The following is a 106,085-nucleotide window of genomic DNA, read 5'->3' as shown; positions in this document are numbered from 1 at the left end:
CCACCAACACCTCGGCCCCGTCCACCGGCACCATCTACTTCACCGGCGGTGCGGGCGGTGTGGGCGGTGCCGGCGGCGCCTCGGGCCCGGCGGCGCACGCGGGCGGCCGCGGCGTGTCCCCCACGTCGCGGACCGATGCCGCGCGGCGGCGGACCCCGGTGACCGCGGCCGCCGCCGCGCCGGCGTTGATCGGGCTGGCCATCGCGCTGGTGGTGAACACCTCGGGCGCGTCGCCGAAGTCCGGCGGCCCCGGGACCGGCCCGGGCGCCGCCCAGCCGGTCGACCTGCCGACCAGCGTCGGGACCAGCGACTACGGGTCGCCCGACGACTCGACGTCCAGCTCCAGCGCCTTCTACCCGCACTCGGCCTCCTCGCCGCACGGCCGCGGCTCGGGCTCCGGCTCCGCCACCGCCTCCGGCACCGCGCCGCTGGGCGGCAACGGCACGCGCAGCTCCGCCCTCAGCCCGCCGTACAGCTCCCTGGACGGGTCGTCGAGCGCGTCCACGACGACCCCGGGGGCCAGCCCGTCGTCGACCACGAGCGGGCCGACTCCGCCGTCCTCGACGAGCAGCAGCGCGTCGACCGTGCCGGTCCCGGACGTCACCGGGAAGACCGAGGGCACAGCCCGGACCATGTTGACCAGTCAGGGTTTCCAGGTACAGGTCGGGACCAAGGACAGCGGCACCGGGGGCACGTGCACCGTCGGCTCGCAGAACCCGAGCGGGGGCAACGCGCTCTACGGCTCGACCGTGACCATCAACCTGACCTGCGCCTGAGTCGGTCTCCGGAGGTCCGGGGGCGGCTCGTTCGGCCCCGGGCACGACAAAGCGGCCCTCGCTCCGCCGCGAGGGCCGCCCCGGTCGTCGTTCCGGCCGCACTGCCGCACTGCCGTACGGTCGTGCTCCCCTCAGCCCGTGTACGGCTTCGCGTCGAGCACCTTGACCATCATCGGCTTGCCGTTCGGCAGCTCGTAGACGGCCTGCTCGCCGACCTTCTTGCCGTTGAGGGCGCCGCCCAGGGGGGACTGGGTCGAGTAGACCTCCATGCCGTCCGCGGCGTCCTCGCGGGAGCCGAGCAGGAAGGTCATGGTGTCGTCCTCGTCGCCGTCGAAGGCGATGGTGACGATCGCGCCGGGGACCGCCACGCCGGACTCCACGGAGTCGCCGACCTTGGCGTGCTCCAGGAGCTGGGTGAGCTGCCGGATGCGGAGCTCGATCTTGCCCTGCTCCTCCTTGGCCGCGTGGTAGCCGCCGTTCTCACGCAAGTCCCCCTCTTCGCGAGCGGCTTCGATCTTCTGCGCGATCTCGACGCGGCCCGGTCCCGACAGGTGCTGCAACTCGGCGGTGAGCCGGTCGTAGGCGTCCTGGGTCAGCCAGGTGACGCTGCCGTTGGTCTGGGTCACGGGTACTCCTAGGGTTCTACTGGTTAGAGGGGCCGTGCTTCAGTCACGCACAGAATGGCGATCGTAACAAGGAGCACGGACAGATAACGCCGGGTTATCGACGGTTGTCGCCCGGGTGAGCCGGCTAGGTGAGCCGACACTCCACGACTTCGCCGGTGATGGCCCGGCTGCTGGTCTTCACCGTCGCCGTCAGCTCCCGGCTGGGTCTGCCGGCCGCCACGGGTACCTCCAGGCGGCCGACCTCGTCGCCGTTCGAGGAGCGGGCCCGCACGGTACAGGTCGCGCCCCGGTCGCTATGGCGGTTGTCCACCTGGAACCGGACGTCGACGCTGTGGTCGGAGGAGACCTGGTAGCCCAGCACCGTCGCGGTCAGGGTGGGGGTGGCCTGCCTCAGGCCGATGTACGACACCACGCCGGTCAGCGCCAGCACGCCCGCCACGCCGAGCGCCACCCGGCCGCGTCCGGACAGGCCGGAGGAACGCGCGTACCGCGCGACCACCTCGTCCTGCTCCTCGGACGCCACCCCGGTTCACCTGGCTTTCCCGTTACCGTGCGCGCACCGGATGTGCGCAGTGTCGGACCAATGCGTCAGTATATTCGGGCGGCTACTGATGGAGGAACACCGTGACGCACGAACTGCGCCTGATGACCGTCCACGCGCACCCGGACGACGAGTCCAGCAAGGGCGCGGCCACCAGCGCGAGGTACGTCCGCGAAGGCCTGGACGTGCTGGTCGTCACCTGCACCGACGGCTCGCGGGGCGACATTCTGAACCCGCAGCTGAAGCGGGACCCGGCGGTGCAGGCCGAGATCGAGGCCAACCTGCCCGAGGTCCGCGCCAAGGAGATGGACGCCGCCCGCGCCATCCTCGGCGTGCGCCAGGAGTGGCTGGGCTTCGTCGACTCCGGCCTGCCCGAGGGCGACCCCCTGCCGCCGCTGCCGGAGGGCTGCTTCGCCGTCCAGGACGTCGAGGCGGCGGCCGAGCCGCTGGTGCGGCTGATCCGCGAGCAGCGCCCGCAGGTGATCGTGACGTACAACGAGAACGGCGGCTACCCGCACCCCGACCACATCATGACGCACAAGATCACCATCGCGGCCTTCGACGCGGCGGGCGATCCGGACAAGTACCCGGCGGCCGGCGCGCCGTGGCAGCCGCTGAAGCTGTACTACGACGTCGCGTGGTCGATCGCGCGGATCGAGGCCGAGCACCAGGAGATGCTGGACCGGGGCCTGGAGTCGCCGTACTGGGAGCTGCTGAAGGAGCGCGAGGGCTGGCCGCAGCGGGAGATCACGACCCGCGTCCCGGTGGGCGAGTTCTTCGAGATCCGCGACGCGGCCCTGAAGGCGCACGCCACGCAGATCGACCCGGACGGGCCCTTCTTCCGGACGCCGAACGACATCCGCCGGGCCGTGTGGCCGACCGAGGACTTCGAGCTGGCGCGGTCGCTGATCGACACCACGCTGCCCGAGGGCGACCTGTTCGACGGCGTGCGGGAGTACGAGGCACGCGGGTCGCTCGGGGCGGCCGGGTCGGGCGGGGCGGCCGGGTCGGGCGGCGTCTCCGGGACCGCCGAGGTGGACGGCGTGGTCGCGGTGGACGAGGTCGGCGAGGTGCTGGAGGACGGCACCGGGCAGGGCGCGCACGAGCCGGCCGGAGTGTGCTCGTAGACTGCCTGGCATGAACGCTGTGTCCGGATTGCTCACTCCCTCGTCGACGCTGCTCGCCGACAGCAACAGCCTCGACAAGACCAAGCCGGGGCTGGTCGCGTTCCTGATCATCCTGGTGATGGGGTTGGCGCTGTGGGCCCTGTTGAAGAACATGGGCAAGCAGCTGGGACGGGCCAAGGACCACTTCGAGGCCGAGGACGCGGCGCTGGCCGCCGCCGAGGCCGCGTCGGTCGGCAAGGCCGAGGCCGTGGCCGAGGTGCCGAAGCAGGACGGCCCCAAGGAACCGAAGAAGGACGCCGCGACGGAGTAGCGGGGCGGGTGCGGTCAGCACCCGCCGGCAACCTCGGCAGCCCGAGCAAACTCAGCAGTCCTGAGCAACCCTGGTAGCCCGAGCAGCCCTGGCGGCCCTGAGCAGCCCCGGCGCAGGCGCCCAGCAGCCTCAGCAGCCTCAGTAGTCGTCAGCCTCAGTAGTCGTCGACCCGGCGCCGCATCTGCTTGACCTGTCCCCGCCGCGCCTTGTTCTCCAGCCTCCGGCGCGTCACCCCCGCCGGCGTCTTCTTCTCGCGCCGGGGCGGCGGCGGAGGCGCCAAGGCCTCGGCGAGTGTGAACGCCAGCCGGTCGCGTGCGGCCTCGCGGTTCTGAAGCTGGGAACGCTGCTCGCTGCTGGTCACCGTCAGCACTCCGTTGACCAGTCGGCCCGCCAGTCGCTCCAGGGCCCGCGTCTTCAGCCACGGTGCGATGGCGTCGCTTTCGGCGACGTCGAACGACAGCTCGGCCCGGCTGTCAGTGGTGTTCACACCCTGACCCCCCGGCCCGGCGGACCGGGAAAAGCGCCAGAACAGCTCCGCGGCGGGGATCGTCAGCTCGGTGAAGACTCGCGGAGTGCGCGCGGACGGGGGCACGGCTAGGTACCGGACCGTCAAGGGTCCGTTCACTCCGGTCGTGGTCTCGTCGGCCATACCTCGATGGTCTCACCGGAGGGGTGCCCTTGACACCGGTTATCCGGCGCACGGACGCTGACCTCCATGACCTTCCTGGCCGGGCGCGGGATCGCCGACATCACCGGTGAGATAGCCGAGATCGGGCTGCTCGGGTACGGGCTGCCCGACCAGCAGGCGGAAGGGCTGCATACGCGGTTGCGGGCGCGTGCGTTCGCGTTCGCGCACGGCGGGCGCCGTCTGCTGCTGGTGGTGTGCGACCTGCCGTTGGTCTTCAGCAGCGTGACGCAGGCGGTGGTGGCTCGTCTCCCCGCCGCCTACACCGAGGCCAACGTCGTGATCACCGCCACCCACACGCATTGCGGCCCCGGCGGCTACTCGCACCACGCCGTCTACAACGGCAACACCGGCGGCTTCCGTCCGCAGACCTTCCGGGCCATCGTCGACGGCATCCTGGAGGCCGCCCGGCGGGCCATCGCGGACCTGGAGCCCGCGACGCTGAGGCTCAACCACGGCGAGTTGCAGGACGCGAGCGCCAATCGGGCGCTGCGGGCGTTCGAGCGGAACCCGGACGCCGACAAGGTCCACTTCCCGAAGGCCGTGGATCCCGCCACCACCCTGCTGACCATCGAGCGGGACGCGGAACCGGTCGGCGTCGTGAACTTCTTCGCCGTGCACGGCACGAGCATGACGAATCGCAATCGTCTGATCTCCTCGGACAACAAGGGCTACGCCGCGTACCACTGGGAGCGCCGGGTCGCGGGGATCGACTATCTGGGCGAGAGCGACGATCCCGGCCTGATCGCGGCGTTCGCCCAGACCAACGCCGGCGATCTGTCCCCCAATCTGAACCTGCGCCCCGGCAGCGGGCCGACCGAGGACGAGTTCGAGAACACCCGCGTCATCGGCATGCGCCAGTACGAGGCGGCGGCCCGGCTCCTGGCGGCGCGGGACGAGGCGGAGGTGCTGGAGGACGGGCTGGACTGCCGCCTGATCCACCTGGACCTGGCTTCCGTCCGAGTCGGCGCCGCCTTCACTGGCGACGGCCTGACCCACCACACCTCGCACGCGGTCCCCGGCGCGACCGCCTTCGCGGGCGCGCTGCCCGACGGGCCCACCGGCTGGCGGTTCGTCGGCGCCGAGCGCAACCTGGTGCTGGATGTGGTGTCCCAGCAAGCGATCTACCGAGTGTCCCGGCGTCTGCGCGACGCCCAGGCGCCGAAGACCCTGGCCGGTCCGGTCAGCCTCCTGAATCGGGTGGTGCCGTTCGGGCAGGAGGTGCTGCCGATCCAACTGGTGCGCATCGGCAGCCTGTACTTGCTGTGCCTGCCGTTCGAGGTGACGATCGTCGCCGGCCTGCGCCTGCGCCGGACCGTCGCGGGCGTCATGGGCACCGATCTGGACCACGTGCTGGTCGTCGGCTACGCGAACGCGTACGGCCACTACCTCACGACGCCGGAGGAGTACGACGCCCAGATGTACGAGGGCGCCAGCACCCTGTTCGGCCGATGGCAGCTCCCCGCGATCCAGCAGACGGCCTCGATGCTGGCAACGGCCATGCGCGACGGCCGCCGGGTGGATCCCGGCACGCCGGCGCCCGACCTGTCGGCCCGGCGGCGGCACCATCCGGCGCGTCCCGGTCCGGACGAGCCGCACTCGCACCGGGAGATCGGCCAGCAGCTGAGCTTCGTCTGGGACGGCCGGATCGCGACGGCGGAGTTCGTCGGCGTGCATCCCGGCAACGACCCGCGGCGCGGCGGCACCTACTTCGAGGTCCAGAAGCGCGAGGGGCTGTATTGGCGGCGCGTGGCCGACGACGCCGACTGGTCGACGCGGCTGTACTGGAACCGGCTGCCGTCGGAGCGGGGCACGACGCGGTCGACCGTCCGGATCCAGTGGCACGTTCCGCTGGAGACGCCGCCAGGCCGGTATCGCTTCGTGTACCGAGGCAATACCGGCCTGGCGAGGTTCCAGGGCAAGAGCCAGGAGTTCGACGTCACCGACGAGTCCTGATTCGCCGACTCACGATTCGATGAGTCCTGATTCGCCAAGTCCCGAATCACCGAACCCTGAATCACGGAACCCTGATTCGCCGTCCCGCCCCAGACCGCCCGGGTGTTCCCGTGTTCCCCCTCCGGCTACACCCGGGCGCGCTTCATGAGCAGGACCCAGCCGGTGCCGAACAGCGCCACCAGGGCCAGCGGATACAAGGCGAAGTCCGCCAGCATCGGCTGGGAGCCGAAGAAGTGGACCACGCTGCCGCCGGCGTGCGTCAGCGTCAGGACGATGATGGTCAGGGCGGCCAGGACCGCCGTGGCGACGGCGAAGACCCACAGGCCGATCTGGCCGAAGGCGCGGAAGACGGCCGCGACGCAGGCCATCGTGGTCGACAGCACCGCCATCGGGACGCCGTAGACGAGGAACTGGCTGAACACGTTGTCCTGATGGACGTGCGGCAGGTTCAGCAGCCGGGTGTGGACGAACCAGCCGTGGGTGGCGGTCTCCAGGCGGCTCAGCACGGTCAGGCCGGCGCCGGCCACGACGGCCTCGACGAAGATGATCGCCGCGGTGGCGCGGATGAAGGCGCCGCGGGTCACCGACAGGGCCATCGCGAACGGGAAGACCTGGTTGATCAGCCACGGCTGCATGCCGATGCCCGACAGGTAGAACGCCGTCAGCGCCCCGGTGACCCGCTTGTCGTAGGGGACCTGGTGGGCGACGCCGAAGATCGCGGCGACCATCAGGATGGCGATCATCAGGCTGAACCAGGGGAGCGCGAACGTCTGCCTCAGCTTCAGTGTCTGGATGCGGAGCGCCTTCTCGGTCGGGCTCATGTCCGGTCCCCCCGGTTGGTGGTCATCACGATCAGTTCTTGCAGCGACAGCGGTTCGACGGTGACGCCGGCGGCCGGGCGTTCGGGCCGCTGGGTGAGCACCACCCGCAGGTGGCCCCCGAGCTGGGAGCGGTGCAGCGGCGCGGCGCCGTCGGCGTAGGCGGCGACCGCGTCGGCCGGGCCGGAGACGGACACCGCGCGGCCGCGCAGGTCGTCGGCGTCGGCGTCGATCAGCACCTTGCCGCCGTCCATCAGCACGACGTGCTCGATGAGGTCCGCGACCTCGTCGATGAGGTGGGTGGAGAGCACTATGGTGCGGGGGTGCTCGGCGAAGTCCGCGAGCAGCCGGTCGTAGAAGATCTGCCGGGCCACGGCGTCCAGGCCGAGGTAGGGCTCGTCGAACAGGGTCAGCGGGGCCCGGGAGGCCAGACCGATGACGATGCCGACGGCCGAGAGCTGGCCCCGGGAGAGCTTCTTCAGCTGGCGGTTGGCAGGCAGGTCGAAGTCGCGGACCAGGCGCGCGGCGAAGTCGGCGTCCCAGCTGTCGCAGGCGATCCGGGCCGCGGCCAGCGCCTCGCGGAGCTTGAAGTAGGACGGGTACTTCAGCGACTCGCGGATGAAGCACACGCGGCGCAGCACCGCGTCGTTCTCCCGCGGGGCGTCGCCGAACACCTCGACCTGTCCGGAGCTCTCGAACTCCTGCCCGGTCAGGATCCGCATCAGGGTGGTCTTCCCGGCCCCGTTGCGGCCCAGCAGGCCGTGGATGGTGTTCTCCCGCAGTTCCAGGCCGACGCCGTGCAGCGCGGTGTGCCCGCGGTAGCGCATCGTCAGATCCTTGACGAGCACGGCGCTCATCGTCCCTCTCCCCACTTCTCGATCAGATTCTTGACGTCCTCGGCGTCCAGCCCCAGCCGCCGCGCCTCCGCGAGCAGCGGCTCCACGAAGTCCCGCCCGAAAGCCTCCCGCCGGCGATCGAGCACCCGCCGCCGGGCGTCCTGAGCCACGAACATGCCGATTCCCCGCTTCTTGTAGAGGATCCCGTCGGTGACCAGCTGATTGACGCCCTTGGCCGCGGTCGCCGGGTTGATCCGGTGGAACGCGGCCAGCTCGTTGGTGGAGGGCACCTGCGTGTCCGCGGCCAGCGAGCCGTCCAGGATCGCGCCCTCGATCTGCTCCGCGATCTGCTGGAAAAGCGGACGGCCCTCGTCCATCAGCGGTTCCCTGGTTCATTACTCATGTAACTAACCATGCAAGCGGGTGGGTGTTGATGTCAAGCGAGTGGGGGTGGGGGTGCGGGGCGCGGGGCCGGCAGACGGGAGCGCCGTTGCAACCTTTCGAGCCCCCGCGACGGTTAGCTCCTCATGAAACGCAGACCACCACCGTCGGTGGAGCCGGGTTTCGCGGAGTTCGTCGCGGCGCGCTCGGCCGCCTTGTTCCGCACCGCGGTGCTCATCGCCGGCGACCGCCATGTCGCCGAGGACCTGGTGCAGAGCGCGTTGGAGCGGGCGTACCGGCATTGGGGCCGGGTCTCCGGGATGGACGCTCCCGAGGCGTATGTCCGGCGGATCCTGGCGAATCTGGCCGCCGACCACTTCCGGACCGCGGGGCGCCGGCCGGTGGAGCTTCTGGACCAGGACGGCGCCGCGCCCGACGTCTACCCGCACGTCGACGAGCACGTCGCCGTCATCAGTGCCCTGCGGGAACTGCCGCCGCGCATGCGCACCGTGCTGGTGCTCCGCTACTTCGACGACCTGACCGAGACCCAGGTCGCCGAGATGCTGGGTATCGCGGTCGGGACGGTGAAATCGCAGGCGGCGCGCGGCCTGGCGAAACTGCGGGAATCCATGGACCGGTCGGAGCAGGAGGAGCGAACAGCGTGATGGACAGCGTGGACATCGAGGAGAGGCTGCCCGAGATCCTCACCGCCGAGGCCGACCGCTACGAGCTGCCGGTGTTCAGCGCCCAGCACATCGCCGAGAGTGCGGTGCGCAAGGGGTTCTGGCGGCAGCGGAAGGTGCTGCTGCTCGCCGCGGTCGGGCTGCTCGGGACGACCGGCGCCGGCGGTGCGGTGATCGCGGCGGCCGGTCATGAGGCGCACGACCGGGTGACGGTCACCTTTCGCCTCAACGAGACGTTCCCTTATCCGCCCACGGCTCCGCCGGCCGGCGGCGTGCAGGAGTGGCTCCGGAACCGGGTCCACGCCGAAGGGCTGAAGGACGTCGACATCACCGTGCGCCAAGACCGGTTCGCGGTGGCGGTCAAGGGCCGTGCCGCCGATCTCGAACGGCTCCGGATGCTGGGGCTGCCCGGCCACCTCTCGCTGCTGCGGGTGTGGTCGTCGGGCACGGTTCCGACGTCGGCGCAGCACTGCACAGAGCTGCAGAAGTTCGGTCCGGCGCTCCAGCTCTGCGATTCCTCCGGAACCGCCGTCAATGTCTCGGGCGAGCGCGACAACGCCGATCTGCACGTCGTCGAGGCGCACGCCGAGCAGCGGTCGGCCGGGCCCGACGGCTGGACCGTCGTGACCCGGCTCGACGCCGCCGGCGCCCAGAGCCTCTCCAACCTCTCCGGCCAAGTCATCGGCGCTCACGAGCGCATGTGGCTGAGCGTGGACGCCACCGTCTACGGCCAGCCGGCCCTCACCGATGCGGCGCGGGACGGCGTGGTCGAGTTCGGCAGCGGGTTCACCAAGCAAGAAGCGACGGATCTGGCGACCATCCTGATGACCCCGGGCTACGACGCCCTGGCGAACGCGGACACCACCGTGACCGTCACCGGCGGCTGAGCCGGTCTCAGCACTCGATGACGTTCACCGCGAGCCCGCCCCGCGCGGTCTCCTTGTACTTCACCGACATGTCCCGCCCGGTGTCCTTCATCGTCTTGATCACCTTGTCCAGCGACACGTGGTGCTTGCCGTCGCCGCGCAGCGCCATCCGCGCCGCGGTGACGGCCTTCACCGCGGCCATGCCGTTGCGCTCGATGCACGGGATCTGCACCAGCCCGCCGATCGGGTCGCAGGTCAGGCCCAGGTTGTGCTCCATGCCGATCTCGGCTGCGTTCTCCACCTGCTCCGGCGTCCCGCCGAGCACCTCGGCCAGGCCGGCGGCGGCCATCGAGCAGGCCGAGCCGACCTCGCCCTGGCAGCCGACCTCGGCGCCGGAGATCGAGGCGTTCTCCTTGAACAGCATGCCGACGGCGCCGGCCGCCAGCAGGAAGCGGACCACGCCGTCCTCGTCGGCGTCCGGCACGAAGTTCACGTAGTAGTGGAGAACCGCCGGGATGATGCCGGCGGCGCCGTTGGTCGGGGCGGTCACGACCCGGCCGCCGGCGGCGTTCTCCTCGTTCACCGCCATCGCCCACAGCGTGGCCCACTCGTTGGCGTGCATCTCGCGGTTGCCCTCGGCGCGCAGCGTGCGCGCGATGCCGGGCGCGCGGCGCCGCACCTTCAGCCCGCCGGGCAGGATGCCCTCGCTGGCGATGCCGTCGGCCACGCACTCGCGCATCACCTGCCAGATCTCCAGCAGCCCGGCGCGCACCTCGTCGCCGGTCCGCCAGGCGAGTTCGTTCTCCAGCATCAGGCTGCTGACGCTGTAGCCGGTCTGGCCGGTCAGCTCCAGCAGCTCGGCGCCGGTGCGGAACGGGTACTTGAGCACGGTGTCGTCCAGGACCACCCGGTCGGCGCCGACCGCGTCCTCGTCCACCACGAACCCGCCGCCGACCGAGTAGTAGGTCTTCTCCAGCAGCGGTCCGCCGTGCCCGTCATAGGCGAACAGCCGCATGCCGTTGGAGTGGTACGGCAGCGACTTGCGGCGGTGCAGCAGCAGGTCCACGTCCTCGCTGAAGGAGATCTCGGCCTCGGCGCCCCGCTCGGCCCCGAGCAGCCGCAGCCGGCCGCTGGTCCGGATCCGCTCCAGGTCCGGCTCCACGCCGCGCACGTCCACAGTGGCCGGCAGCTGACCCTCCAGCCCCAGCAGCACCGCCTTCGGCGTGCCGTGGCCGTGGCCGGTGGCGCCCAGGGAGCCGAACAGCTCGGCCCGGACCCGCGCCACCTTGGGCAGCAGGTCCTCGTTGTCCAGGCGCTTGGCGAACATCCGCGCCGCCCGCATCGGGCCGACGGTATGCGAACTCGAGGGCCCGATGCCGATCGAGAACAGGTCGAAAACACTGACCGCCATGGGGATGCCTCTCACGCCTTTGTGTTGAGGAGAACGCCGGAATGCCGACCATCCGAGGGTATCAACCGGAGATGGTCGGCATTCTGAACGGGAAAGGCAACAAAGAGTGACTATTCGGTGCGAAGCGCCGTCGCTGTCCGCGATCGTGCTGCCCAGCCCGCCGGGAGCAGCGCCCCGACCAGCGCGATCACGATCCCGCCGGCCAGCAGCGGCACCACCAGCCCCGGCGTGTAGGCGCGCACCACGCTCGGGGGCAAGTGCATCCCCACCGCGCTCTGCATCGGATTCAGCGTCATCCGCTCCAGCACGGCGCCGATCGGCACCCCGATCACCCCCGCGATCAAGCCGCTCAACGCCACCGACGTCATCACCATCGTGACGGTCTGCTTCGGTGTCATCCCCAGCGCCTTGAAGATGCCCAGGTCGTGGATCCGCTCCCGGGTGTCCTGCACCACGGTGTTCAGCACTCCGAGCGCCGCCACCAGCACCAGCATCGCCGTCAGCGTGGCCACCAGCGCGCTCATCACGGCCACCACGTCCGAGCCGCGCCCGCCGCTGTTGCTGTCGGGCTCCGCGTTCAGCGGCGCCAGCGCGGTCCGGGCCGAGGCGGCCCAGGTCGGCCCGTCGACGTTCGCGCCGAGCCGGACGTTGAACTGGTCGATGCGCGGCGTCAGGCCGCCGGCCGTGAACGAGGCGGCGTCGGTGGCCACGATCCGGCCGCCGTCATGGGTGTCGAAGTCGATGCCGACGACCTTCAGCGGCAGCTGCTTGTTCTGCTGCACCACCGTGATCGTGTCGCCGACGTGGAGCCCGGTGGCCGAGGACAGCCGGTCGCTGACCACGGCCTCGCCGGGCGCGGAGTACCACCGGCCGGAGAGCAGCTCCAGGTTGGTCCACGACAGGTCGCCGACCACTGTGTCCACCTCGGTCTGCGGCGGCGTGCCGATCACCGTCGCGCCGCTGTCGCCCCAGCCGAACGCGGCCTTCGTCCCCGGCACCGCCGCGATCGCGGCGGCCACCTTCGCTCCGTCCAAGTGCGGGGTGTTCGCCCCCGAGGGCCCGTGGAGGGGCTGTCCGTCCGGACCGTTCTGCACCGCTGGGACCACGAGCAGCGACGCCGTGTTGAACCCGCCGGTCCGCTGGTCCTGGAAGTGCGCGAAGGAGACCTCCAGGCCCATCGCGAAGGTGGTGCTCACCGCGCCGAACAGCACCGCGCCGCCGACCAGCGCGGCCCGCGCCGGCCGCGCGAACGGCAGCGCCAGCCCGAGCGAGATCGGCCGCGGCAGCGGCAGCCGGGACGCCAGGCGCTGGGCCGCCCGGCCCCGGTCGGCCTTCGGCGCCCGGCCGACGACCAGCGTCTGCGCGGCCGGCAGCCGGCCGGCCCGCAGCGCCGGGATCGCCGCCGTGACGCCGACGAGCACCAGCGTCCCCAACGGCACCAGCAGGTTGACCCACAACGGCAGGCTGGTGCCCGCCGCGCCCACGTCGTGGCTGGTGCCGCTGAGCACCGGCACCGACAGCAGATTGCCGAACACGGTGCCCAGGACCACCCCGACCGTCGCCGGGACCAGCGCCTGCGCCGCGTAGGCGCGCGCCACCTGCCCGGGCGTGAAGCCCAGAGCCTTCAGGATCCCGATGCGCCTGATCGCCGACACCACTGCGCCGCTCACCACAATCGCGATGATCAGCACCGACAGGAACAGGCCCAGCACGCCGAACACGATCAGGAACGGCACGAACGCCTTCGCGTTGCCGGTGGCCTGCTCCCGCTCGGTCAGCCAGGACTGCGTGCCCTCGACCGAGCCGGCCGGCGCGACCGCGGCGATGGCCTGCTTGTCGGCGGCCACCTCGGTGTCGGTGCCGGCGTGCGCGAAGCGGTAGAGCATCATCGAGTCGCCCGGCGCCCCGGCGGCGGTCAGCCGCGCGAAGCCGTCGGCGGTCACGAACCCGGTGGCGGTCGAGGTCAGCGAGTTCGCGCTGCCGACGACGGTGAACGTCGGCCGGCCCGGCAGCGACGTGAACACCACGCTCTTGCCGGCGCAGTCGGCCGGCCACTGGGTCAGCACGATCTCGTTCGCGGACGTCGGCCACCGGCCGTGGTCCAGGACCAGCTGGTCCATCGGCGAGTGCGCGAGGTCCGGGCGGGTGCTGACGGCCGCCGACGGCGCCTGGGTCCCGGCGAACGGCATCCCCGGGCCCAGGGTCGCGTCGCAGTCCGGGCCGATGGTGGTGTCCAGGTTGCTGGTCACCGGGTAGGGGCCGGCGGCCTCGGTGACGCCCGCGGCGTGCGCGGTCGACGCGATCTGCGCCGCGGTCGCCTTGCTGCCGTCGAACTGCACCGCGAAGTGGGCGGCGTGGCGGCTCGCGAAGGCGTGGTCGAACGGCGCCTGCACGACCGTGAGCAGGCCGAGCGACAGCACCGAGGAGGTCACGGCGGCCAGCGTCGTCAGAGCCATGACGAAGGACTGGACCCGGCGCCGGCCGATGCCGGAGCGCACGATCTTGCCGAGCGGGCTCATCGGGTCACCGCCAGCAGGAAACGCGCCATGGCGCGGAAAGCGGACTCGAAGAGTCGGCGCGGGATCGGACGGCGGAGGTTCATCGGACAGCCTCGGTCGAGCCCGGGAGCCCGCTCAGGCCGGGAAGCCCCGGAGCGTTCGCCGCGCCGCCGTCGCGCGAGAACGACGGTGCGGATGACGGGGCGGACGACGGTGCGGACCCCCGCGCCGCGCCGTCGCCCGCTCCGCCGGAATGCTCGACGTCCCGCACCACCGCGCCGTCCACCAGCTCGATCGTCCGGTGCGCGGTGCTCGCCGCCAGCTCCACGTCGTGCGTCACCAGCAAGATGGTCTGGCCCTCGGCGTTCAGATCCAGCAGGAGCTGCCGCACATCGGCCGCCGACCGCGAGTCCAGGGCCCCGGTCGGTTCGTCGGCCAGCAGCAGCGCGGGCCGGTTCATCAGGGCCCGGGCCACCGCGACCCGCTGGCGCTCGCCGCCGGACAGCCGCTGCGGATAGGCCTTGGCGTGCCGGTCGATGCCCAGCGAGCCCAGCAGGTCCGCGGCGCGGCGGCGGGCCTCGCCCTTGCCCATCCCGGCCAGCTGCGCCGGCACCAGGACGTTGTCGAGCACGGTCAGGTCGTCGAGCAGGTTGAAGAACTGGAAGATCATGCCGATCGAGGCCCGCCGGAACCGGGCCGAACCGGCCTCCCCGAGCTGGTCCACGCGGGTCCCGTCGACCGTCACGGTGCCGCTGCTGGGCCGGTCCAGCCCGGCGATCAGGTTCAGCAGCGTGGACTTGCCGCTGCCGGAGTGGCCCAGGACGGCCAGGCATTCGCCGGCGGCGACGGTGAGCGTCACCCCGGCCAGGGCGGGCGGGCCGTCGTCGTATCTCTTCGTGGCCTCGGCCAATTCGATCATCGGCGCATTCGTCATGGTAGGGAACCTATGAGCGGACCGTGATCGGCCGCGTCGGCCTCGGTCATGAATTCCCGTACATCCCTATGCCTACGAGGCGGCCGTGTCATCCCGTGGATGTATCCCGCAGGCGTACGCCGCCGAGCGCGGGGGCGGATGCCGGCGGCCCCGGCGGCTTGCGACACTGAAGCCGTGAACCGGGGTGATGAGGGGCGGATTCGAGTCGTGTGGGCCGCGCTGCGCCGCCGTACGGGGACGCCGCCACACCTGTCGCGGTGGACCTGGGCCGCCGATGTCGCGCTGGCGCTGGCCATGGTGGTGGGCACGATCAACAGCGGCTACCACCACGCGGACGCCCCGCTCGACCACGGGCCCTTCTACAGCATCGACCACGTGTTGGTGGTGGGCCCGCGGGACACCTTCTGGACGGTGATGACGGCGGCGCCCCTGGTCCTGCGGCGGCGGTTCCCGCTGGCGACCTTCTGGACCGTGTTCGGTGCGACGCTGACGCTGCAAGCGGACATCATGGACGAGAACCAGACGGCGCTGTTCACGATCGTGTCGTGTGTCATCGCGGCCTACAGCGCGGCGATCTACACGCCCTACCGGTCCGCCATGGTCTACAGCCTCGGCGGCGGCGCGGTACTGCTCGCGCTGCTGCGCGGCGGCGACATCCCCAACGTCACCCGCAACTTCCTGCCCTTCCTGTTCCTGGTGCCGGTGGTCCTCGGCGCCAACGCCATCGGGAACTGGAAGCAGCGCGTCCACGACCTGGAGTCCGAGCGCGAATCGGAGACGCTGCGCGCGGTGGAGCAGGAACGCGCCCGGATCGCGGCCGAGCTGCACGACGTCGTGTCGCACAACGTCAGCGTGATGGTGGTGCAGGCCGGCGCGGCCCGCAAGGTGCTGGACAAGTCGCCGGACCTGGCCCGCGAGGCGCTGCTCGCGGTGGAGGACAGCGGCCGGGCCGCCATGGCCGAACTGCGCCACGTGATGGGGCTGCTCACGATGACCTCCCAGGGCGGCGACCCGGCGGGCAGCGCCGACCTGGCCCCGCAGCCCGGGCTGGACCAGATCCCGGCCCTCGTCGAGCGCATACGCAACGGCGGCGTCCGGGTGGACCTCACCATCGAGGGCGAAGCGGTCGCGCTCCCGTCCGGACTGGACCTGGCGGCCTACCGCGTGGTGCAGGAAGCCCTGACGAACGCGGTGAAGCACGCGGTGGGCGCCCTCATCCGGGTCACCCTCGACTACAGCCCGCAGCGGCTGCGGGTGGACGTCGTGGACACCGGCGGCTCGACGTCGTCGAGCGCCGCGACCGGCAACGGACGCGGCTTGGCCGGCCTGCGCCAGCGGCTGGCGGTCTATGGTGGGACGCTGAGCGCAGGGCCCCGCCTGACCGGCGGCTACATGGTGAGCGCTGTGATTCCACTGGGGGAGGCCGCGTGATGCCTGGAGTCGGCGTGCGGAACGGGGAGGGGTTCGGGGGCGGGAGCGGCGACGGCGGCGGAGGTGCGGGCGCAGGCGAGGACGGGACGCGCGCGCTGCGCGTCGTGATCGCCGACGACCAGGTCCTGGTCCGCACCGGGTTCCGCATGATCCTGATGTCCGAGGGGATCGACGTCGTCGGCGAGGCCGCCAACGGCGAGGAGGCGCTGCGCGTCGTCGGCCAGGCGCGGCCGGACGTGGTGCTGATGGACATCCGCATGCCCGGGATGGACGGGCTGGAGGCCACCCGGCGGATCCTGGCCGCCGGCATCACCGGCGCCGACGACGCCGAACCGCCGCGGATCATCATCCTGACGACCTTCGACCTGGACCAGTACGTCTACTCGGCGATCACCGCCGGCGCCAGCGGGTTCCTGCTGAAGGACGTCAGCCCCGAGCACCTGGTGGCGGCCGTCCGGATGGTGCGCGCCGGCGACGCGATGCTCGCCCCGGCCATCACCCGGCGGCTGGTCGAGCGGTTCGCGGTCCCGACCGTGAACCCCCGGACCGAGGCCCTGCACAAGGACCTGGCGACCCTGACGCCGCGTGAACGCGAAGTGCTCGGCCTGCTCGGGCGCGGACTGTCCAACTCGGAGCTGGCGGCCCGGTTCCACCTGTCGGAGGCGACGGTGAAGACCCACGTCGCCCGGATCCTGGCGAAGCTGAACCTGCGGGATCGGGCGCAGGCCGTGGTGGTGGCCTACGAGACCGGGCTGATCAAGCCGGGATCGCTGTGACCGGCAGGATCGCTGTGAACACCGGGATCGCTCTGAACGACACCGGATCGCCGTGAACACCGGCGTGCCGCCGACCCGTCAGCGGGATCGGCGGCACGCGCGGCGGCGGTCGGCGAAGCGCGGCTACTTGCCGGCCGCTCCCGCCTTCACCTTCTCCTTCACCTTTTCCTTCGCCTTCCCGTTCGCCGTGCCGTGCTTCACGCTGCACACCAGGTGGTCGTCGGTCTCGTCGGCCACGATCACGTCCCCGGGACTGGTGTCCCCGGCCAGCAGCAGCGTCGCGACCTTGTTGTCCAGCTCCGACTGGATGGTGCGGCGCAGCGGCCGCGCCCCGAACTCGGGCTTGTAGCCGCGCTCGACCAGCCAGTCCTTGGCCTTCTCGGTGACCTCCAGGCCCAGCTCCTGCGCCTTCAGCCGGCGGCGCGAGCCGTCCAGCATCAGGTCCACGATGTCGCCGAGGTCCGCCTTGCCCAGCGACTCGAAGATCACGACCTCGTCGAGCCGGTTGATGAACTCCGGCGGGAAGAACTCGCGGACCTGCTCCATCAGCTGCTCGCGGATGTCGTCGGTGTCGCCCTTGTGGGCGAGGATCAGCTGCGAGCCGATGTTCGACGTCATGATCACGACCGTGTGCCGGAAGTCGACGGTGCGCCCCTGGGCGTCGGTGAGCCGGCCGTCGTCGAGCACCTGGAGCAGGGTGTTGAAGACGTCGGGATGCGCCTTCTCCACCTCGTCGAACAGGATCACCGAGTAGGGCTTGCGGCGCACCTTCTCGGTGAGCTGGCCGGCCTCCTCGTAGCCGACGTATCCGGGCGGGGAGCCCAGCAGCCGGGACACGGTGTGCTTCTCCTGGAACTCGCTCATGTCGAACCGGACGAGCCGGTCCTCGTCGCCGAACAGCAGCTCGGCCAGGGCCTTGGCGAGCTCGGTCTTGCCGACGCCGGTGGGCCCCAGGAACAGGAACGAACCGGTCGGCCGGTCCGGATCGCCCATCCCGGCCCGCGACCGCCGCACCGCCTGCGCGATCGCCGTCACCGCCTCGTCCTGGCCGACCACGCGGTCGTGGAGCGCGTCCTCCAGCTTCAGCAGCCGCGTCTTCTCGTCCTCGTTCAGCTGCGCCACCGGGATGCCGGTCCGCCGGGAGACGATCTCGGCGATGTCGTTCTCCGTCACCTTCAGCGCGCCCTCGCGGCGCTCCTCGATGGTCGCCACCTCGGCGCCGAGCTGCTCGATCTGCGCCTTCAGGTCCTTGGCGCGGTCGTAGTTCTCGCCGGCGACCGCCTCGTCCCGCTCCCGGTTCAGCTTGGCCAGCCGGTCCTCGCGCTCCACCGCCTCGGTCGACTTGCCCAGGTTCCGGATCCGGATCCGGGCGCCGGCCTGGTCGATCAGGTCGATGGCCTTGTCCGGCAGGAACCGGTCGGAGACGTAGCGGTCCGACAGCTCGGCCGCGGCGGCCAGCGCCTCGTCGGTGAACTTCACGCCGTGGTGCGCCTCGTACCGGTCGCGCAGGCCCTCAAGGATCTGCACGGTCTCCTCGACCGTCGGCTCGGACACCAGGACCGGCTGGAAGCGGCGCTCCAGCGCGGCGTCCTTCTCGATGTTCTTGCGGTACTCGTCGATCGTCGTGGCGCCGATGACGTTCAGCTCGCCGCGCGACAGCGCCGGCTTCATGATGTTGCCGGCGTCCATCGACCCGTCGCCGCCGGAACCGGCGCCGACCACGGTGTGCAGCTCGTCGATGAACAGGATCGTGGAGTCGGCGGCCTTGCCGACCTCGTCGATGACGTTCTTCAGCCGCTCCTCGAACTCGCCGCGGTACTTCGACCCCGCGACCAGCGCCGCCAGGTCCAGCGACACCACCCGCTTGCCCTCCAGCGTCTTCGGCACGTCGCCGGAGATGATCCGCTGGGCCAGGCCCTCGACGATGGCCGTCTTGCCCACCCCGGGGTCGCCGATCAGCACCGGGTTGTTCTTGGTGCGGCGGGACAGCACCTCGACGGTCTGCTCGATCTCGTCGGCGCGCCCCACCACCGGGTCGAGCTTGCCGGCCCGGGCGTCCTCGGTCATGTCCCGGCCGTACTCGTCCAGCGTCGGGGTGTCCGACGGCTGCTCCGGCCCGGTCGGCAGGCCCTCGGCGCGCGAGGCTTTGGTGACCCGCTTGCCCAGGTCCTTGGCGTCGACCTGGGTCCCGCCCAGGATGTGCCCGGCCCCGGAGTCCGGGTCCTCGGTCAGCGCCGCGAGGATGTGCTGCGGGCCGATGAACGAGGTCTCGGACGCCTGGGACAGCGCGTGCGCCCGGATCAGCACCCGCTTGGCGGCCGGCGTCAGCCCCGGCTCCGCCGACGGCGTGCCGGCCGAGGCCGGGAGCGACTTCTCGATGGTCGCGGCCAGCCGGTCCGGGTCGACGTTCGCCGCGGCCAGGACGCCGCGCGTCGGCTCCGTCTGCGTGGCCGCCCACAGCAGGTGCTCGGTGTCCAGGTCGGAGCTGCCGTCCTGGGCGGCGCGCCGGGAGGCCCGCGAGATCAGGTCGCGGGCCGACTCGGTCAGGAGCCGGCCGATCGGGACGCGCTGCACCCGCGGCGGTGCGTACTCCGGGGACATCCCGAAGAACCGGTTGAGCAGGTCGTTGAAGGGATCGTCGGAGCGGTCGAAGAAGCCGCCGAAGGAGCTCGTGGACATGCCTCCAGAGAACACCTGATAGGTACGGCCCGCATGGCGAGACTGCGCCGAGCGGGTAGCCGCCGCGCTCGGCGCTGCTCGTCCGCGAGCACGTCTTCAGCGGAGTGCCTCAGGAGCGTCTCAGTCGGCAGGCCCTTCGGCCGAGCCGTTCTCAGCCGGCGCATCTTCACTCAGCGCGCCTTCGGCGAGCGCCAGCGCGAGGGCCCGGCCCGGGCAGACCCGCGGACCGTGCCCGAAGGCCAGCCCGAGCGGTCCGACCTCCAGCAGTACCGGCTCCCCGGCCGGGATCTCGGTGTCCCCGACGCGGGTGGCCGTGCGCGCGATGCGGCGCATGACCTGCACCGGCGGCTTGGCGTGGACAGCGGCGGCGACGTCGCCGGTGTCGCGGGCGGCGGCGATCAGCGCCGCGGTGGCGTCGCAGGCCTGGACGAGGATGCCGACGCGGTTGGCGGCCTGTTCGGGGTCGGGGGTCCGCATCAGCGGAAGCAGGAGGCGGACCGCGCCGTCGGCGGCCGGGTCGTCGCCGCCGAAGTAGTTCGCGGCGACGGTGCGCAGTGCCTCGATCGCGGAGTCGTCCAGGTCCGGCAGGCCCATGGCGCGGGCGAGCGTGCGCAGGATCAGGGCGCGGTCGTCGTCGGCAGTGGTACTGGCCGCGAGCCGGCGCAGCTCGCCGACATCGATGCGGGCCAACTCCGTCTCCACATACGCCCGCCGCCGAGCGTGGACCGCGCCGTGTGCGAAGCGTGCGACGGTGGCCCGCAGCCAGGCCATCGTGCCCTCGGGGCCGGTCTCGACGGGCAGCGGCACCAGGCCGGGGTCGGCGAGGGCCTGCTCGATGTCCGCGCGTGCGGTGAACGTGACCATGGATCGACGGTACGGCCGGATCGCTTCGGCCGGCCCCGAAGTCTCCCGGGCGCCGGTCTCGGTGAAGATCGAGAAGCGCTGCCACCGCGCGCCCGGTAGCGTCGTCCGCATGTCCATCCCTGGAGTCGAGCCCACCGTCCCGCCCAGCGGCACCGGCTGCGTCGAGTGCGACGCGACCGGCGGCTGGTGGGTCCATCTGCGCCGCTGCACACAGTGCGGCCACATCGGCTGCTGCGACAACTCGCCCGAGCAGCACGGCCGCAAGCACGCGGCGGACACCGGCCACACCGTCATCACCAGCTTCGAACCCGGCGAGGACTGGTTCTACGACTTCAGCAACGACAACTTCTACGAGTCCGGACCCGCGCTGGCGCCGCCGGACAGCCGCCCCGCGGACCAGCCGGTTCCCGGCCCGCAGGGCCGCGTGCCCGAGGACTGGCGCAGCAAGCTGAACGGCTGATCGCGGCCCCGGGCCCAGCCCCGGCCCGGCCCCGGACCTGGAGCCTTGTCCGCCGTCCCCGCTACTGTCCCTGCCATGGAGGGGATCGAGCGGGGCCATTTGCAGATCATGCCCATCCACGCCGTGACCGAGGTCTACGGCGAGGATGGGCTCCGAGAGCTGTTCCGGATCGAGATCGAGGCGTTCCCGGAATCCGACCGCGAGACACTGCTGCGGGCCGAGCGGGTCGCCTCGCGCCTGCACGCCAAGGACCGCCGGGTCCGCGAACCCTATGTCAATCACCTGCTACGCGTCGCGGTCCGCATCATCCGGCACTACCAAGTCCGGGACTGCGAGGTCGTGGCCGCCGCGCTGCTCCACGACGCCGTGGAGGACCACCCCGAGGACCTCGCCGACCTGGCCGGCGCCGCCGAACGGGCGCTCGGGGCGCGGCGCGCCTCGCTCGCGGTGCTGTCCCGCGCCTTCTCGCCGCGCGTCGCAGAACTCATCGACGCCGTCACCAACCCGGCTTACGATCCGGCGCGGGACAAGGGGGAGCAGTACCGGGAGCACGTCGTCGCCAGCCTGGAGGCCAATCCCTGGGCGCGCGTGGTGAAGCTCAGCGACTTCACCGACAACGGGGTCGGCATCATCCACACCACCGGGCCGAAGGTCCGCAAGGCCTCGGCCAAGTACGCGCCGCTGGTCCCGCAGCTGCGCGACTTCGCGACCCGGCCGGACACTCCGCTCAGCGACGCGGTGAAGGCGCACATCGTCAAACAGCTCGACGAGGCGGAGCATCGATTCCGGGTGATCCTCGGGTAGGCTGCCTGCGGGGTGGGTCCGCGAACCAGCATCGAGGACCCTCATGCTTGACGGGCAAGAACTGGCGGACGCCCTGGTCGGGGCGGTCCGCGGCGACGAGGACGGCTTCGCCGTGCTCTGGCGCGCCCTGAACCCGCCGCTGCTGCGGTATCTCCGAGTCCTGATTCCGGACGCGGGCGAGGACGTGGCCTCCGAGACCTGGCTGCAGGCCGCCCGCGACCTCGGCGGGTTCACCGGCGACGTCCGGCACTTCCAGGTCTGGCTGTTCCGGATCGCCCGCAACCGCGCGATCGACGAGGGCCGCCGCGCCCGGCGCAAGCTCGACGAGCCGGTCGCCGTGCTGCCCGACCGGGGCTCCGCCGACGACACCGCCGAGGCGGCGCTGACGGCCCTGGCCACCCGGCGGGCCCTGGCGGTGATCGCCGAGCTGCCCCGCGACCAGGCCGAGGCCGTGCTGCTGCGCGCGGTCGCCGGGCTGAGCGCGGACCAGGCCGGGGCGGTGGTCGGCAAGCGGGCCGGTGCCGTCCGGGTCGCGGCCATGCGAGGGCTGCGGACGTTGAAGAAGAAGCTCGACAAGGCCGCGACGTCGGAGCCGGCGGAGAAGCCCCAGGCGGCCGAGCGGGCTGCTCATTCCGAGCGGGCCGAGCGGGCCGAGCGGACTGAGCGCGAGAAACCACCGGAGCCGCAGGCCACCGCCAGGACCCGGACCGGTTCGAGGGCGGGTGTAACACGATGAGGCGCCGGATCGCTCCTTGGAGCACGATGCGTACGACAGGGAGCTCACAGCGGGCCCTCGGGCGCCGGCGGCTCGGCCGCCACGCCGCCGAGGCGCTGCTCGACGATCCGCGGGACTCAGGGTTCGAAGACCTGGGACGGCTGCTCTCCGCGGCCGCCGGTCCGGCCCTGCCCGCCGAGCTGTCCGGCGAGGACGCGGCCCGGGCCGGGTACGCCGCGCATCACTCCGTCTCCGCGACATCCTCCAAGGAGCGACGAGTGTTCAGCAAAGTCCTGTTCACCAAGGCCGTGACGGTCAAGATCGCCGCCGCCGTCTGCGGTTTCTCGGTGGTCGGCGCGGCCACCGCGGCGGCCACCAACTCGCTGCCGCACAGCTGGCAGCAGACCGCGCACAGCGCGCTCGGCCCGATCGGCGTGCCGGCGCCCAAGAGCACCTCCCAGGCCGGCCAGGACCGCGACCGGGACAAGGACAAGAAGGGCTCCGATGCCGACCACGCGACGCCGCATCCCGGGCCCACCGGACCGCCGTCCGCCAAACCGTCCGCGGACCAGGACGGCCCGGGCGACCAGGCCGGCCCGGGCCGGGATGCGCTCGACGCGGCAGGCGCGGCGCTTCTCGGCGACGACGGGTTCCGGCTGTGCAAGGCCGCCGAGAACAACGACCGCGACGACCGCGGCGCCGATCTGACGTCGGCGGAGTTGCAGAAGCTGGCCAAGGCCGCGGGCATCCCGGACTCCGAGCTGGCGCAGATCAAGTCCCGGCTCGACGCGCAACGCACGGCCGCGCAGAAGCGGATGCAGGACTTCTGCACCCGGCTGGCACAGGCGGAGAAGGACCTCCGCCAGGGCCGCAAGCCGCACTTCCCGATCCCGGCGCCGCACCCCGGCGATGGCTGGCCGACCACCTGGCCGACGCTGCCGAGCGGGCCCGGGCTGCCCACCAAGCTGCCGAGCCACCTGCCGACCGGGCTGCCGAGCAACGCCCCGACCGGGTTGCCCAGCCACTTGCCCACCGGTCTGCCCACCGGCTGGCCGTCGGGCTGGCCGGTCGATCCGCAGAGCCCGGACGACCCGCAGAACCCGATCGACCCGGTGCACGCGCCGGCGGCCTCCGGGAGCGCGCGGGCCGGACAGCACTGATGCCGGGCCGCTGAGCTCGCGGCGCTCAGCTCGCGGCGCTGAGCTCGGGCAGCTGAGCCTGGGCCGCTGAGACTCCGGTACCGAGACCCCGGGCACCGGGCGCGTTCCTCACCCACCCCACCACCGCGCCCGGTGTTCCGGACTCCGTTCGCTCAGCCCTGCGCTACTCACCTACTCCCGCAGGGCCCGCCAACCAGCCGCGGCCGCGGCGGCCAGCAGCACTCCGGAGACCGCGAAGCCCTCGCGCGGCCCGACGTACTGCACGATCGCCGCGACTCCGAAGCCCGCGATCGGCGCCACGCCGGTCATCGCCATGCCCCACAGGCTCATCACCCGCCCGCGCATGTCCGGCCGGCAGCGCAGCTGCGCCAAGGTGTTCGCGGAGGCGATGAACCAGATCGAGGTGACGCCGAGCAGCACCATCCCGGCCAGTGCCAGCGCCAGGTTCGGCGCGATCGCGATCGCCAGGACCGATCCGGCGGTGGCCAGCGCCAGCACCCGCACCCGGCGCCCGGTCGGCACCGGCCGCGAGGCGGCCAGCAGCGCGCCGGGCAGGCCGCCGATGCCGAACGCCGCCATCATCGCGCCGTAGGCGCCGCCGCCCTGGTGCAGGGCCCGCTCGACGAGCGGCGGCAGGGCGATGGTCATGCCGAAGATCAGGCCCGAGGCCGCGGACATCGGCAGCAGCGCGCGCATGATCGGGGAGCTGAAGGCGTAGCGCATGCCGTCCCGGGCCGTGCCGCCCTTGTTCTTGCCCTTCTGGGCCCGGGGTGCGCTGCTGCGGGCCTGCATCTTGGTCAGCACCACCAGCGGCGCCACGTACGACAGCGCGTTGACCCCGAAACACGCGGTGGCGCCGGAGACGGCCAGCAGCGCGCCGCCGATGCCCGGGCCGATCACCCGCGAGGCGTTGAGCGCCACCTCCCACAGCCCGACCGCGCTGGCCACGCCGTCCTCGCCGACGAGGTCGACGACGTAGACCTGCCGGGCCGGGGCGTCGACGGCGAGCACGGTCCCGGACAGCACCGAGGCGACGACCACGTTCCAGATCGCCAGCTGCCCGGTCGCGGCCAGCACGGCCAGCGTCACCGCGATGCCCATCAGCACGGCCTGCGTCACCAGCAGCAGCCGGCGGCGGTCGGAACGGTCCACCAGGGCTCCGGCCCAGGCCCCGCCGATCAGCGTCGGGCCCCAGGTGGCGAGCGTCATCACGCTGAGCCACACCGCGTCGCCGGTCTGCTGGAGCACCCACCACGACAGCGCCACGCCCTGCGCCATCACGCCGGAGGCGGACGTCACCTGGCTGGCGAACCACCACCGGAAGTCACGTTCGCGCAGCGCGCCGCTGATGCGGCCGAGCACGGTGTCCTTGGTGACGACGGCGGTGGTGTCCGCGGCGTCCGCTTTCGCGCCGTTGGCACCGTTCACGCCGTTCGCAGCGTTCGCAACGTCCGCGTCCTGCACGAACGTCTCGGCGCCGGCCGCCAGCGCGTCGGCGGCCGGGCTGTCGGGCTCCAGCGTGCCGGCGGCCGCCTTGAGATTCCTGGACAACTTCCCCTCCCGGAGTGGTGTGGACCATAGCCGGGAACCGGCGCCGGTCAGGTTCTATTTCGCCAACAGGCGTTTATCTCGAAGTTTGTTGATCGTCGGGCGGCGCTCTGTGTCGAGTTGTCAGCGATCGGACCCAGATGTGAATCAAGATCTCCCAGTTCGGCGCGGGGCTTTACCATGACGACGTGCGGGGCGGTTTTGGGACAACAGGGAACGAGGCCGAGCCACGACTGGCGCGCGGTCTGGTGTTCGCCGTCGCCGCCGCGCTGGTGTCGGTGCACTTCTTCAAGGCATTGGGCCGCCTGCCGTCCGATCCGGCGGCCGGCGCGACGATTCTCGTGGCGTGCCTGGCCGTCCTCGGCCTGGAGCTCCGGCCCGCATCCCTGGTCCGCATAGCGACGCAGCTGGGCTGCGCGTTCGTCGCCGTCGGACTCGCCGGGGCCTCGGTGGGCCTGCTCGCGGTGCCGGTCGGCGCGGTGCTCCTTCAGGGCTGGTGGCCGCTGGTGCCCCCGGTCCTGGGCGCCGCCGCCTGGATCCAGGCGGTGCGGACGGACAGCGTCCGGGACACCGCCGACACCGTCACCATGATCTTGCTCGGCGGAATGATGGTCTACGCCGTGACCACCCTCGGGGCGCTCGCGGCGCGGGTGCACGGGACCCGGCTGACGCTGGCCGCCGCCGCGGTGACCGCCGAGCGCCTGCGGATCGCCGAAGGGCTCGACGCCGACCTGGCCACCGGCCTCGGCCGGATCCGCGAGCAGGCCGCCGAGGGCGAACCCGCGGTTCTGGACGACCTGTTGGCCGGTGCCCGCGCGACCCTCGCCGCGACCCGCGCCACCGCCGCCGATCTGCGCAGCCTGTCGCTGGCCCCGGAGGCCGCGAGCGCCCGGGCCCTGCTCCGGTCGGCGGGCATCGAGGCCACGGTGGTCACCGGCCACACCGAGCCGCTCGGCCCGGCCGGCACCGTGCTGGCGACGGTGCTGCGCGAGGTCGTGACCGCGGTGGTGCGGGTCGGCGACGCCCGTCGCTGCCGGATCGTCACCGGCGAGGACGGCGGCCAGGTGACGCTGCGGGTCCTCAGCGACGGCGTGCCGGCCGCGGCGCTGGGCGCGGACGTGCTCGACGGGCTCGCGGCGCGGGTCCGGGGCAGCGGCGGACGGCTCGGCACCGGACTGGAGGCGGACGGCTGGTTCGCGGTGGAGGCCTCGGTGCCCGCGACCCCGGTCGCCCTGGACCCGGTGGAGGCGCCGGAGCTGCGGCGGGCCACCTTCTGGTACTACCTGCTGCTGGTGGCGTTCTGTCTTCGTACCCTGCTTTACGTTCCGGCGGTCCTGATCGCTCCGGCGCTGGCTGTGCTGGCCGTGCTGTGCGGCCTGCAGGTGGTGTATTCGGTGCGGGACACCAGTCGCGGCAGCCGGCCGGCCATGGTGCTGTTCGCGGTCCTCACCTACCTGCCGACGCACTGGTTCGGGCAGAACTGGATCGCCTCCCTCGGGCTGCTCGCGGGATCGCTGGCGATCGCGCTGCCCTGGCGGCTCGCGATCCCGGCCGTCGCGGCGGCGTTGGGGGTCGGCGGGGTCCTGGCGGCGTGGGACGGGGCGAGCGCGGTGTCGGCGGTGCTGAACGCGTTGGTGACGTGCTTGATCGTCTACGGCTTTCTGCGGCTGGCCCGGCTGGTGCGGGAGCTGCAATTGGCGAGCGAGGGACTGGCGCGCGCGGCCGTGGTGTCCGAGCGGCTGCGCGCGGCCCGCGACCTGCACGATCTGCTGGGCCACGGCCTGACCGCGATTCTGCTGAAGGCGGAGCTGGCGCGGCGGCTGGCCGTCGCGGACCCCGAGCGCTGTCTGGCGGAGATCCGCGACGTGGAGCGGCTGGCGGCGCAGGGCGAGAGCGAGCTGCGGGCGCTGACCGGCGGGGTCCGCGGGCTGTCGTTCGCGGACGAGCTCTCGTCGGCCGCGGCGGTGCTGGCGGCGGCGGAGGTGACGGTGGAGGTGGAGGGGGACGAGGTCGCGGTTCCGGCGGAGGTCGGCGCGGTGTTCGGGGCGGTGCTGCGGGAGGCCGTGACGAATGTGCTGCGCCATAGCACGGCGCGGTATGTGCGGATCGCGGTGTTGGAGGTCGGGGTGGTGGAGGTCGGGGGCGGGATCGGCGATGGCGCGGTGGTGCGGTTGGAGGTGGAGAGCGATGGGGTCGCTGACAGCACGGGTGGCCAGTCGGGCGCACTGGACGCGTCAGGTGTGTCAGGTCTGTCAGGTGCGTCGGGTTCCGGCATCGGCGGCCTCATGATGCGTCTGGCCGAACACGGCGGAACCCTCACCGCCGGACCGGATGACGGCTGGTGGCTGGTCCGCGCCGAACTGCCGCTGTCCGCTGTGTGAAAACCTGCTGATGCCGTCGTCGAGCACCACTACGCTCCGTGCCCATGAGCGACATCGCGATCATCCCCGTCGAACTCGCTGACGCCGGCGAGATCCTGACTTTGCAGAGGGCCGCCTACGCCACCGAGGCCCAGCTCTACAACGACTGCCATCTTCCAGCCCTGACACAGACCCTCGGGGAACTGGAATCAGAACTGGAACACAGCCACGCCCTGAAAGCCGTCCGCGACGGTCGCATTATCGGCGCCGTCCGCGTCCACCCGGAGGGGCCGGTCTGGCACATCGGCCGCCTGACCATCGCCCCCGATGTCCAGGGGCAGGGCATCGGCACCAGCCTCATGGCCGAGGTGGAGCGCCAGGCGCCGTCCGAGGTCGAGCGCTTCGCCCTGTTCACCGGGCATCTCAGCGTCGCCAACATCCGCCTCTACGAGCGGCTCGGCTATCGCGAGACGCGCCGTGAGCAGCTCAAGCCCGGTGTCGAACTGGTCCATCTCGACAAGTCTGCTTCGAACCCGGCGTAGCCGCGGCGCGCGTCGCCGGCCGGCGTCGTCAGACCCAGCCTGCGTCGCGGGCGATCCGCACCGCGTCCGTCCGGTTGCGGGCGTTCAGCTTTCCCACGACCGCCGTCAGCACGTTGCGCACCGTTCCGGTCGACAGGTGCAGGCGCGCGGCGATCTCCGGGGGTTCGGCGCCTCCGGCGAGTTCGCGCAGGACGTCGTTCTCGCGCGGGGTCAGCGGATTGTCGGCCAGGTCCCAGGCCGTCACCGCGAGCTTCGGGTCCAGCACCCGGCCGCCGGCCGCCACTTCGCGGATCGCCGCCGTCAGCTCCTCCGGCGGCGCCGTCTTCAGCACGAAGCCGTCGACCTTCGCTTCCAGGGCGCGCCGCAGCAGGGCCGGGCGGCCGTTGGAGGTGAGCATCAGGGTGCGGCAGGCCGGGAGCCTCTGCTTCAGCCGCGCCGCCGCCTCCAGGCCGTCGATGCGGCCCGGCATGTCGATGTCCAGCAGGGCCACGTCCGGGGCGAAGACCAGCGCCTGGGAGACCACGTCGTCGCCGGTCGCGGTCTGCGCCACGACCTCCAGGTCCGGCTCCAGGGCCAGCAGCGCGGCCAGCGCCCCGCGCACCACGAGCTGGTCCTCGGCCAGCAGCAGTCGGATCACGTCACGACGATACCCGTGACGAGGTCACGGGTGGGCGATGACGGCCTCCCTGGGGAACGAACGCGCTGGTCGGCAGGCTGGAAGCATGAACGAGGCGATCAGTTTGGAAGCCGTGAGCAAGGTCTACGGCAAGGGGCGCGGGGCGGTCGCGGCGCTGCGCGAGGTGTCGGTGGGGCTGCCGGCCGGCGGCTTCACCGCGATCATGGGGCCGTCCGGCTCCGGCAAGAGCACGCTGCTGCACTGCGCCGCCGGGCTGGACCGGCCCACGTCCGGACGGGTGCGGCTGGGCGGCACCGAGCTGGCCGGGCTCAGCGAGACGAAGCTCACCGAGCTGCGGCGGGAGCGGGCCGGGTTCGTGTTCCAGGCCTTCAACCTCATCTCGTCGCTGACCGTGGCGCAGAACATCACCCTGCCGCTGCGGCTGGCCGGGCGGCGGGCGGACAGCCGCCGGCTGGCGGAGGTCGTCGCGCGGGTCGGGCTCAGCGAGCGGATCGGCCATCGTCCCGGGCAGCTGTCCGGGGGCCAGCAGCAGCGCGTCGCCATCGCCCGGGCGCTGATCGCGGATCCCGAGGTGATCTTCGCCGACGAGCCCACGGGCGCGTTGGACACCATGACGGCGCGCGAGGTGCTGGGGCTGTTGCGCGAGGCGGTCGACACCATGGGCCAGACCATCGTCATGGTGACGCACGATCCGGTGGCCGCTTCGTACGCGGACACGGTCCTGTTCCTCGCCGACGGCCGGGTGGCCGACACCATGGCCGCTCCGACGGCCGCCGGGGTCGCCGACCGGATGATCCGGCTGGGGGCGTGGGCGCGATGATGCTTTCGGTTGCCTGGTCCACGCTGCGCCATCGCAAGGGCGGGTTCGTGGGCGCGTTCGTCGCTCTGTTCTGCGCGGCCGCGTTGGTCTGCGGATGCGGGACGCTGCTCGCCACGGGGCTTCTCGGCACGGTCGAGCCGGAGCGGTTCGCGGCCGCGCCGATCGTCGTCACCGGGGACCAGAACGTCCATTCCGTGGAGGTGAAGGGGAGCGGGAAGGTCAAGAACAAGGCGAAGCCGGTCTCGGACCACGTGTGGGTGGCGGGGGAACTGGCTGAGCGGATCAAGGCTCTGCCATCGGTGAAGGCGGTCGCGACCGAGGTGCTGTTCGCCGCCTACCTCCCGGGCGGGCCGACCACGGATTCCTTCGGCCACGGCTGGGAATCAGCGGCGTTGTCGGGGCTGACGCTGGCGAAGGGGCGCGCTCCGGCGGCCGCCGACGAGGTCGTGCTGGACGCCGGTACGGCCGCCAGGACGCACCTCGGGGTGGGTGCTTCGACGACGCTGCGTACGGCCCAGGGCGCCAGGGCGGTGCGGGTGGTCGGGGTCACGGGCCAGGGATTCGCCAGTCAGGCCGCGATCTATTTCGGTTCGGCGCAGGCCCGGGAGCTCGCGGGGCATGCGGGGTTGGTCGACGCGATCGGGGTCTTTCCGGCCGGGGACGTGGCGGCTGCGGCCAAGGACATCAAGACACTGATTTCGGCGTCGGGGTCGGCGTCGGGGGCTGGGGCGGCTTCGGGGTCCGGTTCGGCGTCCAGCTCGGCGTCCGGTTCGGCGTCTGGATCGGCCACCGCGCCTCTTCCCGTTCCGGTTCTGCACGTCGGCGACAGCCGCGGCCCGGCCGAGTTCCCGGACGCCGCCGACGCCACGGTCCGCCTGATCAGCATGGGCGCGGTGCTGGCCGGGACCTCGCTGATCGTCGCGGTGCTGGTCGTCGTCGGCACGTTCGCGCTGTCGATCCAGCAGCGGCAGCGGGAACTCGCCGTGCTGCGGGCCGTCGCCGCGACCGGCAAACAGGTGCGCAAGATGATCGGCGGCGAGGCGTTGACGGTGGGGCTGGCCGCCGGGATCACCGGTGCCGCCGCCGGACTGCCGCTCGGGTCGTGGCTGCACGACGAGTTCGTGTCCTTGGAGGTGATCCCGGCGAACGTCCCTGTCGTGCTCTCCGTGTTCCCGGCGATCGCGGCGCTGGTCGCGACGGTGCTGGCCGGGTGGGCGGCGGCGCGCATCTCGGCCCGCCGCGCGACTCGGATCCGTCCGGTGGAGGCGTTGGGCGAGGCCGAGCTGAAGCCGCCGCGGCTGTCGGCGGTCAGGGTGTTGTTCGGCGTGCTGGCGCTGGCCGGCGCGGTTGTGCTCACGGCGGTGTTGACCGTGCTGCACTCCGACGCGGCCGCCACGCCGGTCGGCTTCAACGCGGTGTTGCTGTGGTGCACGGCGCTGGCGCTGCTCGGGCCGCTGGTGGCGCGGCTCGGCACGGCGGTGCTCGGGGTGCCGTTGCGGCTGTCGCGGGTCGGCGGCTACCTGGCGGCGAACAATCTGCGGACTGGGGCGCACCGGCTGGCGTCGATCATCACGCCGCTGACGTTGCTGATGGCGATGGCCAGCATGATCCTGTTCTCGCAGACCACTGTTTCGCACGCCGGGGCGGCGCAGCGCGCGGCGGGCAACGTCGCCGACTACGTCGTCGGTCCGCGGGTGTCCACCGACGCCGCCGACGCGGTGCGGGCCGTGCCGGGGGTGAAGACGGTGACGCGGGTGCTGCACACCACCGTCCGCACCGGGCTGAACAAGCGGAGTGTGCTCGGCGTGACGCCGCAAGGGCTGGCCGACACGCTGGACCTCGGTGTCACCTCCGGCAACCTCGCGGCGCTGACCGGCCCCGGCACCGCGGCCGCCCCCTCCGGCCAGGGCTTCCACGTCGGATCGCAGGTCTCGATGACGCTGGCCGACGGGACGCGGGCCCAGGTCGCGATCGTCGCCGTCTACACGCGCCAACTCGGCTTCGGCGACCTGGTGGTGGCCCATGACCTGATCGCGCCGCACGTGGACGTTCCGCTTGACGGCGAGCTGCTGATCCGGGCTCCCGGCGTGGCGCGCGGCAGCCTGGCCGCCGCGCTGCGGAACGATCCGGGCGTCGGCGTCCGCGACCGGGTGAGTGCGGTGTCCGCGAACGACAACGCCGGCGCGAAGATCGGCTACGTCTCCCTCGGGCTGATCATCGCCTTCACCGCCATCGCCGTGGTCAACACGCTGGCGATGAGCATCAGCGACCGGAGCCGCGAGTTCGCGGCACTGCGGCTCACGGGAGCGACGCGGCGGCAGGTGCAGCGGATGCTGGGGTGGGAGACGGCGACGGCGGTCGCGGTCGCGACAGTGCTGGGGCTCGGCGTCGCGGCGGCGGTGCTGACCACGTACGCCAGCGGGATGACGCGCTCCACCGCCGGGGTCTCGGCACCGGCGGGGATGGTGGCGGTCGTGGTGGGAGCGGCGGCGGTGCTGGCGGCGGTGGCGACGTGGGTGCCGGCGCGAGCGGCGCTGAGCGGGTTGAAGAAAGAGCACTGATGCCGGTGCTGATGGTGACGAGGCTGTCCCCGGTCCACGCCGGGGACAGCCTCGTCACATCGCCTAGTGTTTTGCGCTACCGCAGAGCACCGCGCAGCTTTTGCAGCGTCGCCAGGCCGTCAGCGTGCCCGGCCTTCTCCGCCTCGGCGATGGCCTTGTCCAGACGGGCCTTGGCAGCGTCGGGGCGGCTCATCGCCCGGTGCTCGATGATCGCGGCGAACCTGATCGCCTCGTACCGCGGCGGTATCTCCGAGAAGCCGGGGCGGTCGTAGAGCGTGACCGAGCGTTCCAGCTCGGCGATCGCCTCCTCCGGACGCCCGGCGGTGTTCAGCACCCAACCGCGGGTGTAGCAGACCTGGGCCTCGTCGACATCGAGGCTGACGAACTGCACCTGGGCCACCTCCGGGAACTCGGTGCGCAACCGGTCGGCCTGCGCCAGGTAGCCGAGCGCCTCCTCCAGCCCCTCGGCGCCGTGCGTGTTCATCGCCTCCCCGGCCATGTCCCGCAGCGCCTCGTTCAGATCGGGAATCCGGGGCGCCACCGCATTGGCCGCGATCGCCCGCGCCAGCGCGGCCCGCGCTCCATCCCAGTTGCGCGCCAAGGCCAGCGCCGCCGCCGCCTCCGCCGCGGCAGCCGTGAGCCGACTCGGATCGGGCCAGCCGTCAACAGCATCCGCGACATGCAAGAACTCCACCGCCGCCGCCCGCGGCTCCTCCAACGCCAACAGCCCACGCGCCAGGTCCGCACGGATCTGCACCATCAGCATGTCGGAGCGAGTGGGGTGCTTGCGATGCGCCGACCGCGAGCCATCCGCGCTGTTGTTGCTGCTGTTGCTGTCCGTGTTGTTGTCGCTGTCGCTGTCGCTGTCGCTGTCGCTGTCGCTGTCGGCCTCGGTTCCGGCTTCAGCTTCGGTCCGGGCCCCGGCTTCACCCTCGGCCCCGGCCCCGCCATCAGCCTCGGTTCCAGCCTCAGCCTCAGCTTCGGTCCGGGCCCCGGCATCAGCTTCGGTTTCGGTTTCCCCGAACGGCTCGTCGACCAGCGTCTCCAAAACCGCCACCGCGTCGGCGACCTGTCCCTGCATCGTCAGCGCGTTGCTCATCCGCCACCGCGTCTCCGCTGCCCCGAAGGTGTCGCCTTCGCGGTCCAGTCGCACTGCGGCCTCGGCGAATGTCCGTACCGCGGTCGCGAGTTCGCCGCCTTGCAGGGCCGACTCGCCGAGCAGGCGGTACAGGTGCGTCAGTTCCTCGGGTTCGACTGCCGGGTGGGCCTCGGAGATGCCGGTCTGCAGTGCCTGCACCGCGTCGCCGTAGCGTTCCTGGCCGGCCAGCGCCAGGCCGAGCAGCATCCGGGCCCGGTGCATCCGCCATGGCCAGTCGAGTTCGCGGAAGATCTCGATCGCGCGCCGGGCCGCGGCTTCGGCGGCGACCGGGTCGTCGTGGGTGGCGTCGTACTCCGCCAGCGATTCCAGCACCAGGGCGATGCGCTGGGGGATGCCGTATCTCTCCGCGTCGGCGATGAGTGCCGCCGCCTCCTGGCGGAAGGTGGCCACCCAGCGCTCGCGCTCGGTTCCGTCGGCGGCGCGCAGGGCGGGGTTGCGGGCGGTGAACACCCGGCTTTGCCGGACCACCAGCTTCTGGACGCGCGCGTCCTGGAGCGCCTCGGTGTCGGCGAAGCCGCCCGCGTCGAGGACGGCGTCGACGCGCTCCAGCAGCGCGTCCAGCGCCGGCCAGGCCGCGGACGCGGACACCGCGGCGTCGGTGTCCTGGTCCCGGATGGCGCGGCTCCACAGGATCCGGGCCTCGGAGGCGATCACGCGGTCCGGCCGTCCGGCCCGCTCGTAGCATTCGGCGGCCTCGGCGAAGTACCGCTCGACGTCGTCCCACTGCCGCTCGCCGTGCGCCCGGCTGGCCCGCTCGGTCGCGATCTCGCCGCGCAGCGAGTCGGTCAGCTGATCGGCGTCCGCGTCGGCGGCCCGCTCCAGCAGCGCGTCCCACAGGATGCGCGACGAGGGATGGGTGTGTCGGTCCAGCCGCAGCACCTCGGCCACCAGCTCGGCGAAGTCGTCCGGCACGACTGTCTCAGCGGCCTGCGACCCGGCGGCTCCGCCGGAACGCGGCACGGGCACCGAGCCGCCTGAGCTGCTCGAGCCCGGCACCGAGCCGCCCGACCCGACCGACCCGCCACCCGTCTCAGTGCTCTCCAATCCCGCCGACCGCACCCCGAGGTTCAACTCGGCCACCAGCGGCCGCTGCGCCAACTGCTCCGTCCGCCGGCGGGACACGGACTCCGTCCCGTTGCGCGCGTCGAACCGCGCCGCCAGCGCGTCGCTCTCCGCGCCGACCGACGCCAGCAGCTCCGCGACCGTCCACTCCCGGCCCAGCGGCCCGCCGCACGGCGTGGCGCCGTGCCCGACCTCGGCCAGGCGCCGCAGCAGCACCTCCACCCCGGTGAGGAAGTCCAGCCGGTTCAGCGGCGACGCCGCGAACCCGAACAGCGCCCGGTTCTGCGCCAGCAGCTCCAGGCCCCGCGCCTCGTTCCCGGTCAGCGCGCAGAACTCCAGGTGCCGCCCGACCGAGGTCAGGTTCGCCTCCTTGCCGCGCACCGTCCGGTACGACGCCAGGTGCGCCCCGCGCGCCTCGTCCAGCCGGCCCAGCCGCACCAGCGGCAGCAGCGCCCGGGCCTGGCTGGACTGCGGCTCCTCGTCGCAGGTGCTGCGGCCGTCCAGCGTCGGCTCCAGCTCCTTGAGCCCCCGCTCGTCCTGCCCGCGCTCGAAGTGGTACTCGGCCCGCGCCCGGGCTTCGCAGGCTTCGCAGTCGCTCATCCGTCCCCGGCCGCGCGTCGCCCACAGCTCGTAGGCCAGCTCCTCGCCCTGGCCCACGTGGTCGGCGAGCGAGTAGAGCTGTCCGTACACCGGCTGCAGCCCGTGTCCGGCGGCCAGGTAGCGCTTGCGCATCTCGGTGATCCAGCCGCGGATCGAGGCCAGCGGCACCTCCGGGGTGCTCAGCAGCCCGGAGCCGACCCACTTGAAGTACCAGAAGACCCGGTGCGACTCCCAGTCGTCGAAGGCCTTCGGGTTCTGGTCCCACAGCCGGAGCAGGCGCGCGAACGCCACGGGGTACTTCACGCTCTCGCCGCTGCCGTGGTAGGCGCCCATCAGCTCCACCAGCGCGGTGACGGTCACCTCGTCGTCGCCGAAGGACTCGGCGGCCTCGACGATCTCCTCGGCGATCGCCGCCTTGGCCCGGCCCGGGGCCCGGTCGCGGTTCTCGCGCAGCGCGCCGAAGAACTCCTCCCGCGAGGCGAAGCCGCTCACACGTCCCCCCAGGTGTCAGTGCCCGTATTCCCGGCCCCGCCGCCGGCGCCGGGGTTGTCGCCGCTCCCGCCGCTGCCGCCGTTCGGCCGGCCCGCGCCCGGTCCCGGGGTCGCCGCGTGCGCGGCGAACTCCAGCAGCCCGATGAAGGACTTGTTCAGCAGCGCGTGGTCGGCCGGCCGCAGCGGACGCCGGGACAGCAGCAGCGCCTGCCCGTACAGCGCCTCGATCGCGGTCTCGGACAGCGCCGCGTCGCCGATGTCGGCGATCTTCCGGATCAGGGGATTGAGATGGTTGACGATCAGCTGGGCCCGCGGCGCGGTGGAGCCCAGCGAGCCCAGGATCCCGGCCCACAGCTCGTCGGCGTCCGCCGACAGCTCGGCCCGCCGCCGCTCGTGCCGGGCCTCGCGGTTGTCCACCAGCATGGCCGGCACCCCGACCGGCTGGAAGGCGCGCAGCGCCACGTCGGTGTCGAACTTGTCGCAGACCGCCCGGGCCCGGGCCAGGAACGCCGCGGCGGCCAGCTCGGCGGCCGGGTCCACGGTGTCCAGGTGCGCGCTGACCGTCTCCGGGTCCAGGTCGGCGACCGTGGTGCCGGGCCGGATCTCCGGCAGCCGCAGCACCAGCTCCCGGTCGTAGACGTAGCCGCCGTTGACCACGCCGAGGCCGGCCGCCGCGGCGATCGGCGCCACCTGGCGGAACTCCTCGACCGACTGCGTGACCAGCACCACCGGGTGCGCGCGGGCGAACTCGTCCAGGCTGACGTTGCCGTCGGTGGTCTCGAACGGCAGCCACGGCAGCAGCAGCGCCAGCAGCCGGTCGTCGTACCGGGCCAGCGCCTTGACCGCCAGGTGGTGCACGTCCAGGAAGCGCCGCAGCAGCGCCAGGTCCGAGGCGGCCAGGCCGACCAGCCACTCCCGGATCCGCTCGCCGATCGCGTCGCGCACCGCGGCCAGCGTCTCGTCCTCGTACAGCGCCTCGCGCGAGGCGGTGGGCCGCAGCCCGGTGGTGTCCACGACGCAGGACACGAAGAAGGCCCAGTCCGGCACCAGCTCCTGCGCCTGGTCCGAGAGCAGCATGCCCTTCAGGTGCACCCGGTGCCCGGAGTGCTTGGTCGGGTGCACCGGCGTGGGCAGCACGAACGCCACGCCCTTGAGCCCGACCAGCGGGATGTCCAGGTCGATGGTGTCCAGCGGGGTGAAGTCGAACACCGCCTTGGCGTAGCCGGCCAGCGCCTGCCGCCGGGCCAGCGGGGAGCCGTACGGCCGGTCCCAGACCGCCGGGGTGTCGTTGACCTTGGCGACGTCGCCGAACTTGTCGACCACCTCGACGTCGTAGCGCAGCAGCGAGCCGAAGTGCCGGGCCAGCCGCAGCACCCGCCCCGGCTCCAGCCACTCGCTGCCGTCGGCGCGCGGGACCAGGGTGACCGTGGTGCCGGGCTGAGGCACCGACCCGGCCGGCAGGGTCTTGATCCGGTACGTGCCGTCGCTGCGCCCGCGCCACTCCACGGCCGGCGCGCCGGCGTCCCGGGCGCTGCGCGAGACCACGGTGATCTCGTCGGCGACCACGAAACAGGCCAGCAGGCCGATGCCGAACTGGCCGATGAAGTCCTGCCGCGCCGCCGAGACGTCCAGCCCGCCGTCGGCGGCGCGCTTGGAGGAGCGGCCGATGGTGGCCAGGAAGGTGTGCACGTCGGCCTCGGTCAGGCCGACGCCGGAGTCCTCGACCCGGATGCCGCCGTCGACGCCGGTGCGAATGGTGATGCGGGCCGGGGCGGCCGGGTCCAGCAGCCGCCGCGCGGTGATGGCGTCGACCGCGTTCTGCATCAGCTCCCGCAGATACACCTTGGGGGAGGAGTAGAGGTGGTGGGAGAGCAGGTCGACCAGTCCGCGCAGGTCGACTTGGAAGGTGTGGCCGGAATCGGTGCTCACTGTCTGGTTCCCCTACTTCTTCCGCTTTTTGACGCAGTCCTGCCGGGCCACCGCGAAGACCTTCTCCGGATCGCCCCGGTATTGCCACGGGGTCTGGGTCACGTGGTCCCCGATCCGCTCGAACAGCCGGGCCGCCGTCTCCTTGTCGCCGGACAGCCAGAACGCCATCGCGAAGGAGTTCAGCGCCGGATACGGCGAGGACGTCGGCGCGAACGCCGGGTGCAGGACCGTGGCCTGCGCGACCTCCCGCAGGTCCTGCCGGACCGCCGCGCCGGTGATGTAGGCCTCGTCCGCGCCCTGCTCCAGATCGAGCCAGTGCTCCAGATGCGCCAGCGCGGCGAGCTCGCCCAGGCCGCTGCCGGCCGGGGCCCCGGCCAGGGACTCCTTGACGAAGGCGTGCATCGCCTCGTGCGACCCGCCCCACTTCGCGCACAGCTGTTGCAGCATCTGCCGGTGCAGGCCGACGTGGTCCGGGGCGCGCCGGATCCCGGCCTCGAACCGGCGGCGGGTGACCTCGGCGCCGTGCTCTAGCCCCCGGCCGCTGATGCATAGCGTGTACCAGGGCGCGGCGTTCTCCGGATCGAGCTCGGCGGCCGTGTAGAGGTACTCCTCGGCGACCTTGAGCCGCTCGTGGAAGACGCGGAACTGCTCCTGGCTGACCTGGGTGGCGCGGTAGCCGGTGCGGGCCTCCCAGGCCCAGGCGGTGTGCCGGGCGCCGGCCACGGTCAGCGCCAGCGGGTCCTGCGGGAACTGCTCGGGCAGTTTGAGCAGGAAGTCCCCGCCGAGGTCGTCGACGCCGCCGACGAGGAACGTCAGCCGGGCGAAGTCGCCGCGTCCGCGCACCGGGCGCAGCACCGCCTCCATGCCCGGCCAGTCGGCGACCCGCGCCGCCTGCCGCAGCGCGGCCAGCTCCGGATCGCCGAAGGACCGGTCCACCGGCACCGGTTTCAAGACGTCGTTCTGCGGGACGCCCCCGGCTCGTCTACCGCGCCCGGTCCCGTAGTTCTTCGAGAACGCGCGGGTCGCGGACGCTACGGCGATGACGGCTATCGCCACCGTCGGGAAACTCGACGACAAAGTGTGATCCCCTCCGTTGGACCGGTCCGGCGCGATTCACGGCCCGGCACGGGCTACGGTAGCCCAAGGGGGTGGCACCACGGTAACCGGTTCGAGGCTGCGCCGCAGGTCAGCAATCCGGTTGGCGGACTTGGCCGGTTCCGCCCGCGGACCGGCCCGGATGCCCTGTTCCGCGCGGCGCGCGTCCGGTGCGCGTCCTGCGCGTCCTGCGCGTGTCCGGCGGCCCGGGGCCGGGCCGTTCACCCGGCGGTGGCCGGATCGCCTCGCGAGCGGCTCTTTCGATCGCCCTGTGAATTCGTAGACTGACATTCGTGGCCGAATACTCTTTGCGCCGTCGCACCCTGCTCGCCACCTCCGCCGCTGCCGCCGGCGCCGTCTCGTTCTCCGGACCGGGGACCGGGACCGCGCGGGCCGACTCGACAACCACGATCGACCCCGGCACCTCCTGGGGCACCTGGGAAGGCTGGGGCACGTCCCTGGCCTGGTGGGCCAAGGCCTTCGGGAACCGGGACGACCTCGCCGACATCTTCTTCACCCTGAACCAGGCCCCTTACAACGGGGGCACGCTGCCGGGCCTCGGGCTGAACATCGTCCGCTACAACGCCGGGGCCTCCACCTGGAACTCGATCGGCGGCGCCACGATGGTGCCGGGGAAGGCCGTGCAGGCCACGCGCCAGGTCGAGGGCTACTGGCTGGACTGGTACTCGGCCGATCCCTCCTCGGCGAGCTGGAACTGGTACGCCGACGCGCCGCAGCGCAACATGCTCTGGAAGGCCCGGGACCGCGGCGCGAACCTGTTCGAGCTGTTCTCGAACTCGCCGATCTGGTGGATGTGCTACAACCACAACCCCTCGGGCTCGGCCGACGGGACCTCCGACAACCTCCAGTCCTGGAACTACCAGCAGCACGCCGTGTACCTCGCGACGATCGCGAAGTACGCGCACGACCGCTGGGGTTTCCAGTTCCACTCCGTGGAGGCCTTCAACGAGCCGTCGTCCGGGTGGTGGGTGGCCGACACCAGCTCGCAGGAGGGCTGCCACTTCGACGTCTCGACCCAGCAGACGGTCATCAACTACCTGCGGGCCGAGCTGAACTCGCGCGGTCTGGGCGCCATCGTGACGGCCTCCGACGAGACCTCCTACGATCTGGCCCGCTCGACCTGGAACGCCCTGAGCGCCACGGCCAAGGGCAACGTCGGCAAGATCAACACCCACGGCTACCAGTACGGCGGCGGCCGCCGCGACCTGCTCTACACGGCGGCGAAAGCCTCCGGCAAGACGTTGTGGAACTCCGAATACGGCGAGGGCGACGCCTCCGGGATGTCCTTGGCCAGCAACCTGAATCTGGACTTCACCTGGCTGCATCCGACCGCCTGGGTCTACTGGCAGGTGGTGGACGGCGGCGGCTGGGGCACGATCCAGTGCGACGAGGCCGCCGGCACCACCGGCGCGGTGAACCCGAAGTACTACGTGCTGGCGCAGTACACCCGCCACATCCGGCCCGGGATGCGGATCATCTCCGGCGGCGACGGAAACACGGTCGCCGCCTACGACGCCGCCAACCACAAGCTGGTCGTCGTCTGCACCAACTACGGCACCGGCCAGTGGATCAACTTCGATCTGTCGAAGTTCGGCACCGTCACCGGCTCCGGCGGCAACGGCCTGGTCGGCCGGTGGGCGACGCAGACCGGAGGCGGGGACGCGTACACGTACCACGCGGACACGTTCCTGCACGGGAAGGTGTTCTGGTCGTGGTTCTCGCCGAACACGGTGCAGACGTTCGAGGTGAACGGGGTCTATCTGTAGCGGCGGTTCTCAGTAGTCCTCCGGCAGGTCTCCGTACGGGTACTCGTCGGGGAACGGGATGTCGTCGTCGGGAGGGACCGGGAGGTAGTCCGATTCCACGGTGTCCTCCGGGAACTCGATGAACTCCTTCCGGGCCTTCATCCGGGGCGTTCGCGGAGCCGGGCTCTCCTTCTCGATGGGGAGCTCGTCCGCGATCGTCGTCTGTACCGGGGTCTGCGCGGGGATCTGTGTCGAGGACTGCGCCGAGGACTGCGCCGAGGACTGCGCCGAGGACTGCCCCGACGACTGCGCCGGGCGCGGCGCGTCCGCCAGCGTGTCGAGGATTCCTTGCCCGTACTTGGCCAATTTGTTCTCGCCGACGCCGCTGATCGTCCCGAGCTGCGCGAGCGTGGACGGGACGTGGGTGGCGATGGCGCGCAGCGTCGCGTCGTGGAACACCACGTAGGCCGGGACGCCCTGCTCCTTGGCGGTCGCGCCGCGCCAGGCCCGGAGCTTCTCGAACAGCGGCTTGGCCTCGTCCGCCAGATCGTCGACCGCGGCCGCCTGCTGCCGGGCGGCCTTCGCGGCCTTGGCCGGCCGCTCCGGCTCGCGCCGCAGCGGGACCTTGCGCTCGCCGCGCAGGACGGCGCCGCTGTCGGCGGTCAGGGCCAGCGTGCTGTAGTCGCCCTCGACCATCAGCAGCCCCTGGGCCAGCAGCTGGCGGACCACGCCGCGCCACTCGCCGTCGCTCAGCTCCTTGCCGACCCCGAAGACACTGAGTTGGTTGTGCCGGAACTGGGTGACCTTCGGGGTCTCCTTGCCCAGCAGGATGTCGATGCACTGGCCGGCGCCGAAGCGCTGGTTGCGCTCGGACTTCAGGCGGAAGATCGTGGACAGCAGCTTCTGCGCGGGGACCGTGCCGTCCCAGGTGTGCGGCGGGTTGAGGCAGGTGTCGCAGTTGCCGCAGGGCTCGCCCTTCTGGCCGAAGTACGCCAGCAGCTGCACCCGGCGGCACTCCACGGTCTCGCACAGCGCCAGCATCGCGTCCAGGTGCGCGGTGAGCTGGCGGCGGTAGGCGTCGTCGCCGTCGGAGGAGCTGATCATCTTGCGCTGCTGGACCACGTCCTGGAGGCCGTAGGCGAGCCAGGCGGTCGACGGCAGCCCGTCCCGGCCGGCGCGGCCGGTCTCCTGGTAGTAGCCCTCGACCGACTTGGGCAGGTCCAGGTGTGCGACGAAGCGCACGTCCGGCTTGTCGATGCCCATGCCGAAGGCGATGGTGGCGACCATCACCAGGCCGTCCTCGCGCAGGAACCGGGCCTGCGCCTGGGCCCGGGTCCGAGCGTCCAGGCCAGCGTGGTACGGCAGGGCACTGACACCGTTGTCGACCAGGAACTTCGCGGTCTTCTCGGTGGAGGCCCGGGACAGGCAGTAGACGATGCCCGCCTCGCCCGGGTGCTCGGTCCGCAGCAGCTCCAGCAGCTGCCGGTTCGGCTCGGCCTTCGCCGCGATCCGGTACTGGATGTTCGGCCGGTCGAAGCTGGCCACGAAGTGCTTGGCCGCGCCGAGGTTCAGCCGCTCGGCGATCTCCTTGTGGGTGGCCTCGGTGGCGGTCGCGGTGAGCGCGATGCGCGGGACGTCGGGCCAGCGCTCGTGCAGCATCGACAGCGCGAGGTAGTCGGGCCGGAAGTCGTGGCCCCACTGCGCCACGCAGTGTGCCTCGTCGATGGCGAACAGCGAGATCTTGCCCCGGTCCAGCAGTTGCAGCGCCGACTCCGAGCGCAGCCGCTCCGGCGCCATATACAGCAGGTCCAGCTGGCCGGAGACGAACATGGACTCGACGAACCGGCGCTCGTCAGGGTCCTGCGTCGAGTTGAGGAACCCGGCCCGCACGCCCACCGCGTTGAGCGCGTCCACCTGGTCCTGCATCAGCGCGATCAGCGGCGAGATCACCACGCCGACGCCCGGCCGCACCAGCGCCGGGATCTGGTAGCAGAGCGACTTGCCGCCGCCGGTGGCCATCAGCACCAGCGCGTCGCCGCCGCCGATGACGGTGTCGACGATCTCCCGTTGCGCGCCGCGGAAGGAGGAGTAGCCGAAGACGCGGCGCAGGATCTCGCCGGCCTCGCCGGGTTCCTGGCCGGGTTCCTGATCAGGCTCCGGGCCGGGTTCCTGGCCCAGCGCTTCGGCGGCGTCGGCAGCTTCGTCGGCTTCGAGGGCGTAATGGGCCGGTTCGGGAGATGCCATGCGACGAGTCTACGGAGGTGGACGGGCGGCGCGGGCCAGGACCGCGAATCGGCGGCGTCGCGGATCGCCGGCCCCGCTCAGACCAGCCGCTCCGCCGCTCCGCCGCTCTGCCCGCCGCCCGCCGACCGCAGACCGCCGCTCAAGCTTGCTCGCTCCGCCGCACCGCCGCCGCCCGCCGCTCAAGCTCGCTCCGCTCCACAGCATTGGCGCTGAGCCCGATGGCCAGTGCGTAGGCCTCCGCCGCTCCGGACAGGTCCCCGGCCCGGACCAGGAACTCGGCGCGCGCAGCATGCAGCGGTTGGTATCCGGCGAGGGCGGAGTCGTCGCGAAGCGCGTTGAGGAGCGCCAGTCCGGCCCGGGGGCCGTCAGCGAAACCGATGGCGGTCGCGTGGTTCACCTTGACCACCGGCGACGGATCGAACTGCGCGAGAGCGCTGTAGAGCTCCGCGATACGCGTCCAGTCGGTGTCGTCGGGATCCCGCGCCTGCATGTGCAACGCCGCGATCACCGCCTGGATCTGATACGTCCCGGGCCGATCCGTGCGTTCCAGGGCGCGCAACCCCTCGCTGACGCGGCCGCGGTCCCACAACGATCGGTCCTGGTCCTGGAGCGCGACATACCTGCCGTCGGCGTCGCTACGGGCGCCGCGTCGCGCGTCGTGCAGCAGCGTCAGGCTGAGCAGCCCCCATACTTCCGACTCCTGCGGCATCAGCTCGCTCAGCAGCCGCGCCAGCCGGATCGCCGAATCGCAGAGGTCGGTGCGGACCAGGTCCGGGCCGTGCGCCGCCGAGTAGCCCTCGTTGAAGATCAGGTGGACGACGCGCAGGACCCCGTTCAGCCGCTCCGGCAGCTCCTCGTCGGGCGGCACGCGGTACCGGATGTGGGCGTCGGCGATCTTCCGCTTGGCGCGGACGATCCGCTTGCCCATCGTGGGCTCCGCGACCAGGAAGGCGCGCGCGATCTCCCCGGTGGTCATCCCGCCGAGCGTGCGCAGCGTCAGCGCCACCCGCGCGGACAGATCGAGGGCCGGGTGGCAGCAGGTGAAGATCAGCCGCAGCAGGTCGTCGTCGATCCGGCTGGCCGTGTCGTTGTCGGCGTCGCCGAGGCTGCCGACGCCTCCGGCCTCGTTCGGATCGTGGAGCCGCATCTCCGCGGCCAGCCGCTCCGCGCGCTCCGCCATCGACTTGTCCCGCCGCAGCCGATCGACGGCCTTCCGCCGCGCCGCGACCAGCAGCCACGCCCCGGGACGCCTGGGGACGCCTTCGCGGCGCCACGTGGCGACGGCGGCGGCGAAGGCGTCCTGGAGCGCGTCCTCGGCGAGTTGGAAGTCCCCGACCAGGCGGATGAGGGTGGCCAGCACGGCGGTGCGCTCGGTGTGGAACGCCTCCACCACGGCCGCCTCGACGGCCGCGTCGACCACGGCCGCCTCGAAGCTCACGGCGCGCTCCGCCTCAGCGGCCGCACCTCGACCGACCCGTACCGCGCCGTGGGCAGCCGCGCGGCGTGCCGCAGTGCCTCGTCGAGATCGGCGCAGTCGAGCAGGTAGAAGCCCGCCAGCATCTCCTTCGTCGTCGCGAAGGGACCGTCGGTCAGCACCGTCTCGTCGCCGCGCACGCGGACCGTCGTCGCGCTCGACGACGGATGCAGTGGGCCGTTGGCGACGAGCGTTCCCGACTTCCGGAGGGATTCGGTGATCTCCTCCCAGACGGGCAGCGCCGCCCACCGCTCCCGCTCCTGCGCACCCTCAACCTCGGGTGCGTAGAGCAACAACATGAACTCCGGCATCGCGCCTCCTGGCCTTCCGACTCGTCGGGGAGTGCCCCGCAACGGTTCGACGAACCAGGGTCCCCGTTTTGGACAGCCGGGGCCAGGCGGACTACCGCGGTGATGATCCGGTGATCAGGCGCGGTGCAGCGAGCCGGTCAGGATCTCCGGACCGGAGCCGCCGTTGTCGGTGTAGACCGCGTTCGCGGGGACGTGCCAGCAGCCGTGGCCGTGCGCGTGCTTGAACTTGCCGGTGCCGCCGGTCACGGTGAAGGCGTAGTCCGCGACGCCGGGGTTGCTGCAGTAGGTGCCGACGGCGTCGATATTGATGGACGAGCCGTCCGCGGCGGTGAACGAGCCGTGCTTCTCGATCGGCCCGCAGTTGGCCCCGCCGAACGCGCCGAAGTGGATGGCCACCTCGAAGTGGCCGGTCACGGCGCCCACGCCGGGGAGGGTGCCGGTGAGGACGTCGGACAGGCAGAAGTCGCCGGCCGCGGAGCCGGTCGGGCAGGCGTGGTAGGTGAAGACGCCGTCGAACGTGGTGTTCAGGTGGCCGCTGGTGGAGTGGCTCGCGGCGGGGGCGGGCGACTTGGCCGATGCCGACGCCGACGCCGACGCCGACGCCGATGTCGACGCCGCTGACGCGGTCGGCGCGGCGATCAATGCGCCGGCCACCGTGACGGCCGCGACGGCCGCGGTTCTGGCGGTGCGGCTCCAGGACTGGTGACTCATATCAGTATTGCTCCTCGCTTGACGGACGGATGCGCGGATGCGCAGCTCAAAAGCCCTGTTCGGGCCCGCTGCTCACGCTCCGGTCCAGACTTGCGCAGAGCGGGGAGGGGGGTCCAATACTGAATCTGGACTAGACCATTCACTGTGCTTATCGAGCCAGGTGCGAGGGGACGATTGATGTTCGAGGTCCGTTTGCTCCGCTCGTTCGCGACGATCGCCGACCACGGTTCGTTCACCGCGGCCGCTCGCGCACTGCACCTGTCCCAGCCCGCGCTGAGCCAGCAGATCAAAGCCCTGGAACACTCGGTGCGCACGCCGTTGTTCGTCCGCTCCACCACCCCGGTGCGGCTCACCCCGGCCGGCGAGGCGCTGCTCCGCCAGGCGTACCGGGTGCTGCGGGCGGTCGACGACGCCGAGGACGCGATGCTCGGCTTCGCCGCTGCCCGAACCGGACGGCTGCGCGTCGGCGTGGTCGCCGGCGGTCTCTACGACATCCTGCATCCGGTGCTGCGCGACCTGCTCTCCGCCCTGCCCGACGCTCGGTTCGACGTGCGCCGCTTCTGGCCGCAGGACCAACTCGCGGCGGTGCGGCGCGACGACGTCGACGTCTGCGTGTACCTGCGCACGACGGAGGATTCCGAGGACGACCTGCGCGTGCTGCCGCTGCGCGACGACCACCTGATCGCCATCCTCCCCGAGGGCCACCCCGCGATCCGGCCGGACGGCACAGTCCGCCTCGCGGACCTGGCCGGCGAGCGCTTCGCCTCGTTCCGCCGCCGATGGATGCCGGTGTTCTACGACCGCTGCCTGGCCGCCTGCCACGCCGCGGGCTTCATGCCGAACATCCTCGAACACTGCGAAGACCCGATGACGATGGCGCTCGCGGTGTGCGGCGGTGCCGCGGCGCTGAGCGGCGCGGGCATGGCGAGCCGCTACCCGGGACTGGTCTACGCCCCGGTCGAGCCGCGCATCGCGATCACGGAGATCGCCGCGGTGTGGCAGCCGGACAACGAGAACCCGCTGCTGCCGGTGTTCACCGACCGCGTGGTGGCGCACTGCGGGGACCCGGTGGACTACTGGCGGGACGCGCTGCATGCGTGACGGCCGCGACCGTCCATGACCGCCACGCATGCAGCGCGCCATTCACTCTCAGCGGATGTCGATCACGTTCAGGGTCGGGGCCGAGGACGACGGGGTCGACGGGGTGGTGACGGCGAACAACTCCGATCCGGACTGGTTCCACGCCAGGCCGTAGGCGCCGAAGCCGCCGAACGAATAGGTCCCGACGGGCGTCGGGTTGCCGGGGCTGAACACGTCGACCGCGGCGGGCGAACCGTAGACGCCGAGCGCGATGGCGCCGCTGCCGGGCGCGACAGCGACGGAGCCCGGGTAGGGGCCGGTCGGGTAGGTGGCGTTCTCGGTCATGGTGCTCAGCGCGAGCTGGCTGCCGTGGTAGGGCGCGCCGCAGGCCGCGACGACGTTGGCACCGTCGGCGGTGATGGCGAGCTGGTTGAGGTTCGAGCAGGGGCTCGGCTGCCCCCACGGGTTGCTCTTGGCGATGGGGACGGGTGACCCGGTCGACACATCAAAGGACTCGATGACGGACGGACTGATGGCGCCGTTGCCGGCCACCAACGTGTTCGGCGCGCTATGCGCCGAGGCGAGCAGCGGAGCGTAGTAGAACGTGGGCTCGGGAGTGGTGTTGACAGTCAGCGCAGCCGGGTCGAGAACCCCGATCCCAGCCCCGCCGGCCTGCCCGGACCCGCCGTAGCTGAACCAGACGTCGTTGCCGACGACGGCCAGATGCAGCGGATTGTGGCCGCTCCCCGTGAAGTAGATGGCGACTTCCTGCAACGTGGCCGTGTTGACGGCCGCGATCTCGTCCGTGCCCCGAATCGCCGCGTAGAGGATGCCCTCCCCGTCCGAGACAGCCAGCGCACCCGCACCGGCAAGCGCCGGAAGCGTACCGATCACCCTGCCACCGAAATCGGTCACCGCGACCGGGTCACCACCCACCCCCGAGACAAACACCTCCTGATGCGCGGAGTCGGCGACGACGGACGAGAACCCGCTCAACGCCAACGCGGTGGAACTCGCCGCACCACCGATAGCACCTCTTGCTGCACCGTTCCCCGTGTTCCCCACCGCAGCGGCTGGACCAGCCACAACGAATAGGACGGCCGCGACCGCGGCACTCAGGATTCCTGCGGACTGGAGTCGGCTACCCACGACAGCCTCGATTCCTTCCGTACGAATGAACGCGCCCACCCGGCCCCCGTGCGGTCGGCTCGGCCCCGCTGACGCCAAGGCGGCGCTGCAACCTGTCCTAGCGGGGGCCAGACTAATCGCAGAGCTCTGATATAGCTATGGGTGTGGCGGGTGTTTGTCGAGTGGTGGGTGGGGTGGTGGAGGTGACCCTTCACTCAGGGTTCTGATACCTGCTAGGTTGCGGTCCGGTGCCGATGGGCGGCCTGAGTTGCGGGGGGTGTCATGGGGAAATACACGGGCGACGCGGGCAGCGGACGCCCGGTCGACTGGAGTCCGCTCGACGACTCCGATCCGGTCCCCGGCGATCCGGACGGCGTCGCGGACCTGGGGACGTGGTGCGGCAACCTCTCTGAGCTCTTGGCCACGGCGTCCAACCAGCTGGGCGGCGTCTGCGTCGACCAGTTCTGGAAATCCGGTGCGGGCGAGAACTTCGCCGACCTGCTCGCCTCGGTGGCGGCGCGATGCAAGCAAGCGGCTTTCCGCTTCGGAGAGGCGCGCACCGTCTACGGAACTTCCACAACAGACCGGTACGCAGGGTTGCTGTCCAGCCAGCAAGCAGAAGCGAGCAAGGCTCTCGACAAGGCGCAGTCCGCGCGATCCGAGATCCAGACCTTGCTGTCCCAGCGCGCCGGGTGATGAGCTGCGTTCAGCCAAAATCACCGTGGACCGCATTGCCGCGGAGCATGCCGCGGCAGCGAAAGCCGCAGCACGGCAGTTGACGCTGGCCACGCAGGCCGACGGTATGTCCGACGGGAGCCCGTTGTTGGAACGGGGCGAGACTCCGGAGATCCGGTTCGCGGCTCTCAGCGACGCGGCCGCGCTTCATGACGCGCTGCAAGGCAAGCCGCCGCTGACAGACGTGCAGCGCACTGCTCTGGCGCAAGTCCTGGCCGACGCTGCCGCACACCAGAACGATCCGGGCTTCCTTCACGACTTCTTCGACGCTGCCGGCGTCGATGTGAGCACGTTGCCAACTGCCCTCACAGGGGATGCGAAGGGCCCCGACGATTACACCAAGCAAATCGCGGGAAAAGTGGGTGGCTTGATCGCTGCGGCCGCAGCGGCCGGCCAGCTTTCGTCGGGAGCCTTCGCGCAGCTGAGTTCGGCGAAAGACCCATTCAGTGCGGCGATGTTCATGAAGTACGGGCCAGCAGGCAAGAGCTACGGGCAAGGTCAAGGCGCCGCGTTCCTAGCGGCGCTGACCCAGAACATCGAGCACTTGGTGCAGGGCGACGGCTATCACGGGCTCACCTACGCGGACTTTGATGAAGTCACCCCTATCCTGCAGCGTTGTGCCGAGAACGGGCTGGCGGCGCGGATGGCATTGGGTGACGGATCGCCTGCTGCGGCAGAGCTGGCGCGCGACTTGCTGGTTTCAGAGAGCGCCGGGGGCGGGGTCGACGAGTTCGGCCCGTTCGATGCCGGAGCATCCCAGAACCAGTACAGCCCCACGGAGGGTGTCGCGGAGGCGAATCTGCTCCTCGCAGCGGGCATTCCGAACCCGGCGGACGGAATGAGCGACTTCCACGGCAATGATCCTTACGGCATGGCGGCCGCCCTGAATGTCTTGTCGGCTGCCGCGGACATGCACACCTATGCCCCTGGGGCCGTCCTGGTGAGCCCGGTGCAGAACGCGATGTCGCAGTACATGAATACCTACATCGACGACATCGCGAAGTCGTCGCAGAGCGTGGGCCGTGGTCTCACCGGCTACCCGCCCGGGAGCCTCAGCGTCGCAGCGGGTGACGTGCCGGCCCTCCTTGACACCGTATATTCGGATACTGACCAACTACGGGTCTACAAGACGGGTGTGGGCAAGGAGATGATGGCCGCCTTGGCCGCGACTGGAGGCCACACCACGGCACCCTTGGCTCACATCGACAGCCTGACCAGCTTGTACGGGATCGTCAACAAGGCGGAGACCGGCCGGATCACCGACGCGGCGGCGTTGCAGGACGCGAATGCCGCTGATCGCCTGATGCTGGTGAACCTGGCTACCGGGGTCTATGGCAACGCGAGCTTCACCTCGGTGTGGCACAACGGCTTTCAGCCCATCGCCGGCGGACTGGGGGCGGTCGCGCCCCAGTGGTTCGACACCGGTCATCTCCAGGCCGCCCAGGCCCAGGTCCATGCCTCGAACATCGGTGAGCAGAGATCCGTTCAGCTGATGACCGTCCAAGCGCTCTACAACTCGGGGACGCTGACCGACGATCAGAAGGAGTCGATGTCGTCGATCGTCATCGATGGCAAGGTCACGAACAATGTGGCTTTCAACGACTGGTACGACGCGAATGAAGGAACTATGACACTGGGTGGCGAGACGCTCCAGAAGTTGGAGACGGATATGCTCGTCAGATTCGGCTGGCAGCAATGACCGCCGCCGGTTTGGGTGGCGGGGGTCGTGCGGCTCGTGTCGGCCGTGCGGCTCGTGCCAGTCGTGCGGCTCGTGCCGGGAGAGCGATGGCCCTGGCGGCAGGCATCGCCGCGGCCGCGATGGCGTGTTCGAGCACGGGCTCCGCAAATGACGCGCATCCGCCATCGCAGACGTCTGTGGCTGGCTGCGATGTGGCGCCCGACACGCCACCGACCCGAATCCTCGACTTGTCGATCGCCCAGGAGTTCTACAACGAGCATCTCTTCGCCGACCCGGCGCCTGCCTTCACGGTTATTCGCGACGGCAAGATCATCAATACGGTCGATTTCAATGAGTGGTGGGACAAATACGAGGGCGACCGCAGGCTCGTTCTCGGTGGCGAGACCATGGCCGACTGGGAACGTGAGCTGATGCAAAACGCCTTTCCCGACAGTAGGAAAGTCTACGCGAGCTACTGCGCCGGCTGGCGATTCTCGACGTACCTGAGCCAACACACACCCAGTCCGTCAACGACTGGCTCTGCCGCCGCATCGTCGTCCCCCACCTGATCGGGAACCTTCGTCATGAGTGATCAGCTGAAGGCCGACCTCGGCCACATTTCCGACCTGAGCAGCATGCTGAGCCGCCTGAGCGGCGAACTCTCCGAGACTCCGCATCAGCTCGACGAGTACTCGTCGGCGATGGGCGATGCCGCGTTGGCACAGGTGACTCAGGCACTGGGTGAAGACTGGACCACCTTCCGCCAACGCCTCATTGAGGACATCGGCACACTGGGCACGTTCGCAGAGACCGCGGCGAGGCAGTACGCGGGCGTCGATTCGGACCTCGCGAGCAGCATTGCGAAGTTGATGCCACCTCAGCCTAGTTCTCATATGCGTGCTTACGCGGACTAACGGAGGAGCCCACCTCGCTGCTATCGGTGGCTGACTGATGGACGTCGCTGTGATCGACGAGCCGCAGAGAGCATCTCGACGCGAGTTTCGTAGATACCGGCATACAGTGTTAAACGGGGTAAATAAGGTTAGGATCTCGCTCATGCGCGACTCTGACGGATCGACGATGACGCCGACCGGTCGCCCCGCCCCGGCCGGTGTCGAGGAGCTCGTTCTCGGATATCGCACGGCCGAGGTAGGCCTTGTCTCGATCATCGTCCCCGTCCTGAACAGTGCGGCGCGTTTGGAGCGTCTGCTTGCCTCGATCGAGGCGCAGGATTACCGCGCCGTCGAGGTCATCGTCAACGACGACGCGCGGAGCGCTGACGGCGCCGATGCTGTTGTTGCCTCCTACGCGGAGTCGATCGCTGTGGTCTACCTTCGGCAGAACGACTGCCTGGGAGGCGGACGGCTGGTCGGGGCACAGCATGCCCGAGGGGAGTTCTTGTACTTCGTCGACGCCGACATGGTGCTGGGCCCCGGTGTGCTGGCCGAGTGTGTTCGGGCATGCCGTGACGGAGCGATCGCGGTCTGTGTCGCCGAGGAACAGGTCGTCCACGAGTTCTGGTCCCGGTGCAAGTGGCTCGACAAGCGCGTGATGCGAGATTCGGACGACGCGGAGAGTGTGCGATTCGTTCCGGCGCAGCGGTATTGGCAGGTCGGGGGCCATCATCCCGATCTCATGTTCGCCGAGGACAAGGACCTCGACCTTCGGATCCGGTCACTCGGTGCAGCCATTGTGCGGACCCGGCACGTCGTCCGGCACGACGAGGGGCGGCTTTCGCCGGCGCGCCAGTTCCGGCGTGCCTACTACTGGACTCAGTTCCGGTCGGTGACCCGTTCGGTTTCGCCGGCCGCGGCCGCGGTCCCCACCCGGATCGGCTGGCGGGTCGCCCTCTATCTGCGGAGATGGCCGATGCTCGCACGACATCCGCTCCTGACCCTCGGGCTCGGCGTGCTGAGGTCCGCCGATGTCCTGGGCCTGCTCGCCGCGAGCCTGCCTGGCTGGACGCGGTCGAGGCGTATGGACTATCGCAAGTGAACGGCTTCCGAGCGGATATGGCGACCCGATGACGAACCTCGCATGGTACGCGCGCAACCTCTTCCTGGTGGACAGGAACCGCAAATGGTGGCAGTCGGGGCTCTCCGTCGGGATCAAGGCCGGGTACTATCAGCGCATTGCCGCCTCGTACCTGCGGATGGGGGTGACGGGCCGCAAGCGGATCCAGTACCTCGGGCGTCGCTTCGAGTTCGACAATCCGGCGACTCCGCTGAACCTGCAGGTCTATCCCTACGAGGTCAGCTGTCAGATCCTTCAGCACGTCGCGAGTCCCCGATCGGTCGCCACGGTGTTGGACCTCGGCGGCAACCTCGGGCAGTTCTCCGCGACGCTGAAGCATCTCCTGCCGCAGGCCGAGGTCGACGTCTTCGAGCCCAACCCGCACGTCTTGCCGTTCCTGCAGCGCAACACCGCGGACTTCGAGGGCGTGCGGATCTTTCCGTACGCCCTCGCGCCGCGAACGGACAGCGGCGAGGACAACGGGGCGTCGCTGTTCTTCGAGCCCAACAGGTCCTGCACCGGGTCATTGATCGCCGAGAATGTCGGTCACCTGGTCGAGCTCGTCGAAGTCCCCATCGCCACCGTGCCGGATCCGGTCGCGCTCACCGGCAGATCTGCCTACGACCTGGTGAAGATCGATGTCGAGGGCTTCGAGCTGGATGTCGTGAGCTGTCTGCGCGGGATCTCGATGCGCTATCTCTTCTTGGAGTTCTCGACGCGAGCACGGAGCAAGTCCTACCTGCACTCGGAGATGTTCGCGGTTCTGCGGGAGCAGTTCGGAGAGTTCGACATCCTGGCCCAGGACGCATGCGGCTCCGGCGTCAACAACTTCGATGTCATGATCGAGTTCGCTCCAGCCGCCGCCGAAGTGAGCGTGCCGCGCGGAAGGCAGGCCGCCGAAACCCCGTGACGACGAGCACGGCCAGCAGAAGCAGGCTCGACCGCCTGACTTCGTCGAGCCATCGCTGGGGTGCGTACTCCAGGACGAGGTTCATCCGGACAGCGCCGTGACCATGAAGAGTCCATGCGTTGGCGTAGCCGTCGGCGCGGAAGTGACTCGCTGACCAGCCTGCCGCCAGGCCGGTGATCCGCCAGTCCGGCGAGTAGCCCTCCGCCAGTTCGACGACGGTTCCGTCGCCGGGGTTCTGGATCGTCGCCGAGTAGCGGCCGACGCCGATCTGGCTCCAGGCGGGGACAGAGTCGTGGGCTGCGGGGACGGAGGCCGGCTGGACGTCGAGGGCCACCGGAACCACCGGACGGAAAGTCGGGGCCCGGTAGGCCACTTCGGTGCGCGGCGAGACTTGTGGGTCCGCGTAGAGAAAGAGTTGGAGCGATTGCGTGCCTGGGGCAGGGTGAACGGTCGTTTCCAGATGCTGCCAGGAGGACGTGGCGGGCAGCGGGTCCGAGGCCACGCACGTGCCCGTGCCTGCCTGCCACACACAAAACCGTGGAGCGGCGCCCGACAACGATCGGTAATCAAAACCGACGACATAATCACCTGAGCCGGGGCCGACACTGACGGTTCCGTACAGGCAGGACATGCGCGTCGTCGCGTGAAGGACCCATTGCGGCACGGTGGCGGCCGATGGGTCCGCGCTTGGCGGTCCCGCTGCGCCGCCGTCGCAGTCGCGCATGTCGACAGCCCGTGCGCCGTCTCCAGCAGTCGTCACGATCGCGGCGTTCGGCCCTGCGTTCAGCCGCACCGTGCCGGGCCGCCAGCCGGGTGCGGGTGCGACGGCCGTTCCGTTTGGCGCGAGCTGTGATACGGCGGTGATCTCGTACTCCTCGTCGGCGAGGTGACCGGAGACGCCGTCCGCGTAGAGGTACACCGACAAGGGCTTGCCCGGATGAACTGCCGTGCTGCCCGACCAGTCCGTCCAGCCGGCGGTTGGCGAGAGGGTCTTCTCCAGGACGCAGGCAGCGGCTGCGTCCTGCCACAAGCAGATCCGCGGCGGCGTGCCCGTCGCCGTGCGAGTTCTGATGCGAAGTCGCACCGTGTCGGTCTTCGGCGGGAGGACGGGGACGCTGACGCAGGCCACACCGGAGTTGCTGGTGACACGCCAGGCATCGGGACCGATACCCGCCGCCCTTGTCACCCTCGTCACCCTCGCCATCGGATGGGGAGTGGGATCTGGTGGACCGCACCGCGGGCCGGGATATGCCCGGTCGCCACGGGCAAGATCGACGCCATCGCTGCTTAGTACGGTGACGACCCGATGGGGGTCGACGCGGATGGGCTGACGGATCGGCCAGTCGTAGACCGTGGTCCCCACCCGCAGGGCCGCGGGCGGGCGCCTGTCCCCCGACACGGAGATCGACGGTGCTCCGGGAACCGTGTGGTCGGCGACGCGTGCGGTGACGGCATCGTCCAGGCGGACACCACCGGGTACTTCGGCGGCGGTGTACCAGCCGGCGGCGGCGCTTCGTGTCACGCGGTAGTCGCCGGCGGTGTCGAGCGAGAACAATGCCGGTCGGCGTGCTGTCACCGTGACGTGCGCGGCCGTCGCAGCCGCCTGCGGATCGTCGGTGAGAAGTCCGGGTACCGGTACGCCCGCCAGTTCCCGGCCGGTGTCGCGCGGGTCGGAAGCGGCGATCGCGGTGGCTCGGCCGTGCACGGTGACAGCGTTCGCGTGCAGCTCGAAGAGGTCTCCGACGGGAGTGCCGAGTGCCAGTCGCACGCCAGGGATGGCACGCAGTCCGGCGCTCAGCGCGTCGGCCGCCGGCCTCGGTGTCGAACCCGGTACGTCGGCCAGGTCACGGCGCACGACCACGTGCGACACGTCCAGGGTCGCCAACAGGTGCTGTGCGGCCGCGGTCGCGTGACCGACCAGATCGTCCTGCAATGCGTCGAGCATCGCGTGGGTGTCCGCGGAAAGATCGAAGTAGCCGCCGGGAATGGACTGGAGAACCGGACGGTCGACGAGTTGCTGAGGAACGTTGTCGATGCCGTGGTAACCCCAGGTGGTGGTGACTTGGTAGTAGTCCTGGATCGGAAGTTCGAGCAGCCGCCCGGGCGACGGCGATCGGTTGACGGCGTCAGCCGTCCGGTACCAGGCTTCTGGGATCGTGACTTGGGCGGCCGGCAGTTCGCTGCGCTGTTCGGAGACGACCGCGCCGGTCCACAGCGGCCACGGATAGGCGAGCGCGCCGATCACCAGCGCGGGTACCGCAGCGATCCAGGCCGTGCGGTATCGCGACCGCGACGGTCGGACGGACGGTCGGACGCGCGGTCGGACGATCGGTCGGCCGGTCGGTCGGTCGGCCGGTGTGATCCAACGCTCGACGACGGCCCCCGCCAGGATCGCGTAGCACAACACCACCATGACCCCGAACTTGCTCATCGGCTCGCGAAAGAGCCACATTCCGGGGACGACGCGGAACAGCCACAGGTTCACCGATGCCAGCGGCGGGTGGAGTCCCTTGCACAGGAACAGGAGGACTACGACGACGAGCCCGAGGTATCCCAGGGCTTTCGGATGTCTGATTGTCGACGACCGTCTGGCGGTCGCTGTGCCCATTGCGGCCAGTGCCGGGAATGCCCAGCGCAGCAAGGCCCATGGGGAGGAGTTCATCGCCGCGGAGTAGGGGTAGTACTCGGCATGGTTCCACCCCCAATGTCCGTTGAGAGCGACCAGGTTCCCGACCGAGTTGCGTACCTGCGTCCACGTCCATTGCGCCGGGTCGGTCTGCGCGCTCAGATCGCTTGTCGCGCTTCCGAAGAGGACGAACACGACAGGGGCGATCCACCACATGTTCACGAGAAGGGCGCAGGGCAGGGCCCGGGCCAGGAAGGACCAGGCCCGCCGGGGGGCTCCGTCGGCGAGCGGGCCGCAGGCGAACGCCATGCCCGCGACGCCGATCGCCACGATGGCGATCAACGGGGGATTCACGCCGAGGTAGGAGATGGGCAGCGTTGCCAGGCACCAGGCCCGAACCGACACCCGTGAGCCCTGCGAACGGCGCAGCAGTTGTCCGCCCAGGAGGGCGACCTCGGCCAATGCCAGAAGCGGCAAGGGGTTGAGCAGCGTGACGAGTGTGTAGACGTTGCATACCGCGAGGCAGCCCGCGACACCCCGGGCGAGTCCGTGTTGCAGCCAGACGGCTGACAGATAGGAGACCGCCGACCCGCAGAACGCGAGGATCAGGACATAAAGGATCCACTGCGCGGTCCAGCCCGGAAGCCCGAGCCCATCGGTCGTCCGGAGCAGCAGGACGTCCGCGAGGCGGCAGACGTCGTATCCGGCCCCCCCGGTGGAGACGTTCTGGTGGTTCCAGACCGACCAGATCTCGCGGTCGAGATTCCTCCTGGTGAACGGGCCGACGTCGCCGGCGGCGAGGTAGGAACCCGGCTTGAACCAGACGGACACCAGGGCGGCCGCGAGTGCGATCGGTGCTCCGTACGCCAGGAGCGTGCCACGGTCGGGCCATCGGATCGAGAGCCCGCCCCGTGGCCGACGACCGTGCGGCGAGCGCGCCCGTTGTTCCGGGATGGCCGGATCGAGAACCGCTCCGCGAGATGGTGCCGCGGCCTCGGCACGATCAGCGGTCGGCACGCGAGTCCCGCCACCTGCACAGCGCAGCCTGCGTCATACCACCTCAAGGTTCTCCGACGGCGTGCGGAACTGTTCCGGCAGTGCGGCCGACGACACGGGAACCAGGTCCCGTACGGTCTGCGTACACGCGTCCATCACGGCGCCGGCGACCTCGCCCCAGTCGCGGGCGCCGCCCGCCCAGCCCTGGACCGCGGGCTCCGCGTGCCACAGCGGGAGATGGCGCTTCAGGCCTTGGGCGAGCGCCTGCGGCGTCGGATCGACCAGGACCCCGCGGGCGGCTGGAACCGAATCGCACAGCCCCGGCCGCCGGTAGGCGATCGTCGGTGTGCCTATGGCCGCCGCCTCGTCGACGACCAGGCCCCAGCCTTCCCGGACGGAGGTCATGACCAGCGCATGCGATCGCGCGAGCAACTCGTTCCTCGTCGCGTCGCCGACCCTGCCGAAGAACGTGACCTCCGGTGGAGCCAGGCGCTTGAGACGGGTGGACTCCGGCCCGTCGCCGACGATCCACATGCGCGCGGAGGGCATGGCCGACTGCATGCGGCGGAACGCCTCGATGGCGTCCTCTACACGCTTGCTGCGGGAGAGACGACCCAAAACGATGATCGTGGGCGCCGTTTCCCGGTCGCACTCGACGCGCGGTCGGCGCTCGATCCCCTCGGGGACGACTGTCACCTTGCGCAGCCCGTACTCGCCGAGCGACGCCCTGCTGGACTCGGAGACGGTCAGCGTCGGCGTGTCGCGGTAGCGGCGCAGCCACCAGGGCTCCAGGACCCACCGCCCGAGGGCGGCGACCGGCGCCGGGAACTCCGCGGACCAGACATCCTTCGCGACCTGGTGCGCCAACGCGACGACCGGCGCGTCCCGAACCCAGGCCGGCGTCCCGAAGGGACGGGTGTTCACTTCGTCGACGACCAGGTCGAAGCTGCCGTGCACGGCGCGGGCCTCGTGTTCGTACCAGCGCCGTGCCTCGGCGAAGACCGTCCAGCGGCTACCCCGCCGCACGATCCGGACACCGTCCGGGGTTTCCTCCGACTCGGCGCCTCCTGGGAACGAAGACGTGAACCACGTGACATCATGCCCGGCTCGCGCCCACCGTGCGAGAACCTCCCAGGTGAAGACCTCGGCGCCGCCGGCAGCAGGATGCCGGGTGTCCTTCCAGTTAAACAGGCAGATACGCATCAGCGACTGGCCCCGCCTCGAATGGCTATGGGTGGCTGGCAGTGGAGAGGGCTCACGCCGCAGTGCGTCGCCGGGCCACCGCCAGGGCGAGACCACCGGCGGCGACAGCTCCGATCCCGATCCCGAGCGGAGTCTCGATGTCCGTACCGGTCCGGGGGAGAGCATTGCCGATGGTGATCGTCAACGAGAGGTCGAGAGTGCCGCCGGCCGCGGCCGGACCAACAGCCTGGATGGTGTGCGTACCAGGCGCCGCCGCGACCGGAATCTTGACGGTGAGCTTGAACTCGCCGGTCGCGTCGGCCGTGACGCTTCCGAGTGACTGGGGGGTGCTGAAGAAGGTCAGCGCCACGGAAGCCCCGGGGGCGAAACCCAGACCTTCGATGGGCAGACCGCCACCAGGCGTGAGGCCAGTCGTGGCGGAGAGAGGAATCAGCGACCCGGAGGTCAGCGGATAGTCCCCGACCGCGGCGACGGCGACACCCGCAATGGAGCAGACGGCGGCGGTAGCGGCGGCCGAGGCCAGGCAACGGTGCAGAACAGTGCGCATGGGAAGTCCCTCGATCTCGAATCAAAGCACCCATATCGGCACTTTTAGCTCAGAACCAGCATATCCGCTCATTCATGAACTTAACGATGCATGCCCGAGTTGGGCGAAAACTTCACCCGACCGCCGCAACACCGGAGGCGCCCGACCGGGGTGCCGATCGGATGGTCGGCTGAGCTGATTTGCTGTCGTTGCGCGCCGCGGATGGATTCTCTGCGCGGTCGGGGTGTTTGCGAGTCGGTGTGAGCAGGCGCTGTAAGGCGTTCCCGAAGATCGCCCCCGTTCTGAGTTAGATCCCTCATGATCGTGTGATGTACAGTGCGCCGCATGAGCCTCGGGGTCCATTTCGCGATCGATGAGCAGACGGCCGGACGCCTGCTCGCAGCCGCCGATGACGACGAAGTCGCAGCGCTCGTTGACGAGATCGAGGGAGAGATGGTCGGTGTGGATTATTGCGACTCCGACAAGGCATGGGACGCGATTCACCGCTGCCTGACCGACGGTCTGCTCGGGTACGGCAATGGCGACTATCCGCTCAACACGGTGATCTTCGGCGGGAGGCAGTTGTACGAGGGCGACGACTACATCGTCAGTCTCCTCAGCCCGAAGCAGGTCCGCGACGTCGCCGACGCCACGGCGACAGTCGATCGCGACAAGCTTGCCGCCGGCTACGGCCGTATCGACGTCGAGGATTACGGGCCGCAGTACGGCGATGAGGACTTCGCCTATACCTGGTCCAATTTCGTCGAACTCGTGGCGTTCTTCAAGCGGTCCGCAGCGTCCGGGCTGCACGTCATCTTCACGGTCGGCCAGTAGCCTCGCCGACCTGCGACTCGCTGGTCTGAGTGTGCCGTTGCAGCGGGAGAAAGGCAGAGGGAAGGCCGCGGCTCTTGGCAGCAAGGGCCTGCCCGGTCAATCAACGGTGCGGTTACAGTCTTGCGTTGCAAGCTGTTCGCGTGGTGGCCGAGCACTTCGCGTTCTGCCCCGACAACATCTGGCAAGCAAACGCCTTATAGGCGCGGCCGCATGGACGTTCTGGTGGGACTGAGTTCGAGTGGAACGCCGGGCTCGATACCCTGGGGTGTTCGTGAGTCGGTTCGGCTTGCGGCAACACGACGGTTTTCTAGATCGCTTTCCCGCCAGGAGACGATCGTTCCCCTGATGATTCTTCGTGTTGGGTCGGCCATGGCGACCGTGTACGGCGTGCCGTACACACCTGGGTCCGCGTCACGATCGATGCACTAACCGCCAGCCGCGCGGTCGACCCCTGGAGGAAAGAAGCCTTCGAAGAAGCAGGGCGCCGAGATGTCCCCTTCCAAAGCAGTCCGATCACGGCAGATCGGCAGATCGGCAGCCTTCAGCCGCTCGATGAGTCTCGGTTCGCGGTGATGGGTCGAACCCAGTCCGGTCAGCCGCTCGGCGAACTCCATCGTTCGATCGCGGCGTCGGCTGATCTCCGCGAGATCGACGAGTAGCCGGACGGCGGCGCCATAGGAACTCGGCTTCTTCGCAGCGATCAGGTCCGCGACTTCGGCCCAGGGCTGTTCGCCGCGATCCGACAGCATGGCGAGCCGGCATTCACGCTGGCTCTGCGCCTCCTGTCCGCGCCGAGCCTGCTGTCGCTCCAGGTCCCGCTGCTGCGCGGCCTCGCGGAGGGCGGCCAGTGAAGGCCGTCCGCCCCACTCCTCGCCGTTCTCGTCCTCGCTGTGGAACTCCAGCATGATGTTCTTCCTACTGGCGAGCGCTGAGGGTCTGGTCGTGGCGGAGGTCCAACAGCGCTGCCGACTTGCCTCGGAAGTCGCCCCAGTCGACAACACCCGCACGTGGTCGTACTCATCGTCGTGTATGCCGCGATCCACTCCGACCCGCCAGGTGGCGGCGACGGGAGCGGCAAATCCAGGATTCCAATGCGTCGGCAGTCCTTGCCGCGACCGCAGACCGCCGTGATGCCGGTCCCGGGTCCTTGCTCGTACTTCGTGATCGAGTCGGTGACTGGTCGCTGCTCAGCACGGCTCGGCCCACCAGCCGTGGCATCGACGTCCGACCGAGGCGCAACGGAATCGTGTCCAGTCCGCGCCGGCGTGTGGGAGGCTGGGGCTGTGAACCGATTGGCCACCGCGACCTCGCCTTATCTGCTCCAGCACGCCGAAAACCCGGTCGACTGGTACCCCTGGGGCGAAGAGGCGTTCGAGGAAGCCCGCCGTCGCGACGTCCCCCTCCTCATCTCCATCGGCTACGCCGCCTGCCACTGGTGCCACGTCATGGCCCACGAAAGCTTCGAGGACCCCGAAACCGCCGCCCTGATGAACGAGCAGTTCGTCTGCGTCAAGGTGGATCGTGAGGAGCGGCCGGATGTTGATGCCGTCTATATGGCGGCTACGCAGACGATGACGGGGGGTGGGGGGTGGCCGATGACGGTGTTTGCCACGCCGGAGGGGAAGCCTTTTCAGGCGGGGACTTATTATCCGCCGGTGGCGCGGCATGGGTTGCCGTCGTTTCGGCAGTTGTTGGTGGCTGTGGGGCGGGCTTGGGGGGATATTCGGGAGGATGTGCTGCGGGCCGGGGATGGGTTGGTGGCGGAGTTGGAGCACAATGCGCGGGTGGTGGCGCGGGCTGAGGGGGTGCCTGGGGCTGAGGTGTTGGGGGCTGCGGTGGGGGTGTTGTTGCGGGAGTTCGATGCGGAGCGGGGTGGGTTCGGGGGTGCGCCGAAGTTTCCGCCGTCGATGACGGTGGAGCATTTGTTGCGGCATCATGCGCGGACCGGGGAGCCGGCGGCGTTGGCGATGGCGCAGGCGACGTGTGTCGCGATGGCGCGGGGTGGCATTTATGACCAGCTCGGGGGTGGGTTCGCGCGGTATGCCGTTGATGCGGAGTGGGTTGTGCCGCACTTCGAGAAGATGCTGTATGACAATGCTCTGCTGCTGCGCGTCTATCTGCATCTGTGGCGGGCCACCGGTGATGAGCTGGCGCTGCGTGTCGTGCACGAGACGGCCGACTGGATGCTGCGGGAGCTGTGGCTGGTGCCGGACGGCGGCTTCGCCTCGTCGCTGGACGCCGACACCGACGGCGTCGAGGGCAAGTTCTACGCGTGGGACGCCGCGCAGCTGGTCGAGGTCCTGGGGGAGGAGGACGGCGCCTGGGCCGCGTCCCTGTTCGCCGTCACGCCGGAGGGTACTTTCGAGCACGGCCTGTCCGTCCTCCAGCTGTTGCAGGACCCTGACGACGTCGATCGCCACCAGCGCGTCCGCACCCGCCTCTTCGACGTCCGCCGCGAGCAGCGCACCGCTCCCGGGCGCGACGACAAGGCGGTCGCGGCGTGGAACGGCCTGGCGATCGCCGCGTTCGCGGAGGCGGGGGCGCTTGTCGGCCGGCCCGAGCTGGTGCACGCCGCGCGGCAGACTGCTGACATGCTCGAACGCGTGCACTGGGACGGCAAGGCGAAGCGCCTGACGCGGACCTCGCGGGACGGCGTCGCGGGGCAGCAGAACCCCGGCGTGTTGGAGGACTACGCCGACGTGGCCGAGGGACTGCTCGCGCTCTACGCCGTCACCGGCGAGACCCGCTGGTACCGCTTCGCGGGCGAGCTGCTCGATGTGGTGCTTGAGGAGTTCCGCGACGAAACAGGACTCTTCTTCGACACCGCCTCGGACAGCGAGGCTCTGATCTTCCGCCCGGCCGACCCGACCGACAACGCCACCCCCGGCGGGACGTCGGCGGCAGCCGGTGCGCTGCTGACCTACGCGGCCCTCACCGGTTCAGGCCGGCATCGCGAGGCTGCCGAGCAGGCGCTGCGCTTCACCGGCGCGCTGGCGGAGCGGGCACCGCGGTTCGCGGGTTGGGGATTGGCCGTCGCCGAGGCGTTGGAGGACGGCCCTCGCGAGGTGGCGATCGTGGCGGGGGAGAAGGAAGCGGAGAAGGAACTGGAGAAGGAACTGGAGAAAGAAGGGGAGAAGGAAGCAGCGAAGGCCTCCGGCGAGGAAGCCGGCAAGGAGCCGGGCAAAGAACCCACCCTCCACCAAGCCGCCCTCGCCTCCACCGCCCCCGGCCTCGTCATCGCCGTCACCCCGCCCCCCGGCGACACCGGCCCCACCCCCGAACTGCTGAGCGGCCGGCCCGCCATCGACGGCGAACCGACCGCTTACGTCTGCCGGGGCTTCGTCTGCCAGGCCCCGACGACCGAACTCAGTGTGCTGAGCTCCGAGTTGGCTTAGCCGCCTCCCCGCCCGGCACCGCTCCGCCCGGCACCGCCCCGCCCTTGTCGGCGCCGGAGGCCCGGTTCTGCCAGGTCACCCACGACTGGTACGCCGACGAGCGCGCGGCGTCGTTCCACACCGGCGAGGTCGCGATCGCGGTGGCCTGCTCCACGGTCAACGGCACCGCGGTCGCGGTCGTGTCGCCCTTCTCGGTCGCCTCGTTGAGCGCCTCGACGTTGATCATGATGCCGTCGGTGCGGTACCAGCTGACGTCCAGCCGCTTGGCGCTGGGATCGCCGTTGCCGGACGGCCACTCCGGTCCGTCGAAGATCGTCAGGTGCGAGCCGTCGGGCCGGTCCTTGATGCTGATGTAGGGCGGCAAGGAGCTGCCGTACTGCTGGGCCGCCCACGGCGAACGCTCGATGACGACCGAGATGTTGCCGATGCCCGCGCTGAATCCGACCTTGAGGACCGCGGACGCGGTGCCGTTGACCTCCGTGCCGGTCTTGTGCAGCACGGTCTCCGGGTCGAAGTGGTTCGCCGCCAGGGCCTGCTGGAGCAGCGTCGCGATCGTGTCGCCGCTCACCGGCGGCACCGAGGGGGCGCTGGTCGGCGCGAGCTCCGAGCCCTTCGGCTGGGTCGAGGACGCCGGGGACGAGCTAGGCGTCGCCGACGGCGCGGTGGGCCCGGCGCTCGTGCTGGTCGCCGACGTCTGGGAGCCCGCCGCCGCCGAGGCCGGCGTGGGGCCGGAGCCGGTGCCGCCGACCGCCGCCACCACCCCGAACACGGCGGTCACGCTGGCCGCCGCGCCGGCGATCTGCGAGACGCGGCGCATCCGGCGGCGGCGCACGCCGCGCTGGACCCCGCCGGCCGTCAGGCGGCCGACATCCGGCGTCAGGTTCTCTGCCGTCGCGCGCATGGCGCGGGACAGGTCGTCACTCATATGTGTGTCCTTCGTGGAGAGGCGTGTGTGTGGCGTGCGTGGCGTATGCGTATGCGTATGTGGCGTGCGTGGCTTGCAAGGCACGCATGGCGTGCGTGGTTCCGGAACCTCAGATGACCGCGAGATCGGGAAGCCGATCGCCCAGCGTGCCCCGCAGGCGGGCCAGGGCCCGGTTGGTCCGCGTCCGTACCGCGCCGGAGCTGGCGCCCATGATGTGCGCCACCTCCTCGACGCTGCGGTCCTCCCAGAACCGGAGCACCAGCACGGCGCGGTCCTTGGCGGGCAGTTCCGCCAGGCCGGCCAGCAGGGTCATGCGCAGGGTCGCGTCGGCTTCGTGGAACTCGCGCTCGGGGATCTGCGACGACGGCAGTTCCCGGGAACTCCGCTTGCGCCGGGCGGAGATGAAAGTTCGCGTCAATACGGTCTGCGCGTAGGCGTCGGGGTTGTCGATACGCCGCTTGCGCCCCCACACCGCGTAGACCTTGCCAAGTGTCTCCTGAACGAGGTCCTCGGCCTGGTGCCAGTCCCCGGACATGAGATACGCGGTACGGAACAGGTGTGAGCTCCGTGCTGATGCGAACTCCAGGAATTCGTCGTCGTGCTTGGCCATGGCCACCGCGCTTCCTTTGTCGGACAGTCCACCCGTACCGACGCGCCATCCCGGGCCGGTGTTACAGCCGGGACGCGCACGGGCGGACGATCGCGGTTCCGCGCCCGAAGGACGTGGTGCGGCGCCGGATCGTCCTAGTCATCGTCGCAGCCGTCGGCCTAGTCATTGTGATGCGTTTTTCTACGTCGCCTGGTGGATCAGCCGCTCCGAACGCGCCTCTACGCTGAAACCCGGCGACGCCGCACACGTCGCCACCGCCCGACGCTCGACCGGGCCGGCCCTGTTCCGCGACGGCCATCGCGGACGCGGACGCCGGGTGCGAGCAGGGAGATGTACCACGCCGCAGGCGCGGGTCGAAACGGAGTGTGGACCGAATCGGCACGGCGCGTCCAGCGGTGGTGGAAGTGGACGGTGCGACGTCCACCACACGAGACTCGTGGACTCTCTGGCCAGACACGAGTCGCAGCCCTGATGCAACGGCTCCTTGAGAGGAACCCTATTTGCGGTGAAGCGCGCGGTTTGCGCGCAGTGTGTGCGCTGAGCTCCGAGCATTGAGCTATGGACAGGTCTCGCAGACCTCCCTGGGGGGACCAGGGGGAAAGGGTCGGGCGTTCGCTGATGGCGAACGCCCGGCCCTTACTTGTGTTCCCGCGAACCTGTCGTAGTCGATGTAATCGTGTAATCGTTGATACATGGCGACACGTGAAGAGTTGATCGAGAAGACACGAGGATGGTTCACGGGACGGCTGCCGGAGGACCTGTTCGAGGGCGCGCCGGAGGTCACGGTCGACCGTGAGGAGATCACGGTGATCGGGCGTATAGCCGAGCCCGCGTATAGCGATGGCGCTTCGGAGGCGGAGAAGGCGGCCGCGGTCGAGGGCCGGATCAAGGAGTTCCGCGAGCGGACGCGCGAGGCGCGGATGTCCGTGGCGCGGGACGCGGAGCACAAGTTCGGGCGCAAGGTGTCGTGGGGTGTGCGGTGCGGGGACGACGGGCGGTTGTTCACGCACTTGTCGGTACCGGTGATGACACGGTTGAAGCAGCCGCAGCGGGCGTTGCTGGACACGCTGGTGGACGGTGGCGTGGCGCGCAGCCGCAGTGACGCGCTGGCGTGGTGTGTGCGGCTGGTGGAGAAGAACGCCGGGGAGTGGATCGGCGAGCTGCGGGACGCGATGCGGCGGGTCGAGGAGGTTCGCGAGGCCGGGCCGGATCGGGTTGCGGGGAACGCGGATGAGGACGGGGACCGGGACGGGGATGGGGCCGCGGCCGGAGCCGGAGCTGCGGCCGAAGCCGGAGCTGGAACCGGAGCCGCTGCCGGAGCCGGAGCCGACGACGCTGCCACCAGCAGCGGCGGAGACGACACGGACTGACTCCCGGAGCCGGTCCTCCTAACCCGTTCGCCCACGTGACGAGCCGTTCCCCCGTCTCTTCCGCAAGCTGTCGTCATGAGCACTGACTACAGCGGCGGCCAGGATCCGTCGGTCAACGTCCTGGTGAGCACCATGAACGACCTCCCCGGCTTCCGCGTCGAGCGGGTCCTCGGGGAGGTCTTCGGGCTGACGGTGCGGGCCCGGAACGTCGCCAGCTCCTTCGGCTCGGCGATGAAGTCGCTGAAGGGCGGGGAGCTCAGGGGCCAGACCAAGATGCTCGTCGACAGCCGCATGGAGGCGATGCGGCGGCTGACGGACGAGGCCGCGAGCCGGGGCGGCAACGCGGTGCTGGCGATGCGGTTCGAGACCTCGGCCGGCGAGTTGGGGACCGAGATCTGCGCCTATGGGACCGCGTGCGTGGTGAGCCCCGCCGGCTGAGGCAGCGGTCGGCCGGCCTCAGTGTCCCCGGCCTTAGCGTCCCCCGGCCTCAGCGTCCCAGGAACTTGCCGATCTTCGAGACCTTCGGGTACTTCACGGAGACCTCGCCGAACAGCGCCACCCCGCGGATCACGACCACCGGCGAGTCCGCCGTGACCGGCACGTCCCCGGCGGCGTTCCGGTCCGAGCCGGTGCGGGAGCCGAAGATCGCGGTGCCCTCGTCCCGGACCACGACGCCGTGCGGCACCTTGATCTGGATCGAGCCGAACACCGCGTTCGCGATGATCACCACTTCCCGCTGGGTGAGGACGGCCTCGCGCAGGTCGATCGTGACCGAGCCGAAGACGGCCGCCGCCGTGGTCTGCGACGGCACCAGCCAGCGGCCGCCGCGCTTCTGCTCGGCGAAGACCGCGGTCACCTTGGAGCCCGGTGCGTACTCCGGCGGCATCGAGGGCTGCGTGCCGATCGGACCGCCGGTGGTCGGCGCCGGGGCCGCGGAGATGTGGTGGCGCTGCGGGAGGTCGGACAGCAGCGGGGCGAGCTCGCCGAGGGTTTTGGCGTTGTAGGCGCGGTCGATCCGCTCGTTGTGTTCTTCGACGTCGAGGCGGCCCTCCGCGTAGGCCTCGCGCAGGGCGTCGGCGACGCGGTCGCGATCGGCGTCGGACGCGCGCATGGTGTTGTGGGGGTCGTTGGCCGGGCTGGCTGCGGGGACGCTCACCTTTCGCACTATACGGGTGTGGCGAGTGCGGTGCGTCTTACCGTGGCTCTGCTCGTCCAGTACGCCTACTACGCCTAGTACATCCAGTACGCCTAATACGTTCAGTACGCCTAGTACGTCCCGCTCGTCTCCACGTTCAGCGACGCCTCCCGCACCGCGGCCTCCGCGTCACCGGCCCGGATCGCCTCCAGCAGCGAGCCGTGCCCGGCCACCAGGAACCGGTCGAAGTTGTCGCGGTGCGCGCGCTCCCGCAGCACTGTGCGCAGCGCGCTGCCGATCTCCAGGTAGAGATCGAGCAGCAGCGGGTTGCCGGCGGCGGCCACCAGCGCGGTGTGGAAGTGCGCGTCGGCCTCGACCCAGTCGTCGACCCAGCGGTCGTCGTCGGCCGCGGCCTGCTCCACGCGGCGCGCGGCCTCGTCCCGGGCGGCCAGGGCCTCGTCGCAGGCTTCGAGGTCGGCCGGGGTGGCGCGGTGGGCGGCCAGCCGGGCCGCCTCGACCTCGATCGCGCGCCGGACCTCCTGGACGTGGTCGTGGGTCGTCGCCTGGAGCTCGCGGCGCAGGGCGCCGGAGAGCTCGGAACGGGCCCGCACGTAGGTGCCGTCGCCGCGCCGGACCTCCAGCAGGCCGGCGTGGGCCAGCGCGCGGACCGCCTCGCGGACGGTGCCGCGCCCCACGTTCAGCGCCTCGACCAGCTCCGGCTCGGTCGGGATCCGGGTGTCGACCGGCCACGCGCCGCTGCCGATCTGCTCGCGGAGCTTGTCGATGACCTCGTCGACCAGGGAGCCGCGCTGGATGCCGGTGAGTCCGTTCGCCACAACGTGCAGTCTCTCAGTTGCCGGGCTCATTGCTCGACTCGGCCGGGGCGAAGGTGCCGCGCCCGGGCGAACCCACGTATGCGGCGACCACGCCCTGGACCAGGACCACCACGATCATCATGGCCAGCGGGACGGTCCAGGAGTGCAGCGAGTGGCCGAGGATGCCGAACATGATCGGTCCGAAGGCGGAGATGAGGTAGCCGGCGGACTGCGAGAAGGCGGACAGCGCCGCGGTGCCGGTGGGAGTGCCGCCGCGCAGCCCGATCAGGGTCAGGACCAGCGGGAAGGCCGCCATCCCGATGCCGATCAGGACGGCCGCGACGTAAGCGAGCGCCACCGGGGCGACGATCAGGGCGCCGAAGCCGAGGGCGAACACCGCTCCCAGGCCCAGGGCCAGCGGCCGCTGGCTGCGCATCTTGGCGGCGGTCAGCGGGACGATGAAGGACAGCGGGGCGTTGATCGCGAACATCACGCTCAGCACGGTTCCTGCGCCGGCCTGGGACATGCCGCTCTCGTGCAGCACCGTCGGCAGCCAGCCCATGATCACGTAGCCGGCCATGCTCTGCAGGCCGAAGGCCAGCGTCATGGCCCAGGCCAGCTTGGACTTGGCGGCGGCGGCCAGCGGGATGTGCGGCTGGGCCGGACCGTGCGCGGGGTGGCCGGCGCGGACGTCGCGGGCGCGGCGGTGGCGGCGGCTGGCGGTCCACAGCACCAGCGCGCCCAGGGCCGGGAGGGTCCAGAACTCCAGGCCGCCGGAGGGGCCGCCGAAGGTGTCCGACAGCGGGACCGCGATGCCGGCGGCGAGCGTGGAGCCCAGCGCGATCATCGTGGAGTAGATGCCCGTGACGGTGCCGACGCGGTGCGGGAAGTAGGTGCGGACCACGACCGGCAGCAGGACGTTGCCCAGGGCTATGCCGATGCCGGCCAGCACCGAGCCGGCGAGCAGGCCGGGGACGTCCGGGATGCCGCGGACGGCGGAGCCGGCGACCAGGACGCCGAGGCTGGCGGCCAGGACCGAGCCGGCGCCGTAGCGGCGGGCCAGGGAGGAGCCGGCCGGACCGGCGAAGGCGAAGATCACGACCCAGAGCGTGGGCAGCAGGGTGACGACGGCACCGCCGAGGTGCAGGCGGTCGCGGAGCTGGTCCAGCAGCGGACCGGTGGAGGACACGCCCAGACGGAGGTTGGCCGCCACGACGACGATGCCGGTGAGGATCAGCGCGCCGCCGGCGAGGTTCTGCTGGCGGCGTTCGGCCGGGTCGGCGGGGTGGGTGGGTTCGCCGAGGGTTTCCAGGGTTTCGAGGCGGTCGATGAGGGTGCCTTCGTCGGTGCCGGCGACGACGGCGCTGACGGCGTCGCGGTCGGCGTCGGCGAGGGAGGGGTTCGTGGCCCCGGGGTCGCCGCCGGCGCGGGTGCCGGTGCCGGGCCGGTCGAGCGAAATCGTCATGCGTCAGATGGTAAGACGTATGATGTTTCAAGTTCAACCTCGAACCGGCCTCCCGGGCGCCGATGTGGCCGACGGCACACGCCGATGTGGCCGACGGCACAGCGACGGCGCGAACAGCCGGCCCGACCCCCGTGAGTACGCTGGAAACATGCCTGACTTCGAGTACGCCGACCTCCTCCCCGCGGGGCCGGACGAGACCCCGTACCGCCTGCTCACCACCGAGGGCGTCAGCACCGTCGAGGCCGGCGGCCGCACGTTCCTGCAGGTCGAGCCGGAGGCGCTGCGGCTGCTCACCGAGACGGCGATGCACGACATCGCGCACTACCTGCGGCCCGGGCACCTGCAGCAGCTGCGGAACATCCTGGACGACCCCGAGGCCTCGCCGAACGACCGGTTCGTGGCGCTGGACCTGCTGAAGAACGTCAACATCTCGGCCGGCGGCGTCCTGCCGATGTGCCAGGACACCGGCACCGCGATCGTGATGGGCAAGCGCGGCCAGAACGTGCTGACCTCCGGCGCCGACGAGTCCCACATCGCGCGCGGCGTCTACGACGCCTACACGCGGCTGAACCTGCGCTACTCGCAGATGGCGCCGCTGACGATGTGGGACGAGAAGAACACCGGCTCGAACCTGCCGGCGCAGGTGGAGCTCTACGCCACCGACGGGGACGCCTACAAGTTCCTGTTCATGGCCAAGGGCGGCGGCTCGGCGAACAAGTCGTACCTGTATCAGGAGACGAAGGCGATCCTGAACCCGAAGGCGATGCTGAAGTTCCTGGAGGAGAAGATCCGCTCCCTGGGGACCGCCGCCTGCCCGCCGTACCACCTGGCGATCGTGATCGGCGGCACCTCCGCGGAGTTCGCGCTGAAAACCGCGAAGTACGCCTCGGCGCACTACCTGGACACGATGCCGAAGCAGGGCGCGCCGACCGGCCACGGCTTCCGCGACCTGGAGCTGGAGGCCGAGGTGCTGGAGCTGACGCGCCGCATCGGCATCGGCGCCCAGTTCGGCGGCAAGTACTTCTGCCACGACGTCCGCGTCATCCGCCTGCCCCGCCACGGCGCCTCCCTGCCGGTGGCGATGGCCGTCTCCTGCTCCGCCGACCGCCAGGCCCTGGGCAAGATCACCAAGGACGGCGTGTTCCTGGAGCAGCTGGAGTTCGAGCCGGGCCACTTCCTGCCCGAGACCACCGACGACCACCTCGACGACGACGTGGTCCGCGTCGACCTCACCCGCCCGATGTCCGAGATCCGCAGCGAGCTGTCGCGGTACCCGGTGAAGACCCGCCTGTCGCTGACCGGCACCCTGGTCGTGGCCCGCGACATCGCCCACGCGAAGATCAAGGAACGCCTCGACGCCGGCGAACCGATGCCGCAGTACCTGAAGGACCACCCGGTCTACTACGCCGGCCCGGCCAAGACCCCCGAAGGCTACGCCTCCGGCTCCTTCGGCCCCACCACCGCCGGCCGCATGGACTCCTACGTGGCCCAGTTCCAGGCCGCGGGCGGCTCAATGGTGATGCTGGCGAAGGGCAACCGCTCCAAGCAGGTCACCGACGCCTGCGCCGAACACGGCGGCTTCTACCTCGGCTCGATCGGCGGCCCGGCCGCCCGCCTGGCACAGGACTGCATCAAGAAGGTCGAGGTGCTGGAGTACGCGGAGCTCGGGATGGAGGCCGTGTGGCGGATCGAGGTGGAGGACTTCCCGGCGTTCATCGTGGTGGATGACAAGGGGAATGACTTCTTCGCGGATACGACGGGGCCGACGTTGCGGATCGGGAGCAAGCCGCCGACGAGCTGATCGCGCGTCGCGGACGCCGGGCCGTCTACGCCTCCGAAGGCGTGGGCGGCCCTTCGTCCTGAGGCGCTGAAGTACGCCGCTTGGACAACGGCACGGGCAGGCGGCCCATGAACACAACAGCCGCAATGATGCAGACCAGCCTCCAAACGCTGTGCGAGGCAGCGTAGGCGAGCTCGAACATCGCGATCATGGCGGCCAGGTAGGCCAGGTGTTTTGGCCGCCATGATGGTTCCCAGCGAAGGCGCATGGTGGAGAGTGTCCCCGACGTGGTCGGCGCTGGGAAGATCTTCTTCGTGGCTGGAGCCCTGCCGACAGTCAGCTCCACGAACCGCACTGCGTCAGCCCCACGAACCGCACTGCGTCAGCCGGCAGCCCCCTACGAACCCCCCTGCTGCCGCGCCATCGCCGCCTCCAAAATCCCCCGCGCATGCGCCTCCGCCGCCGCCTCGTCGTCGAGCAGATACGGCGGGCACGCCTCCCCGTCGGTCGGCCACGGCGTGGAGCCCAGTGCCTCCAGCACCGCCGTCAGCTCCGGGATCTGGTCGGCGCCCATGTGGTGCGGCCGCAGTTCGGTGAGGCCGGTGAACAGGAACGCGACCTGCTCGCCGGGTGAGTAGCGGAATTCGAAGTCTGCGAAGCCTGCGACTGCGCCGCCGATCTGGTCGCCACTCTCGGTGTCCGTGGACGAACCGCGGGCGGTGCCTCGGGTCAGTGACTCGCCGAAGACGTGGGCGTCTTGGCCGCGGCGGGCGTTCGGGCGGGCGAGGAAGGGGCAGGTGAAGGCGGCGAAAAGCATGCATTCGCGGTGTCCCGGCGGTTCTGGGGACGGTGCCTTGTTCGTCGCCGGACGGCCTGAGGCCTGTGCGGCCGCCAGGGCTTCGGTCTCGGCGGCGGCGATCACTCGGTAGACCGGGCCCGGTGGCATTGGTGTGCCGCAGATCGAGCAGCGGCGTTCGACCGCGCAGATCAGGGTGCGGGCGGTGCCGGTGATGGCGAACGTCGGGTGGCCCTCGGGATCCCGCGGCGTGATGGCGGGGATCGGGTAGCCGCGTGGATCGCGGGGCAGGGCGGCTATGAGCGGCGGGACCGGCGTCGCGCGAGAGGTCATGCCGTTCATTGAAGCAGGGCCCGGTATCGGACATGGTGGCCGCACCCGGCCTCAGGAGTCCCACAAGTACCGCGCGCCGTTCTGCAAGGTCACGAATCGGTCATCAGCACGCAAAAGTTGATAACCGATCGGCAACAAGCCTTGGCGTGGCCCGCGTCGGTCAGCAAAATGCTCTCTTGGGTCGGGAGCTGGCGCTTCACCTGGGGCGGGGACAGACGAAGGGTCAGCTCCCCCTCTTCATCCCGACCGGTGTCTCTTCGCGACGGGACGACCGCTCCGCGTCGAACAGCCGCACCGGCAGCCCGGCCGCCGTCACCGCTTCCCGCATCGCCGCCGCCAGGCCTGCGAATTCCTCGGCGCGCGCCGACGACGACCGGTACGCCAACCCGATCCGCCGCGACGGTGCCACCCCGGCGAACCGCCGCGCCTCCAAGCCGGATCCGGGCCGCGCGTCGACCGCGACCGCCGTCTCCGGGAGCAGCGTCACCCCTATCCCGCCGGCCACCAACTGCACCAGCGTCGACAGCGACGCGGCGCGCGTGCCGCCGGCTCCCGCGCCGGCTTCCGAGCACACGTCCAGCGCCTGATCACGCAGGCAGTGGCCCTCTTCCAGCAACAGGATCTCGTGGTCCTTCAGCACCGCCCGCGGTACCGGCCCGCCGCCCGGCGGCAGCGTGTGCTCCGGGGCCACGAGCAGGAAGTCCTCGTCGTACAGCGGCAGCTCCTCGACGCCCGCCGCACCGGCCGGCAGCGCCAGCAGCCCCAGGTCGAGCCGCCCCGAGCTGATGCCTTCCAGCAGGACCGCCGTCTGCTCCTCGTGGACGAACAGCTCCAGGTCCGGGAAGCGCTTCTTCAGCGGCCGCAGCAGCGCCGGCAGCAGGTAGGGCGCCAGGGTCGGGATCACCCCGATCTTCACCGTCCCGGTGAACGGCTTCCGCGCCGCCGCGGCCTCCTCGACCAGGTCGTCCATCGCTGCCAGCACCCGCTGCGCGTGCCGCGCCACCCGCTCCCCGGACGGCGTCAGGAGCACCTTGCGCGTGGTGCGCTCGACCAGCTGCGTTCCGAGGTTCTCCTCCAGCGCCGCGATCGCTCCGGACAGCGCCGGCTGGCTCATTCCGAGCACCGCCGCCGAGTCGCGGAAGTGCAGATGCTCGGCGACCGTCGCGAAGGCCTTGAGCTGGGTGATCGTGGGGGTGCGGAGGGACGTGGCGATGATGGTGCTCCTGGCGTGCGTGCTGAGGCAGTGCTTACTGAGGTCGTGCCTACTGAAGTCGTGCGGGCTGAGCCATTGATAACCACATTTTATCGCGTTCACGAAACTTGCGGTGAATTGTGATCAACCTCAAACCCGCTGGACGCCGACCGCCCGTCGCCCGATGCTGGGCGGATGAGGATCCTGGTCATCCAGCACGAGGACGGCGCCGGCCCCGGCCTCGTCGGCGACCGGCTCACCGACCTCGGCGCCGATCTGGACGTGCGCCACCCCTGGGACGTCCGCAGCGGCCGTCCGGTCCCGCCCGACCTGTCCGGGCACGACGCCTTGATCGTACTCGGCGGAGCCCAGGCCGCGTACGACCCGATCGCCTGGTGGCCGGCGGTGTTCGAGCTGCTGCGGGAAGCCGTGCGCGACGACGTCCCGACGCTGGCGATCTGCCTGGGGGCGCAGCTGCTCGCGGTCGCGGGCGGCGGCGAGGTGCGGCGCGCCGCGCACGACGAAGTGGGACTCTGCACCCTGATGAAGTATCCGAACCCTGATCCGCTGTTCGACACGCTGCCGCCCGGCGCGCGCGCCGTGCAGTGGCACCACGACGAGATCTCGGTGCTGCCGGCCGGCGCCGTCCCGCTGATGTACTGCGCCGACGGCTTCGCGCATCAGGCTTTCCGCATGGGATCCCGCGTCTGGGCCGTGCAGTTCCACCCGGAGGTCCTGTACGACGACCTCCGGAGCTGGGCCGAATCCGACCCGATGGAAGGCGTCGACGCGGCGATGGACGACGTCCTGGACGCCTACGTCGAGCTGCTCAACACCTGGACCGGCTTCACAGACCACTGGTACGCCCTGGCGGCGAACCCGTCCGCCGCCACCGCCCTTACTGCCGAACCAGCGCCGTGAGCAGCTCGCGGTAGTGCTCGAAGCCCGGGTCGCCGGCGTCCGGCTCCTTCGCCGCCTCGTCCCAGCGCCGCAGCCGCACCGCGTCGTCCGAGTACGGATCGGCCTCGAACTCCGCGACCTCCTCCGGCGACATCGGGCCGCCCTGCACCGACAAGGTGTAGACCGACGCCTCCGACAGCTTGGCGAAGTAGGTCGGCTCGACCGCGCACAGGTACCGCTTCGCGGCCACGTGCAGCCGCACCGGTTCGGTGACCTCCGGCCCGAACCACGCGGCGAGCCAGTCCGCGCCCTGGTGGCTGTGCCGGTTGTCGTGGCCGGCCATCAGGTCACGGCCGTGCACGGCGCCCGTGAAGTGGCCGACGTCGTGCAGCAGCGCCGCCGCGACCAGCGCCGGCGCCGCGCCTTCGCGTTTGGCCAGCGCCGCGGCCTGGAACATGTGCTCGGCCTGCGTGACCGGCTCGCCCAGGTACTCGGCGCCGCCCTCGCCGGCGAACAAGGCGGCGATCTGGTCGACGGCGGTCTGCGCGGTGGTGCTCATGCTCCGAACGCTAGCGGCGCGTACGGGACCGCGTAAGGCGCGATTGCCTTATGACGGCCATCAACTCGGTGAACTCCGCAGTCCCAGTCAACTCGCCGAACGTGGCGACCTCACCTACTCGCCGAACGTGGCGATCTCACTTACTCGCCGACTCCACCGCGGCCACAAAAGCCCGCGCCCGCCGCGTGATCTCGTCCCAGTTCCCGGCGGCCACCACCTCCGGCGGCACCACCTCGGTCCCGGCACACACCGCCAGCGCGCCCTGCGCCAGGAACTCGGCGGCGTTGGCCGCGTTCACGCCCCCGGAGGCGACCAGCGGCAGGCCCGGGTACGGACCGCGCAGGTCCTTGAAGTACCCGGGACCGAAGGCCCGCGCCGGGAAGATCTTCACAGCGGCCGTGCCGAGGTCGAGCGCCATCGCCACCTCGGTCGGCGTCAACGCGCCGAGGACGACCGGCACCCCGGCTTCGTGGGCCACCTCCGCCACCTCCGGCCGCACTCCCGGAGTCACCAGGAACGCGACTCCGGCGTCGACAGCCTCGCGGGCCTGCGCGGCGGTGAGCACCGTCCCGGCGCCGAGCCGATGTCCGGCGGCGGCCCCGGCGCGCAGATGTGCCCCCACACCCGGCGTGCTGTACGTGAGCTCGGTCCACGCGATGCCGCCGGCCGCCAGAGCCTCGCACAACGCCGGGGCGTCGGGGATCGACGGCGCGCGGACGACCGCTATCACCGGCTGCGCGGCCAGGGCCGACCGGAAGTCCGGGTGCGGGAGGTCGAACGTCATAGTGCTGACACACCTTTCTCGGTATTGCGCAGTGCCCGGCCGGGGAGTGCGCCGGTGGGTCGGCCGCCGGCCAGCACCGGTACACCGTTGACCAGTACTTCCTGGATTCCAATCGCGGGCATGCGGGGGTCGTCGAATGTGGCGGCGTCGCGCACCGTCTCCGGATCGAACAGCACCAGGTCCGCGTGGTACCCCACCCGGACCAGGCCGCGCCGGTCCAGCCGCAGCCGCCGCGCCGGCCGGCCGGTCATGTGCTCGACGGCGGCTTCCAGCGTCAGGACTTTGAGATCCCGGCTGTAGTGGCCGAGGTAGCGCGGGAAGGTGCCCCAGGCCCGCGGATGCGGCCGGGCGCCGACCAACAGGCCGTCGCTGCCCGCGGTGTGCGCCGGATGCCGCATGATGGCGCGCACGTTCTCCTCGTGGCCGACGTGGTGCAGGATCGTCGTCCCGAGCCGGTCCGAGCGCAGCAGGTCGAAGAACGCCTCGGTGCCGCTCACTCCGCGCGTCGCGGCGATCTCGGCGAGGTTCTGCCCGACCAGAGCGTTCAGTTCCTCGTCCTCGATGTTCCGGACGCCGGAGATCTGGATGGTGCGCCAGTCGATGACCATCCCGTGGTTGCCGTCGCTGCCGTGCTCCTCGACGTCGACCCGGATCCGCTCGCGGACGTCCGGATCCGCCAGCCTTTCCAGCGTGGCGTCCGGGCCGCCCTCGGCCGACCAGCTCGGCAGCAGGGCCGCGAGCGTGGTGGAGCCGGGCAGGTAGGGATAGGTGTCCAGACTGATGTCGCAGCCTTCGACGATGGCGGCGTCGACCAGGGCCAGGAAGGTGGCGGCCCGCCCGGCGTTGACGCTGAAGTTCATGGTGGCGTGCGCGAGGTGCAGCGGGCAGCCCGAGCGGCGCGAGATCTCGATCATCTCGGCGTAGCCGTCCAGCGCGCCGGCGCCGTAGGAGCGCTGGTGCGGCGAGTGGTAGCCGCCGTGCTCCGCGACGACTTCGCAGAGTTCGACGAGCTCATCAGTGCCTGCATACATACCGGGGGTATAGGACAGGCCGCTCGACAGGCCGACGGCACCTTCGCGCAAGCCCTGTGCGACCAGCTCGCGCATCCGATCGAGTTCGGCCCGGGTCGGGGCGCGGTTCTCCCAGCCCATGGCCATCATCCGCACCGAGCCGTGCGGGACGAGGTAGCAGGCGTTGACCGCGATGCCCCGGTCCAAGCGGTCCAGATACTCGCCGACGCTGCGCCAGTCCCAGTCGAAGTCCTCGGGGTCGGGGTCGCCGTTCCACCCCGCGATTTGACGGCGCAGGGCGGGCAGCGTGGTGTCGTCGACCGGCGCGTAGGACAGGCCGTCCTGGCCGAGCACTTCGCAGGTGACGCCTTGGGTGACGCGCGACGGGTGCTCACGGTCGATGAGCATGCGCAGGTCGGAGTGGGCGTGCATGTCGATGAAGCCGGGCGCCAGGACCAGGCCGTCGGCGTCGATGACGCGGGCGTCGGCGGCGTTCGCGAAGTTGGCGGCGTCAGCAATATTTGCGGGGTGAGCGGCGTGTTTGGCGGCGTCAGCAGTGTCGATGGCGCGGATCTCGCCGTCGGCGACCGTGACGTCGGCCCGGTAGCGTTCCGCCCCGGTGCCGTCCACGACCGTCGCTCCACGGAATACGAACCCTGTCATCCGAAGTACGTCCGCACCATGCCGACGACCTTCGGATCGGGCAGATCGGCGTCGTCCACCACGGGGATCAGCGACCACTTGTCGAAGGCGGTGCACGGATGCGACAGGCCCAGCCGCAGCACCGCCCCGACCGGTGCCGCGTCCCCGGCGTCGCGCAGGAACATGTGCTGGTCGTTCAACGCCGTCACGACACCGGACACCGCCTCGCCGCCGCGCACCACCTGCGGTACCGGCAGCCCTTCGTCGAACGGGAAATCCCGCTTGCCGCCGTCCAGCAGGGACAGCTGCGGCTCGGGGTGCGAGACCACCCGGGCCCAGCCGTGCATCGCGGCGCGGAACGGCGTAGGGCCGGCGCCACGGGCGAGCGGCGAGATGTGGTGGTAGAAGCCGTCGTCGTGGATGAGATACGCGCCGGATCGCACAATGACTTCGGCCCCTGATTCGCCAGCCAGCGGGGCCAGGATCTCGGCGACCGTGTCGAAATACGCGCTGCCGCCGGCCGTCACCACCGGACGCTCCGTCTCGTAGCCGGATGCCAGGCGACGATGCAGGTTGGCGAGCTCGCGCAGGTAGGCGCTGACGGCGCCGAGTCCTTCGGCCGTGGCGTCGTGCGCGAGCGCTCCTTCGTACCCTGCGACACCCGCCAGCCGCAGCGTCGGCGCGGCGCGCACCGCCTCCGCGACGGCTTCCGCCTCGGCCACGGTGCGCGCGCCGGTCCGGCCGCCGGCACCACCGAGTTCGACCAGCACCTCGACCGGCCGGTCGGTCTCCGGGTCCGGGCCGGAGCCGACGCCGGCCGCCCGCAGCGCGGCGTCCATCAGCGCCACCGTTTCGACCGAATCGACCCACGAGACGAAGGCGAATTCCGCGTCGGCCGCCAACTCGCCCGCGATCCACGCCAGGCCGGCCGGGTCCACCAGCGTGTTCGCCAGCAGCACCCGCTGCACGCCGAACGCCCGCGCGACGCGCAGCTGCGGCAGGTTCGCCAAGGTGATGCCCACCGCGCCCGCGTCGAGCTGGGCCAGCCACAATGCCGGCGCCATCGTGGTCTTGCCGTGCGGGGCCAGAGCGACCCCGGCGTCCCGGCACCAAGCCGCCATGGTCCGCAGGTTGTGGTCCAGGGCGCCGGCGTCGAGCGTGAGGAGCGGGGTGCCGAGGTCGGACAGCCGGGGTCCGGAGGCCAGGTAGGCCTGCACGGTCCGGCCCCACGCCGCCGGCGGCAGGGCCTTGAACCGCCAGTCGAGCCGTTCGTCGGCCAACGCCTCGACCTGTGCGCGATCGATACCCGCGGTGTCGGTGCGGCTGCCGAACGTCAGATGCGCCATGGGTTGTCTCCGCTGCCTGTGGGGTTGCATTATTTGCAACGCTCGTTGCGTATGCTGTGCTTCGGTTCTAGCATTCGGCCGGAACGACGGTCAACGATGGCCGGCGGCGGGCCCGGCTGGGGGAGCGCGAAGAACGATGCGGGATGAGGGATCGGCGCCTGACGGATCGGCGCCTGAGAGCGCGGCATCTGAGGGTGCGGCGCCTGAGAGCGCGGCGCCGTGGGCGGTGTGCGTCGGCGAGTCGATGGCGGCGTTGCTGCCCGACGGCCCCGGGCCGCTGGAGACCGTCGGCGCGTTCGCGGTGTCGGTCGGCGGGGCCGAGTCGAACGTGGCGTGCGCGCTGAGCGCGCTCGGCGTGCCCAGCGCCTGGATCAGCCGGGTCGGCGACGACGGGTTCGGGCGGCGGCTGACCGGCGAGCTGGCGGCGCGCGGCGTCGACACGTCCGCCGTGGGCATCGATCCGGTGCTGCCCACGGGCTTGTATCTCAAAGAGACCGGCGGTTCGGCGCATTCGGCGGACCTCGGAACCGGTCGCAGCAAGCTGCATTACTACCGCCGGGGGTCGGCGGCGTCGGCGATGTCGGCCGCGACGCTTCAGGAGCCGGCCGTGGCGCGGATGCTGGCCGAGGCACGGGTGATCCACCTGACGGGCATCACGCCGGCGCTGTCGGAGACGTGCTTCGCGATGGTGCGGGAACTGCTCGCCACGCCTCGTGGCGGCCGGTTGGTGAGCTTCGACCTGAACTGGCGTCCGGCGCTCTGGCGCGACCGGGATCCGGCGGTGCTGCGCGAGTTCGTCAACGCCGCCGACGTCGCGTTCCTCGGGGCCGACGAGGCCGAGGCGGCGTTCGGGACCGGCGACGCGCACGAACTCAGGGCTCTGTTCCCGGGACCCGCGACGATCGTGGTGAAGGACGCCGAGCGCGTCGTCACCGCGCTGGCCGTCGACACGGAAGGCGGCGTGACGGCCGTGTCAGAGGCGGCGCTTGTCGTCGACGTGGTGGAGCCGACCGGCGCCGGAGACGCCTTCGCGGCCGGGTACCTGGCCGGTACGCTGCACGGCTTCGATCAGCGGCGTCAGCTGCGGCTCGGGCACCTCGCGGCGGCGTCGGCGCTCGTCGCGCACGGTGACGTCGGTGATCTGGGCGACCTGGCTCGGCTCGCGCTGCTCGACGCGTCGGAGGAGCAGTGGAGCGCGGCCCGGGTCACGGCGAACGGCATCGAGCACGGAGTCGAGCACGGAGTCGAGCACGGAGTCGAGCACGGAGTCCGGATCAGCGGCGGGATCAGCCTCGGGACAGTGGACGAGGCGCGCACGCCATGAGCCAGACCGTGACCCGCGCCCTGCGCCTGCTCGCCGAACTCGGCGACGGCGAACGCTCGCTGGACCAGCTGGCCGAGGTGCTCGGCGTGCACAAGACGACCGCACTGCGGCTCATGCAGTCGCTGGAGGACGAGCGCTTCGTCTACCGCGACGGCGACTTCCGCTACCACCTCGGCGCCGGGCTGTTCGCCCTAGCCAGCCTGGCGATGGAGCAGCGCGGGATCCGCCGGATCGCCGCGCCGCACCTGGCCGCGCTGAACGCCGCGACCGGACAGACCGTGCACCTGGCCGCGTACGAGGGCGGCGAGGTCGTCTACATCGACAAGTACGACTCCCGGCACAAGGTGCGGATGTACTCGCGCGTCGGCCTGCGGGCCGGGCTGCACAACACGGCGGTGGCCAAGGTGCTGCTCGCGGACCTGCCGCTGGCGGAGCGGCGCCGGGCCGTGGCCGCCATCGACTACACGCCGCACACGCCGAACACCATCACCGGTCCGCAGCAACTGCTGGCCGAGCTGGAGACGGTGGTGGCGCAGGGCTGGGCCCAGGACCACGCCGAACACGAGACGTTCATCAACTGCATCGGCGCGCCGGTGCGCGACGCTTCCGGGCGCGCGGTCGCCGCCGTGTCGATATCGGTGCCGGACATGGTGGCGCCTTACGAGCAGGTGCTGGAGCTGCTGCCGCAGTTGTTGGAGACGGCTCGGGCGATATCGGTGGACGCCGGCGCGCCCTGACCAGGCTTCACTTCTTTTCTCCGCCTCTTCTTCGCTTCTTTCGCAAACCCATCCATCGCATGAAAGTGAGAACCCTGATGACCTACGCCAAGACCGAGATCCGCACGGACGGTGCGCCGGCTCCGGCCTGGAGCTTCTCGCAGGGCGTGCGCAAGGGGCCGATCCTCCAGGTCTCCGGCCAGGGGCCGCAGGACCCTGCGACCGGCGAGTACCTGTTCCGCGGCGACGTGAAGGCGCAGACCGCGCGGACGCTGGAGAACGTCAAGGCGATCGTCGAGGCCGGCGGCGGGACCATCGAGGACGTGGTGATGTTCCGCGTCTACCTGACGACCCGCGAGCACTTCGGCGCGATGAACGAGGCCTATGCGGAGTTCATCGCCGCGAACATCGCCGAGGACGGCGTGAAGCCGTGCCGGACGACCGTTTTCGTGGAGCTGCCGCAGGAACCGATGCTGGTCGAGATCGACGCGCAGGCGGTCATCGGCTGAGGCTTACGTCCCTGGGATGACGTCTCGTGCATCCCAGGGATGACGTGCTCGCAAGCTACATTCGTGGGCTGATTCGGGATGACGCGGCGGGCCCATAGCTTCGTGCCATGGCTACTCCACGACGCCGCCTGGCGGCTTCCGCGATCGTCGCACTGTCCGTCACCGCGGCCACGGTCGTCGCTTCCGGCACCGCTTTCGCGTCCGCACCGGCGGTTCAGACGGTTCAGTCGGTCCCGACGGTTCAACCCGCCCAGTCAGCCCAGTCGGCTCCGGCTTCCGCAAGCTTCTCGCTGCCCGCGCCGACCGGCCCGTACGCCGCCGGCGAGGACACGCTGCACCTGACCGACACCAGCCGCCTCGACCCGTGGCGACCGGCCTCGGGCTACCGGCAGCTGACCGTTTCGATGTTCTATCCGGCGCGCCGGGGCACCGGGCAGCCCGCGCCGTACATGACGCTCGGCGAGGCGCAGGGTTTCGTCCAGTACCGGGTGCCGCCGGGCTTCGGTGTCACGCCGGAGTCGGTGGCCGCGGTACAGACCGGCGCCTTCGCCGCCGCCAAGGCCGCACCCGGCAAGTTCCCGCTGGTGGTGCTCTCGCCGGGGCTGGAGAACCCGCGCGCCACCCTGACCGCGCTGGCGACCGACCTGGCCAGCCACGGCTATGTGGTGGCGCTGATCGGACATCCCGGTGAGGACAGCGGCGAGCAGCTCGCGGACGGCAGCATTTCGCCGTGCGTGACCTGCGGTTCCGGCGGACCGCCGGCCGATGTCATCGCCGCCAGCCGCGGGGTGGACGTGAAGTTCGCCATTGACCAGCTGGTCGATCACCATGTCTGGGCCCTGAGCCACCTGATCGACAAGCACGCGATCGGCATGGCCGGGCACTCGCTCGGCGGAGCGGCGGCTCCGCTGGCGATGGAGGACGACCCGCGGATCCTCGCGGGGGTGAATATGGACGGCTCGTTCCAGCAGATCATGCCGCCCGGAGCACTGGGTGGCCGCTCGTTCCTGATGCTCGGACGGGACGAGGACCACACGGCCGGGGGCAGCGACACGTCGTGGAGCGACACCTGGCCCGCGCTGGACGGTTACAAGCGCTGGTTCGCGGTGACGGGAGCCTCGCACCAGGCGTTCACCGACATCGCGATTCTCGGACAGGAAGCGGGGATTCCGCTGGGGTATCCGTTGGACGCGTTCCGCGGGGCGCAGATCACGCGGACTTACGTCGAGGCCTTCTTCGACAAGACGCTGAAGGGATGCCCGGAGCCGTTGCTGGACGGGAACTCGGCTGCGTATCCGGACGTTGCGATCCAGTCATAGACGCGGAAACGATCAGAGAATGGCGGCATGACCTCTGACGTTTCGCTTGCCGACGGCAAGTACCTGGTGATCGGCGGCTCCGGCCGCACCGGCCGGCTGGTCGCGACCGCGCTCCTGGAGCAGGGTGCGCAGGTCACGATCGCCGGCCGGAACCCGCACAACGTTCCGGCCGGTGCCGACAGCGCCGTCGTGGACCTTGCCGACGGCTTCACCACCGCACAGCTTGAGGGCTATGCGGGGGTGGTCGTTTCGGTGGAGCCGCCGACCGACGACCGTGGTGCCGAGGCGGTGATGCATCGGGGGGTCGCGGCGGTCGGCGAGGCGGCGGCCCGGACCGGTGCGCGGGTGGTGCTGGTGTCGCAGATCTACATCACGCGGGAGCGTGAGCATCCTGAGATCGCTGGGATCATCGTCGCGCGGGCGCGCGGTGAGGAGGCGTTGCGGGCTGCGGGGGCGGTCTACACGATCGTGCGGCCGGGCTGGCTGACGTCGGCGAATGCCGGGGCGGTGCGGCTGGAGCAGGGGGACACGGGGGACGGCCGGACGAGCCGGGCTTCCGTGGCCGCCGCGGTGGTCGCGGCGTTGGGATCGGCAGAGGCGGCGGGGAAGACGTTCGAGATTTATGACGCGGAGGGTGGCGCGCCGGTGTGGGACAAGGAGTTCGCGGCGCTGGCTGCTGATTGAGAGCCCTGGGTTAGGTGCCGAGGTTCGCTTCTTCGGACAGATGGCCTGCGTCGTGCTGCTGGCGGCTTCGTCAGCAGCACGACGCGGCTTCGAGTCCTGATTCGTCCTAGAAGATCTTGTGGTGGTCGGTGTAGACGATCGGGGTCGGCGCCACAGCCTTGCCGACGGCGGTGACCAGCGTGTCGTGCAGGACGGCGGGGCCGCCGAAGATCTCGACGCCGCGAAGCAGGGGCCTGCCGTGCAGGATGCTGGCGGGCGCCGCGGACAGCGCGGCGGCCGGGTCGGTCAGCAGCAGCGGCCCGTTCTTCATGGCCATGTAGGCGCCGCCGGTCAGGGCGTCGGGGAAGGACATGCCGGACGCCAGGCCGGCGTACGAGTTGGTCAGCGAGAGCCCGGTGCTCCAGCCCTGGGCCGCGACATTCTCGGCCGTTTCATAGCGGTCGTTCCCCTGGATCCCCAGGTAGCCGCCGTTGCGGGCGCCCTCAAGAACGCTCGTGGCGGCCACCGCGCCGCCGCCGATGGCGGTCACGTCGGGCAAGCTGTTCGCCGCCGCGAGCTTGGAGACGATGTAGGCCTTGGTCGCGGTGTCCAGCGAGGCGGCGGTGTACGGTCCGGTCGACAGCACGATCGCTGCGGGAACGCCGTGGTCGGCGAAGTAGTTCGACGCGTAAGGCCCGGCGGCGAGCGCGTCCGCGAAGTCGTCACCGCGCGCCACGACAAGGTGCGCGGGGTTGTTGAGCGCGCGCGGGTCCTTGGCGATGGCAAGCGCGGTCTCGTAGCGGCTGCTGCCGGACAGCCGGACGACGTTGTAGCCGAGGACGTTGCTGATGTGGTCCTCGACCGCCTGCGGGATGGCGCTGGTGCCGCCCAGGATGAAGACCGTGTGGCTCTTGTCCTTGGGCAGGACCCGCAGCAGCTCGGCCTCGACGTTGCTGTCCAGGCCGGTGGCCGCGGCCCCGCCCGGCGTCAGCAGCAGCGGGGCGTTCTTGTACTTGGCGAGCGGGATGCCGGCGAGGGCGTCGGCGAACATGTCGCCGCGCGCGAGCACCACGGCCCCGGCCGATCCCGCCGCCGGGAACTCCGCCTGCGACAGGGAGACGCCGGTGCCGTACCGCGAGGCGCCGTCGTACCGGTCCACAGCGACCTTGGACGGGTTGGCGACGGTGACGGTGTGGGTGACGGTGATCGTGACGGCGGGCGTCTGGTCGTCGGTCGTGCTCAACGTGACCGTGAAGGTACCCGCACTCGGGTACTGACAGACGATGTCGCCGCTGACCGCCCCGGACGGATGCGTCTTGAGCAGGGGAAACGCACCCTGGATGTGATTCCCGCAGTCCAGCGTCGCCTCGGCCATCTTGCCCCCGGGAACGCTCGCGTCCGCGGCGCCGGGCGCGACGGCGTAGCCGACGTGCACGTTCGCCGACGGAGCAGAAAGCAGGACACTGATATCCCCGTGCGCATCAGCGGCGGCGTCGGGCGAGGAGAGCGTCTCGGTGGCCGTGGGGACCACCGGAGCAGGCGTGGGCGCCGCCGAAGCCGTACCCGCCGCGAGCCCGCTGCCGGCCACGGCGGCGAACGACGTCACCGCGAGCGCTGAGAGTCTGATCCTGTTCCGAGCCATGATGATCCCTCCGTGTATGTGAGCTGATACCCGACAGCTTGGGTACGGCGATGGGCGGAGGGATCCGTCATGATGCCTAGGCGGGCTCGTCCTTTTCAGTGGTGCCAGGAGGGCGGTGGGGTGCCCGGTTCTTCTTCCGCCGGGACGTCATCGGGCGATCGACGCAGGCCCGGGCTGGCGAGATGACTTCTCGATGGCTTCCCGACGGACACTCTCGAAGCCCGCCCGCACGTCGCGGTAGAAAAGCCACGGGTATCCCAATGAGACGCTTCCGCCGATCGCTTGGAAGACATCGCAGGCTTCGTCGTAGCGTTCGGCCATGGTCAGGGCCCACGCCAGCAGATTCCGGTCCACGATCTCCAGCGCGCCGCCGGTCGGGAGCTCGCCGTCCCATTGGCCGAGGGCTTCATCGAGCAGTGGGCGACCGGCCCCGCGATAGAAATCAGCACTGGAACCAGGGTTCGTACTCGCGTCTCGCACGACCAGCCAAGCCTCTTGAAGGCGGTGGATCTTGAGCTCGAAGGCGAGGGCTGTGCGCGGCGCACGGGCCACCGCGTCCTCGACGAACTGCGAGGACCACTCCTCAGAGCCGAACCACTTGGCCAGCCAATAGGTGTGGGCGTACGAATGCGCGCGTCGGTGCATCGGTGCGCGGGCGAAGGCCTCGTCCCACAGGACGGTGAATTCGTGGTTCGGTATTTGCCGACCGAGAGCGGCCGACATACGGAAGACCCAGGGCGTGGGGTCCTCGGGCGCCAGCTCAATGGCTCGAAGCGCTGCCTCATCGCTCTCTCGCGCGAGCTTGAAGAAACCTTCGAACTGTTCGCGCGACGTGTCCTTGGCACGTGCGGCCCCCCGGGCCCGGCCGGCCTGCCCCATCAGCGCCGCGGCGTGGACCACGGCGGCGTGCGGCGAATCGGGCTCGGCCGAGCGCCATGACGCGAGCCACGCCTCGGTCTGCTGGGAGACCGTCGCCAAGACCGCCACGCGCAACATCCGACGGTCCCAGTCGGTGCCGGCGGCGTCCAGCGCCTCGGCCGCCGGCTTCCAGTCGCCACACCGCGCAGCGTATGCCGCCTTTGCCAGCGCTGCGTCGCTCAAGGACTCGTCGACCGCGACGTCCCGGTAATGAACCATTCCGTACCGGGTCGCGTCGAACGGCTCGGTCGGGTCGGCAGCCGCATTCGGCTTGTTTCTGCGGAAGATGGACATGGCGCTCCTAGTTCGGCGTGCTCATTGTGAGCGGCCAGCAGATTAGCGTGGAGGGTCGTTGTTTCTTGTAGTGCTGTCCCTGACTGCCCCACACGGTGGGTGTCGACGCGGTTACCCTGGTTGTTCTTAGGTGTGTCTGGGTTCTGCGAGGGGGCGGCTGCGGTGCCGGATGTCAACGATGTTGAAGTGCTGGTTGGTCAGGTGGTGCCGGCAATCGGGTCGGCCGTAGTGGCCTACGGCGCTGGGGTACTGACTCGCGTCGAGGACGAGAGCGCGAAGGCTACGGTGCGTTTGGGTCAGCGGTTGTTGGCGCGGATCCTGCATCGGGCGCCGAACCGGGCATCGGTTGAGGCTGCGGTGACGGATTTGGCTGCGGTGCCGGAGGACGTCGACGCGTTGGGTGCGTTGCGTCTTCAGATCCGGAAGGTGCTGGCCGGTGATGCCGAGTTGGTGGCTGAGCTTTCTGCCTTGATGCCGGCGCGGGCTCAGGCCACTGGTGACCATTCCACTGCCGTGGCGGGCGATGTGAACATCTCCACCAGCGGACCCAACGCGCCGGCGGCGTACTCGATCGGCCAGGTCAGGTACACCGAGGGCCCTACGGTGCCGGGGCAGCCGCAGGGCTAGAGGTTGCACCCGGTGGTGTTGGACAGCAGTTTGGGGCAGCGTCGGTCAGCGCTGTTGGCGGTGTTGCTGCGAACAACATCGGACTGTTTCAACAGATGCAGGCTCCAGCTCCAGTTCCTGAGTCGTTGCCGTCTGCCGGTGATGTGCAGGTCCCGTTCGGGCTGTCGAACCTGCCGATAGCTGAGGTGTTCATCGGTCGCGAAACGGAGCTGGCGGAGTTGGCGTCGGCGATGGGTGCCGGTACTCAAGTGGTTGCCCAGGCGGTATCTGGGCTTGGCGGGATTGGGAAGTCTTCGCTGGCAGCCGCATACGCGCGTGCCCACAGTGCCGGGTATGCGGGTATCTGGTGGTTGGTGGCGGATAGCCGTGCTGGGGCGGAGGCTGGGCTCGCGGATCTGGCGCGCCGGTTGTGTCCGCAGGCTGCGGGGCATCCGGATCCGGTAGCGCTGATGCAGTGGGCGATCTCGTGGCTTGCTCAGCATCCAGGGGTGTTGTTGATCTGGGACAACGTCGAGGATGTGGAGGATGTTCGGGAGCTGATTGCTGCTCTACCTTCGGCGGCTCATTTGGTGACCAGCCGCAGGTATGTCGGCTGGCATCGGATCCGGGTGTCTGAGCCGCTGCGGCTGGGGCCGTTGCCTGCCGATGATGCTGTGGATCTGCTGACGCGACTGGCCAGCCCTGCTTTGGCGGGGGACTCGGGCCAGGATTTGTGCTCGGAGTTGGGCTTTTTGCCGCTTGCCGTGGAGCAGGTGGGTTCGTATCTGGCTGAAGCCGGGATGACGGCTGCGGACTATGTGGCCGCTTGGCGTGCTGGTAAGTCGATGCCGGGTCGGGCTGCGGAGATGAGCAGGCCTGACCGGATCATGAGCGGGGTGTGGCGGGCAACGCTGGACCGGCTGTCAGACACTCCGCTGGCCGGTCGGGTGCTGCATGTGCTGGCGTGGCTGGCTCCCGAGGGTACGCCAGTGCGGTGGCTGGCCGAGGCGTTCCAGGACGATGGCGGAGTGCGCGAGGCCTTGCGTCGTCTGAATGCGTTCAGCATGGTCAGCTTGAGCCCGGGCGGGACGGTTGGTGTTCACCGAGTGGTGCAGGCGGTCACGCGAACACGAACACCTGATGCGGAGGATGGTCACCGGCTGCCTGACATGATCGCTGATGCGCAGCGTACTGCGGTGCAGATCTTGGTTCAGCAGCTTCCGGAGGGTGACTACCTGGAGCCGGAGGTGGCTGAACGATGGCGGATCGTGATGCCTCACGTCGACGCGTTGGCCGTAAGCATTGCGGGCCGTGACGCACCTGCTGCGGTCATCGGTGTGATGGACCGCGCATACGGCTTCTGGCTTGCCCACGGCAACCCGGCCGCGGCCATAGCGATTGCCGAATGCTCCCTTGCGGGGGAGGAACGCCATCACGGCCCCGATCACCTGGACACCCTGGCCTCCCGGAGCAACCTTGCCGGCGCCTATCGGTCGGTGGGTCGTGTGGGGGAGGCGGTCGTGTTGTACGAGGCTGTGCTTGCCGCTTGCGAGCGGGTGTTGGGTGCGGATCATCCGGACACCCTGTCCTCTCGGAACAACCTCGCTGGCGCCTATCGGTCGGTGGGTCGTGTGGGGGAGGCGGTCGTGTTGTACGAGGCTGTGCTTGCCGCTTGCGAGCGGGTGTTGGGTGCGGATCATCCGGACACCCTGACCTCTCGGAACAACCTCGCCGGCGCCTATGAGTCGGTGGGTCGTGTGGGGGAGGCGATCGAGTTGCATGAGGCGACGCTTGCCGCTTGCGAGCGGGTGTTGGGTGCGGATCACCCGAACACCCTGACCTCCCGGAACAACCTCGCCTACACCTATCAGTCGGTGGGTCGTGTGGGGGAGGCAGTGGTCTTGTACGAGGCTGCTCTCAACGTCTGTGAGCTGGTGCTTGGGACAGATCACCCGACGACAAGGATCGTGCGCGGTAATCTGGCGGCTACTCAGGCCGTCGTGCCTGAGAAGAAGTAGAGCCGACGATCTGCCGCCATCCGGCTGGCTAAGGCGTGCTGATCTCGTCTGCTGGGCTGATTGGTCAGCCGCCCCGATTCTGGGGGAACCTATGGAAGATCCGCGATCCGCGCCGCGCACCAGGCAGTTCCTGATGCCGCACAGCTGATTGATCGGATCCTCTTATCGCAACTCGCACTCGCGCCTATTTCACTGATCAATCCCGGTCTGACAGCCTTGTCCTGTCGCGCTCGCCAGCCGCTCACCGGCCCGCTTGAGCGCGGTTCAAGGCAACCCCTCAGCGCTAGGAGATCAACCGTGGCGATCCTGACCATCGGCGACCAGTTCCCGTCGTACAACCTGACCTCGGTCGTCGACATCGACCAGGCCAATCCCGAGGATGCGTTCGTGCAGATCACGGACAAGTCCTACGAGGGGAAGTGGCGGGTCGTCTTCTTCTGGCCCAAGGACTTCACCTTCGTCTGTCCGACCGAGATCGCCGCGTTCGGGAAGCTCAACGAGGAGTTCCAGGACCGGGACACGCAGGTGCTCGGGGTCTCGGTCGACAACGAGTTCGTGCATCGGGCGTGGCGGTTGGATCACAAGGATCTGCGGGAGCTGCCGTTCCCGATGATGGCGGATGTCAAGCGGGAGCTGTCGGCGGCGGCCGGGGTGCTGAACAAGGACGGGGTCGCGGATCGGGCGACGTTCATCATCGACCCGAACAACGAGATTCAGTTCGTCATGGTCACCGCCGGGTCGGTGGGGCGGAATGTGGACGAGGTGTTGCGGGTGCTGGACGCGTTGCAGACCGATGAGCTGTGCCCGTGCAACTGGAAGTCCGGGGACGAGACGCTGAGCGTGCGCGAGCTGCTGAACGCCTGAGTTCGTTGTTCGGGGCTGAATGCCCGAGTCCGTCGGTCGGGGCCGGCGGCCCGAGTTCGCTGGGAGGTGCCCGTCATGGGTTATGAAGTGCTGAAGGAAGCGTTGCCGGAGTACGCCAAGGACATCAAGCTGAATCTCAGCTCGATGGTCAACACCTCGAAGCTGAGCGAGCAGCAGCTGTGGGGGGCGATTCTGGGGACGGCCATCGCGTCGCGGAACGCCCGGGTCATCGCGGAGTTGTCCGCCGAGGCCAAGGGGCGGCTGTCGGAGGTCGCTTATGTCGCGGCCAAGGGCGCGGCGGCGATCATGGCGATGAACAACGTCTACTACCGGGGGATGCACCTTCTGGGTGATCCCGAGTACCAGAATCTGCGGGCCGGCCTGCGGATGAACCTCATGGCCAGCCATGGGGTGGACAAGCTGGACTTCGAGTTGTGGTCGTTGGCCGTCTCGGCGATCAACGGCTGCCAGCGGTGCCTGGAGTCGCACGAGCAGGTGCTGGTCAAGGCCGGCGCCTCCCGCGAGACGGTGCAGGAGGCGGTGAAGATCGCCGCGATCGTCAACAGCGTCGCCGTGACGCTGGAGGCTGAGGAGTCTCTGGCTTAGGCAGTACCAGTACCAGTACCAGTACCAGTACCCTGCCCGGCCGGCGTCCCGGCCGCCGTCTTCCCCTTCGTGACGACCTCCGAAGCGAGGAAGGCGGCGGTCGCGACGCAGACCGACACCAGCGTCGCGGTCGCGCCCCAGGCGGCGCCGGCGGCGGTGCAGACGGCCACGATCAGGGCGGCGGCGATCAGCCAGCGGCGGCAGAACTCCCATTCGCTGACCCGACGCAGCAGGGCGACGGTTGCCAGGAACAGGCCGATCGGTACCGTCAGGGTGAGGGCCAGCACGGTGGTGCCGGGCCCTTCCTCGTTCTTCGAGACCTGTTCCAGCAGGGCCGCCATCGAGCCGCCCACCGCGGTCAGGGCCCCGAAGATGAAGTAGTGGCCGTAGCCCCAGACGAACGACGTGCGGATGTTCATCAGGTCGTAGTCGCCCAGGAAGTCGAAGTAGAGCCACCACAGGCAGAACGCCAGCACGCCCGCGCTCACCGCGCCGGCCATCAGCGTCGCCAGGTGGACGTGGTCCGCCAGCGCCCCGTTGAAGGCGTCGGAGGCGACCAGGACCATCTCGCCGAGGATGATGATGGTGAACAGCCCGTAGCGCTCCTCGGCGTGTTCCGGGTGCGGCATCGGGGCCCGCTCCACCTGCTGGGCGATTATCGGGACGGCGAGTTCGGCCAGCATGCCGACGACGAAGAACGGGATCGTCTGCAGCGGGGTCAGGCCCCGCAGGCCGAAGCCGAACGCCACCCAGCCGACCTGCACCACGCAGATGCCGATCGCCCAGCGGAGGCAGAAGCCGCGCTGCTCCGGGTTGGCGCGCCCGGCCCGCAGCCATTGCGCCGCCATCACCAGGCGGATCACCACGTAGCAGCCGACCACCACCCGGAAGTCGTCGTGCTCGAAGATGTCCGGGACGCCGGTGGCCAGGCCCAGCGAGGCCAGCAGCTGCACCAGGACCATCAGGCGGTAGGGCACGTCGTCCGGGTCAAAAAAGTTCGCGAACCAGGTGAACCCCATCCACGCCCACCAGACCCCGAACACCATCTCCACCAACGAGATGGCCCCGGCTTGCAGATGGCCGCCGAGCACGGTGTGGTGCCACTGCTGGGCGATGGCGCTGATCGTCACCACGAAGACCAAGTCGAAGAACAACTCAAGGGTGGTCGACGTGCGGCCCTCCTCGGTGGGGTCGCGCAGCAGTATCGGGCGGATCAGGTCGACAGGCGAGGACGGCATACCTGCATTAAAAAGCACTGGTGCCCCGTCCGTGCGCAAGAGTTCTGCGCCGAACGGGGCACCAGGGACGATCAGGCCGGCCCAGGCGTCATCGCCGGGGCACCGTGATCAGTGAGGAGTACGGACCCGCGGCGGGATCAGTACCAGTTGTGGCTCTGCCAGAAGGACCACGCGCCGCACGGCGAACCGTAGCGGGAGTCCATGTACGACAGCACCCACTTGATCTGCGTCGCCGGGTTGTCCCGCCAGTCCGAGCCGGCCGAGGCCATCTTGCTGCCCGGCAGGGCCTGGCCGAGGCCGTAGGCGCCGGACCCCGGGTTGCTGGCGTGCACGTTCCAGCCCGACTCGCGCTGGATGATGTTGGCGAAGCAGCCGAACTGGCCCGACGGCACCATCGACTTGGCGATGTCGTACGCCGACCCGTAGCTCGCCGGCGGCTTGGTGGCCGTCGGGGTCTTCGTGGTGGTCGGCGCGCTCGTCGGCTTCGAGGTGGCGGTCGGCTTCGGCGTGGCCGTCGCCTTCGGCGCGCTGGTGCTGGTCGACGTGGCGGACGGCAGCGACTGGCGCTGTGCGTCGCGGTTCGCTGCGGCTGCCGCCGCCGCGCGGTCCGCGGCCGCCTTGTCGGCAGCGGCCTTGTCAGCGGCCGCCTTGTCCGCCGCGGCCTTGTCAGCGGCTGCCTTGTCGGCAGCAGCCTTGTCCGCAGCAGCCTGGTCGGCTGCGACCTTGTCCGCCGAGGCAGAAGCGGAGGCATCAGCAGAAGCCTGAGCCGCGGCGCCCAGCGCCACAGCGTCCGCCGATTCCTTGTCCGTCGAGGCCTTCTCGTCCGCCGCCAGCTTGACGGCGGCCGCCTCCGAGGCGACCTGCGTGTTGTGGTGGGAGACATCGCCCTGATGCACCGCGTAGGCGGTGCCCGCGCCCCCGAGGACCAAAGCCCCGACGGCCGCGGCCGCGGCTATTCGGGAGGTCCGGCTGGGGAGCTTGGCGGTCAGGAACGCCGTGGTCTTCTCGGCGACCGCCGACGTGTTTCCGAAGCGGTGCTTCGGGGCTTCCGAGGTGGAGTCCGTGGTGGAGTCCCCCGGGGTGTGGTCGTGCTGCTGGTGCTGGTCGTGCTCAGAGCCGGTATGGCCGGACAAAACAATGCCTTCCGCAGTGCCTCACCCCTTTTCGACGGCCGTTTCCGAGCAGGCCAAAGCGAACCTTGGTCTGCGGGAAGCGGCCGGCTCCGTAAACGGCGGAGCGGCGCATGGGCATCGAATGGGCGGCATCTTCGCCGCCGACATCCACCCCCCGGTGGATCAGCGTCCGTCATGGACGCGTCACCCGCGAGCCCGAGCGCGGGGTCTTCCAAGAATCGACCCTCTCCCGGATGCTTGATCGAAGACAAGCCGGGAGAGGGTCGGGAATATCACAGTGCTCTGTGTTGTGGATCCGCTACCGTCGGGCACGGTGACGGAGGATGATGCCCGCTTTCGGCTCAGTAACCGACCCAGCAGGAGCCACCGCAGCGGGCCGCGACCACGTTGTCCAGCGAACCGTAGCGCTCGGCGGCGTAGCGGGCGCCGGCGATGATGTTGTCCACCGGGTTGTAGATGTTCTTGTGGCCGGACAGCGAGTAGGCGTTGAAGGTCGGCTGGATCACCTGGAGCAGACCGATCGACGGGGTGCCGGCGGCGGCGTTGGAGTCCCAGCCGTTGACCGCGTTCGGGTTGCCCGCGGACTCGTGCATCGCGGCCTGGTAGACGGCGTTGTACGAGGTCGGGGTGCCGTTGGCGTTCAGGATCGCGACGGCCTGCTTGATCCAGCCGTCCAGGTTGTTGGCGTAGGCCGGGGTCGCGGCCTTGGCCTTCGCGGCCGCGGCGGCGTCGGCCGCCTTCTTCGCGGCGGCGGCGGCCGCGGACCACTGCGGCGCGGCGTCGGCGGCCGCCTTGTCGGCAGCGGCCTTCGCGGCGGCGGCCAGGTCGGCGGCAGCCTTGTCGGCGGCGGCCTTGTCCGAAGCAGCCTTGTCCGAAGCGGCCTTGGCGGCGGCGTCGGCAGCGGCCTTGTCCGCGGCAGCCTTGTCGGCGGCGGCCTTGTCCGAAGCAGCCTTCGCGGCGGCGTCGGCAGCGGCGGCGTCGGTGGCCACCGGGGCGCGGCTGGCGTCCCGGTTGGCGGCGTCGGCGGCGGCGCGCTGGGCCAGCAGGCTCGCGGCGTCGGCCTCCGAAGCGCCCTGCGGAGTCGTGCCGGCCTTGTCCTGCTCGGCCTTCAGGGTCGACACCGCGGCGGCGTCGGCCATGGCGGCCTTGTGGTTGTTGACAGAGGACGCGTGCGCGGCCACGCCGGTGGCCACGAAGGCACCGGTGACGGCGAGCGCGCCGGTGACGGCGAGCGCCTTGGTTCGGGAGATGCGCAGGCCGGACACAGAATTCCGCACGGAGAACAAAGGGAGCCTTCCGAAGTGGGTGAACCCCGCTGCGGCTCGACTCCCTATCCGGTACGGATAGTGACAATGCAATCACTGATTGCGTCGAATGCGTCAGGTGGAATCGGACCGGAATCCCATTCCATCCCTACGGCGCCGGCGGCCTCATGGCCCTGGATCGTCGATTGCGATTGCCAGACGCGGGGTCTTACGCATTCGACGATGCAGGGCCATTCGTCCGATTTCAACCTGTTCCGGCGTGTCCTGCGTCACAGTCGACGCAGAGTGATAACCCCAGCACGTGGGGGGTGCGCACTCAGACCGCCAGCTCCTCCAGCAACTCTGTCACCAAAGCGGCGATCGGCGATCGCTCGCTGCGGGTGAGGGTGACATGGGCGAACAAGGGGTGGCCTTTCAGCTTTTCCACCACCGAGACGATTCCGTCGTAACGCCCCACACGCAGATTGTCACGCTGTGCCACGTCGTGGGTCAGAACGACCCGCGATCCGGTGCCGATCCGGGAAAGCACCGTGAGTAGCACATTGCGTTCGAGGGATTGCGCTTCGTCGACGATGACGAACGAGTCGTGCAGCGACCGGCCGCGGATATGGGTGAGCGGGAGCACTTCGAGCATCCCGCGGTCCACCACCTCGTCGATGACGGCCTGCGAGGTGAGCGCCGACAGGGTGTCGAACACCGCCTGGCCCCAGGGCGACATCTTCTCGTTCTCGGTCCCGGGCAGGTAGCCCAGCTCCTGGCCGCCGACCGCGTACAGCGGCCGGAACACCACGACCTTGCGGTGCAGACGGCGCTCCATCACCGACTCCAGGCCGGCGCACAGCGCCAGCGCCGACTTCCCGGTGCCGGCCCGGCCGCCGAGCGAGACGATGCCCACGTCCGGGTCCAGGAGCAGGTCCAGCGCCACGCGCTGCTCGGCCGAGCGGCCGTGCAGCCCGAAGACGTCCCGGTCGCCGCGCACCAGCCGCACCTTCTTGTCGGGGGCGACCCGGCCCAGTGCCTTACCGCGTTCGGAGAGCAGTACCAGCCCGGTGTGGCAGGGCAGGTCGGCGGCCTCGGCGATGTCGGCGATGCCGTCGGAGAACAGGTCGTCCACGGCGTCGGCGGCGATCTCGAGCTCCGCCATGCCGGTCCAGCCCGAGGTGGCCTCCAGCGCGATCTCCGCGCGGTACTCCTCGGCGGGCAGTCCCACGGCGCTGGCCTTGACCCGCATCGGCAGGTCCTTGCTGACCAGCACCACGTCCAGGCCCTCGGCCTGCAGATTGCAGGCCACGGCCAGGATCCGGGAGTCGTTGTCGCCTAGGCGGAAGCCCGGCGGCAGGCCGTTGGGGTCGGTGTGGTTGAGCTCGACCCGCAGGGTGCCGCCCGCGGAACCGACCGGGATGGGGGCGTCGAGGCGCCCGTGCTGGATGCGCAGTTCGTCCAGGATCCGCAACGCGTTGCGGGCGAAGTAACCGAGCTCGGGGTGGTGCCGTTTGGCCTCCAACTCGGTGACGACGACGACCGGGACGACGACCTCGTGTTCGGCGAACCTGGTCAGCGCCGAAGGATCGGCGAGCAGGACGCTGGTGTCGAGGACGTGGGTGCGGCGCCGGGCCTTGCTGGAGGCGCGGCGGCGAGGGGTAGCTGCCACTGTTGTCTGTCTCCCCAGAAGCGACAAACGCCGGGGAGCAGACCCGTCACAGCCATCTGTGTGAGTCGACCTTGCTCCTCCGGCACGTCTGGGAAGTTCCCGTCACCTGATGGGACTAAACCAGGGAGCGTTTCTTGTCACGGTTCTGAGCTGGTGTGATAACGGTACGTAACAGAATGCGGGCGGAGTCTCAGGGTGCGGTCGCGCCGCGATCGCGCTATGCGCGGACGTTTCAGGCGCCGTAACGGCGGTGCCGGTTGGCGTAGTCGCGCAGCGCACGCAGGAAGTCGACCTTCCGGAACGCCGGCCAGTAGGCCTCGCAGAAGTAGAACTCGCTGTGCGCGCTCTGCCAGAGCATGAATCCGCTCAGCCGCTGCTCCCCGGAGGTCCTTATGATCAGGTCCGGGTCCGGCTGGCCGTGCGTGTACAGATGCTCGGTGATGTGCTCGACGTCCAGGACCTGGACCAGGTCCTCCAGCGAGGTGCCGCGCGCCGCGGCGTCGGCCAGCAGCGAGCGGACCGCGTCGGCGATCTCCCGGCGGCCGCCGTAGCCGATGGCGACGTTGACGTGGATCCCCGGGTTGTCCCGGGTCTGCTCCTCGATCTCCTTCAGGTGCCGGGCGAAGTCGGCCGGCATCAGGTCCAGCGCGCCCAGCGGGTGCACCCGCCAGCGGCCGGTGTCGGCCAGCGAGCGCACCGAGCCCTCGATGATCCGCAGCAGGTCGCCGAGCTCCTCGGCGGGCCGGTTGAAGTTGTCGGTGGAGAACAGCCACAGCGTGACGGTCTCGACGCCGGCCTCCTCGGCCCAGTTCAGGACCTCGTGGATCTTGTCCGCCCCGCGCTGGTGGCCGGTGGCGATCTGCTCGCCCATCTGCTTGGCCCAGCGGCGGTTGCCGTCCATGATCACGCCGATGTGGCGGGGCACCTTCTTCTTGCCGCGCTGGACGTCGGTGTGCAGGCGAGCCGCCAAGCGCCGTTCGTACAGGCTGTAGGCGACGTCTCGCAGGCTCACAGCAAGGCGCCTTTCTTACCCGGGGCTGGTGGACGGACCGAGGCTATCGGAGAGGCGGGGCCTCTCGACACGGGTCTGGGCAAACCGCTCAGTGGGGGTTTCGTGAAGACGCCGCGCACTTCCAGGGTACGCATGGATCAGGCCCGCCCCGGACGATCGGGACGGGCCTGGGGTCCTCACCGGCGGTTCGTCACCAACAGTGATGGTGCTATCACGATGCCGGATGCTCCCGTATCACGCCTCCAGGCGCTCCAGCAGCGCCTCGTACTCGGCGGTCAGCTCGGTCGGCAGGTGCTCGCCGAACCGGCCGAAGTGCGCCGGGATCTGTGCCGCCTCCTGCTTCCAGATCTCCGGGTCGACACTGAGCAGCACCTCCAGGTCGGCCGCGGGCAGGTCCAGACCGTCCAGGTCCAGCGCGTCGGCCGTGGGCAGCACGCCGATCGGGGTCTCGACGCCGGCCGCGGTGCCGTCCAACCGCTCCACGATCCACTTCAGGACCCGGCTGTTCTCGCCGAAGCCGGGCCACAGGAACCGGCCGCCCTCGCCCTTGCGGAACCAGTTGACGTAGTAGATTCGCGGCAGCTTCTCGGCCTCGGCCTTCTGGCCGACGTTCAGCCAGTGGCCGAAGTAGTCGCCCATGTTGTAGCCGCAGAACGGCAGCATGGCGAAGGGGTCGTGGCGCAGCTCGCCGACGGTGCCCTCGGCCGCCGCGGTCTTCTCGCTGGCCACGTTGGCGCCCAGGAAGACGCCGTGCTGCCAGGAGAAGGACTCGGTGACCAGCGGGACCGCGGTGGCGCGGCGGCCGCCGAACAGGATCGCCGAGATCGGGACGCCGCCGGCGTCCTCCCACTCCGGGGCGATGGTCGGGCACTGCGCGGCCGGGACGCAGAACCGCGCGTTGGGGTGCGCGGCCGGCTCGGCGCTGTCCGGGGTCCAGTCCCGGCCCTTCCAGTCGGTCAGGTGCGCCGGCGGCTCCTCGGTGAGGCCCTCCCACCAGACGTCGCCGTCGTCGGTCAGCGCGACGTTGGTGAACACCGAGTTCGCGTAGAGGGTGTCGACCGCGTTGGCGTTGGTCTCCCGGCCGGTGCCCGGGGCGACGCCGAAGAAGCCGGCCTCCGGGTTGATGGCGTACAGGCGGCCGTCCGCGCCGAACCGCATCCAGGCGATGTCGTCGCCGACGGTCTCCACCTTCCAGCCCGGGATGGTCGGGGTGAGCATCGCCAGGTTGGTCTTGCCGCAGGCGCTCGGGAACGCCGCGGCCACGTACCTCGCCGCGCCGCTCGGCGGCGTCAGCTTCAGGATCAGCATGTGCTCGGCCAGCCAGCCCTCGTCGCGGGCCATCACCGAGGCGATGCGCAGCGCGTAGCACTTCTTGCCGAGCAGGGCGTTGCCGCCGTAGCCGGAGCCGTAGGACCAGATCTCGCGGGTCTCCGGGAAGTGGGTGATGTACTTGGTGGTGCTGCACGGCCACGGCACGTCGGCCTGGCCGGGCTCCAGCGGCGCGCCGACGGTGTGCGCGGCCTTGACGAACTCCCCGTCGGTGCCGAGTTCGTCCAGCACCGGCTGGCCCATCCGGGTCATGACCCGCATCGAGACCACCACGTACGGGGAGTCGGTGAGCTCCACGCCGATGGCCGACAGCGGCGAGCCGATCGGGCCCATCGAGAACGGGACCACGTACATCGTGCGGCCGCGCATGGCGTCGGCGAACAGGCCGCCGAGGATGCCCTTCATCTTGGCCGGGGCCATCCAGTTGTTGGTGGGGCCGGCGTCCGCCTCGTGTTCGGAGCAGATGAAGGTCCGGTCCTCCACGCGGGCGACGTCGCCAGGGTCGGACTTGGCGAGGAAGCTGTTCGGGCGCCTGGCCTCGTTCAGCCGGGTGAAGGTGCCCTGCTCGACGAGCAGCGCGGTCAGCCGCTCCCACTCGGCGTCGGACCCGTCGCACCAGACGACGGCGTCCGGACGGGTGAGTCCGGCGATCTCGGCGACCCAGGATTTCAGGGCCTGGTGACCGGTCGGGGCGTCGTCCAGGCCCGGTATCGCCGCCGGGGCACCGTTCGAGGGCATGGTTTTGTTGGACACGTCAGTCATGGCGCGCTCCTAAGGCACCGGGCCGCATCCCATCCGCACTGGTGGCGGCCCGGTCGAAATGTTGAGGGTAGTTGGGAGTGTACCCACGGCAGTCCACATGGTGGATAGTCGGCAATGGCTGGTTCGTCACACCCGGGGCGCCATAGTGGCGGGTCCGAGGGCTGAGATCTCATTGCTTCTGGACCGTTTTCTCCCAGTCCTCGGACGCCTCTTCCGAACCTACGGTCGCGTAAGTTACCTTCGAGTCATGACGCCGCTTGCCGAAGCAGTATCGAACGCCGTCGCTCCGGTGAAGCCGAAGCTGCGCGGTTGGCTGCATTTGTGCGCCGCCCCGCTGGCCCTGGCCGGGGGCATCGTCCTGATCGCGCTGGCGGACAACGACCGGGCGCGGATCGCGTCGGCCGTCTTCGCCTTCTCCGCGGTGATGCTGTTCGGGACCTCGGCGCTGTACCACCGGGGGAACTGGGGCAACCGCGGCGAGGCGATCCTGCGGCGGCTGGACCACGCCAACATCTTCCTGATCATCGCCGGCACCTATACGCCGTTCACCGTGCTGCTCCTGCACGGCACGGCCGAGCGCGCACTGTTCTACACGGTCTGGATCGGCGCGCTGGCCGGTATCGCCTTCCGCGTGTTCTGGCTCAAGGCGCCGCGCTGGATCTACACGCCGTGCTACGTGGCGCTCGGCTGGGCCGCGGTGTTCTTCCTGCCCGAGTTCCTGCACACCGGCGGCGTCGCCATCCTGGTGATGATGGTCGTCGGCGGCGTGCTGTACTCCATCGGCGCGGTGGTCTACGGGACGAAGCGGCCGAACTTCTCGCCGCGCTGGTTCGGGTTCCACGAGGTGTTCCACTCGCTGACCATCGCGGCGTTCGCGCTGCACTTCATCGGTGTGTCGCTGGTGGCGATGTAGGGGGACGCGTCGCCGGTGGCGATGGCGATGGCGGTGGCGATGTAGATGGCGATGCAGATCGGTGCGTCGCCGGCGGCGAGATGACTAGTCGCCCTCCCAGGTCGCGACGATGCGGGCCAGCTCGGTCCGCGAGCGGATGCCCAGCTTCTTGTAGAGGTTCCGCAGGTGGTACTCCACCGTCTTCGGCGAGATGAACAGCGCCGCCGCCGTCTCGTTGTTCGTGCGCCCGGCCCCGACGTGCCGGGCGACCTGGGTTTCGTATGACGTGAGGCCCTTGGGCTCCGGAGCCTTGGCGGCGACGAGATGCGTCAGCTCCTCCTCGCAGAGCGCTTCCCAGCGGCGGGCGCGCAGTCGGCGGAAGGTGTCGCGGGCCGGTTCCAGAAGGGTGCGGGCCTCGGCGTGATGGCGGCGCTCGCGGTGGCGGCGCGCCGTCTGGAGGTCGCGGCGCGCCGACTGGAACGGGTCGCCGCCGCTCCGGCCGTCGGCCTGCTGCCCGGCCGCGTCGTCCGGATCGGGATCGCGGTTGAGGAGTTCGTCGAGGTCGGCGCGGACCGGGATGAACGCCGGATGGCGGATGCCGTGGACCCGGAGCGCCTCCGCCACGGCCTGGAGCTCGGCGACGGCCGCCGCCCGGTCCGCCTGGTCGTCGTCCAGCGCCAGGACCGCCTTGGCATGGCGGAAGGCCAGCTCGGCCGGATGGTCGGCCGGGACCGGCGGCAGCGCCGCGAGACGGGACTCGAGATCGGCGAAGTCGCCGCGATCGCCGCGATAGGCCGCGATGCGCGCGGCGACGGCCAGGGCCAGCGCCGGCCACAGCGGCTGGCCGAGGTCGGCGCCGATGTCGGCGGCGGCCAGGGCGCGCCCGCGCGCGACGTCCCAATGCCCGGCCCGCTGGTCCGACTCGGCGGCCATGGTCAGCAGCGCGGGGAGGCGGGAGCGGGCGCCGGCGTCGTGCGCGGCCTTGACCGCCTGGGCCAGAGCCGGATACGGCAGGCCGCGCAGGGCGGCGGTCCACGCCGGATAGACGAGGGCTTCCAGCGGCGTGTCGAGATTCGCCGGGTCGGGTGAGCCGGGCTCGGGCTCCGGTTCCGGATTCGGCTTCGGGTTCGGTTCCGGCTTCGGGTTCGGTTCCGGCTTCGGTTCCGGCTCCGGGTCGCCGAGCAGCAGCGCCAGATGCTCGGCGACGGCGCGGGCGGCGGCGCGGGTGTCGGGCATGACCGCGCGGTCGAGCGCGAGCGCGGCCAGGACGCGGGCCTGGCCGTAGTGCGCGCCGAGGAGCGCGGCCGCGGTGGCGGCGACGGTGAGGTCGGCGGCGTGCGCGGGATCGGGGACGGTCTCGGCCGCCGCGGCCAGATCGGTCATGAGGCGGGCCGGGTCGGTGCGCGAGAGGTCGACGCGGGAGCGCTCGGTGCGGATCCGGGCCCGCAGGACCGCGGGTGAAGGGGAGGGTGCGGGGCTCTCCGCTGTATCAGCCTTCTGCTTCTTCAGCGTCGCCTCCGCCGCGTCGAGCAGATCCAGCGCCGCGTCGGCGTCGCCCTCCACCCGCGCGCACACCGCCGCCTCGATCAAGTACGGCGTCGGATCCGGCGCGATCGTCGCCGCGCGCTGGTACGCCTGCCGCGCGGCGGTCGGGGCGCCGCGCCGGGCCGCCGCGGCCGCGACCTCGGCGAGCGCTGTGGCGGCCGCCGGGTCGAGGCTGTCCGTCGCGTAGCTGCGGTGCCAGGCGCGCTGCTCGCGCGCGGCCGGGCCGGCGGTGGCGGACAGCGCGGCGGCCAGCCGGTCGTGGGCGTCGCGGACGTCGTCGTCGGCGGCGCCGTGGTAGATCGCCGAACGCAGCAGGGGATGCGCGAAGCGGACCGTGCCGTCGGTGAGCTCGACGTATCCTGCCTGCTCGGCCGGGGCCAGATCGGTCAGCGTCAGCCGGGCCGTGTCCAGGGCCGCCTGGATCGGGGTCGCGTCCCCGGTGAAGGAGGCCGCGGCGGTGAGCAGGGCGCGCCGGGTCCGCTCCGGGAGCGCCACCACCTGGTCGTGGTAGAGCCCCGCGAGCTGCACGCCCGACGGCAGCGGTTCGCGTCCGCCGGCCAGCGACGCCAGGTCCAGCGCCCCCGAGGCGGCCAGCCGCGCCATCTCGATCAGCGCCAGCGGATTGCCGCGGGTCTCGGCCAGCAGCCGGTCGAACTCGTCCGCGGCCAGGCGCATGTGCGCGGCGGACGGGGGATGGCTGCCGCGGCCGGCGTCGTGGTGGGCGGCGTCCCGGTCGTTGTGGTGCGGGCCGTCCTGGCCGTCCCGGTGGCCGCTGTCCCGGTGGCGGCCGTCCCGGCTGTCCCGGTGGCCGCTGTCCCGGCGGTCCTGGCCGTCGTCGTCGACGTTGAGGTCCGTGAGGTTTCCCGCCCCGGCCCGCGCCTCCACCCCGAGGTCGGCCAGCAGGCCGCGCGCGGCCTCCGCGCCCAGCCCGCGCAGCCGCAGCTCCACCGCACCCGCCGCCCCGACCTGGGGCTCCGTACCACGCCGGGCCACCAGCAGGGCGATCGGCGCCGAGGTCAGTCGGCGCGCGACGAAACCGACCGCGGCCAGCGACGAGGCGTCGAGCCAATGCGCGTCGTCCACCAGCACCAGCACCGGTTTCCGGCGGGCGGCCACGGTCAGCAGCGTCAGCACCGCCGTGGCCAGCGGCAGCTGCCCGGCCGCGCCGGTGCCGCGGGCGTCCAGCGCCGCGCGCAGCGTGCGGTGCTGCTCCGGCGGCAGGCCGCCGACCAGGTCCGCGAGCGGCGCGAGCAGCTCGTTCAGGCCGGCGAACGCCAGCTCCGCCTCCGACTGGATGCCGCGCGTGCGCAGCACCTCGAAACCGGTCGCGTGCGCCGCCGCCGCCTCCAGCAGCGTGCTCTTGCCCGCGCCCGGTTCACCCTCGACCACCAGCACGCCGCCGCTTCCGGCCCGCGCCGCCGCTATCAAGGTCCTCATGGTTTCGAGCTCGCGTCCGCGTCCGTGCAGGATCGTGCCCGCAGGAGCCGGCCGCGTGTCCCCCCTGGCCGCCATCCCCCCAGCATCGTCCTGTCGGGCCTCCGCGGCAATCGAACAGTGGGGCCGCGCTCCGTACATTGGTGTTCATGAGTACCGCGACCATGGCCGCACCCCGCACCGGCACCGCGGCGCCCCGGCCCGCCGCGGCGGCCGGGGCGGCCGACTTCGGCGTGATGCTGAAGGCGTGGCGGCGGACCCGCAACATCAGCCAGCTCGACCTGTCCTCGGCCAGCGGCGTGTCCACGCGCCACCTCAGCTTCATGGAGACCGGGCGCGCCAAACCCAGCCGTGACATGGTGCTGCGGCTGGCCGACGAGCTCCAGATCCCGCTGCGCGACCGCAACAAATTGCTGGTCGCGGCCGGCTACGCCCCGGAGTTCAAGGCCCGGCCGCTGGCCAGCCCGGAGATGGCGGCCGCGCGCCGGGCGATCGACGTGGTGCTCACCGGCCACCTGCCCTACCCGGCGCTGATGCACGACCAGCACAACAACATCATCGAGGCGAACCGGACGGTCGGGATTTTCACCGACATGGTTTCCCCGCGCCTGCTCGCCGACGGCGGCAACACGCTGCGGATCACTCTGCACCCGGAGGGCCTGGCCCCGCACCTGATCAACCACGGCGAGGCCCGGGACCGCCTGCTGCGGGCGTTGAGCAGGCGCGCGGCGGCGTCCGGGGACGCCGAACTCACCGAGCTGCTGAAGGAGTGCCTGGCCTATCCGCATCCGGAGCCCGATCCCGAGCCGGACATCTACGCCGGCGTCGTGGTGCCGTTCCGGTTCCGGCGTGAGGGCCGGAACCTCAGCTTCTTCAGCACCACCGCGGTGTTCGGCTCGGCCATCGACCTGACGCTGGCGGATCTGACGCTGGAGACGTTCTTCCCCGCCGACGAGGAGACCGCCGAGGCACTGCGGGAGTACGTGGCGCGCGGGTGAGGCCGGGTCGCCCATTCCGGTGGCGCTCCCCCGATCGCACGTAACCCGTCCTGACCGGGCTCGTTGGGCAGCCGAGAATTGCCTGCCCAGCCACCCAGCCAGGGGGAAGCCGTGTCGAACCGTCGCCGCATCGCCATCGGGGTCTCCTCGGTCTGCGGACTGGCCGTGGTCGCTGTGAGCACCATGAACCTGTTCTCCTCCGGCACCGCCGCGCACGCGGTGGACCTGCACGCGACCCCGGTGGCGGCGGTCGGCGCGGCGCCCGCCGCGACCGGCAAGTCCGGCACCGCGCAGGTCGACACCCTGATCACGGTCCTCACTCCGGCGATCCCGGCGCAGGGCAAGGCGCCGGCCCGGCCGGCCGGCACCGAGACCATGCACGGCACCGGGGTCTTCGACTTCGGCCGGCAGATCGGCCGGATCGACCTGGTGACGGCCAAGGGCGGCATGGAGGAGGTGCTGACTCCGGCCTCGGTCTACCTGCGGCTGGCCGCCGCGGCGCCGAACGCCGCGACGTCGGCCAAGGGCTGGGAGCGGATGGACATCGTCCGGTCCTCGGACGGCAACCTGGTCTCCGGCGGGGCCACCGATCCGGCGATGACGTTCGCGATGCTGGCGGGGGTCGGGGGCGGGGCCGGGGCTGGGGGCGGGGCTGGGGCCGAGTCCGGGGCCGGGGTCGAGTCCGGGGTCCGGTTCGTCGGGCAGGACCAGGTCCGGGGCGTTCCGGTGGCGCACTATCAGGGCACGCTGGACCTCCAGCGGGCGGCCGACGCGCCGCCGGCGGCCGGGGTGCGGCCGGCGGACGCGGCGGCGGTGAAGCAGGGGCTGAGCAACGCCGCGAAGGCGTTCAGCACCACCAAGGTCCCGTTCGACGCCTATCTGGACGAGCAGGGCCGGTTGCGCCGCTTCGTGTCGGTGTTCACCTTCGCGCTGCCCGGACCGGCCAAGACTGTGGTGCAGGTCACTTCGGCGACCGAGCTGTTCGGATTCGGGACGCCGGTGACGGTGAGTGCGCCGGCGTCCGCGCCGGCGGTGGGGGCCGCGGGGACCGCGACCGGGGCGGGAGCTGGGGCTTCGGGGGCGGGCACGGCGCCCGGAGCCGTCGGGACGGCGGCGGGTGGCGCGTCCGGGACGTCGCATTCCGCCACTACCACCCCGCCGGCTCACCCATCTAGCCCCACGGGTACTCACAAATAGTCCTGTTGGGCCATACCCGGCTGCGCGGTCCCGCAATAGGCTCCACCGTCGGGGACCCAAGGGCCGCGACGACCGGGACGGGCGGTGACTTTCCAGCCATGATGCTCAACCAGCAGGACTCTGGTTCGGCGTACGGCCGCTACGGTGCCCTGCCCAGTGCGTTCGACTCCACCGCGCTGGACGAGATCACTCTGTACGGCGACCTGCTGCAGGCCGTGGCCGCGCATCCGACCGCCGGCAAGCGCCTGGACTGGGCGGTTATCGACCAGGCGCTGGGACTGACCCCTGGTAAGAACGGCCCCTCGGCCCGGGCGGCGACGCGGCGGCCGGGTGCGGGTGCGGGTGGCGGCGACTCGGTGCCGTAGGTGGGTGCTGGGGGCGGTTGCTGTAGGCGGCTGCTATAGCCGGCTGCTTTAGCCGGTGCCATAGCCGTAGCCGGTGCCGTAGCTGTCTGTGGTGATTGGTCGCTGTGGCCACTCGGTGTGATTACTTAGGGTAGCCGTCGGTGGTGGCCACCCGCTGAGACGATCTCGGCGTTATGAACTCGCAATAACCATCCTGTAACCATGCCGTCGCGCGTGGTCCGCGCTCCGTTCCTGACTGCGAACCTGCTGCGGGACGCTCCCGGGGTCGGCCAGACCCCTCTCTTCCGCCCGGGCCCGGGGTCGGCGAGGATGGTGAAGATCACATCCGGAGCCGCGAAGATCGTCGAGGAGAGGCAGGACACGGCCTCGGTGGCGTCCGCCAAGCTAGTGGCTCAGTTGTGCGCTCGGTAGGTTGAGCACCTAGCATCTTTGCGGCGAACAAGCCAGAACGATCAGCCCCTGCCTGGATTAACGGCAACTGAAGACCCGGAGACTTCCTGTGAAACTGCGTCTGACCCCCAGGGAGACCAGCTTCTACGACCTGTTCGCCGAGCAGGCTGACAACCTCGTGGTCGGGGCTAACCTGCTGACCGAGCTGCTCGGGGCCGCCGGCCCGGGCGCGGCCGCCGAGCGGACCCGCATCGCCGAACGGATGCGCGCCGCCGAGCACACCGCCGACGAGACGACGCACAAGGTCTACAACACCCTCAATTCCTCCTTCATCACGCCGTTCGACCGCGAAGACATCTACGCCCTGGCCTCGTCCCTGGACGATGTGATGGACGAGATGGAGGAGGCCGTCGACCTGGTCAACCTCTACGGGGTCGAGACCCTGCCCAGCGGCGTCGCCGACCAGGTGGACACCCTGGTGCGGGCCGCGGAGCTGACCGCGCAGGCGATGCGCAAGCTGCGCGCCATGAAGGACCTCTCCGAGTACTGGATCGAGGTCAACCGGCTGGAGAACGCCGCCGACCAGTCCTACCGCAAGCTGCTCGCCCACCTGTTCTCCGGCGAGTACGACGCCCTGACGGTGATGAAGCTCAAGGAGGTGGTGGACTCCCTGGAGGGGGCCGCCGACGCCTTCGAGCACGTGGCCAACACGGTCGAGTCCATCGTCGTCAAGGAGTCCTGAGTGGGGTGGCTCGGCCTCGCGACGGTCGTCGTCGTCGCTCTGGGCTTCAGCTATACGAACGGTTTCCACGACTCGGCGAACGCCATCGCCACCTCGGTGTCCACCCGGGCGCTGACCCCGCGGATCGCACTGATCATGGCCGCGGTGATGAACCTGCTGGGCTCCTACATCGGCCTGCGGCTGGGCGGCGGCGTGGCGTCCACGATCACCAAGGGCATCATCGTCGTCCCCAGCGGCACCGACGGCCTGGTCGTGGTGTTCGCACTGCTGATCGGCGCGATCGCCTGGAACCTGCTGACCTGGTACTACGGCCTGCCCTCGTCCTCCTCCCACGCCCTGATCGGCGGCATGATCGGCGCGGGCCTGGCGGCCGGCATCACCGTGGAGTGGCACGGGGTGTGGGAGAAGGTCATCCTGCCGATGTTCACCTCGCCGATCGCGGGGTTCATCCTGGCGTACTTCCTGATGGTCGGCCTGCTGTGGGCGTTCCGCCGCGCGCACCCGGGACGGGTATCGCGCGGGTTCCGGATGGCACAGACCCTGTCCGCGGCGGCGATGGCATTGGGCCACGGCATCCAGGACGCCCAGAAGACCATCGGCGTGATAATGATGGCGCTGATCGCGGGCGGCCACGCGACCTCCACGTCCGCGGTGCCGAACTGGGTACTGTTCTCGAGCGCGGCGGCGATCTCGTTGGGGACGTACTCGGGCGGCTGGCGGATCATGCGGACCCTGGGACGCAAGGTCATCGAGCTGGACCCGCCGCGCGGGTTCGCCGCGGAGACGGTCGCTGCGGGAGTGCTCTACTTCACGGCGTTCGTGTGGAAGGCACCGGTTTCGACGACGCAGATTATTACCGGGTCGATCATGGGTGTGGGCGCGACGAAGCGCCGGTCCGCGGTGCGGTGGGGGGTGGCGCGGAACATCTTTTTCGCTTGGGTGTTCACGTTGCCTAGTGCTGGGGTTTGTGCGGCGGGGGTGTGGTGGATTTCGAATGCGATTTTTGGTTAGAGCTGAGTTGAGCTGAGCCAAGAGAGTTAGAGCTGAGCCAGAGTTGAGCTGAGGCAAGAGAGTCAGAGCTGAGCCGAGTCAGAGCCAAGTGCCTGTTGTCTTTCCGAACGGGGTCTTTGAGCTGGGGAAATAGGTGTGCTTGGGGCGTGTGGGGGTTCGTTGTTTGTGGCAGTTTCGGGGTGGGGGGTCGGTCCGATTCTGTGGGAGGC

General features: G+C 70.5%; 89 protein-coding genes and 3 pseudogenes. 46 read left to right on the top strand and 46 right to left on the bottom strand.

Annotation, left to right across the window (positions count from 1 at the left end):
• Positions 1-776: PASTA domain-containing protein (locus ABD481_RS31780; RefSeq protein ID WP_344669504.1), on the top strand; the 776-nt coding region annotated here is incomplete at its 5' end.
• A 131-nt stretch (positions 777-907) separates the two neighbouring features.
• On the opposite strand, the gene greA is transcribed toward ABD481_RS31780, so the two are convergent.
• A complete protein-coding gene (gene greA, locus ABD481_RS31775; protein WP_344669503.1) occupies positions 908-1,402 on the bottom strand; it encodes a transcription elongation factor GreA in 495 nt (164 codons plus the stop codon).
• A gap of 124 nt (positions 1,403-1,526) precedes the next feature.
• On the bottom strand, positions 1,527-1,925 hold the full coding sequence (locus ABD481_RS31770; protein WP_344669502.1) for a DUF4307 domain-containing protein: 399 nt from the start codon (positions 1,923-1,925) through the stop codon (positions 1,527-1,529).
• 101 nt (positions 1,926-2,026) lie between these two features.
• Between ABD481_RS31770 and mca the strand changes: the two are divergent.
• Positions 2,027-2,896 (top strand): annotated as a pseudogene (gene mca / locus ABD481_RS31765) (mycothiol conjugate amidase Mca); the annotation flags it as partial.
• Between the two features lie 184 nt (positions 2,897-3,080).
• Positions 3,081-3,380, top strand: a complete 300-nt coding sequence (locus ABD481_RS31760; RefSeq protein WP_344669501.1) for a hypothetical protein — start codon at positions 3,081-3,083, stop codon at positions 3,378-3,380.
• A 154-nt stretch (positions 3,381-3,534) separates the two neighbouring features.
• Here the strand turns inward: ABD481_RS31760 and arfB are convergent, their stop codons facing one another.
• Positions 3,535-4,029 carry an alternative ribosome rescue aminoacyl-tRNA hydrolase ArfB gene (gene arfB / locus ABD481_RS31755; protein WP_344669500.1) on the bottom strand — a complete coding sequence of 165 codons (495 nt, stop codon included), beginning with the start codon at positions 4,027-4,029 and terminating at the stop codon, positions 3,535-3,537.
• 66 nt (positions 4,030-4,095) lie between these two features.
• Here arfB and ABD481_RS31750 point away from each other — a divergent pair, with 66 nt between their 5' ends.
• Positions 4,096-6,021: a neutral/alkaline non-lysosomal ceramidase N-terminal domain-containing protein gene (locus ABD481_RS31750; RefSeq protein WP_344669499.1), complete on the top strand. Its 1,926-nt coding sequence runs from the start codon at positions 4,096-4,098 to the stop codon at positions 6,019-6,021.
• 125 nt (positions 6,022-6,146) lie between these two features.
• Here ABD481_RS31750 and ABD481_RS31745 read toward each other — a convergent pair whose 3' ends face one another.
• From ABD481_RS31745 to ABD481_RS31735, 3 genes are read right to left on the bottom strand one after another with little or no spacing between them, the layout of a single operon-like run.
• Complete coding sequence (locus ABD481_RS31745; RefSeq protein ID WP_344669498.1) at positions 6,147-6,842, bottom strand: hypothetical protein; 696 nt, start codon at positions 6,840-6,842, stop codon at positions 6,147-6,149.
• A complete protein-coding gene (locus ABD481_RS31740) occupies positions 6,839-7,696 on the bottom strand; it encodes an ABC transporter ATP-binding protein (RefSeq protein WP_344669497.1) in 858 nt (285 codons plus the stop codon). The genes ABD481_RS31745 and ABD481_RS31740 overlap by 4 nt, the downstream gene beginning before the upstream one ends.
• On the bottom strand, positions 7,693-8,052 hold the full coding sequence (locus tag ABD481_RS31735; protein WP_344669496.1) for a GntR family transcriptional regulator: 360 nt from the start codon (positions 8,050-8,052) through the stop codon (positions 7,693-7,695). The genes ABD481_RS31740 and ABD481_RS31735 overlap by 4 nt, the downstream gene beginning before the upstream one ends.
• 150 nt (positions 8,053-8,202) lie before the next feature.
• On the opposite strand from ABD481_RS31735, the gene ABD481_RS31730 reads away from it, so the two are divergent.
• Positions 8,203-8,721 (top strand): SigE family RNA polymerase sigma factor, encoded by a 519-nt coding sequence (locus ABD481_RS31730; protein WP_344669495.1) that lies wholly within the window; start codon positions 8,203-8,205, stop codon positions 8,719-8,721.
• Entirely contained in the window at positions 8,718-9,626 is a 909-nt protein-coding gene (locus tag ABD481_RS31725) for a SecDF P1 head subdomain-containing protein (protein WP_344669494.1), read from the top strand. Before ABD481_RS31730 ends, ABD481_RS31725 begins: the two co-directional genes overlap by 4 nt.
• 7 nt (positions 9,627-9,633) lie before the next feature.
• Here ABD481_RS31725 and ABD481_RS31720 read toward each other — a convergent pair whose 3' ends face one another.
• The 3 genes from ABD481_RS31720 to ABD481_RS31710 form a co-directional block, all read right to left on the bottom strand.
• Positions 9,634-11,016 (bottom strand): L-serine ammonia-lyase, encoded by a 1,383-nt coding sequence (locus tag ABD481_RS31720; protein WP_344669493.1) that lies wholly within the window; start codon positions 11,014-11,016, stop codon positions 9,634-9,636.
• Positions 11,017-11,126: 110 nt separating this feature from the next.
• Positions 11,127-13,535 carry an ABC transporter permease gene (locus ABD481_RS31715; protein ID WP_344669492.1) on the bottom strand — a complete coding sequence of 803 codons (2,409 nt, stop codon included), beginning with the start codon at positions 13,533-13,535 and terminating at the stop codon, positions 11,127-11,129.
• A gap of 79 nt (positions 13,536-13,614) precedes the next feature.
• Entirely contained in the window at positions 13,615-14,448 is an 834-nt protein-coding gene (locus ABD481_RS31710; protein ID WP_344669491.1) for an ABC transporter ATP-binding protein, read from the bottom strand.
• A gap of 174 nt (positions 14,449-14,622) precedes the next feature.
• Here ABD481_RS31710 and ABD481_RS31705 point away from each other — a divergent pair, with 174 nt between their 5' ends.
• Both ABD481_RS31705 and ABD481_RS31700 read left to right on the top strand, forming a co-directional pair.
• Complete coding sequence (locus tag ABD481_RS31705; RefSeq protein WP_344669490.1) at positions 14,623-15,879, top strand: sensor histidine kinase; 1,257 nt, start codon at positions 14,623-14,625, stop codon at positions 15,877-15,879.
• The gene (locus ABD481_RS31700; RefSeq protein ID WP_344669489.1) at positions 15,879-16,655 is read left to right on the top strand and encodes a response regulator; all 777 of its coding nucleotides are present in this window, start codon (positions 15,879-15,881) and stop codon (positions 16,653-16,655) included. The genes ABD481_RS31705 and ABD481_RS31700 overlap by 1 nt, the downstream gene beginning before the upstream one ends.
• 123 nt (positions 16,656-16,778) lie before the next feature.
• Here the strand turns inward: ABD481_RS31700 and ABD481_RS31695 are convergent, their stop codons facing one another.
• On the bottom strand, positions 16,779-19,334 hold the full coding sequence (locus ABD481_RS31695) for an ATP-dependent Clp protease ATP-binding subunit (protein WP_344669488.1): 2,556 nt from the start codon (positions 19,332-19,334) through the stop codon (positions 16,779-16,781).
• A gap of 120 nt (positions 19,335-19,454) precedes the next feature.
• Positions 19,455-20,309: a cytochrome P450 family protein gene (locus ABD481_RS31690; protein ID WP_344669487.1), complete on the bottom strand. Its 855-nt coding sequence runs from the start codon at positions 20,307-20,309 to the stop codon at positions 19,455-19,457.
• On the opposite strand from ABD481_RS31690, the gene ABD481_RS31685 reads away from it, so the two are divergent.
• The 4 genes from ABD481_RS31685 to ABD481_RS31670 all read left to right on the top strand — a co-directional run bounded on the left by ABD481_RS31685 (position 20,308) and on the right by ABD481_RS31670 (position 23,337).
• Positions 20,308-20,658 carry a UBP-type zinc finger domain-containing protein gene (locus ABD481_RS31685; RefSeq protein WP_344669486.1) on the top strand — a complete coding sequence of 117 codons (351 nt, stop codon included), beginning with the start codon at positions 20,308-20,310 and terminating at the stop codon, positions 20,656-20,658. The two genes, ABD481_RS31690 and ABD481_RS31685, sit on opposite strands and share 2 nt — an antisense overlap.
• A 75-nt stretch (positions 20,659-20,733) precedes the next feature.
• A complete protein-coding gene (locus ABD481_RS31680; protein ID WP_344669485.1) occupies positions 20,734-21,462 on the top strand; it encodes an HD domain-containing protein in 729 nt (242 codons plus the stop codon).
• Between the two features lie 43 nt (positions 21,463-21,505).
• Complete coding sequence (locus ABD481_RS31675; RefSeq protein ID WP_344669484.1) at positions 21,506-22,198, top strand: RNA polymerase sigma factor; 693 nt, start codon at positions 21,506-21,508, stop codon at positions 22,196-22,198.
• Between the two features lie 26 nt (positions 22,199-22,224).
• Positions 22,225-23,337 (top strand): hypothetical protein, encoded by a 1,113-nt coding sequence (locus tag ABD481_RS31670; RefSeq protein ID WP_344669483.1) that lies wholly within the window; start codon positions 22,225-22,227, stop codon positions 23,335-23,337.
• Positions 23,338-23,508: 171 nt separating this feature from the next.
• Here ABD481_RS31670 and ABD481_RS31665 read toward each other — a convergent pair whose 3' ends face one another.
• Positions 23,509-24,888, bottom strand: a complete 1,380-nt coding sequence (locus ABD481_RS31665; RefSeq protein ID WP_344669482.1) for an MFS transporter — start codon at positions 24,886-24,888, stop codon at positions 23,509-23,511.
• A 185-nt stretch (positions 24,889-25,073) separates the two neighbouring features.
• Between ABD481_RS31665 and ABD481_RS31660 the strand changes: the two genes are divergently transcribed.
• Both ABD481_RS31660 and ABD481_RS31655 read left to right on the top strand, forming a co-directional pair.
• Positions 25,074-27,266 (top strand): sensor histidine kinase, encoded by a 2,193-nt coding sequence (locus ABD481_RS31660; protein WP_344669481.1) that lies wholly within the window; start codon positions 25,074-25,076, stop codon positions 27,264-27,266.
• Positions 27,267-27,310: 44 nt separating this feature from the next.
• Positions 27,311-27,787: a GNAT family N-acetyltransferase gene (locus ABD481_RS31655; RefSeq protein ID WP_344669480.1), complete on the top strand. Its 477-nt coding sequence runs from the start codon at positions 27,311-27,313 to the stop codon at positions 27,785-27,787.
• 28 nt (positions 27,788-27,815) lie between these two features.
• Here the strand turns inward: ABD481_RS31655 and ABD481_RS31650 are convergent, their stop codons facing one another.
• On the bottom strand, positions 27,816-28,424 hold the full coding sequence (locus ABD481_RS31650) for a response regulator transcription factor (RefSeq protein WP_344669479.1): 609 nt from the start codon (positions 28,422-28,424) through the stop codon (positions 27,816-27,818).
• Between the two features lie 85 nt (positions 28,425-28,509).
• On the opposite strand from ABD481_RS31650, the gene ABD481_RS31645 reads away from it, so the two are divergent.
• Entirely contained in the window at positions 28,510-29,244 is a 735-nt protein-coding gene (locus ABD481_RS31645; RefSeq protein WP_344669478.1) for an ABC transporter ATP-binding protein, read from the top strand.
• Entirely contained in the window at positions 29,241-31,805 is a 2,565-nt protein-coding gene (locus ABD481_RS31640) for an ABC transporter permease (RefSeq protein ID WP_344669477.1), read from the top strand. Before ABD481_RS31645 ends, ABD481_RS31640 begins: the two co-directional genes overlap by 4 nt.
• A 76-nt stretch (positions 31,806-31,881) precedes the next feature.
• Here the strand turns inward: ABD481_RS31640 and ABD481_RS31635 are convergent, their stop codons facing one another.
• Genes ABD481_RS31635 through ABD481_RS31625 form a run of 3 tightly spaced genes read right to left on the bottom strand, consistent with a single transcriptional unit; the run spans position 31,882 to position 38,123 of the window.
• Positions 31,882-35,118: a hypothetical protein gene (locus ABD481_RS31635; RefSeq protein ID WP_344669476.1), complete on the bottom strand. Its 3,237-nt coding sequence runs from the start codon at positions 35,116-35,118 to the stop codon at positions 31,882-31,884.
• A complete protein-coding gene (locus ABD481_RS31630) occupies positions 35,115-37,046 on the bottom strand; it encodes an HSP90 family protein (RefSeq protein WP_344669475.1) in 1,932 nt (643 codons plus the stop codon). Before ABD481_RS31630 ends, ABD481_RS31635 begins: the two co-directional genes overlap by 4 nt.
• 12 nt (positions 37,047-37,058) lie before the next feature.
• Positions 37,059-38,123, bottom strand: a complete 1,065-nt coding sequence (locus ABD481_RS31625; RefSeq protein ID WP_344669474.1) for a hypothetical protein — start codon at positions 38,121-38,123, stop codon at positions 37,059-37,061.
• Positions 38,124-38,434: 311 nt separating this feature from the next.
• Between ABD481_RS31625 and ABD481_RS31620 the strand changes: the two genes are divergently transcribed.
• Entirely contained in the window at positions 38,435-39,928 is a 1,494-nt protein-coding gene (locus ABD481_RS31620) for a glycoside hydrolase (RefSeq protein WP_344669473.1), read from the top strand.
• A gap of 9 nt (positions 39,929-39,937) precedes the next feature.
• On the opposite strand, the gene recQ is transcribed toward ABD481_RS31620, so the two are convergent.
• The 4 genes from recQ to ABD481_RS31600 all read right to left on the bottom strand — a co-directional run bounded on the left by recQ (position 39,938) and on the right by ABD481_RS31600 (position 44,647).
• Positions 39,938-42,151 carry a DNA helicase RecQ gene (gene recQ / locus ABD481_RS31615; RefSeq protein WP_425559337.1) on the bottom strand — a complete coding sequence of 738 codons (2,214 nt, stop codon included), beginning with the start codon at positions 42,149-42,151 and terminating at the stop codon, positions 39,938-39,940.
• Positions 42,152-42,290: 139 nt separating this feature from the next.
• On the bottom strand, positions 42,291-43,589 hold the full coding sequence (locus tag ABD481_RS31610) for an RNA polymerase sigma factor (RefSeq protein ID WP_344669472.1): 1,299 nt from the start codon (positions 43,587-43,589) through the stop codon (positions 42,291-42,293).
• Positions 43,586-43,936, bottom strand: a complete 351-nt coding sequence (locus ABD481_RS31605) for a YciI family protein (protein WP_344669471.1) — start codon at positions 43,934-43,936, stop codon at positions 43,586-43,588. Before ABD481_RS31605 ends, ABD481_RS31610 begins: the two co-directional genes overlap by 4 nt.
• A gap of 114 nt (positions 43,937-44,050) precedes the next feature.
• A complete protein-coding gene (locus tag ABD481_RS31600; protein WP_344669470.1) occupies positions 44,051-44,647 on the bottom strand; it encodes a hypothetical protein in 597 nt (198 codons plus the stop codon).
• Positions 44,648-44,824: 177 nt separating this feature from the next.
• Between ABD481_RS31600 and ABD481_RS31595 the strand changes: the two genes are divergently transcribed.
• Positions 44,825-45,748 (top strand): LysR family transcriptional regulator, encoded by a 924-nt coding sequence (locus ABD481_RS31595; protein ID WP_344669469.1) that lies wholly within the window; start codon positions 44,825-44,827, stop codon positions 45,746-45,748.
• Positions 45,749-45,796: 48 nt separating this feature from the next.
• Here ABD481_RS31595 and ABD481_RS31590 read toward each other — a convergent pair whose 3' ends face one another.
• Positions 45,797-46,621, bottom strand: a complete 825-nt coding sequence (locus ABD481_RS31590) for a YncE family protein (RefSeq protein WP_344669468.1) — start codon at positions 46,619-46,621, stop codon at positions 45,797-45,799.
• Positions 46,622-47,137: 516 nt separating this feature from the next.
• Between ABD481_RS31590 and ABD481_RS31585 the strand changes: the two genes are divergently transcribed.
• The 6 genes from ABD481_RS31585 to ABD481_RS31560 all read left to right on the top strand — a co-directional run bounded on the left by ABD481_RS31585 (position 47,138) and on the right by ABD481_RS31560 (position 52,191).
• A complete protein-coding gene (locus ABD481_RS31585; RefSeq protein WP_344669467.1) occupies positions 47,138-47,551 on the top strand; it encodes a hypothetical protein in 414 nt (137 codons plus the stop codon).
• A gap of 25 nt (positions 47,552-47,576) precedes the next feature.
• Complete coding sequence (locus ABD481_RS31580) at positions 47,577-49,289, top strand: hypothetical protein (RefSeq protein WP_344669466.1); 1,713 nt, start codon at positions 47,577-47,579, stop codon at positions 49,287-49,289.
• Positions 49,290-49,375: 86 nt separating this feature from the next.
• Positions 49,376-49,837: a hypothetical protein gene (locus ABD481_RS31575; protein ID WP_344669465.1), complete on the top strand. Its 462-nt coding sequence runs from the start codon at positions 49,376-49,378 to the stop codon at positions 49,835-49,837.
• A gap of 15 nt (positions 49,838-49,852) precedes the next feature.
• Complete coding sequence (locus ABD481_RS31570) at positions 49,853-50,182, top strand: hypothetical protein (protein ID WP_344669464.1); 330 nt, start codon at positions 49,853-49,855, stop codon at positions 50,180-50,182.
• 37 nt (positions 50,183-50,219) lie between these two features.
• Positions 50,220-51,263, top strand: a complete 1,044-nt coding sequence (locus ABD481_RS31565; RefSeq protein WP_344669463.1) for a glycosyltransferase family 2 protein — start codon at positions 50,220-50,222, stop codon at positions 51,261-51,263.
• Between the two features lie 28 nt (positions 51,264-51,291).
• Positions 51,292-52,191, top strand: a complete 900-nt coding sequence (locus ABD481_RS31560; RefSeq protein ID WP_344669462.1) for an FkbM family methyltransferase — start codon at positions 51,292-51,294, stop codon at positions 52,189-52,191.
• Here the strand turns inward: ABD481_RS31560 and ABD481_RS31555 are convergent.
• Genes ABD481_RS31555 through ABD481_RS31545 form a run of 3 tightly spaced genes read right to left on the bottom strand, consistent with a single transcriptional unit; the run spans position 52,118 to position 57,563 of the window.
• Complete coding sequence (locus ABD481_RS31555; protein WP_344669461.1) at positions 52,118-55,834, bottom strand: hypothetical protein; 3,717 nt, start codon at positions 55,832-55,834, stop codon at positions 52,118-52,120. The genes ABD481_RS31560 and ABD481_RS31555 overlap by 74 nt on opposite strands.
• Before the next feature lie 33 nt (positions 55,835-55,867).
• Complete coding sequence (locus tag ABD481_RS31550) at positions 55,868-57,016, bottom strand: glycosyltransferase family 4 protein (RefSeq protein WP_344669460.1); 1,149 nt, start codon at positions 57,014-57,016, stop codon at positions 55,868-55,870.
• Positions 57,017-57,068: 52 nt separating this feature from the next.
• The gene (locus tag ABD481_RS31545; RefSeq protein WP_344669459.1) at positions 57,069-57,563 is read right to left on the bottom strand and encodes an LPXTG cell wall anchor domain-containing protein; all 495 of its coding nucleotides are present in this window, start codon (positions 57,561-57,563) and stop codon (positions 57,069-57,071) included.
• A gap of 324 nt (positions 57,564-57,887) precedes the next feature.
• Here ABD481_RS31545 and ABD481_RS31540 point away from each other — a divergent pair, with 324 nt between their 5' ends.
• Positions 57,888-58,376, top strand: a complete 489-nt coding sequence (locus ABD481_RS31540; RefSeq protein WP_344669458.1) for a YfbM family protein — start codon at positions 57,888-57,890, stop codon at positions 58,374-58,376.
• A 128-nt stretch (positions 58,377-58,504) separates the two neighbouring features.
• A pseudogene (locus ABD481_RS47485) lies at positions 58,505-58,608 on the top strand (DUF4253 domain-containing protein); the annotation flags it as partial.
• A gap of 193 nt (positions 58,609-58,801) precedes the next feature.
• On the opposite strand, the gene ABD481_RS31535 reads toward ABD481_RS47485, so the two are convergent.
• A complete protein-coding gene (locus ABD481_RS31535) occupies positions 58,802-59,281 on the bottom strand; it encodes a hypothetical protein (RefSeq protein ID WP_344669457.1) in 480 nt (159 codons plus the stop codon).
• Between the two features lie 378 nt (positions 59,282-59,659).
• On the opposite strand from ABD481_RS31535, the gene ABD481_RS31530 reads away from it, so the two are divergent.
• Positions 59,660-61,771: a thioredoxin domain-containing protein gene (locus ABD481_RS31530; RefSeq protein WP_344669456.1), complete on the top strand. Its 2,112-nt coding sequence runs from the start codon at positions 59,660-59,662 to the stop codon at positions 61,769-61,771.
• Here ABD481_RS31530 and ABD481_RS31525 read toward each other — a convergent pair.
• Both ABD481_RS31525 and ABD481_RS31520 read right to left on the bottom strand, forming a co-directional pair.
• On the bottom strand, positions 61,743-62,696 hold the full coding sequence (locus ABD481_RS31525) for a hypothetical protein (RefSeq protein WP_344669455.1): 954 nt from the start codon (positions 62,694-62,696) through the stop codon (positions 61,743-61,745). The genes ABD481_RS31530 and ABD481_RS31525 overlap by 29 nt on opposite strands.
• Before the next feature lie 109 nt (positions 62,697-62,805).
• A complete protein-coding gene (locus tag ABD481_RS31520; RefSeq protein WP_344669454.1) occupies positions 62,806-63,306 on the bottom strand; it encodes a SigE family RNA polymerase sigma factor in 501 nt (166 codons plus the stop codon).
• A 692-nt stretch (positions 63,307-63,998) separates the two neighbouring features.
• Here ABD481_RS31520 and ABD481_RS31515 point away from each other — a divergent pair.
• Positions 63,999-64,676, top strand: a complete 678-nt coding sequence (locus ABD481_RS31515) for a hypothetical protein (protein WP_344669453.1) — start codon at positions 63,999-64,001, stop codon at positions 64,674-64,676.
• 75 nt (positions 64,677-64,751) lie between these two features.
• Positions 64,752-65,114 (top strand): YbjQ family protein, encoded by a 363-nt coding sequence (locus tag ABD481_RS31510; protein WP_344669452.1) that lies wholly within the window; start codon positions 64,752-64,754, stop codon positions 65,112-65,114.
• Positions 65,115-65,163: 49 nt separating this feature from the next.
• On the opposite strand, the gene ABD481_RS31505 is transcribed toward ABD481_RS31510, so the two are convergent.
• From ABD481_RS31505 to ABD481_RS31495, 3 genes are all read right to left on the bottom strand, one after another.
• Positions 65,164-65,832: a DUF1707 SHOCT-like domain-containing protein gene (locus ABD481_RS31505; protein ID WP_344669451.1), complete on the bottom strand. Its 669-nt coding sequence runs from the start codon at positions 65,830-65,832 to the stop codon at positions 65,164-65,166.
• A 110-nt stretch (positions 65,833-65,942) separates the two neighbouring features.
• Positions 65,943-66,647 carry a FadR/GntR family transcriptional regulator gene (locus ABD481_RS31500; RefSeq protein WP_344669450.1) on the bottom strand — a complete coding sequence of 235 codons (705 nt, stop codon included), beginning with the start codon at positions 66,645-66,647 and terminating at the stop codon, positions 65,943-65,945.
• A gap of 13 nt (positions 66,648-66,660) precedes the next feature.
• Positions 66,661-68,091, bottom strand: a complete 1,431-nt coding sequence (locus ABD481_RS31495; RefSeq protein WP_344669449.1) for an MFS transporter — start codon at positions 68,089-68,091, stop codon at positions 66,661-66,663.
• Between the two features lie 148 nt (positions 68,092-68,239).
• Between ABD481_RS31495 and ABD481_RS31490 the strand changes: the two genes are divergently transcribed.
• Positions 68,240-69,892, top strand: coding sequence for a fumarate hydratase (locus tag ABD481_RS31490; RefSeq protein WP_344669448.1), 1,653 nt, complete (start codon positions 68,240-68,242; stop codon positions 69,890-69,892).
• A gap of 25 nt (positions 69,893-69,917) precedes the next feature.
• On the opposite strand, the gene ABD481_RS31485 is transcribed toward ABD481_RS31490, so the two are convergent.
• The 3 genes from ABD481_RS31485 to ABD481_RS31475 form a co-directional block, all read right to left on the bottom strand.
• On the bottom strand, positions 69,918-70,139 hold the full coding sequence (locus ABD481_RS31485) for a hypothetical protein (RefSeq protein WP_344669447.1): 222 nt from the start codon (positions 70,137-70,139) through the stop codon (positions 69,918-69,920).
• A 129-nt stretch (positions 70,140-70,268) separates the two neighbouring features.
• Positions 70,269-71,000 (bottom strand): hypothetical protein, encoded by a 732-nt coding sequence (locus ABD481_RS31480; protein ID WP_344669446.1) that lies wholly within the window; start codon positions 70,998-71,000, stop codon positions 70,269-70,271.
• Between the two features lie 223 nt (positions 71,001-71,223).
• Positions 71,224-72,213 (bottom strand): LysR substrate-binding domain-containing protein, encoded by a 990-nt coding sequence (locus ABD481_RS31475; RefSeq protein WP_344669508.1) that lies wholly within the window; start codon positions 72,211-72,213, stop codon positions 71,224-71,226.
• A gap of 174 nt (positions 72,214-72,387) precedes the next feature.
• On the opposite strand from ABD481_RS31475, the gene ABD481_RS31470 reads away from it, so the two are divergent.
• Entirely contained in the window at positions 72,388-73,113 is a 726-nt protein-coding gene (locus ABD481_RS31470) for a type 1 glutamine amidotransferase (protein ID WP_344669445.1), read from the top strand.
• On the opposite strand, the gene ABD481_RS31465 is transcribed toward ABD481_RS31470, so the two are convergent.
• The 4 genes from ABD481_RS31465 to ABD481_RS31450 all read right to left on the bottom strand — a co-directional run bounded on the left by ABD481_RS31465 (position 73,091) and on the right by ABD481_RS31450 (position 77,433).
• Complete coding sequence (locus ABD481_RS31465; protein ID WP_344669444.1) at positions 73,091-73,651, bottom strand: phosphonate degradation HD-domain oxygenase; 561 nt, start codon at positions 73,649-73,651, stop codon at positions 73,091-73,093. The two genes, ABD481_RS31470 and ABD481_RS31465, sit on opposite strands and share 23 nt — an antisense overlap.
• 136 nt (positions 73,652-73,787) lie before the next feature.
• Positions 73,788-74,435 carry a bifunctional 4-hydroxy-2-oxoglutarate aldolase/2-dehydro-3-deoxy-phosphogluconate aldolase gene (locus tag ABD481_RS31460; protein ID WP_344669443.1) on the bottom strand — a complete coding sequence of 216 codons (648 nt, stop codon included), beginning with the start codon at positions 74,433-74,435 and terminating at the stop codon, positions 73,788-73,790.
• Positions 74,432-76,108 (bottom strand): N-acyl-D-amino-acid deacylase family protein, encoded by a 1,677-nt coding sequence (locus ABD481_RS31455; protein WP_344669442.1) that lies wholly within the window; start codon positions 76,106-76,108, stop codon positions 74,432-74,434. The genes ABD481_RS31460 and ABD481_RS31455 overlap by 4 nt, the downstream gene beginning before the upstream one ends.
• A complete protein-coding gene (locus ABD481_RS31450) occupies positions 76,105-77,433 on the bottom strand; it encodes an alanine racemase (protein WP_344669441.1) in 1,329 nt (442 codons plus the stop codon). Before ABD481_RS31450 ends, ABD481_RS31455 begins: the two co-directional genes overlap by 4 nt.
• A 136-nt stretch (positions 77,434-77,569) precedes the next feature.
• On the opposite strand from ABD481_RS31450, the gene ABD481_RS31445 reads away from it, so the two are divergent.
• The 5 genes from ABD481_RS31445 to ABD481_RS31425 all read left to right on the top strand — a co-directional run bounded on the left by ABD481_RS31445 (position 77,570) and on the right by ABD481_RS31425 (position 81,985).
• On the top strand, positions 77,570-78,757 hold the full coding sequence (locus ABD481_RS31445; RefSeq protein WP_344669440.1) for a sugar kinase: 1,188 nt from the start codon (positions 77,570-77,572) through the stop codon (positions 78,755-78,757).
• Positions 78,754-79,494 carry an IclR family transcriptional regulator gene (locus ABD481_RS31440; RefSeq protein WP_344669439.1) on the top strand — a complete coding sequence of 247 codons (741 nt, stop codon included), beginning with the start codon at positions 78,754-78,756 and terminating at the stop codon, positions 79,492-79,494. Before ABD481_RS31445 ends, ABD481_RS31440 begins: the two co-directional genes overlap by 4 nt.
• Positions 79,495-79,553: 59 nt before the next feature.
• Positions 79,554-79,982, top strand: a complete 429-nt coding sequence (locus tag ABD481_RS31435) for a RidA family protein (protein WP_425559336.1) — start codon at positions 79,554-79,556, stop codon at positions 79,980-79,982.
• 107 nt (positions 79,983-80,089) lie between these two features.
• Positions 80,090-81,301 (top strand): alpha/beta hydrolase family protein, encoded by a 1,212-nt coding sequence (locus ABD481_RS31430; protein ID WP_344669438.1) that lies wholly within the window; start codon positions 80,090-80,092, stop codon positions 81,299-81,301.
• A 27-nt stretch (positions 81,302-81,328) separates the two neighbouring features.
• Entirely contained in the window at positions 81,329-81,985 is a 657-nt protein-coding gene (locus tag ABD481_RS31425) for an SDR family oxidoreductase (protein ID WP_344669437.1), read from the top strand.
• Between the two features lie 106 nt (positions 81,986-82,091).
• Here the strand turns inward: ABD481_RS31425 and ABD481_RS31420 are convergent, their stop codons facing one another.
• Both ABD481_RS31420 and ABD481_RS31415 read right to left on the bottom strand, forming a co-directional pair.
• On the bottom strand, positions 82,092-83,606 hold the full coding sequence (locus ABD481_RS31420) for a cell wall-binding repeat-containing protein (protein ID WP_344669436.1): 1,515 nt from the start codon (positions 83,604-83,606) through the stop codon (positions 82,092-82,094).
• Positions 83,607-83,753: 147 nt separating this feature from the next.
• Complete coding sequence (locus ABD481_RS31415) at positions 83,754-84,818, bottom strand: hypothetical protein (protein WP_344669435.1); 1,065 nt, start codon at positions 84,816-84,818, stop codon at positions 83,754-83,756.
• Between the two features lie 162 nt (positions 84,819-84,980).
• Between ABD481_RS31415 and ABD481_RS31410 the strand changes: the two genes are divergently transcribed.
• The 4 genes from ABD481_RS31410 (at position 84,981) to ahpD (ending at position 88,912) form a co-directional block, all read left to right on the top strand.
• On the top strand, positions 84,981-85,445 hold the full coding sequence (locus tag ABD481_RS31410; RefSeq protein ID WP_344669434.1) for a hypothetical protein: 465 nt from the start codon (positions 84,981-84,983) through the stop codon (positions 85,443-85,445).
• 143 nt (positions 85,446-85,588) lie between these two features.
• On the top strand, positions 85,589-87,442 hold the full coding sequence (gene fxsT, locus ABD481_RS31405; protein ID WP_344669433.1) for an FxSxx-COOH system tetratricopeptide repeat protein: 1,854 nt from the start codon (positions 85,589-85,591) through the stop codon (positions 87,440-87,442).
• Positions 87,443-87,739: 297 nt separating this feature from the next.
• On the top strand, positions 87,740-88,306 hold the full coding sequence (locus ABD481_RS31400; protein WP_344669432.1) for a peroxiredoxin: 567 nt from the start codon (positions 87,740-87,742) through the stop codon (positions 88,304-88,306).
• A gap of 75 nt (positions 88,307-88,381) precedes the next feature.
• Positions 88,382-88,912, top strand: a complete 531-nt coding sequence (gene ahpD, locus ABD481_RS31395) for an alkylhydroperoxidase, AhpD family (protein ID WP_344669431.1) — start codon at positions 88,382-88,384, stop codon at positions 88,910-88,912.
• Here ahpD and ABD481_RS31390 read toward each other — a convergent pair.
• The 6 genes and pseudogenes from ABD481_RS31390 to ABD481_RS31365 form a co-directional block, all read right to left on the bottom strand.
• On the bottom strand, positions 88,909-90,150 hold the full coding sequence (locus tag ABD481_RS31390; RefSeq protein ID WP_344669430.1) for a low temperature requirement protein A: 1,242 nt from the start codon (positions 90,148-90,150) through the stop codon (positions 88,909-88,911). The two genes, ahpD and ABD481_RS31390, sit on opposite strands and share 4 nt — an antisense overlap.
• Before the next feature lie 137 nt (positions 90,151-90,287).
• Positions 90,288-90,554 (bottom strand): annotated as a pseudogene (locus ABD481_RS47480) (aggregation-promoting factor C-terminal-like domain-containing protein); the annotation flags it as partial.
• Between the two features lie 1,070 nt (positions 90,555-91,624).
• Positions 91,625-92,560, bottom strand: coding sequence for a lytic transglycosylase domain-containing protein (locus tag ABD481_RS31380; RefSeq protein WP_344669428.1), 936 nt, complete (start codon positions 92,558-92,560; stop codon positions 91,625-91,627).
• A gap of 304 nt (positions 92,561-92,864) precedes the next feature.
• Positions 92,865-94,199 carry an RNA 5'-3' helicase PhoH2 gene (phoH2, locus tag ABD481_RS31375; protein WP_344669427.1) on the bottom strand — a complete coding sequence of 445 codons (1,335 nt, stop codon included), beginning with the start codon at positions 94,197-94,199 and terminating at the stop codon, positions 92,865-92,867.
• Positions 94,200-94,431: 232 nt separating this feature from the next.
• Complete coding sequence (locus ABD481_RS31370) at positions 94,432-95,211, bottom strand: isoprenyl transferase (RefSeq protein WP_344669426.1); 780 nt, start codon at positions 95,209-95,211, stop codon at positions 94,432-94,434.
• Positions 95,212-95,445: 234 nt separating this feature from the next.
• Positions 95,446-97,278, bottom strand: coding sequence for a phosphoenolpyruvate carboxykinase (GTP) (locus tag ABD481_RS31365; RefSeq protein ID WP_344669506.1), 1,833 nt, complete (start codon positions 97,276-97,278; stop codon positions 95,446-95,448).
• 271 nt (positions 97,279-97,549) lie between these two features.
• Here ABD481_RS31365 and trhA point away from each other — a divergent pair, with 271 nt between their 5' ends.
• Positions 97,550-98,215 carry a PAQR family membrane homeostasis protein TrhA gene (trhA, locus tag ABD481_RS31360; RefSeq protein ID WP_344669425.1) on the top strand — a complete coding sequence of 222 codons (666 nt, stop codon included), beginning with the start codon at positions 97,550-97,552 and terminating at the stop codon, positions 98,213-98,215.
• Positions 98,216-98,299: 84 nt separating this feature from the next.
• Here trhA and ABD481_RS31355 read toward each other — a convergent pair whose 3' ends face one another.
• Entirely contained in the window at positions 98,300-101,251 is a 2,952-nt protein-coding gene (locus tag ABD481_RS31355) for a helix-turn-helix transcriptional regulator (protein WP_344669424.1), read from the bottom strand.
• A gap of 71 nt (positions 101,252-101,322) precedes the next feature.
• On the opposite strand from ABD481_RS31355, the gene ABD481_RS31350 reads away from it, so the two are divergent.
• From ABD481_RS31350 to ABD481_RS31330, 5 genes are all read left to right on the top strand, one after another.
• The gene (locus ABD481_RS31350; protein WP_486323367.1) at positions 101,323-102,171 is read left to right on the top strand and encodes a helix-turn-helix domain-containing protein; all 849 of its coding nucleotides are present in this window, start codon (positions 101,323-101,325) and stop codon (positions 102,169-102,171) included.
• A gap of 111 nt (positions 102,172-102,282) precedes the next feature.
• Positions 102,283-103,368, top strand: coding sequence for a hypothetical protein (locus ABD481_RS31345; RefSeq protein ID WP_344669423.1), 1,086 nt, complete (start codon positions 102,283-102,285; stop codon positions 103,366-103,368).
• 98 nt (positions 103,369-103,466) lie between these two features.
• A complete protein-coding gene (locus ABD481_RS31340; RefSeq protein ID WP_344669422.1) occupies positions 103,467-103,733 on the top strand; it encodes a hypothetical protein in 267 nt (88 codons plus the stop codon).
• 499 nt (positions 103,734-104,232) lie between these two features.
• Positions 104,233-104,865, top strand: coding sequence for a DUF47 domain-containing protein (locus tag ABD481_RS31335; RefSeq protein WP_344669421.1), 633 nt, complete (start codon positions 104,233-104,235; stop codon positions 104,863-104,865).
• Positions 104,866-105,876 carry an inorganic phosphate transporter gene (locus tag ABD481_RS31330; protein ID WP_344669420.1) on the top strand — a complete coding sequence of 337 codons (1,011 nt, stop codon included), beginning with the start codon at positions 104,866-104,868 and terminating at the stop codon, positions 105,874-105,876. It begins immediately after the preceding gene.
• Positions 105,877-106,085: the final 209 nt, after the last annotated feature.

This window comes from Catenulispora yoronensis (assembly GCF_039531695.1).
GTDB lineage: Bacteria > Actinomycetota > Actinomycetes > Streptomycetales > Catenulisporaceae > Catenulispora > Catenulispora yoronensis.
This window is presented reverse-complemented; position numbering and strand designations above follow the sequence as displayed.

Bases quoted from the DNA above. Each gene is read 5' to 3' on its own strand.
- ABD481_RS31760 (WP_344669501.1), top strand. From the start codon at position 3,081: ATGAACGCTGTGTCCGGATTGCTCACTCCCTCGTCGACGCTGCTCGCC.
- arfB (WP_344669500.1), bottom strand. From the start codon at position 4,029: ATGGCCGACGAGACCACGACCGGAGTGAACGGACCCTTGACGGTCCGG.
- ABD481_RS31750 (WP_344669499.1), top strand. From the start codon at position 4,096: ATGACCTTCCTGGCCGGGCGCGGGATCGCCGACATCACCGGTGAGATA.
- ABD481_RS31745 (WP_344669498.1), bottom strand. From the start codon at position 6,842: ATGAGCCCGACCGAGAAGGCGCTCCGCATCCAGACACTGAAGCTGAGG.
- ABD481_RS31740 (WP_344669497.1), bottom strand. From the start codon at position 7,696: ATGAGCGCCGTGCTCGTCAAGGATCTGACGATGCGCTACCGCGGGCAC.
- ABD481_RS31735 (WP_344669496.1), bottom strand. From the start codon at position 8,052: ATGGACGAGGGCCGTCCGCTTTTCCAGCAGATCGCGGAGCAGATCGAG.
- ABD481_RS31730 (WP_344669495.1), top strand. From the start codon at position 8,203: ATGAAACGCAGACCACCACCGTCGGTGGAGCCGGGTTTCGCGGAGTTC.
- ABD481_RS31720 (WP_344669493.1), bottom strand. From the start codon at position 11,016: ATGGCGGTCAGTGTTTTCGACCTGTTCTCGATCGGCATCGGGCCCTCG.
- ABD481_RS31715 (WP_344669492.1), bottom strand. From the start codon at position 13,535: ATGAGCCCGCTCGGCAAGATCGTGCGCTCCGGCATCGGCCGGCGCCGG.
- ABD481_RS31710 (WP_344669491.1), bottom strand. From the start codon at position 14,448: ATGACGAATGCGCCGATGATCGAATTGGCCGAGGCCACGAAGAGATAC.
- ABD481_RS31700 (WP_344669489.1), top strand. From the start codon at position 15,879: ATGCCTGGAGTCGGCGTGCGGAACGGGGAGGGGTTCGGGGGCGGGAGC.
- ABD481_RS31695 (WP_344669488.1), bottom strand. From the start codon at position 19,334: ATGTCCACGAGCTCCTTCGGCGGCTTCTTCGACCGCTCCGACGATCCC.
- ABD481_RS31685 (WP_344669486.1), top strand. From the start codon at position 20,308: ATGTCCATCCCTGGAGTCGAGCCCACCGTCCCGCCCAGCGGCACCGGC.
- ABD481_RS31690 (WP_344669487.1), bottom strand. From the start codon at position 20,309: ATGCGGACGACGCTACCGGGCGCGCGGTGGCAGCGCTTCTCGATCTTC.
- ABD481_RS31680 (WP_344669485.1), top strand. From the start codon at position 20,734: ATGGAGGGGATCGAGCGGGGCCATTTGCAGATCATGCCCATCCACGCC.
- ABD481_RS31675 (WP_344669484.1), top strand. From the start codon at position 21,506: ATGCTTGACGGGCAAGAACTGGCGGACGCCCTGGTCGGGGCGGTCCGC.
- ABD481_RS31670 (WP_344669483.1), top strand. From the start codon at position 22,225: ATGCGTACGACAGGGAGCTCACAGCGGGCCCTCGGGCGCCGGCGGCTC.
- ABD481_RS31655 (WP_344669480.1), top strand. From the start codon at position 27,311: ATGAGCGACATCGCGATCATCCCCGTCGAACTCGCTGACGCCGGCGAG.
- ABD481_RS31645 (WP_344669478.1), top strand. From the start codon at position 28,510: ATGAACGAGGCGATCAGTTTGGAAGCCGTGAGCAAGGTCTACGGCAAG.
- ABD481_RS31640 (WP_344669477.1), top strand. From the start codon at position 29,241: ATGATGCTTTCGGTTGCCTGGTCCACGCTGCGCCATCGCAAGGGCGGG.
- recQ (WP_425559337.1), bottom strand. From the start codon at position 42,151: ATGGCATCTCCCGAACCGGCCCATTACGCCCTCGAAGCCGACGAAGCT.
- ABD481_RS31605 (WP_344669471.1), bottom strand. From the start codon at position 43,936: ATGCCGGAGTTCATGTTGTTGCTCTACGCACCCGAGGTTGAGGGTGCG.
- ABD481_RS31600 (WP_344669470.1), bottom strand. From the start codon at position 44,647: ATGAGTCACCAGTCCTGGAGCCGCACCGCCAGAACCGCGGCCGTCGCG.
- ABD481_RS31595 (WP_344669469.1), top strand. From the start codon at position 44,825: ATGTTCGAGGTCCGTTTGCTCCGCTCGTTCGCGACGATCGCCGACCAC.
- ABD481_RS31585 (WP_344669467.1), top strand. From the start codon at position 47,138: ATGGGGAAATACACGGGCGACGCGGGCAGCGGACGCCCGGTCGACTGG.
- ABD481_RS31575 (WP_344669465.1), top strand. From the start codon at position 49,376: ATGGCCCTGGCGGCAGGCATCGCCGCGGCCGCGATGGCGTGTTCGAGC.
- ABD481_RS31570 (WP_344669464.1), top strand. From the start codon at position 49,853: ATGAGTGATCAGCTGAAGGCCGACCTCGGCCACATTTCCGACCTGAGC.
- ABD481_RS31565 (WP_344669463.1), top strand. From the start codon at position 50,220: ATGGACGTCGCTGTGATCGACGAGCCGCAGAGAGCATCTCGACGCGAG.
- ABD481_RS31560 (WP_344669462.1), top strand. From the start codon at position 51,292: ATGACGAACCTCGCATGGTACGCGCGCAACCTCTTCCTGGTGGACAGG.
- ABD481_RS31550 (WP_344669460.1), bottom strand. From the start codon at position 57,016: ATGCGTATCTGCCTGTTTAACTGGAAGGACACCCGGCATCCTGCTGCC.
- ABD481_RS31545 (WP_344669459.1), bottom strand. From the start codon at position 57,563: ATGCGCACTGTTCTGCACCGTTGCCTGGCCTCGGCCGCCGCTACCGCC.
- ABD481_RS31540 (WP_344669458.1), top strand. From the start codon at position 57,888: ATGAGCCTCGGGGTCCATTTCGCGATCGATGAGCAGACGGCCGGACGC.
- ABD481_RS31535 (WP_344669457.1), bottom strand. From the start codon at position 59,281: ATGCTGGAGTTCCACAGCGAGGACGAGAACGGCGAGGAGTGGGGCGGA.
- ABD481_RS31525 (WP_344669455.1), bottom strand. From the start codon at position 62,696: ATGAGTGACGACCTGTCCCGCGCCATGCGCGCGACGGCAGAGAACCTG.
- ABD481_RS31520 (WP_344669454.1), bottom strand. From the start codon at position 63,306: ATGGCCAAGCACGACGACGAATTCCTGGAGTTCGCATCAGCACGGAGC.
- ABD481_RS31515 (WP_344669453.1), top strand. From the start codon at position 63,999: ATGGCGACACGTGAAGAGTTGATCGAGAAGACACGAGGATGGTTCACG.
- ABD481_RS31510 (WP_344669452.1), top strand. From the start codon at position 64,752: ATGAGCACTGACTACAGCGGCGGCCAGGATCCGTCGGTCAACGTCCTG.
- ABD481_RS31495 (WP_344669449.1), bottom strand. From the start codon at position 68,091: ATGACGATTTCGCTCGACCGGCCCGGCACCGGCACCCGCGCCGGCGGC.
- ABD481_RS31490 (WP_344669448.1), top strand. From the start codon at position 68,240: ATGCCTGACTTCGAGTACGCCGACCTCCTCCCCGCGGGGCCGGACGAG.
- ABD481_RS31485 (WP_344669447.1), bottom strand. From the start codon at position 70,139: ATGCGCCTTCGCTGGGAACCATCATGGCGGCCAAAACACCTGGCCTAC.
- ABD481_RS31480 (WP_344669446.1), bottom strand. From the start codon at position 71,000: ATGACCTCTCGCGCGACGCCGGTCCCGCCGCTCATAGCCGCCCTGCCC.
- ABD481_RS31470 (WP_344669445.1), top strand. From the start codon at position 72,388: ATGAGGATCCTGGTCATCCAGCACGAGGACGGCGCCGGCCCCGGCCTC.
- ABD481_RS31465 (WP_344669444.1), bottom strand. From the start codon at position 73,651: ATGAGCACCACCGCGCAGACCGCCGTCGACCAGATCGCCGCCTTGTTC.
- ABD481_RS31460 (WP_344669443.1), bottom strand. From the start codon at position 74,435: ATGACGTTCGACCTCCCGCACCCGGACTTCCGGTCGGCCCTGGCCGCG.
- ABD481_RS31455 (WP_344669442.1), bottom strand. From the start codon at position 76,108: ATGACAGGGTTCGTATTCCGTGGAGCGACGGTCGTGGACGGCACCGGG.
- ABD481_RS31450 (WP_344669441.1), bottom strand. From the start codon at position 77,433: ATGGCGCATCTGACGTTCGGCAGCCGCACCGACACCGCGGGTATCGAT.
- ABD481_RS31445 (WP_344669440.1), top strand. From the start codon at position 77,570: ATGCGGGATGAGGGATCGGCGCCTGACGGATCGGCGCCTGAGAGCGCG.
- ABD481_RS31440 (WP_344669439.1), top strand. From the start codon at position 78,754: ATGAGCCAGACCGTGACCCGCGCCCTGCGCCTGCTCGCCGAACTCGGC.
- ABD481_RS31435 (WP_425559336.1), top strand. From the start codon at position 79,554: ATGAAAGTGAGAACCCTGATGACCTACGCCAAGACCGAGATCCGCACG.
- ABD481_RS31430 (WP_344669438.1), top strand. From the start codon at position 80,090: ATGGCTACTCCACGACGCCGCCTGGCGGCTTCCGCGATCGTCGCACTG.
- ABD481_RS31425 (WP_344669437.1), top strand. From the start codon at position 81,329: ATGACCTCTGACGTTTCGCTTGCCGACGGCAAGTACCTGGTGATCGGC.
- ABD481_RS31420 (WP_344669436.1), bottom strand. From the start codon at position 83,606: ATGGCTCGGAACAGGATCAGACTCTCAGCGCTCGCGGTGACGTCGTTC.
- ABD481_RS31415 (WP_344669435.1), bottom strand. From the start codon at position 84,818: ATGTCCATCTTCCGCAGAAACAAGCCGAATGCGGCTGCCGACCCGACC.
- ahpD (WP_344669431.1), top strand. From the start codon at position 88,382: ATGGGTTATGAAGTGCTGAAGGAAGCGTTGCCGGAGTACGCCAAGGAC.
- ABD481_RS31390 (WP_344669430.1), bottom strand. From the start codon at position 90,150: ATGCCGTCCTCGCCTGTCGACCTGATCCGCCCGATACTGCTGCGCGAC.
- ABD481_RS31365 (WP_344669506.1), bottom strand. From the start codon at position 97,278: ATGCCCTCGAACGGTGCCCCGGCGGCGATACCGGGCCTGGACGACGCC.
- trhA (WP_344669425.1), top strand. From the start codon at position 97,550: ATGACGCCGCTTGCCGAAGCAGTATCGAACGCCGTCGCTCCGGTGAAG.
- ABD481_RS31355 (WP_344669424.1), bottom strand. From the start codon at position 101,251: ATGGCGGCCAGGGGGGACACGCGGCCGGCTCCTGCGGGCACGATCCTG.
- ABD481_RS31350 (WP_486323367.1), top strand. From the start codon at position 101,323: ATGAGTACCGCGACCATGGCCGCACCCCGCACCGGCACCGCGGCGCCC.
- ABD481_RS31340 (WP_344669422.1), top strand. From the start codon at position 103,467: ATGATGCTCAACCAGCAGGACTCTGGTTCGGCGTACGGCCGCTACGGT.